The organism is Pseudonocardia sp. DSM 110487 (genome assembly GCF_019468565.1).
Classification (GTDB): Bacteria; Actinomycetota; Actinomycetes; order Mycobacteriales; family Pseudonocardiaceae; genus Pseudonocardia.
Window position 1 is genome coordinate 461,374 of the sequence record NZ_CP080521.1, and the last position, 113,633, is coordinate 575,006.

Consider the following 113,633-nt stretch of genomic DNA (forward strand, 5'->3'; position numbering starts at 1 on the left):
AGGTACACGAACGCGGCGATCACACAGAGCACAGCGGAGATGACCGCCGAGATGTAGAAGCTGCGGTTGATGGCCTTGAGGCCGCCCTCGCCCTCCCGGGCCCGGGTGATGTAGACGCCCACGACGGCGGTGAGCACCCCGATGGCCGGCACGATCAGCGGGAACAGCAGGCCCTGCTGGCCGAACGCGGCCGTGCCCAGGATCAGGGCCGCGACGAGCGTGACCGCGTACGACTCGAACAGGTCGGCGGCCATCCCGGCGCAGTCACCGACGTTGTCGCCGACGTTGTCGGCGATGGTGGCCGCGTTGCGCGGGTCGTCCTCGGGGATGCCCTGCTCGACCTTGCCGACGAGGTCGGCGCCCACGTCGGCGGCCTTGGTGAAGATGCCGCCGCCGACACGCATGAACATCGCGAGCAGCGCAGCGCCGAAGCCGAAGCCCTCGAGCACCTTGGGGGCCTGGCCGGTGTAGACCATCACCACGACGGCTGCGCCGAACAGGCCGAGGCCGACCGTGAACATGCCGACCACGCCGCCGGTGCGGAACGCGATGCGCATGGCCTTCTCGCGGCCGCCGGTCTCGTTGGACGCCGCGGCGACCCGGATGTTGGCGCGGGTGGCGAGCCACATTCCGAGGTAGCCGATTGTGGCGGAGAACACGGCGCCGATGACGAAGAAGATCGACCGCCCCACGCGCTCGCCGATGTCGCCCGGCAGGGCGAACAGCAGTACGAACACGATCACGACGAAGATGCCGAGCGTGCGGAACTGGCGGTTGAGGTACGCCGCGGCGCCTTCCTGGACCGCTCGACCGATGTCCTGCATCTTGGAGGTGCCCTCGCCGGCAGCGAGAACCTCCCGGAGCAGGACGAAGCCGATGGCCAGTGCGGCGAGCGCGACCACCGCGACCACGCCGACGATGGCGTAGTCGCTCCCCGCGAGCGTCAGATCGCTCGCGGCGAGGGTGGACACGGACATCCGTCCTCCTGGTCATTACGAAACGGGCCAGGGAACACGGACGGCAACCCTGGCGTCTGGAGAAAACCCGTCGCCCCACGTGGGCGCGGTACAGGCGCGTGCAGTGTAAGTGTGTGGCTTTTGACACCGTGCAGTGAGCCCCCTCACCAATGCGTGATCGACTCCTCGGCCTCGGGGCACCGGACGGGGTGGACGTCGGTGCGGTGTGCCAACCTCGGGCACCGTGGGTGACGAGCGCGAATCAGCAGGGCGGGGCGAGGTCCTGCTGCGCCGCGTGCTCGCCGGATCCGAGGGGCAGGCCGACAGCGGCGCGGATGGTCCGCTGCGGCACGCCGTGCGACTCCCGGCCCGGCCCGGGCGGACCGCGGCCTGGCCGGAATGGGTGCCGGGTCGGCTGCGGGAGGCGTGGCAGCGCCAGGGGGTGCCTGCCCCGTGGACCCACCAGGCCGATGCGGCAGAGCTGGCCTGGGCCGGTCGCGACGTGGTGGTGGCCACCGGGACGGCGTCGGGCAAGTCGCTCGCCTACCAGCTGCCGGTGCTCGCGCGGTTCGCGCAGGACCCCAAGGCCACCGCGCTCTACCTGTCGCCCACCAAGGCGCTCGCGGCCGATCAGCTGCGGGCCCTCGATGCGCTGGCCGTGCCCGATGTGCGGGCCGCGCCGTTCGACGGCGACACCTCGGCGGACGCGCGCGACTGGGCCCGGCGACACGGTCGCTGGCTGTTCAGCAACCCGGACATGCTGCACCGCGCCCTGCTGCCGAGGCACGGCCAGTGGGCGATGTTCCTGCGCAGGCTGCGGTTCGTGGTGGTGGACGAGTGCCACACCTACCGAGGGGTGTTCGGGACGCACGTGGCCCTGCTGCTGCGCAGGTTGCTTCGGGTGTGCGCCCGCTACGGCTCGTGCCCGACGATCGTGCTCGCCTCGGCCACGGTGGCCGAACCGGCGGCGTTCGCCGCGCGGCTCACCGGGCGGCAGGTGGCGGCGGTGACCGAGGACGGTTCGCCCGCGGCGGGGCGCACCGTCGCGCTGTGGGAGCCACCCCTGCTGCCGGAGCTGACCGGTGAGAACGGGGCACCGGTGCGCCGCGCGGCCGGCACCGAGGCGGCCCGCATGCTCGCCGACCTGGTGCTCGAGGGCGCGCGCACGCTCGTGTTCATGCGGTCGCGGCGCGGTGCCGAGGTGGCTGCGCTCACCGCCCAACGGCTGCTCGCCGACGTCGACCCCGGTCTCGCACGTCGGGTGGCCGCCTACCGGGGCGGCTACCTGCCCGAGGAGCGGCGGGCGCTGGAGGCCGCGCTGGCCGGCGGTGAGCTCCTCGGGATGGCGACCACGAACGCGCTCGAGCTCGGCGTGGACATCGCGGGCCTCGACGCCGTGGTGGTGGCGGGGTTCCCGGGCACCCGCGCGTCGTTCTGGCAGCAGTCCGGACGTGCCGGTCGGGCCCGCGACGAGGCGCTCGTGGTGCTCGTGGCGCGGGACGATCCCATGGACACCTATCTGGTGCACCACCCGGACGCCCTCCTCGGCGCCCCGGTGGAGGGCTGCGTGCTCGACCCGGCGAACCCGTACGTGCTGGGCCCGCAGCTCGTCTGCGCGGCGGCCGAGCTCCCGCTGACCGATGACGACGTCCGCGACGTGTTCGGTGGCGCGCCTGCCGCTGCCGTGCTCGACGAGCTCGTGGCCGACGGGGTGCTGCGGCGCAGGCCGACCGCCTGGTACTGGCCCTCGACGCGGGAACGCCCCGCCGGTGCGGTGGACATCAGGGGCTCCGGGCTCGGCCAGGTGGCCGTTGTGGAGGCGGAGACCGGCCGCATGCTCGGCACGGTGGACGGGGCGTCGGCCCCCGCGACCGTGCACTCCGGCGCCGTGTACCTGCACCGCGGCGAGACCTACCTCGTGCAGGAGTTGGATCTCGAGGCCGGGATCGCCGTGGTGGAGACCGCAGACCCGGGGTTCCGCACCGACGCGCGGTCCACGGCCGACGTCGAGGTTGCGCGGGTGCTCGCCCACCGCGACCTCGGGGCGGTGCGGGTGTCGTTCGGCGAGGTGACCGTGACCTCCCAGGTGGTGGAGTACCTGCGCCGGGCCCCGGACGGCACCGTGTTGGCGACCACTCCGCTGGACCTGCCCGAGCAGGTGCTCCGTACCCGTGGCGTCTGGTACGACGTGGACGAGGAGGCGCTCGTCGCCGCAGGGGTGCCGCAGAAGCGGATCCCGGGTGCGCTCCATGCCGCCGAGCACGCCGCGATCGGTCTCCTTCCGCTCTTCGCCATCTGCGACCGCTGGGACGTCGGTGGGATGTCCACCGCGCTGCACCCGCACACCGGCCGGCCCACCGTGTTCGTGCACGACGGCCATCCCGGTGGTGCGGGCTTCGCCGAGCGCGGGCACGCGGTGCTCGGCCGCTGGCTGGCCGCCACGCGCGCCGCGATCGCCGACTGCGAGTGCCGCACCGGGTGCCCGTCCTGCGTGCAGTCGCCGAAGTGCGGCAACGGCAATGCGCCACTGGACAAGTCGGGGGCGATGGCGGTGCTCGACGTGGTGCTCGACGCGTTGGGCGAACCGCGCGCTGCGGCCGGTGCTCCCCACCGGAGGGTGGGCGCGGGCCCGAGGTAGACCGCCGCCGGCCGGCCTCGTCGGGGGCCGGGCCGGCCGGCGACGGTCGGCGCGCGGCGGGCCGGATATGGGGTGAGCGTCGGTTCCGACGTTCCGGCCCCACCGCAGTCTGGGGAGCGAGTGCAGGGGTCCGGCCGGGCGAACCCGGCCGGGGACTGCATCCAGTAGGCGCGTCGGATGCCTCCGATTCCAGTGCGTGTCGCTGATCGGTACGGATGTGACGACGAGCGTTCCGGTGGTGCGCCGTGTCGCCGGGCGGTGGTGCCGCGTCACGGGTGGGGCGATCTCCGGGCAGGCAGGCCCGCCTGTCCACGTCGGCCGACCGCTCGTCGCGGGGCTCGGTGATCTGCCGCCGCAACCGGACCCGACCGGGCGAGGTGTGGCTGGTGCGTTCGGCGGCGTGGTGCCGATCGCGGGTGGTGCGGGGCCGGAAGTGCCGGTCGTGGGGACCGGGCCGGCTCGTGCGCGGCCCGCGGCGGAGTCGATGCCGGGCACCGCGATCGCGACCGGTACGCGGACCTCCACGAGCGCGTCCCAGCCGACCAGCCGGCACGACGTCACCGTGCCGCCCATCGCCCCCGCGATCTCGCCGGCACGGCGGCACGCGGCCTCCGCACCCTCGACGGCGAGGCCGGCCGCCGCGAGTGCGGCCAGGTCGGCTGCGGCCTCGGCCCTGTGCCGGGCGATCACCGCGGCCCCCAGGTGCAACCCGACCGCGAACACCGTCATGATCACCGACACGCCGACCGCCGCCCATACGGTGGCGCTGCCCCGATCGTGCGCCCCGTGCCGGCGAGCACTCATGGCGGTGTGGCTCCCGGCTCGAGTGCGGCCACCGCGCGGCTCCCGATCCGCACCGGGAGGGGGTGCAGAACGTCGGCGGACACCTCGGCGACGACGAGGTCGCCTTCGGCGCGCAGCGCCAGCCGGGCACCGGACGGGGCCAGCTGTGCTGCGACGGCGTGGCCTCGCTCGGCCTCACCGCGAGCGGCAAGCCGGGCCAGCTCGCGGGCCGCGTCGACGCACCGGATCGAGCCGCCCGCCGCGGCGATGGCGCCGACCGCCACGGCGAGGAACACCGCGAGGCTGCACAGGGCCAGTGCCGCCTCGACGGTGACGGCTCCACGGTCCCGGTCGGCCGCTGCGCCGCGGCCAGGTGCCCGCGCTCCCATCAGAACGTGACCGTCAGGGCGCGTTCGACGAGGCCGGTGAGCGCTGTGAGGATCGAGTCGCCGGTGACGACTGTGTAGAGCAAGGCTCCGAAGGCCGCGGCAGCGACGGTGCCTATTGCATATTCGACCGTGCTCATGCCGTGGTCGTCGTGACCGAGCCGGCGCAGCCGGGCGGGAAGCTCCTCGCCGAACGGGCGGGTGGGGTAGCGGTGGATCATCGGTTTCTCCTTCTTCTCGTGGTGTGTTCTCTCGTGGGCCGACGCGCTCACCAGTTCGCGAGCACTTCGCCGGCGAGGCCGACGACGACGGGGGCGATGCCAAGGACCATGAAGGCCGGGAGGAAGCACACGCCGAGCGGCGCGGTGATGAGCACGGCGGCGCGCTGGGCCTTCGCCTGTGCCGTGTCGAGCAGGCCGGCCCGGATCCGCTCGGCCTCGGCGCGTGCGACCTGTGCGAGGGCCGATCCCGTGCCGGCCGAGCGCCCTGCCGCGCGAGCGAACGTGGCGAGCGCCGGAAGCTGCTCCGCGGCGAGCCACGCGGCCGACGCGTCGGCGCCGAGCTCGAGCAGGCCGGCGGTGCGGCGCAGGCGAGCGCCGACGACGCCTCGGAGTGGCTCGGCGGCCGCCGTGACGGCGAGGGCCACCGGCAGGCCCGCCTCGAGGCAGACGGCGAGGAGCTCCCAGCCGGCCGCGAGGTCCGTGTCCGGTTCGGGAGCAAGCGCACCGCCGGGACGGCCGCCCCGGCGCGTCGCGAGGACGCCCGCTCCCGCTGTGGCGGCCGCGAGCAGCAGGCCGGCCGTGGCGCCCGCTGCCGCCCAGCCGAGCGCGCCGGCCGCCGCCGCGCCGACGGCGACCCACGTGGGGCGGACCGGCGGGCCTTCCGGGGCCGGCTGTGCGGGCGGGGTCTGCAACGCGCGGAGCCGGAGGCGGCCGTGCCGCGTGCCACCGACGAGGAGCGCGGCGGCGAGCAGCGCGAGCGCCACGACCTGGCCGGAGGGGACCGGCGGCCCGCCCGTCATCGGGGCACCGCCGAACCGAGGATCCGCTCCGACCACGCGCTGCCGGCGGCCAGCAGCGCGACCCCGATGACCAGCAGGACCTGTCCGAGCGGGCCGCCACGCAGGACCCCGATCGGGTCTGCGCCGATCAGCTGCCCGAGCCCGATGCCGAGCACCGGCAGCGTGGTGAGCACGGCGGCGGTGGCGCGTGGCCCGGCCAGCTGCGCCCGGACGGTGGCCGCGAACCGCACCCTCCAGCGGATGTCCTCGTGGGCGCGGCCGAGGAGGTCGGCCAGCGGGATGCCATGGCGTTCGGCGAGCGCCCACACCGTGGCGATGCGCTCGACGTCGGAGCCGATCTCGGGGCGGCGCGCGCCGCCACGGCGCAGCGCGGGGACGATCCCGTCGCCGAGCCGCGCGGCCACGGCGGCCGGGGCGAGCACGGATCTGGCATGCGGGCCGTCGGCGTCGGTGCCGGCGAGCGCCGCGGCCGGATGGCTGCCGGCGCGCAGCTCGTCGGTGATGCGGGCGACGGCGGCGGCCAGCTGCTCGGCGGCGGCCGCTCTGTCCCGCGCCGCACGCCGGACCACTTGTCGCCGCCGAACGACGAGCGCGGCCAGCGCTCCCGCGAGCGCGCCGCCCACCCCGGCGAGCACGGCCCCGCCGAGCCCGCCCGCGAGGAGCGGCCCGACGAGGTTCGGCCAGCGGATGCGCGACGTGCGCCCGGCCGGCCACAACGCGGCGAACCGGGCCACTGCGGGCGGCGGTGGCGCGCAGACGACGGCCGCGGCGAGGACGGCGCAGGCGGCGGCGGTGCTCACCACGGGAGGCTCACCTCCCGCTCATCGAGCAGCGCACCCAGCGATGGGCGATCCGCCGTCCAGCCTTGCGCGCGTGTCCACACGGGCCGGACGGCGACGGTGTGGTCGTCGGGGTTGCGGCCCAGCACGGCGACGGTGTCGAGGACCCGTGCCCCGGACTTCAGCCGGCTCATGTGCAGCACGACCTGCACGGCCGCCGCGAGCTGGCTGTGGAGCGCGTCGCGCGGCAGTCCGCCGGCGGCGGCGAGCGCCTCCATCCGCGCGGGCACCTCCCGTGCGGAGTTGGCGTGGACGGTGCCCGCGCCGCCGTCGTGGCCGGTGTTGAGCGCGGCCAGCAGGTCGCACACCTCGCCGCCGCGCACCTCGCCGACGATCAGCCGGTCGGGTCGCATCCGGAGGGCCTGCCGGACGAGGTCGCGCAGTGTGACCCCGCCCGCGCCCTCGATGTTGGCGGGACGGGAGACGAGCCGCACGACATGGGGGTGGCGGGGCCGCAGCTCCTCCGCGTCCTCGACGCACACCACCCGCTCCCGCGGGTCGACGGCCGCGAGCAATGCGGCCAGGATCGTGGTCTTGCCGCTGCCGGTGCCCCCCGACACGACGAAGGCGAGCCGGGCGGCGAGCACCGCACGCAGCAGCGCCTCGCCGGTGGCGTCGAGCGTGCCCGACCGACGCAGTGCCGCGAGGTCGTGGGCCGCCGGGCGCAGCACGCGCAGCGACAGGCAGGTGCCGTCGGCGGCGACCGGTGGCAGCACGGCGTGCAGCCGCACGCCCGCGTCGGCGACCCAGCCGTCGACGTACGGGCTGGCGTCGTCGAGGCGCCGTCCCGCCGCGATCGCGAGGCGCTGCGCGAGGCGGCGTACCGCCGCGTCGTCGGGGAAGCGGACCGCGGTGCGTTCGAGCCCGGAACCCCGGTCGACCCATACCGAGGCCGGCCCGCAGACGAGGACGTCGGTGGTGCGCGGATCACGAAGGAGCTGGTCGAGCGGGCCCGCACCGATGAACTCCTGGCGCAGGATCCGCAGTGCGGACAGGACGTCGAGATCGGAGACCACGCCGCCGGACTCGGCACGGACGGCCGCGGCCACGGCGGCCTGCGTGAGCTCCCCGCCGGTGGCGGCGAGCCGGGACCGCACCCTGTCGACGAGCGGGGTGGTGTCGGCCGGTGGCGCGGTGCGGACCAGCGGGCTCATGACCGCGTCCCCGAGGCCGCTCTGGTCGCGGAGAGCACGGACCGCGCCGCGACGGCGAGCGGACCGTGCGGGCGGGTTGGTGCCTCGCCGCGCTCGAGTGCCCGCGCCAGCCCCGGCTCCGGGCGCATGGCGACGAGCAGCGGGACTCCCACGGCCCTGGCGACCTCGTCGGCCTCGATTCCGCCGGGAGCCGGGCCGCGGACGACGGCTCGGACGGGCTTGCCGTGCCGGGCGAGCAGCGCCGCGACCCGGGCGCCTGCGGCGGACGAACGGATGTCGGCGGTGACGACGAGCGCCACGAGGTCGGCGACGCCCAGTGCGGCGGCCGCCGCGTCGGTGGGATGACGCGGGAGGTCGCACACGACGACGTCGCCTGCCCGGCGGCCCGCTTCGACCACGGCTCGCACGGCGGCGGGCGTCGGCCCGTGCGTGCTGCGGTCGCAGGAGAGGACGCCGAGCGCGCCGTCGCGGCGCCCGACCCGGGGTGAGGGGAGGGCCGCGTGGAGGGCGGCGGCGGGGACCCGGCCGCCCTCGACCCCGATGCCGGGCCAGCGCAGCCCCCCGAGGTCTTCCGCGCCGAGGACGAGATCGAGCCCGCCGCCGAGCGGGTCGCAGTCGACGAGGAGTGCGCGGGCGCCCTCCCGCACGGCGGTGACGGCGACGGCCGCGGCCAGTACCGACGCCCCGGCCCCGCCACGGCCGCCGACGACCGCGAGCACGGTGCCGCCAGGGCGCGGACCTTCCGCGGCGTCGGTGAGCGCCGCGACCAGCCACTGCTCGGCCTCGGGCAGCGTGATGACGTGCTCGGCCCCGACGGCCACCGCGTGACGCCATACCGACGCCTGTGGTTCACCGCGTACCGCGAGGACGACGTCGCCGCGCCGGGGCAGCCCGGCCCTGGCGCACTGGGCGGCCGCCGCGGCGTCGAGCAACACCAGCGGGGCATCGCTCCAGAACGCGCGGGCCTGCGGGGGATCGACCGCGCGCTGCAGCTCGCACCCCGCGGCGGCCGCGAGCCGCAGGAGCGCGTCGAGCAGGTCGGGGTCGGAAACCATGACCAGGCCCCTGGCCGGCGGACCCGGCCGTTCCGTGATCTCTCTCGATCGCACGACAGCCTCCTCGTGGACCCGGTCGGGCGAGCCGGGTAGGAGCAAGCGTTGCCGGTCGAGGGGCCGTGTGGCGGACGATCATCGAACCTGTGGACAACCTGTGGTTGATGTGGATAACTCGCCTGATCCGCAGCTGACCAGCCCGTTCCCGTCACGCCCCTGGGGAAGAATGGCTCGGGGGCTGCTGCCTCGCGGCCGATCCATCCACAGGGAGCGAGTGAGGCGCTGTATGCGAGGCGCGGGCCGGCGTGATCGCCGATCCGGTGCTGGGGCGGCCGCATGGGGCCGCCCACGTGCCCCCCCGGTGATCATCACGCTCATGATCAACGGATCTGTGCAGAACCGGCCATATACGGCCGCTGCCGCGCCCAACTGATGATCATGCGCCGCAGCGGGCGCCCGTGAGCGTCGCCTCTCAGGCGCCCACCCGCGGCGGCTCCTGCTCCCGCTCGTCGCGGGCCAACCGTGCGACGAGCCGGTCCTGTGCGGCTCGCAGGTGTGCGGAGAGGTGGTCTGCGGCGGCCGCGGCGTCGTGTGTCTCGATCGCCGCGAGGATCGCCCCGTGCTCCGCGGCCACCGTGCGGGGGTCGGTGGTGCGGTGGGCCTGGAACTGGCCCATCGTGAGGTGCACCTCGCCCATGATCAGCTCGTGCATGCGGGAGAGCCGCTTGCTGCCCACGGCGTCGACCAGTGAGGAGTGGAAGGCGATGTCGGCCTCCACCTGGTGCGCGAAGTCCTTGTGGGCCACGGCGCGCTCGATCTCATCCTGGGCGCGCCGGGTCTCGGCGGGGACCGTGCCCAGCTCGGCGAGCCGCTGCACCGCGCGGCGTTCGATCGAGTCGCGCGCGAAGTAGAGGTCGAGTATCTCGGCCTTGTCGAGTTCGGGTACGACAGCGGTGCGGTGGGCCGTGCGCTGCAGCAGCCCCGCTGCGGTGAGTCGTTCCAGGCAGGCCTTCGCCGTGGGGCGGGCGACCGTGTACTCGCCGACCACCCGCGCCTCGGTGACCTTCTCGCCAGGGGCGATCTCGCCGTTGATGATCCGCTGCCGCATCGACTCGTAGAGCGCATCGATCATCGACGAGGGCGCGAGCGTGAACCTCGACGTGCCTGCCGACATGCGCCTACGCTACTGCTCTCCAGAATTGTTAGACAAGTATGCAAAGCATCTTGACTGACAAGTATCCGCCTTCGTAGCGTCGACCCGGCAGCGTCAACCTCAGAGTCGAGGAGCACCGGATGGACGCCATGAACCGACGACGTTTCCTGCAGTTGGTCGGCTTCGGAGCCGGGATGACGGCGCTCGCATCCTGCGGCGGCGGGTCGGACGGCACCGCGATCCGCTACGCGTGGTGGGGCGACACGATCCGCCAGCAGAAGTACACGGCGGCGCTGGACGCGTTCATCCGGCAGAACCCGGGCATCGAGGTCCGGCCCGAGTTCGCCGACTACGACGCCTACCAGGAGCGCATCACGGTCCAGACCGCGGGTCGCGACGTCCCCGACATCTTCTGGATCCCGTCGCCGCAGGTCATGAGCTACCACGACGCCGGCCTCTACCGGCGCCTCGACGACATCGGTTCGCTCGATCTCTCCGCCTTCAGCGCCGCGCAGCTGGAGTCGTACAAGATCGACGGCGAGCTGAACACCCTGCCGCGCTCGGTGCTGACGGCCGCGGTGCGCTACAACCAGACCTTCCTCGACGAGGCGGGCGCCCAGCTGCCCCCCGACGACCCGCAGAGCTGGACGTGGGACGGGCTCTCGGAGTTCCTGATCGACTACGCCCGCGACGCCCCCGAGGGCCGCAAGGCCATCCACCACAACGCGTACGGCGACCTCAACTTCGAGGCATGGCTGCGCCAGCACGGGCAGGACCTGTGGTCCGCCGACGGGCGTATGGGCTTCGACGTCGCCACCCTCGCGGAGTGGTTCGAGTGGTGGGAGGTGCTGCGCAGGGCGGGCGCCACGACGAGCCTGTCCGAGCAGGAGGGCCCGTCCCCGGAGTGGGACGTCGTCGGCGACAAGGTGCTGATCACCTTCGGTAACTCCAACCACATCGCGGACGAGGCGCCGATGTTCCCCGACTACGAGTTCGGGCTGCGGCTGATGCCGGTGCTCCCCGACGCCGCGGCGGGGCACCGCTTCGGCTACCTGAGCCGCCTCGCCGTCTACCAGGGCATCGACGACGACAAGCTCGACGCGGCCGGCCGCCTCGTGCACTTCAACATCAACGATCCGGCGTTCCTGCAGATCGTGGGGCTCTCGGTGGGTGCGCCGGCGAACCCACGGATGCTGCAGGCGGCCTACTCGGTGGCCAACGATGACGAGAAGAAGATGCTCGCCGTCGTCGAGCAGGAGATGGCGCAGGAGCAGAAGCCCCGCTACGAGGCGCCGCCCGGCTCGGGGACGTGGCGCACGATCATGGGACGGGGCATCGAGGAGGTCGCGCTGGGCCGGGCGAGCGTCTCCGACGCCGCCGCGCGCGTGATCGCCGACATCGATCGCGAGCTGGGCAGGGCGTCATGACCCAGGACACGCTCGTGCGCCCGGTTGCGCAGAGCCCACCACCTCGGCCGCCGCGGCGCGGGATGCCGTCGTTCCGCAGACAGGGCCGCGCGGCGCACGTGTTCCTCTTGCCGTTCCTGCTGGGTCTTGTCCTGGTCACGGCCGTGCCGCTGCTGGCGTCGCTCTACCTCTCGTTCACCGACTACGACCTGCTGCACGATCCCGAGCTCATCGGGCTGGAGAACTTCCGGCGGATGGCCGAGGACCAGCGGTTCTGGGCGTCGGTCGGCGTGACGCTCAAGTACGTGCTGGTCTCGGTCCCGCTGCAGCTGGCGTTCGCGCTCCTGCTCGCGGTGGTGCTGGACAAGGGCATGCGCGGGCTCGCCCTCTACCGCAGCGCCTTCTACCTGCCGTCGCTGCTCGGTTCCAGCGTGGCCGTCGCGATCCTGTGGCGGCAGCTCTTCGGCCACGAGGGGCTCGTGAACGGCGTGCTCGGCTGGTTCGGCATCGAGGGTGAGAGCTGGCTGCAGAACCCGGACACCGCGCTGTCGACGCTCGTGGTGCTCAACGTGTGGACGTTCGGCTCGCCGATGATCATCTTTCTGGCGGGTCTGCGTCAGATCCCCGAGGAGCTCTACGAGGCCGCGCGGGTGGACGGCGCGGGAAGGGTGCGGCAGTTCTGGAGCGTCACGGTGCCGCTGCTCACGCCGATCGTGTTCTTCAACCTGGTGCTGCAGACGATCGGTGCGTTCCAGGCGTTCACCCAGGCGCACGTCATCAGCGAAGGCCAGGGTGGGCCGCTGGACTCCACGCTGTTCTACACGCTCTACCTGTACCAACAGGGCTTCAACAGCTTCAACATGGGCTACGCGTCGGCGATGGCGTGGGTGCTGCTGCTCGTCATCGCGGTCGTGACGGCCGGGCACTTCCTGCTCTCGAAGTACTGGGTGTTCTACGGGGACGAGCGATGAGGGCCGGCGTGCGGCACGTCGCGATGTGCGCGTTCGTGCTGCTGATGATCTACCCGCTGATCTGGATGGTGGTCAGCTCGATCAAGCCCGGCAACCTCGTGCTGTCGGAGCCGGGCCTGATCCCGTCGGAGGTGACGTTCCAGAACTACCGCGACGGGTGGAACGCCCTCGACGAGCCGTTCTCGCTGTTCTTCGCCAACTCGCTGTTCGTGAGCGTCGGCTCGATCGTCGGCAACCTCGTGTCCTGCTCGCTCGCCGCCTACGCGCTCGCCCGGCTGGAGTTCCGCGGCAGGCGGCTGTACTTCGCGATCACGCTCGTGTCGGTGATGCTGCCGCTGCACGTGCTGGTGGTGCCGCAGTACATCTTCTTCTCGCAGCTGGGGATGGTGAACACCTACTTCCCGCTGCTGCTGCCGAAGTTCCTCGCCACCGACGCGTTCTTCACGTTCCTGATGGTCCAGTTCATCCGCACGATCCCGCGCGAGCTGGACGCGGCGGCTTGGGTCGACGGTGCGGGGCCGTTCCGCATCTTCTGGTCGATCGTCCTGCCGCTCATGACCCCGGCACTGGTGACGTCGGCGATCTTCACCTTCATCTGGACGTGGAACGACTTCTTCACGCCACTGATCTACCTGACCTCCACCGAGATGTTCACGGTGCCGGTGGCGCTCAACTCGATGATGAGCTCGGAGACCTCGAGCGGGGTGGGCGCCCTGTTCGCGATGTCGCTGCTGTCGCTGCTGCCCATCCTCGTGTTCTTCGTGACGGCACAGAAGTACCTGATCCGCGGCATCTCGACGACGGGCCTGAAATGAGGGACTGAAATGAACCTGCGCACCACCGACTGGCACCGGACGGCCACGCGCTGGACCCAGCTCACGCTCACCGAGAACGACCCGGTCGAGTTCGACTCGGCGTTCTGGATCGATGTCATGCGCCGGACACGGTCCAACGCCGCGTGCATCAGCGCGGGCGGCTACATGGCCTTCTACCCGACGCGGATCCCGTACCACTACCGCAGCCGCCACCTCGGCGACGGCGACCCGTTCGGCGAGCTCGTCGCGGGCGCTCGCGCGCTGGGCATGCACGTGATGGCGCGCGTCGACCCGCACGCCGTGCACGCCGACGCACTCGCGGCGCACCCGGAGTGGGTGGCCCGCACTCCTGACGGCGCACCGCGCGAGCACTGGGCGTTCCCCGGAACGTACGTGACCTGCCCGTTCGGGCCGTACAACCGGGAGTTCGTCACCGAGGTGGCCCGGGAGCTGGTGCGCGAGTACGACATCGACGCCGTCTTCGCGAACCGCTGGCAGGGCCACGGTGTCTCCTACAGCGACGACGCGCGCCGGTCGTTCTTCGACGCCACCGGCCACGAGCTGCCGATCGAGCCGTACGACCCGGACGACCTCGCGTGGAAGGCGTACGTCCCGTGGCGGCGCCAGCAGCTCAGCGAGCTCGTGGCGCTGTGGGACACGGCGGTGAAGGACATCCGCCCGCACGCGCGGTTCATCCCCAACCTCGGCGGGGTGGCCGCGCACGAGCTCGACCGCGACCTGATCGAGCGGCACTACCCCTTCTTCGTGCTCGACCGCCAGGGCCGCACCGGCATCGACCCGCCGTGGACCGCGGGCCGCAACGCCAAGCGCAGCCGGGGTGCCTTCCGGGACCGGCCGGTGGCGTTGATCTCCTCGGTGGGCCCCGAGCACCACGCCCACCGGTGGAAGGACTCGGTGGCCGGTCCCGCGGAGATCCGGACCTGGATCGTGGACGGCATCGCGCACGGCGCGCTGCCCTGGTTCACCAAGTTCAACGGCATGGTGCCCGATGATCGGTGGGTGGCCCCCGTCGTCGACGCCTTCGGCCTGCACGCGGCGGTGGAGCCGGTGCTGTCCCGGATGCGGGTCACCGCCGACGTGGCGGTGTTCGACGCCGCGGAGCCGGGCCGTGACGACCACGAGGACGGCTTCCACCACGCGCTGGTGGAGGCGCGGATCCCGTTCGAGTTCGTCTCCGCCACCCGGTTCACCCCGGAGGAGCTCGCGCGCTTCCGGGTGCTCGTGCTGGCCAACGCCGAGCGGATGAGCGACGAGGCGTGCGCGGCCGTGCGCGAGTTCGTGCGGGCAGGCGGTGGTGTGGTGGCCGGCTACCGGACGTCGCTGCACGGGGTGGACGGCACGCCGCGGGCCGACTTCGGCCTCGCCGACGTACTCGGCGTGCACCTGGAGCGGGACGCGCGCGGCCCGGTGAAGAACAACTACATCGCGCTGACCGGGGAGCACCCGCTCTCGGCCGGTTACGACGGCGCCCGCCGGATCATCGGGGGCACGCACCTGCTGCGCGTCACCCCGGCCGCGGACACCGAGGTTCCTTTCCGGTTCGTGCCCGACTACCCCGACCTGCCGATGGAGGAGCTCTACGCGCGCCGTCCGCCCGAGGACGCGGCCGTCGTGGCGCGGCAGGGCGAGGGGCGCACGGTCCACATCGCGTTCGACATCGGCTCGCTGTTCTGGGATTCGCTGCAGCCCGACCACGGCAGGCTCATCGCCAACGCCGTGACGTGGGCGCTCGGCGAACCGCCCCGAGTGGACGTCGGCGGGCCGGGGCTGCACGACATCGCCGTCCACGAGGGCGACGGCGAGCTCGCCGTCTGCATGGTCAACCTCACCAATCCGATGGCGATGCGCGGTCCGGTGCGGGAGCTGATCCCGGTGGGCCCGCTCACCGTCTCGGTTGCGCTGCCGGACGGGCGGACCGCGGCGAGCGCACGGCTTCTCGTCAGCGGTGCGGAGCCGGACGTGACGGTCGCGAACGGCTGCGCCACCGTCGTCGTCGACTCGGTCGAGCTGCTCGAGGTGCTGCACCTGACGTGGGACGGCGCCCGCTGATGGGCCTGTGGTGGTACGAGCCGTTCCGCACGTTCCAGACCAACCTGCGGGAGATCGACGCCGGACTCGACGTGGAACGGGTCCTGGACCAGATCGAGGAGTTCGGCGCCAACGCATGGCTGCTGTCCGTCGGCGGGATCATCTCGAACTACCCGACCGACCTGACCGCACAGACCCGCAATCCCGCACTGGCGGAGCGGGAGAGCGGCGACCTCGTCGGCGATGCCGTGGCCGCCGCACACGCCCGTGGGGTCCGGTTGCTCGCGCGGATGGACTTCTCCAAGGTCGACCGGCGCCGCGCCGAGGAGCACCCCGAGTGGTGCTTCGTCGGCCCGGACGGGGAGTGGCAGGTCGTGAGCGGCCTCACGAGCGTCTGCCCGAGCGCGCCGTACTACCAGCGCGAGACGTTCGCCGTGGTCGACGAGGTGCTCTCCCGCTACGACGTCGACGGCTTCTTCTTCAACTGGGCCTCCTACAACGAGCGCGACTACAGCGGCCGGTACCGCGGGGTGTGCCAGTGCCTGTCGTGCGCCCGGGCGTTCGGCGGACCGCTGCCGACCGGGCCTGACGCCCCCGCGTACCCGCGGTGGCGCCGGTTCGCCAAGGCCATGATCGACGACTTCTGCGGCCGGATGCGGGAGCTGATCGCGGCGCGAAGGCCCGAGGCGCCGCTGATCATGGGCGACACGGCCGACATCGTCTTCCACGAGGCGAACAATGCGGTCGGCCGGCCGTTGTGGCACCACCGCACCAGCGAGCACGTCAGCGCGGCACGGACGTACCGGCCGCAGGTACCGGTGTTCACGAACGCGGTCGGCTTCGTCGACATGCCGTACCGGCTCGCCGGTGAGGAGCCGGAGCACGTGGCGCAGTACCTCGTGCAGGCGATCTCGCGGGGCGCGAACCCGTCGACGTACGTCATGGGCACGCCGGACGACTCGCGCTACGAGTGCCTCGACGTCGCCGGGCGGATCACCCGCCACCACCGGGACTACCAGGACGTCTACACCGACCTCGTACCGGCGGCGCGCGTACTGCTCGTGCGGCCCGACCCGCTGGCGTCCGAGGTGCCGACCGCGGAGTTCCAGGGCCTGTACCGAGCCCTTCTCGAACGGCACGTGCCGTTCGACGTGCTGGGGGAGGAGCGGCTGGGCGACTGCGGCCGCCTCGGCGAGTACTCCGCCGTCGTGCTCCCGGACCTCGGCCCGCTCGAGCCGGGCGCGGTCGCCGCGCTCGACGCGTTCGCCGGCGCGATCGTGAGCACGGGTTCCAGCGGGTTCGACGCGGACACCGTTCAGCTGGCCGGGTCACCGGTGCGGGAGCGGCTCGCGGTGCGGGATGGCGTCGAGGCGGTTCGCTCGATGCACGTGCTGACCGGCACCTTCCCAGTTCCGGTCATCGGCGCGTACCACGTGGTCGCGCCGACCGACGGCGCGCGCACCGCGATGCGGGTGCTCTCCCGTGCGCCCTACGGGCCGCCGGAGAAGTGCCACGGGCACGCCGAGCTCGCGCAGCCCGGCCTGCTCAGGGCGGGACGGACGACGGTGCTGCCATGGACGGTCGGCCGGGCCTACCGCGAGGTGGGGCTGTCTGCGCACCGCGACCTGTTCGTCGACGCCGTCCTCGCAGCGGTGCCGGTGCCGATCGCCGTGGACACCGACCTACCCGACCAGGTGGAGGTGGTGCTGGGCCGCTCGCGCGCGGGGCAGGTGGTGCACCTCGTGAACCTCACCGGCGCCGGGCCGCAGCGTTTCGGGCCGCCCGTGACCGTGCACGGGGCCCGTCTGTGGATCCCGTGGGCGGACCCGTCCGCGCGGGTGCGGGCGCTGCTCGGCGATACCGATCTCCCGGTCTCCGAACGGGACGGCCGGCCCGGCGTGGACCTGCCGCCGCTCGGTTTGTTCGAGGTCTTGGTGATCGACAAGGAGATGTGATGGGTGAACCGCTTCTCGTACTCGTCTGTGGAGTGCCGGAACAGGAGGAGGAGCGGATAAGGGCGGCCGCGCCGGACGCCGACATCGTGTTCGCGGCGAGCCTCGCGGACGTCGCGGACCGGCTACCCGAGGCGCACGTGGTGGCCGGAACCCTCGACGCGTCAGGGCTCGCGGCGGCAGGCCGGCTTCAGTGGGTGCACAGCTGGGCCGCCGGTGTGGACGGTGCGCTCCACCCCGAGATGGTGGCGAGCCCGGTCGTACTGACGTCGTCGAAGGGCAACGGCGCCGTCCCGCTCGCCGAGCACGCGCTGATGCTCATGCTGATGCTCGACCGGGACGCGCCGCGGTGGCTGCGCGCGCAGGGATCGCGCACATGGGACCGGTTCCCGCACGGCGAGCTCGCGGGCGCCACGTGCGGGATCGTCGGAATGGGTGGGGCCGGCAGCGCGCTCGCCCGCCGGGCCGCCGCGTTCGACATGCGGGTGCTGGGGTTGCGGCGCCGCCCCGAGCGGCGGGTGCCGGATGTGGAGCGGATGTACGGGCCGGGCGAGGTCACGGCGTTCGTCGCCGAGTCGGACTTCGTGGTCGTCACGGCTGCCCTGACCCCGCAGAGCCGCGGGCTGCTCGGGCCCGCGGCGTTCCGCGCCATGAAACCCACCGCGTACTACATCTGCGTGTCCCGCGGCGGCATCGCCGACGACGACGCGCTGCTCACCGCGGTGCGGGAGGGCTGGATCGCCGGGGCGGGCCTCGACGCGCACGCCGTCGAGCCGCTGCCGGCCGACAGCCCGTTCTGGTCGTTGCCCAACGTCATCGTCACGCCGCACAACGGCGCGACCACGGCACGGACGAGGCGGCGTGGCGTGGATGTCTTCGTCGACAACCTGACGCGCTTCGTGGCGGGCGGGCCGCTGCGCAACGTCGTCGACAAGCGCGCCGGGTACTGAGCACATGGGACGGCCCCCGCCAGGGGGGATTGGCGGGGGCCGTCGTTTGGTTCAGCTCCGGGGGGTCGAGCTGAACCGTGTCCGGACAGAGCCGGACAGGCCCATCGTAGCCCTTGACGAGCACATCCGCGCGATTCTGCGACTAGCAAGTGGGGTGGTGTCGGGACGGTATCGACGCGGGAGGCCGTCGGCATCCGTCCTGTCTGGCAAGCTCGCCCGCGTGTCCGGTGCGCTCCCCCCGCAGTTGTCCACCCCGGCGCCGGCCCGGTCCGGCACGGCCGCGTTCTTCGATCTCGACAAGACCATCATCGCCGGATCGAGCGCGCTCGCGTTCAGCCGGCCGTTCCGCAGGCAGGGGCTCATCAGCAGGCGGGCCGCCCTCCGCAGCGGTTACGCGCAGTTGCTCCTCGTGCTGTCCGGTGCCGACGCGAACACGATGGATCTCCTGCGGAAGCGGATCACCGCGCTGTGCACCGGCTGGGAGGTGGCGCAGATCAGCAGCATCGTGGCCGAGACGCTGCACGACATCGTCGAGCCGCTCGTCTACGCGGAGGCCACCGAGCTGATCGCCGAGCACAGGGCGAACGGCGACGAGGTCGTCGTGCTCTCGGCGTCGGGGCACGAGGTCGTCGAGCCGATCGCCACCCTCGTCGGCGCCGACCGCTGCGTCGCCACCCGCATGGGTGTGGTCGACGGCCGGTACACCGGGGTGATCGACTACTACTGCTACGGCGAGGCGAAGGCGCAGGCAGCGCGCCGGCTCGCCGAGGAGCAGGGGTACCGGCTCGAGGACTGCCGCGCGTACTCCGACTCGATCACCGATCTGCCGCTGCTCGAGGCCGTCGGGCATCCCACCGTGGTCAACCCGGACCGCGCGCTGCGCCGGGAGGCAGAGCTGCGCGGCTGGCCGGTGCTGACGTTCGCCGATCCGGTCGTGTTGCGGTTCCGGAGGCCGCCCCTGCGCACCACGCTCACGGCGGCGGGTGTCGGTGCCGTGGCCGCGCTGGCCGCCGTCGGCTGGTACGTGTGGCGGCGACCGGTGCGTTCATGAGGCTGATGGGGTTCATGAGGGTGGCGCCGCGGTTACTGATCGCCACCGTGCGTGCCTGAACCGGTGCACCTCTCGGCGCCCCTTGCTGTGGTCCGAGTCACCGACTACAAAGAGCCGTACGGACCCCTGACGGCCAGGGGCGGTGCGGCAGAGAAGCACCCGTCCACCCCGAGCAGGGCTCCGTGCGGGAAGGCCGGGCGCTCCACGCACAGCACGCCGCGGGAGGCATGTCGTCGTGGGCCTGCGTACCGGGACGCTGGACGCCGAGGCCACTATCACGACACGTAGTGCACGCCTGGATCTCGGATTTCCCGCGCAGGCGGGCGGTGCTCCTCCTCCGGAGCGCCGCCCGTCTCGTATGTGAGGGATCAGCTGCGGGCGTCGGCGATCGAGGTGCCTTCCCGAGCTCCCGCCTCCCACTGGGCGCAGCAGTGCAACACCCATTCCCGCACGCCGTCGCTCGTGCCCCCCGCGAACGCCGCCGCGGCGGCGCGGTATTGCGCGGCATGGCGCAGGTGCCCCACCTCGGGCACGGCGAGCCCCTTCGGATCCAGCCCCGCGGCCACCGCCGCGAGCCGCGCGGCGGCGCGGGCCACCACGCCGTTCGCCGCGGCGAAGGGCGCGAGTGCGAGCAGCTCGCCGTGCACCACCGCCACCAGAACCGGGGCCGGCACGCGGGTGCCGCCCGTGGCGAGGTCGGCGAGCAGGCCCAGCCGGGCGGCCACCCCGTCGCCGGATCGCGGCCTGCCCAGCTCCGCCTCGTGCCGGTCCGGAGGCACGAGGCCGGCGGCGGCCACGACGTGCAGCCTCGCCAATGCCTGCAGCGGGGAACTGCGCCATGCACCGAGCAGACGCCCGCACTCCTCGGCGGCGCGCACGGCGCCGGCGAGCACCGGGTCGGGCACCGCGTCGCTCACCGTGAGCGTGGTTCCGTCCAGTGCCGCGGACGCGCGTGCGGCGCGCAGGCTCGCCTCGGCCGCGCTCGCAGGCCACCCCCGCCGGTTGACCGGGTGGTTGTGCACGGCGACGAGCGCGTCGCGCGCCCGGGCGACGGCGTCGGGCACCCCCGGCAGGTCGAGCAGCGGGGCCAGCGGATCGGCGGTCACGGCCACTCGGGCATGCTGCCACCCGCCGCCCGGCCCACCTGCACCCAGACCCCGACTCGCGCGCACCCAGACCCCGACTCGCGGATGTCAGGGCTCGTCCGCGGAGCGGGTATGGACAAGGTGGGGCGTGTGCCGTTGCTCGTCCGCCGGTCGGCCGTCCGTCGACCGTCCGGCGAAATGCCCCGACCTGTCCGGACCGACGGTGCGTTGGGCCGGGCGGCGCACTAGCGTCCAACAGCAAGCATGCTTCAGCCGGGCACCGAAGCCCGGCGCGACGCCCAGGACCAGGAGGGCATTGATGGCCGAGGAAAACGCCACGCTGAGCAACCTGTCCACCGAGAACCGGAGCTTCCCGCCCAGCGCCGAGTTCGCCGCGCAGGCCAACGCCACGGCCGACTGGTACGACCGCGCCGACGCCGACCGCGAGGCGTTCTGGGCCGAGCAGGCCGAGCGGCTGCACTGGGCGCAGAAATGGGAGCGGGTGCTCGACTGGGACGCCCCGTTCGCGAAGTGGTTCGTCGGCGGCAAGCTCAACGTGGCCTACAACTGTGTGGACCGGCACGTCGAGGCCGGGCACGGGGGGCAGGTGGCCTTCCACTGGGAGGGCGAGCCCGGCGACACCCGCACCATCACCTACGCCGACCTGCAGCGCGAGGTCTGCAAAACCGCCAACGCCCTGATCGAGCTGGGCGTGGGCAAGGGCGACCGCGTGGCCATCCAGCTGCCGATGATCCCCGAGGCCGTGTTCTCGATGCTGGCGTGCGCGCGCCTCGGCGCCATGCACAGCGTGGTGTTCGGCGGGTTCTCGCCCGGCGCGCTCAAGGCCCGCATCGAGGATGCGGAGGCGAAGCTGCTCATCACCTCGGACGGGCAGTTCCGCAGGGGCAAGCCGGCACCGATGAAGGCCGGCACCGACGAGGCGACGGCCGAGACACCGAGCATCCAGCACGTGCTCGTGGTCAAGCGCACCGACATCGACGTGCCGTGGTCCGACGGCCGTGATGTCTGGTGGCACGACGTCGTGGAGAAGCAGTCCGACCAGCACACGCCGGAGGCGTTCGACGCCGAGCAACCGCTCTACATCCTCTACACCTCCGGCACGACGGGGAAGCCGAAGGGCATCCTGCACACGTCGGGCGGCTACCTCACGCAGGCCGCCTACACCCACCACGCCGTGTTCGACCACAAGCCCGGCGAGAGCGTCTACTGGTGCACCGCCGACATCGGCTGGGTCACCGGCCACAGCTACATCGTGTACGGGCCGCTGGCGAACCGGGCGACGTCGGTGATGTACGAGGGCACCCCGAACACCCCGCACGAGGGCCGGCACTGGGAGATCATCCAGAAGTACGGCGTCTCGATCTACTACACGGCTCCCACGCTGATCCGCACGTTCATGAAGTGGGGCCACGACATCCCCGCGAAGTACGACCTGTCCTCGCTGCGGGTGCTGGGCAGCGTCGGCGAGCCGATCAACCCCGAGGCCTGGATGTGGTACCGGGAGCACATCGGCGGCAACAACTGCCCGATCGTCGACACCTGGTGGCAGACCGAGACCGGCGCGATCATGATCTCGCCGCTGCCCGGCGTCACGGCCGCCAAGCCGGGCTCCGCGATGCGCCCGCTGCCGGGGATCAGCGCCGAGATCGTCAACGACGAAGCGAAGCCGGTCGGCTACGGCGGCGGCGGGTACCTGGTGCTCGACAAGCCGTGGCCGTCGATGCTGCGCGGCATCTGGGGCGACGAAGAGCGTTACCGCGAGACGTACTGGGCCCGGTTCGCCGACCAGGGCTACTACTTCGCGGGCGACGGCGCCAAGTACGACGACGACGGCGCGATCTGGCTGCTCGGCCGGGTGGACGACGTGATGAACGTGTCCGGCCACCGCATCTCCACCACCGAGGTGGAGTCGGCGCTGGTGAGCCATCCGACGGTGGCCGAGGCGGCCGTGGTCGGTGCGTCCGACGCCACCACGGGGCAGGGGATCGTCGCGTTCGTGATCCTGCGCGGCAACGTCGCCCAGGACCAGGCGAAGGGTGCCGACGCCATCAAGGCCCTGCGTGACCACGTCTCCAAGGAGATCGGTCCGATCGCGAAGCCGCGCCAGATCATGGTCGTCGACGAGTTGCCGAAGACGCGCTCCGGGAAGATCATGCGGCGGCTGCTGCGCGACGTGGCGGAGAACCGCGAGGTCGGGGACGTCACGACGCTGGCAGACTCCTCGGTGATGGACATGATCTCGGCGGGCTTGAAGGACAGCAGCAAGTCCGAGGACTGAACCTGTCAGGGGATACGAGCGTTCCGGCGCTCGTATCCCCTCATGGGTCGTAGGCGGTATACCGTAGACACGCGTGTTGGTCGAGGCGATCGGAGCCAGGCGATGACGGCGGCGAAGGTGCCGGGCGTCGAGGCGCGGGCCGGGAAGTTCCCTGGTCCGAGCCTCATCCCCGAGCTGAACGCGATCCAGGCGCGGCTGGGCTGGCTGCCGCGCGAAGAGCTGGTGGCGCTCGGGCGGGAGCTGCGCCGCCCGCTCTACGAGATCGAGGGCATCGTCTCGTTCTACCCGCACTTCCGCACGGATCCGCCGGCCAAGGTCGCGGTGCACGCCTGCCACGACCTCACCTGCTGGCTCGCGGGCGCCGACGAGAAGCTCGCCGAGGTGGCGGCCCGGCTGGACGGCGACGCGGACGTCGAGTTCACGGAGGTGTCCTGCCTCGGCCGCTGCGACATCGCGCCGGCCGTTGCGGTCAACGAGCACCCGGCCGCGCTGGAGGACACCGCCGTGCTGGTGGCCGCCGCGCGGGCCGACGACCTCGGGCACGCCGCGCCGACGCCGTCGGGCCGGGCAGAGCCGTGGCCCAACGATCCGTACGTGCCGGGGGAGGAGCGGTACCGGGTGCTCCGCTCGGTGCTCGCCGGCGAGCGGACCACCAAGGACGTGATCGCAGCCGTCACCGACTCCGGGCTACGCGGGATGGGCGGCGCGGGCTTCCCGACGGGCCGCAAGTGGCAGCTCGTCGCCGACCAGCCCGCCGGGCTCAAGTACGCCATCTGCAACGCCGACGAGTCCGAGCCCGGCACCTTCAAGGACCGGCAGATCCTCGCCGACGAGCCGCACCTGGTGCTGGAGGGCCTGCTGCTCGGGATGGTCTGCACCGGCGCGGAGCAGGGGTACGTGTTCATCCGGCACGAGTACGGGCCGGAGGAGCACGTGCTGCGGGCGGAGATCGAGGCGATCCGCGCGGCCGGGCTGATCGGCACCGACGTGCTGGGATCCGGGCGCACCCTGCAGCTGGACATCTTCACCTCGCCCGGCGGCTACATCCTCGGCGAGGAGTCGGCGCTGATCGAGGCGATGGAGGGCCACCGCGGGGAGCCCCGCAACAAGCCCCCGTTCCCGGGAATCTTCGGGCTGTGGGGCCGGCCAACCCTGATGAACTCGGTGGAGACGTTCGCCGACGTGCCGGTCATCGTCGAACAGGGCGCGCAGTGGTGGCGTGACCAGGGCGTCGGCGACTCCGTCGGCTGGAAGTTCTTCGCGGTATCCGGGCACGTCGAGCGGCCCGGCGTCTACTGCGTGCCGATGGGAACGACGGCCCGCGCGCTCCTGGAGGAGGCGGGTGGCATGGCAGGTGGCGCCGCGCTGCAGGCCATCCAGCCTGGCGGCGCGTCCTCCAACTTCCTAGGACCCGACCAGCTCGACGTCCCCCTCGACTTCGGCACGCTCGCCGATGCGGGTTCGATGCTGGGCTCGGGGGCACTGGTGGCGATCGCGGAGGGCACCGACCTGCTCGCCGCGGCCACCAACGTGCTGCGCTTCTTCCGCAACGAGTCCTGCGGCAAGTGCGTGCCGTGCCGGGTCGGCTCGACGAAGGCGCACACGCTGCTCACCGAGGCCATCGGCGTCGGCGGTCTCGACGACGCGGGACGCGAGCGGATCCTCGAGCTCGAGCTCGTGATGCGCAAGACGTCGATCTGCGGGCTCGGCCAGGTGGCACTCGGCCCGGTCGTGAGCGTCCTCGGGATGCAGCAGGGCGCCACGACGGTCCGTCGGCACCCGAAGAACGACGACCCCGAGGTCGACGACAAGGTGAGCCGGAACGGGAAGGCCTGACAACGAAGTGGCCCTGCTCCGGATCGGAGCAGGGCCACGGGTGTTGTGTCGCGAGTCAGTTCTTCGACGAGTGAGAGCTCGGTTCGGTGATGTCGTCGTCGTCCGGGCCGTTGGCGGCGTCGCGGCGGGACTTCATGAGGCTCGCGATCGTCGTGAGCGTCAGCGTGCCGACGATGACGCCGAGGGAGACGAGGATCGGCACCTCGGGCGCCCATGCGACGCCGTGGTGGTGCAGCGCCTCCAGGATCAGCTTCACCCCGATGAACGCGAGGATGAAGGCAAGGCCCTTGCTGAGGTAGACCAGCCTGTCGAGCAGGCCACCGATGAGGAAGAACAGCTGCCGCAGCCCCATGAGGGCGAACGCGTTCACGGTGAACACGAGGTACGGCTCCTGGGTGAGTCCGAAGACCGCCGGGATGGAGTCCACCGCGAACAGCAGGTCGGTGGTGCCGATCGCCACCATCACGATGAGCATCGGCGTCACGAGCCTGCGGCCGTCGACGACGGTGGTCATCTTCGCGCCGTTGTACTCCTTCGTGGAGGGCACCACCCGCTCGACGTAGCGCAGGAGGCGGTTCTCCTCGAACTCCTCGTTCCCGTCGGCCTCCTTGATGAGCTTCCATGCTGTCCAGATGAGGAACGCCCCGAACAGGTAGAACATCCAGTCGAAGCGGGAGATGGCCTCCGCGCCGAGTGCGATGAAGATCCCGCGCAGCACGAGCGCGAGCACGATGCCGATCAGGAGCACCTTCTGCCGGTAGTCCCGCGGCACCGCGAATTTGCTCATGATCAGCACGAAGACGAAGAGGTTGTCCACCGAGAGCGAGTACTCGGTGATCCAGCCGGCGAAGAACTCGCCCCCGTACCGCGGTCCGGCGACCGCGAGCACTCCCAGCCCGAACGCGATGGCGAGCGAGACGTAGACGGCCACCCAGATCGTCGACTCGCGCATCGATGGATCCCGTGGGTTGCGGGCCACCAGGTAGAAGTCGAACGCGAGCACGGCGAGGAACGCCGCGATCGTCGCGATCCACACCCCGGTCGAAATGATCATCTCTCTCCTGTCCCGGTTGTCCCCCCGCCGACGGCGGGATGGAAACGGCGCGGCGGACCTCGTCCGCCGCGCCGTCCGTCACGTGGATCGGCGGGTTCGCCCCCGGGCGGCGACCCCGGTGGATGCCGCACGCCGGGCGCGCTTGCGCTCTCTCGCCGCCCACACCGCTTCTGCGTGGGCAACGTATCTTCCGTATACCCGCTCGGCATAGGGATTGTGGCCTTTGATGTGGATCAACCAGGAAGGGGTGATCCGCTCGTAGAGCCAGACGAAGCCGATCGCGAAGCCCAGGCTGACCACGGCCTGGAAGGCGAGGAAGGTGACGACGTCGTCCGGCGGGGTGGGATTGCCGCCCAGCAGGACCGGGGTCGCCGTTTCATGCAGGAGCCGCGCGAGCGGGAATCCCACGAACCAGACAGCCACCGCCGGCGCGAACATGCCCGGCTTGGCGCGACCGAGGCCGACGAGCACCCCGTAGATCGCGCCGAGCACGCCGATCACCGCGCCGGTGGCGCTGACCTCGGCGAGCTGACGTGCCTGCGTGACGGACATGTCAGCCCACGACCACGCCGAAGCGGAAGAGGCTGTAGAGGAGCATCCCCAGGTAGAAGAATGCCCCGAACCCGATGATCAGGTTCGTCCACAGCTTCGGCCGGATCGGCTTGGGCAGCAGCCGGTTGTTCACCAGCAGGAGCACGATGCAGTACGCGCCCATGGCGAACGTGGACAGGAACGCCAGCACGTCCAGGATCGCCGCCGGACCGTCGGCAGGCCCCCAGAGCAGGATGCAGATCCCAAAGATGATCACACCCCAGAGGAACCCGCCGTAGAGGTGCGACGTCCGGAACCGCTTCGCGCCGGGCACGAAGTTGTACGTCATGTCGGCCTGGCCCCGGGAGAACGAGTCGAAGAGCCCGAGGGTGGCGTTCAGGCCGATCAGCGCGATGAACCCGAGGAACACACCGCCCAGCGCCGGTACGCCGACCGAGGCGAACGATGCGGACATGGCGTTGAGCGCGGCCTCCCGCTCCCCCTCCCGCAGCAGGCCGACGACGTCGGGGCTCTGCCGGGCAGCGGCCTGTGCGAGAACGGTGAACGAGACCGTAACCAGCATCGTGATACCCCAGAAGAGAAGCAGGGCGTCGAAGGTGACCCAAGACGAACGAGTGCATGGTCAGCTCCTCCCCCCGGGCCGACGACCCGCTGGCCGAGATCGACGCGCGGCTGAGCCGGTACACGCGACGAGCGCCCGCCCCATTTGCCGGGGGCGGGCGCTCGTTTCGTGTCGGTCAGTTGCCGGACGAGTGGCTGTTCGGACCGGTCAGCTCGTCGCCCGGGGAGGTCGCGGCCGCGGCGTCGCGGCGGGACTTCATCAGGCTGAGCACCGTCGTCACGGCGAGGGTGCCGACGATGACGCCGAGGGAGACCAGGATCGGCACCTCCGGTGCCCAGGCCACGCCGTGGTGGTGCATTGCCTCCAGGATCAGCTTCACGCCGATGAAGGCGAGGACGAACGCCAGGCCCTTGCTGAGGTAGATGAGTCGGTCAAGCAGGCCACCGATGAGGAAGAACAGCTGCCGCAGCCCCATGAGGGCGAACGCGTTCGCCGTGAACACCAGGTACGGCTCCTGGGTCAGGCCGAAGATCGCCGGGATGGAGTCCACCGCGAACAGCAGGTCGGTGGTGCCGATCGCCACCATCACGATGAGCATCGGCGTCACGAGCCTGCGGCCGTCGACGATCGTGGTCATCCGCGCGCCGTCGTACTCCTTCGTGGAGGGCACCACCCGCTCGACGTAGCGCAGCAGGCGGTTCTCCTTGAACTCCTCGTCCTCGCCGGCCTCCTGGATGAGCTTCCAGGCCGTCCAGATGAGGAACGCCCCGAACAGGTAGAACATCCAGTCGAAGCGGGCGATGGCCTCCGCGCCGAGTGCGATGAAGATCCCCCGCAGCACGAGCGCGAGCACGATGCCGATCAGGAGCACCTTCTGCCGGTAGTCCCGCGGCACCGCGAACTTGCTCATGATCAGCACGAAGACGAAGAGGTTGTCCACCGAGAGCGAGTACTCGGTGATCCAGCCAGCGAAGAACTCACCGCCGTACTGCGGCCCCGCGACGGCGAGCACTCCCAGCCCGAACGCGATGGAGAGGGAGACGTACACGATCACCCAGATCGTGGATTCCCGCATCGATGGATCCCGCGGGTTGCGGGCCACCAGGTAGAAGTCGAATGCGATCACGGCCAGGAACGCCGCGATCGTCACGAACCAGGCCCAGGTCGGAATGTTCATCTCTCTCCCGAGGAAGGGACGCCCTGCTGTCGCCGGCGTATGTCCGGTTCAACGATCGGCGCGGCGGAGAATCTCCGCCGCGCCGATCGTCACGAGGACCGTTTGGCCCTCACCTTGGTGGTGCCCCCTGGGGGTCCCACCTGCCCGGGAGCATGCCCCGCCTGGCGGCGGGCACGTCTCTGCTCCCTGAGGTTCCACATGTGTTCGGCGTGGGCGATGTAGCGGGCGTACACCCGCTCGGCGTAGGGATTGTGGTCCTTGATCTGAGCCAGCCATCCGGGGATGATCCGCTCGTAGAGCCAGATGAATCCGATCGCAAAGCCCATGCCGACCAACGCCTGGTACAGCAGAAATGTGACGACGTCATCAGGCGGGGTGGCAGGACCACCCAGCACGACAGGTGTCATCGTCTCGTGCCACAGGCGGGAGAGCGGGAAGCCCACCAGCCACAGGACCGCAGCAGGCGTGAACATGCCGGGCTTGGCATGTCCGAGCCCGGTGAGCACGCCGTAGCACCCGCCGACGCAGGCGAGTGGTACAGCGAGCATCACGGCACCGGTGAGCGCCCAGCCGAGGGGTTGGCCGACGATACCGGCCAACACCCCGACCACGGCGCCCGCGATCACGCCGATCACGGCACCGGGGGCGCCGATCTCGGCGAGCTGACGTGCGCTCCGGATAGTCATCATCATCAGTCCGGGAGGGCGCCGAAGACGGCCAGGCTGTAGAACAATGCGCCCAGGTAGAACACCGCACCGAAGCCGATGATGGCGTTGGTCCACCACTTCGGACGGATCGGCTTGGGCAACATCCTGTTGTTCACCAGCAGGAGCACGATGCAGTACGCACCCATGGCGAACGCGGACAGGAACGCGAGGACGTCCAGGATCGCCTCGGGCCCGTCGGCCGGGCCGCCCCACAGGATGAGGATCCCGAAGGCGATCACGAACCACAGGAAATACCCGTACAGGCGGGACATGCCGAACTTCCGCGTGGCCGGGATGAAGGTGTAGGCCATGTCCGACTGCCCGCGGGCGAACGAGTCGAACAGACCCAGCGTGGCGTTCAGGCCGATCAGCGCGATGAACAGCAGGAACACCGTGCCGAGCACCGGAAGGCCGACCGAGCCGAAGGAGTCCGACATCGCCAGCAGCGCCGCTTCCCGCTCGCCGTTGCGCAGTTCGTCGACGACGGCCGGGTTCTGTCGCGCCGCCGCGCGGGCGAGCACGGTGAACGAGATCGTGACGAGCATCGTGATGCCCCAGAAGAGCAGGATGGCGTCGAACGTGACCCACCTGCGCCAGCCCTTCCACTTCGCCAGCTCTTCCGGATCGTCGGTGTCGAACATGAAGCCGGTCGCGGAGCGCTCCTCCTCCACTCCCGCCCGGGCGAGACCGCGCACCTTCGGCACGTGCGCGCCCATCCCGGCGCCGCTCTCCCGCAGGTGCAGCGTGTACCACATCTGCTGCATACCCGAAGGGCCCGCGAACGCGATCGAACCGACGATGATCGGGAACCACTCGGCGGTGTGTGCCTCGGCCGGGATGAAGCCGAACGCGAACATGCCCGCGATCGTGGAGCTCAGATCGTCCCAGTTGCCGACCAGCGAGGCGATGATCGCCGTCCCGACCACGAGGAGGCCGATCAGGAGTCCGAGGATCTTCTCCACGAGGTCGTAGATCACCTTGGCGAGCGTGAACAGCGTGCCGACCAGCAGCATGCCGATGGTGGCGGTCACCTGCCACGGGACACCGGTGGCCTGTTCGAACGCGCTCGCGCCGGCCGAGAGGTGACCCGGCCAGATGTAGATGAGGATCGCGATCGTGAAGAAGAACCACATGATCGGTTTGAAGACGCGCGCCGCGCCGGTGAAGATGGACTCACCGGTCGCCATTGCATAACGCGCCATCTCCAGCAGGACGAACGCCTGCAGCGTGACACCGATCAGGAACAGCCACCGGATCTCGGGCCCGAACAGCAGCACGAGTCGTGGCCACATGTACGACTCGCCCATACCCACACCGAGCGCGACGAGGAATACCGTCGGGCCGAGGAGGTGGACGGAGGGGGGTGCATCCGGAAGCTTCCGGATGGGCATCGGCGCGAGGCCACCAGCGTGCCATACGCGTGTGTCGGTGGCGGTCGGATCGCCCGACGCGGCGTCGGGTTCTTTTGAAGTCGTCACTGCTGGGACCTCTCCATTGGGATCTCCTGAGTGGGGGCCTACCCGCCCGACCATGCCTTTCCGCGACTTCCTCCTCGTGTGGAACATATGACGAATCGGCTGCCGCCCGGCCCGGTCGGTCCCTGGCGGGTGGGCGAGTTCCCCAGGGCTACCGGCCGGGCCTAACTTCCCGATACCCGATGCGCTTTTCGGTACCAGGCCGAGCCGGGCTCAGTACCAGCCCCAGCTCTGCATCTCCTCAAACGAGACCGGCACCACGCGCCCAGCGGTACTTCGCCCCGAGCACGGCCACCGGCTTCTCAGTGGTGTACGGGTAGGCGACGACCCCGTGGTCGTAGAGGTACGTGCTCGCCTCCTCCACCTCGGTGTCGCCGGCGAGGGACGCCACCACCGGCTTCTCGATCCCCTTCTCCCGGAACTCGGCCACCACGCGGGCGGTGAGCTCGGCGAAGACCATCGGCGGGGTCACGATCGTGTGCCAGTAGCCGAGGATCAAGGCGTGGATCCGGTCGTCCTCGAGACCGAGCCGGATCGTGGCCTCGTAGGTCGACGGCGGCTCGCCACCGGTGATGTCGATCGGGTTGCCGGCGGCGCCGAACGGCGGGATGAACTTCCGGAACGCCTCGTCGAGGTCCGGAGGGATCTCCATCAGCGACATCCCGTTGTCGACGACCGCGTCGGACAGCAGCACTCCGGACCCGCCGGCGCCGGTGATGATGACGACGTTCTCGCCCTTCGGCGCGGGCAGCACCGGCACGCCCCTGGCGAACTCGAGCATGTCGTTCAGCGAGTAGGCACGCACCACACCGGACTGGCGCAGGATGTCGTCGTAGACCTTGTCGTCGCCTGCCAGCGCGCCGGTGTGCGAGCCTGCGGCCCGCGCCCCCATCGCCGTGCGGCCGGCCTTGAGCACGACCACCGGCTTCTTCTTCGTGATGCGCTGCGCGGCCTCGACGAACGCGCGGCCGTCCTTGAGGTCCTCGAGGTGCATCGCGACGACCTTCGTGTCGTCGTCCTGCTCGAAGTAGGTGAGCAGGTCGTCCTCGTCGAGGTCGGACTTGTTGCCCAGGCCGACGATGGCCGAGACGCCCGTCTTCGTGGTGCGGGCGAACCCGAGGATCGCCATGCCGATGCCGCCGGACTGCGACGTCAGCGCGACGCCACCCTTGACGTCGTAGGGCGTGCAGAACGTCGCGCAGAGGTTCTGCGGCGTGTAGTAGTAGCCGTAGATGTTCGGCCCCAGCAGGCGCACGCCCAGCTCGCGGCCGATCTTCACGATCTCGTCCTGCAGCTCGTGGTTGCCGGTCTCTCCGAACCCGGAGGGGATGAGCACCGCGGCCGGCACGTTCTTCTCGCCGACCTCGCGCAGCGCCTGCGGCACGAACTTGGCCGGCACGGCGAACACCGCCACGTCGACCTCGCCGGGCACGTCTCTGATGCTCTTGTAGGCCTTCTTCCCGAGGATCTCGTCGGCCTTCGGGTTGATCGGGTAGATCTCGCCCGCGTAGCCCCCGTTGATGAGGTTCTTCATCACCGAGTTGCCGATCTTGCCGTTCTCGGCCGACGCCCCGATGACGGCGACCGCGTTCGGCCGCATCATGCGGTTCATCGTCGCCAGGATCTCCTCCTGGCTGTAGCGCACGGGTTCGGTGGGCTCCTCGGCGTCCAGCAGGATCCGGACGTCCGCGGCGGACGCGCCGTCGGGGCGGGCGAACACCGGGTTGAGGTCGAACTCGCGGATCCGGGGGAAGTCGGTGACCAGATCGGACAGCCGCGTGATGATCTCGGCGAGCGCGTCGGCGTCGGCCGGTTCCGCCCCACGAGCGCCCTTGAGGACCTCGGCGGCCTGGATGCCGTCGAGCATCGAGTGGGCGGTCTCCGCGTCGACCGGAGCGAGTCGGAAGGTGACGTCCTTGAGTACCTCGACCAGCACACCGCCCAGGCCGAAGACCACGACCTTGCCGAACGTCGGATCCGTGGTGGCCCCGATGATCACTTCCTGGCCGCCGGCGAGCATCTGCTGCACCTGCACGCCGTCGATGTCGGCGTCGGCCTTGTAGACCTTGGCGTTGGCGATGATCTCGTCGAAGGCCGCGCGTACGGCGTCGTCGCCGGAGACACCGACCTTGACGCCGCCCGCCTCCGTCTTGTGCAGGATGTCCGGCGACACGATCTTCAGTACGACCTTGCCGCCCAGCTCGGCGGCGAGGCGGACGGCGTCGTCGGCCGTGCTGGCGAGGCCCTCGCCCGGGGTCGGGATGCCGTACGCCTCACAGACGCGGCGGCCTTCCGGGGCGGTCAGCGAGTCGCGGCCTTCGGCCAGTGCTTTGTCGAGGACATCGCGCACGGCGTCCTTGTCGTACCCGGCTCCCATGCTCAGATCACTCCGTTCGTCTTGAGCTCGGCGAAGCGCTCCGGGTCGAGGCCCAGCTCGCGCACGTACACGTCCTCGTTGTGCTGGCCGAGCAGCGGAGAGGTCTCGACCTTCACCGGCGAGTCGGACAGCTTGATCGGGCAGCCGACGGTCTTGAACGCACCGCGCTCCGGGTGGTCGACCGTGACGATCATGTTGTTGTCGACAAGCGACGCGTCCTCGATCAGCTCCTTGGTGGAGAGGATCGGGCCGCACGGGATGTTGTGGGCGTTCAGCTCGGCGAGCGCGTCCCACTTGCTGAGCCCCGAGGACCACTCCTCGATCAGCTGGAACATCTTGTCGAGCTTGGGCAGCCGAGCCTCCGGCGTGGCCCACTCGGGGTCGTCGGCCAGCTCGGGCCTGCCGATCAGCTCCGCGATCGGCGCCCAGCCGGGTGGCTGCACGATGACGTAGATGTAGTCGTTGGGGCCGCCGGGCGCGCACTTCACGGCCCAGCCGGGCTGCCCGCCGCCGGAGGCGTTGCCCGAACGCGGGACCTCGTCGCCGAACTCCTCGTTCGGGTACTCGGCGAGCGGGCCGTGGGCGAGTCGCTGCTGGTCGCGCAGCTTCACCCGGCACAGGTTGAGCACCGCGTGCTGCATCGCGACCGTGACGCGCTGGCCGCGCCCGGTGCGCCCGCGCTGGACGAGTGCGGCGAGGATTCCGGCCACTGCGTGCATCCCGGTGCCGGAGTCGCCGATCTGGGCGCCCGTGGCCACCGGCGGGCCGTCCTCGAATCCGGTGGTGCTCATCGAGCCGCCCATCGCCTGCGCGACGACCTCGTACGCCTTGTAGTGCGTGTACGGGCCTTCACCGAATCCCTTGATGGATGCGTAGACCAGGCGCGGGTTCAGCTCCTGGAGCCGGTCCCATGTGAATCCCATGCGATCGACGGCACCGGGTCCGAAGTTCTCCACGAGCACGTCGGACTTCTGCACCATCTCGATGAAGAGCTGCTTGCCTTCTTCGCTCTTCATGTTGAGTGTGATGCTGCGCTTGTTGCAGTTCAGCATCGTGAAGTAGAGGCTGTCGACGCCGGGCACGTCCCGCAGTTGCTGGCGGGTGATGTCGCCGGTCGTGGCTTCGAGTTTCACCACGTCAGCGCCGAGCCAGGCCAGGATCTGGGTGGCCGACGGGCCCGACTGGACATGGGTCATGTCCAGGACACGGATGCCTTCCAGTGCACTCATCGTCAGCCCTCGCTGCACTCGGTCTGCGCTTCGCGCGCACGCTGTGACATTGATTCGCTCGCAAGCTCGCTCATTGACCGCCCCTGATCACTTGTACATCGTCTGGTTCATGGTGCCCGGCGCATAGACCTCCGGATCGACCCACACATTGATGAGCGAGGGCAGACCCGATTCCCGGGCGCGCTGCAGCGCGGGCGCGATGTCGGCAGGGTCGCGCACTTCCTCGCCGTATCCGCCGAGCATCTTCGCGAACTGGTCGTATTTGACGTGGCCGAGCGTGTTGCCGACCCGGCCGCGGTCCTCGCCGTACTTCTGGATCTGCCCGTAGCGGATCTGGTTCATCGACGAGTTGTTGCCGACGATCCCGACGAACGGGAGGTTGAAGCGCACGAGCGTCTCGAAGTCCCAGCCGGTGAGGCTGAACGCGCCGTCGCCGAAGAGCGCGACGATCTCCTTGTCCGGCCGGGCGTGCTTGGCGGCCAGCACGAACGGGATGCCGACGCCGAGCGTGCCCAGCGGGCCGGGGTCCATCCAGTGGCCGGGCGACTTGGGCTGCACGACCTGGCCGGAGAAGGTGACGATGTCGCCGCCGTCGCCGATGTAGATCGAGTCCTCGGTGAGGAACTCGTTGATCTCGTGGACCAGTCGGTACGGGTCGATCGGCGAGGCCTCGGAGTGCTGCCGGGGGAGGCGCTTCTCGTAGGCGGCGTCCTCGAACGCCCGCAGCTCGTCGATCCATGCCTTGCGGTTGGGCGCGCTCGTGGCGCGTCCGGACGACGCCGCGGTGACGGCGGAGAGCACAGCGCCCGCGTCGCCGACGATGCCGAGGTCGATGTCGCGGTTCTTGCCGACGGTGCCGTAGTTGAGGTCGATTTGCACGACCTTGGCGATGGGCGACAGGCGCTTCCCGTATCCCATCCGGAAGTCGAACGGGGTGCCGACGATGATGATCAGGTCGGCCTCGTTGAAGGCATGCCGGCGGGCCAGCTGGAAGTGCATCGGGTCCTTGGGCGGGAGCGTGCCGCGGCCCGCGCCGTTCATGAACGCGGGGATGTTCAGCGTGCGCACGAACTCGATCGCGGCGTCGGTGGCCCGGCACGTCCAGACCTGGTTGCCCAGCAGTACACAGGGTTTCTCCGACCGGGCGATGAGGTCGGCGAGCTGCTCGACGGCGGCCGGGTCGCCCGCCGACTTGGTGGACGCGCGGTAGGCGCCCGCGCGGGGGATCCTGGCCTGCTCGAGCGGCACGGAGGCGTCGAGGACGTCACGGGGGATCTCGAGGAACGACGGCCCCGGTGCGCCGTTCAGGCTCTCCCGGAAGGCCATCGAGACCATGTCGGCCACGCGCGCGGTGTGCGGCACAGTGGCGGCGAACTTCGTGATCGGGTTGAGCATGTCGACGTGCGGGAGGTCCTGCAGCGACCCCATCTTGTGCTGGTTGAGCGCGCCCTGGCCGCCGATGAGCAGCATCGGGCTCTCGGCGCGGAAGGCGTTGGCCACGCCGGTGACCGCGTCGCTAGTGCCGGGGCCCGCCGTCACGACGGCACAGCCCGGCGTGCCGGTGATGCGGGCGTAGCCGTCCGCCGCGTGGGCGGCGACCTGCTCGTGCCGGACGTCGATGACGGCGATGCCCTCGTCCACGCAGCCGTCGTAGATGTCGATGATGTGCCCGCCGCAGAGCGTGTAGATCGTGTCCACACCTTCTGCCTTCAGCGCCTTCGCTACCAAGTGACCGCCGGAGATCGTCTCTGCCGCGACGGGTGGATCACCGACCCCGTTGCTGGCAGCGCTTCCGGGGATCGTCTGCGTCATAGGAAGCATCTCCTCGTCATCGCCGCTGGTGGAGCTCGACGGCCTGTCTACTGCATACGGTATGGCTGTCTTGGTACTCCTCGGTCGGCCCGTTGTCCAGAGCGAGCTTGACTGCTCGTCGACTCCATACTGCATACTGCATGCACAATCACCGAGGACGGGAGCCCGACGTGAAGGTTGCTGTGCTGGGGGCAGGTGCGATCGGTGCGTACGTGGGCGCGAGCCTGAGTCGGGCGGGTGCGGACGTGCACCTTGTCGCCCGCGGGCCGCACCTCGCGGCGCTGCGCGAGCGGGGGGTGGAGGTGCGCAGTCCGCGGGGGGACTTCACCGCCCACCCGCACGCGACGGACGATCCCGCGGAGATCGGACCGGTGGACCATGTCTTCCTGGGATTCAAGGCCAACGCCTACGCGGCGGCGGGCCCGATGGTTGCGCCGCTGCTGCACGAGCGCACCACGATCATCGCAGCGCAGAACGGCATTCCCTGGTGGTACTTCCACAAGCTGCCGGGCCCGTTCGAGGGCCACCGGATCGAGAGCGTCGATCCCGACGGCGCGGTCACGAGGGCACTGCCGGTGGACCGCGCGATCGGCTGCGTCGTCTACGCGGCCACCGAGATCGAGTCACCCGGTGTCGTCCGGCACCTGGAGGGCACCCGCTTCTCCATCGGCGAGCCGGGCATGACCGTCTCCGCGCGATGCACCGAGTTCGCGGATGCGATGGTGGCCGGCGGGCTGAAGTGCCCGGTCGAACCCGACCTGCGGTGCGACATCTGGATCAAGCTGATGGGCAACATCGCGTTCAACCCGCTGAGCGCGCTCACCCGGGCCACGATGGCCGGCATCTGCAGGCACGCGGGCACCCGCAAGCTCGTCGCGCAGATGATGGAGGAAACCCTGGAGGTGGCCCACCGCGTGGGCTGCTACCCGGAGATCTCGGTGGAGAAGCGGCTCGCGGGCGCCGAGCGCACCGGCGAGCACAAGACGTCCACGCTGCAGGACCTGGAGCGCGGCCGCCCCATGGAGCTGGACGTGCTCCTCGCGGCTGTCGTGGAGCTGGCGGACCTCACCGGCGCGGAGGTCCCGACGCTGCGGGCCATCACGGCGGTGGCCGATCTGCTCAACCAGCAGGTGGTCGCGGCGTCCTGAGAGGCCGGCCCGGGTTCAGGAAGCCACGTTCATGAAGTCCAGGTTCATGGATGTGGCTTTCCTGAACCTTCTTGTGGGCAGGCCGTGAGCACCGGCAGCCTCGACGGGAGACAGGCGGCCAGCCAGGCCGAGGTGCCGAGCAGTAGGGCATCGACCGCGTGGGCAACGAGGTCGACGCGGCCGATCCGGCTGAGGGGGAACGCGGCGCCTGCGATCAGCAGCGCAACGGCGAGGGGCCGCGGCACGAGCCGGGTCCACAGCAACGCGCCGCCGAGCAGGACGAGCGACAGCGGGAAGAGCGGGCCGGGTCCCCAGAGGGCGAGCCACGCGGCCACGGGGTGCTGGTTCACCGCCGAGAGCGACTCGCCTGCGGTGATCCCGTAGACGCCCTCGAAGAAACCCTGCAGGCCGAAGGCGATCCCGCCCAACGTGCCGAGCAGGGTGAGCACGAGACCCGCGGTGGCCGCTGCCGGCAGACGGGTGTGGAGGTGTTCCCAGGCGCCGACAAGCCCGTACACCCACGTCGCGGACGACAGCGCGACGATGACGCCGCCGGTGACGCCGTAGCGGCCATCCACCCAGAAGAACGTGGAGGCCGCCAGGAGCAGCGGGCCGAGCACGAGGGACGCGCGGCGGAGCGCGAGGAGACCCATGCTTCGCAGGCTATGCGTAGATCGCCTACATATGATCCGGGCGAACCCCGAACTTCCTCGGGGTCCCCGCTGCGGTCAGTCCGGTGGAGGCGGCACGTTCGGCGCTACGAGCGGTGCAGCTCTCGCCCCAGTTGCGCGGCGAGGCTCACCGACTGCTCGATCTCGGCGCGGCGGATGGAGACGCTCTCCACGTTGAGCCCGAACGGGACTCCGAGACGCCGGCAGTAGGCGATGAGGTCGAGGGCCGTCGCGAAGGCCTGTTCGTGGGAGGCGACGAGCGGGTCGGCCGCGTGCCTCAGCTCGTTCTGGATCCAGCGCGGTACGTCGACACCGAGCCAGCTCAGGAACTCGAGGGTCTTCGTCGAGCCGACGACGGAGAAGGTGAACACGATCGGGACCGGTGCCACGCCTCGGGCGTCGCACTCGTACCGGTAGTCCGAGACGAGGTCCTTCGCCGCGTTGACGTCGTAGACGACCTGGGTGACGAAGAAGGAGCAGCCGGTGGCCTGCTTCGCGAGCAGGCGCAGGTGCTCGTCGCCGCGGCGGGTGTGGCGTTCGGGGATCGCGACACCGCCGAGCGCCAACTCGGGTCGCACCGTTGCCCGCAGCTGCCGGGCCTGCGCCAGCGACGTCGCCACCTGCTTGCCGCGTGAGGAGGCCCCGACGAAGACCGACAACACCCGGTCGGTGTCCTGGGCGCGCAGCCACGACCGGAGTTCGGCCTCGGGGTACTTCCCCACCACGCGGTAGACGACGGCAGGGACGTCGCACGCCGAGAGGTGCCGGGAGAGGTAGTCCGCCGGATCCATGGTGGGCAGGAACGGGAAGGGACGCTCCTGGGAGGTTCGGTCGCTCTCGTCGTCGATGTCGTACAGCACGAGGCCGTCCAGGCCCAACGGGCGGAGCCGCTCGAGGGTCACCTCGGCGATCTCCTGGGCCCGTTCCGGCGAGGCCGCCCGCCGGGGCGGCGTCACCGCGAAGAGCAGGAACTCCCCCTTGCCCTCCAGAATGCGCCGCCGCAGATCCACACGGTCATCCTAGGAGCGGCACCCTCCGCCGAGCCTCCGCGACGGGGGTGCCGCCCAGCCGGGTGGATCAGTCCGCTGCGGGCACGAGGTCCGGGACCGGCTCGAACTCCTTGATCGCGTCGAGGCTCTGGCCCATCGCGGCGTTGGCCTCGCGCTCCACCATGATCTCGACGAGCACCGGCAGCTGCTGTGCCTCCGACTCGAGGGCGGCCCAGGCGAGCGCGTCCTCGATGTCGCCCGGCTGCTCCACCCGGCGGGCGGGGCAGCCGAAGGCCTCCATGAGCTTGACGTGGTCGATGCCGCCCTCGCCGTAGTGCAGGTCCACGGCGTAGTTCATGTCGTAACCGAGCTCGGCCTGCCGGATGAGCCCCAGGTACTCGTTGTTCACCATGACGATGACGAACGGGATCTTGTACTGGGCGGCCACGGCGATCTCCTCCATGAGGAACTGGAAGGAGTAGTCGCCGACGACGGCCACGACCTGCTTGTCCGGGTACGCGCACTTCACGCCGATGGCGGCGGGCACCTCCCAGCCGAGCGGCCCGGCCTGCCCGCACACCAGGTAGTGACGGGGGCGGAACGTCTGCTGGAACTGGCCGGACCAGATCTGGTACAGCCCGATCGCGGTGACGAACGTGGTGTCCGGGCCGAACGCGCGGTTCAGCTCGCGGTAGACGCGCGGCGGCTTGATCGGGACGTCGTCGAAGTCGTCGCGGCGCAGCAGCGTGCCGCGCAGCTCGGCCACCCGTTCCACCCAGCGTCCGGGCGCGTGCTGGGGCGAGGCGCCGCGGGCGTGCTCGTCCAGCGCGGCCAGGGTGGGTTTGGCGTGCCCGACGATCCCGAGGTCCGGTTCGAAGACCTTGCCGATCTGCGTCGGCTCGATGTCGACGTGGATGAACGTGCGCCCGCGCCGGTAGGTCTCCAGGTCACCGGTGTGCCGGTCGCCGAACCGGGCGCCCACCGCGAGCACGAGGTCGCTCTCCAGGAATGCCGCGTTGCCCCATCGCGTCTGCGTCTGCAGGCCCGCCATCCCGGCGAAGAGCGGGTGGTCCTCGGGGAACGCTCCCTTGCCCATCAGCGTGACCTGCACCGGCACCTGCAGGTACTCGGCCAGCCTGCGCAGCTCGTCGCACGCGTCGGCGCCGATCACGCCGCCCCCCGCGAGGATGATCGGGCGCTGCGCGTCGAGCACCATCTGGACGGCCGCGGCGATCGGCTGCGGCCGCGGCAGCGGGACGTCCACCGGGAACGGCGCGTCGAGCGCTGGGTCGTAGATGCAGGTGCCCTTCTGCACGTCGATCGGCAGGTCGATGAGCACGGGTCCTGGCCGGCCGGACCGGGCGATCCGGAACGCCTCCCGGAACACCCATGGCGCCTGCGCCGGCTCCTTGAGCTGCACCGCCCACTTCGTGACGGGCTTGGCGATCTCGACGATGTCGACCGCCTGGAACGCCTCCTGGTGCAGCTTCGCCCGCGGCGCCTGCCCGGTGATGCAGATCATCGGGATCGAGTCGGCCAGCGCCGTGTACAACCCGGTGATCATGTTGGTACCGGCTGGGCCGGAGGTCCCGATCGACACCCCGACCTTGCCGGTGGCTCGTGCCCACCCGTCCGCGGCGTGGGTGCCGCCCTCCTCGTGGCGCACCGTGAGGTGCTTGATACCGCTCTTCCGCAGCGCGGCGTACAGCGGCAGGATCGCGGCGCCCGGGATGCCGAAGACGGTGTCGACGCCCTCCGACTCGAGCACCGCGGCGACGGCTTCCATGCAGGGGATCCGGGTCATCAGGCAGCCTTTCCCGAGAAGTTCTCCAGCACCTTCAGCAGCACCGAGTGGTCGAGCGAGCCGTAGCCCTGCGCGCGGGCCGCGGCGATGAGCTGGGCGACGAGGCCGGTCATCGGGAGGGCGATGCCCGCCTCCCTGGCCGCGGCGATCGCGATGCCCATGTCCTTGTGGTGCAGGTCGATCCGGAAGCCGGGGGCGAAGTCCCGCGCCACCATCGACTTCCGCTTGAGCTCGAGGATGCGGCTGCCGGCGAGGCCGCCCGCCAGTACGTCGAGCCCGGGGCCCGGGTCCACTCCTGATGCCTCGAGCAGCACGATCGCCTCGGCGACCAGCGCGTAGATCCCGCCGACCACGAGCTGGTTGGCGGCCTTCACGGTCTGGCCCGCGCCGCTCGGCCCGACGTGCACGATCGTCTTGCCGAGCACCTCGAACACCGGCCGGGCCGCATCGAACGCGTTGACATCGCCGCCCACCATGATCGAGAGGACGCCGTCGATCGCACCCTTCTCGCCGCCGCTCACCGGCGCGTCGAGGGCGCGCACCCCGCGGGACGCGGCCGCCGCGGCCACGGCGACCGATGTGTCCGGCCGGATCGTGCTCATGTCGATCAGGAGCAGGCCGGGCTCGGCTTGCTCCAGCACCCCGCCGGGGCCGAGGACGACCTCCTCGACCTGCGGCGAGTCCGGCAGCATCGTGATCACGACGTCGGCAGCGGTGGCGGCGGCAACCGAGTCGACGTACTTGCCGCCCGCGGTGACGAGCCGTTCCGCCGCGGCTTGCTGGGTGTCGTGGCCGAGCACGGTGTGGCCTGCGGCGAGGAGGTTGGCGGCCATCGGGCCGCCCATGATCCCCAGCCCGATGAATCCGATCGTCGTCACGCAGTCTCCTCAATCTTGGCCGAGCGCAGCTGGCGGGGGAGCCAGTCGAAGCTGTCGGCGCTCGGGCCGACCGGCTTGTACTCGAGCCCGACGTGGCCGGAGTAGCCGCTCGCCGCGAGCCGCCCGAGCACGGCGTCCCAGTCGAGCTCGCCGGTGCCGGGCTGCCCACGGCCGGGCGGGTCGGCGATCTGGACGTGCGTGAACCGGTCGCCGCGCAGCTCGACGAGGCGCTCGACGGGCTCGCCCATCCGGGCCAGGTGGTAGAGGTCGGCGAGGAAGCCCACGTTCGGCACGCCGTGCACGACCTTCAGGTAATCGACGAGGTCGAGCGCCTTCTGGGACGAGGTGATCGGGTAGCGGGGGCTCTCGAAGCTGTTGAGCGCCTCGATCACCACCGTCGCGCCGACGCGCTCGGCGGCCGTCGCGGCGAACCCGAGGTTCTCGGTGGCGAGCTCCCGCTGCTCCGGAACCGTCACGTCGGCATCGCGGTTGCCGTACAGGGCGTTGAGCACCGTGCAGCCGAGCGATGCGGCGAACCCGACGGCCACGTCGACGTTGGCTCGGAACCGCGCGCTCTCCGACGGGCGGGAGAGCAGCCCGCGGTCGCCCGCCGCCATGTTGCCCGCGTCGAAGTTGAGCCCGACCAGCCGCACGCCCGCGTCGGTGATCGCGGTGCGCAGCGCGTCCAGCTCGCGGTCGGCGGGCACCGGCTCGGGGAACGGCCACCAGAGCTCGATCGCGTCGAACCCGGCTGCGGCCGCGGCGGCCGGCCGCTGCAGCAGCGGCAGCTCGGTGAAGAGGATGGACAGGTTGACGTCGTAGCGCAGGCCCGCGGCGCTCACGCGCTCGCTCCGAGCCGCAGACCGGCGAGCTGCTCCCGCATCAGCGCGGCCGTCTCGCTGGGCGTCTTGCCGACCTTGACCCCGGCCGCTTCCAGGGCGTCCTTCTTGGCCTGGGCCGTGCCCGCCGAGCCCGACACGATCGCCCCGGCGTGGCCCATGGTCTTGCCCTCCGGCGCGGTGAACCCGGCCACGTAGCCGACCACCGGCTTGGTCACGTTCGCCTGGATGAAGTCCGCGGCCCGCTCCTCGGCGTCCCCACCGATCTCACCGATCATCACGATCGCCTTGGTGTCCGGGTCCTCTTCGAAGGCCGCCAGTGCGTCGATGTGCGTGGTGCCGATCACCGGGTCACCACCGATCCCGATCGCGGTGGAGAAGCCGTACTCCCGCAGCTCGTACATCATCTGGTAGGTCAACGTCCCGGACTTCGACACCAACCCGATCGGGCCGGCACCCGCGATGTCGGCCGGGATGATCCCCGCGTTCGACTTCCCGGGCGAGATGATCCCCGGGCAGTTCGGGCCGATGATCCGCGTCCTGTTCCCGGTGGCGCAGGCATGCGCCCACAGCCGGGCGGTGTCGTGCACGGGGACGCCCTCGGTGATCACGACGGCGAGCCCGATGCCGGCGTCGATCGCCTCGATTGCGGCGTTCCCGGCGAACCGAGGGGGGACGAACAGGACGCTCACATCGGCGCCGGTCTCGGCCATCGCCTCGGCGACGGTGCTGAAGACCGTGAGGTCGCGGCCGCCGATCGTGACCGTGGTGCCGGCCTTGCGGGCGTTCACACCGCCGACGATGTCCGTACCGGCGGCGAGCATCTTCGCCGTGTGCTTGGTGGCCTCGCTCCCGGTGATGCCCTGGACGATGACCTTGCTGTGCGCGTGCAAGAAGATCGACATGCTCAGGCTCCCACCTTCGCGAGCCGGGCGGCGCGGTCGGCCGCCTCGTCCATCGTCGTGACCTGGGTGACGAGGGGGTGGTTCGCCTCGTCCAGGATTCGGCGGCCTTCCAGGACGTTGTTGCCGTCCAGCCGCACCACCAGCGGCTTGGTGGCGGCGTCGCCGAGGATCTTCAGCGCCTCGACGATCCCGTTGGCCACCGCATCGCAGGCAGTGATCCCGCCGAACACGTTGACGAACACGCTCTTGACGTCCGGGTCGCCCAGGATCACGTCCAACCCGGCCGCCATCACCTCGGCCGAGGCGCCACCGCCGATGTCCAGGAAGTTCGCCGGCTTCACCCCGCCGTGCTTCTCCCCGGCGTACGCCACCACGTCCAGGGTCGACATGACCAGGCCGGCGCCGTTGCCGATGATGCCGACCTCGCCGTCGAGCTTGACGTAGTTGAGGTCCTTCGCCTTCGCCTTGGCCTCGAGGGGGTCCTCGGTGCGCTGGTCCACCAGGTCGGCGTGGCCGGGGTGGCGGAAGGCGGCGTTGTCGTCCAGCGTGACCTTGCCGTCGAGCGCGACGATCTCGCCCTGCGCGGTCCGGACCAGCGGGTTGACCTCGACGAGGGTGGCGTCCTCGGCCACGAACGCGTCCCACAGGCTGCTGATCACCTTGGCGGCCTCCCCCGCCACATCGGAGGGCAGCACGGCGGCGATCCGGGACGCGGTCTCGGCGTCGACGCCGCTGAGCGGGTCGATCGGCACCTTGAGGAGCGCGTCCGGTCGCTCGACCGCGAGCTGCTCGATCTCGACGCCGCCCTCGGCCGAGCACATCGCGAGGAACGTGCGGTTCGAGCGGTCCAGCAGGAACGAGAAGTAGTACTCCTCCGCGATGTCGCTGGCCTCGGTGACCAGCACCCGGTGCACGGTGTGGCCCTTGATGTCCATGCCGAGGATCGCGGCGGCCTTCTCCCGCGCCTCCTCGGCCGTCCGGGCCAGTTGCACCCCGCCTGCCTTTCCTCGCCCGCCGGTCTTCACCTGGGCCTTCACCACGACCGGTCCGTCGAGCTCGCGGGCCCGATCGGCGGCCTCGGTGGGCGTGTCGGCCACCGCGCCACGGAGGACTGGCACGCCGTGGGCGGCGAAGACGTCCCTGGCCTGGTGCTCGTAGAGGTCCACAGTGCGGTCTCCCGTCTCCTGCTCGAGCAGTGGCGGTCGACTGTATGCAGTATGGAGAAAGTTGTCCAGGGGACTTGTGTGCTGGCTCACGCGTAGCGCAGTATCGGGCATACAGTATGGAAGGAGCTGCCATGGTCCGGGAGATCCGCGACAACCACGGTCGCCGCTACCGGGTGGGCGAGTCACCGGAGGAGCTCATCGGACGTCCCCGCTCCAGCGTGCTGTGGCAGGCGTGGCCGCCGATGGCGGCGGTGGGCGTGTTGCAGTACGGGTACGGCGCGGCGGTTCCTGCGCTCATGGAGCGCAACGGCTGGACCCTCGTCGGAGCGATCTGGCTGCTCGCCGGGTGGACCGTGCTCCAGGCCGGCGTCGGCCTGCCCACCGCATACCTGCGTGAGCGCCACCGCATCGGGCCGCGTCCGGTCATGGTGGCCGGGGCGGCGCTCTCCGCGCTCGGGCTCGTCGTGCTCGCTCACAGCACCGAACTGCTCGGCGCGCTGCTCGGCTTCGCCCTCCTCGGCGGCACCGGCGCAGGCCTCGTCTACGCGGCGTGTACGTCGACGGTGGCGAAGTGGTACCCGGAGCGCATGGGCCGACGGGTGAGCATAGTGACCGGGGCCTTCGCCTACGGGTCCGTACCGTTCATCGTGGCCGCCGTGATCGGGCTGGATGCCGGCAACCTCACCACGGTTCTCGACACCGCCGCGGCGGTGCTGTTCGTCCTCGTGGCCGGGCCGGGCCTCTTCTTCCGCGATCCGCCGCGCCGGTGGTGGCCCGCCGAGGTCGACCCGCAGGCGTGGGCCCTGCGCAACCCGGCCCGCCGGATGAACCCGCCCGCCATCCGCGAGTTCTCGCCCGCTCAGGCGATGCAGACCCGCGTGCTGCTGGTGATGTACCTGATCCTGCTCGGCGCGGGAGCGGTCTCGCTGTTCAACGCCGCGTTCATCGTGGTCTACGCCGGCGGCGTCGCGGCCACCCTCGGCGCCGTTGCGCTCGCGGCAGGCCTGTTCGCCGGGGTCAGCGGGGCCGGCCGGGCGCTTGCCATGCGGGTGTCGGACCGGCTCGGGCGCTGCCGCACGCTGAGCGCCGTGCTCGCCGTGCAAGGGGTGGCGCAGTTGCTCTTCGCGCTGTCCGCGGCCACCGGCAAGACCGGTGCGCTCGAGGTCGCGGCGGTGCTCGCGGGCCTCGGTGGTGGTGGCTTCTACCCGATCTTCGCCAGCCTTGCGCGCGAGTACTTCGGCGAGCAGAGCGCGCTCGAGGTGCACGGCCTCGTCTACAGCGCCAAGGCCGTCGGCGGGGTGCTCGGCATCGGGTTCGCCGCACTCGCCGTCACCACGTGGGGCTGGGCCGCCACGTTCACGGGTGCGGCCGTCGTGTCGCTCGTCGCGGCCAGGGCCGCCGGAGCGCTCCAGCGGCCCGGGCTGCCCAGCACCCTGCCGCTTCCCCGGCTCCCGGAGCAGCGATCCCGCTATGCATGACACGCCGATGGCCGCCCCCGACAAGGGAGCGGCCATCGTGTTGTCCGTCAGGCCCGGGTGAAGGGGCGGTCCTCGGTGGCCGGGCGCGTCCGCGTGGTGAGCGGCATGGCCTCGGCGCCCCGGGCCCGCTGGGCCCGGAGCGCGGCGTCCAGGCCGAGGCCGATGCTGCGGCCGTCGGCAGAGGAGCCGCGCGGGAGGTCCTGCAGGGACCGGATGAAGTTGCGCAGCGTACGCATGCTTGTCACCTCCGTGATAAGGGTTCCCCGACCGCGAGCCGGCATGCGGGTTCGGACGCGGCGGCGCCGATCGATCGGCGCACGGGGACGGCCGGCGCGCTGCATCGCGCGTCGGATGGTCGTGCTGGCCCGCCTGTCAGGCGGGTGGTGTGCCTCGGCTGCGTCGTCGGCGCCGAGGTGGGGCGGGGCCCGTGTGGGCCCGGCCGTTCAGTGGACGCGACCCCGCAGTGCGGGGGCTGCGTCGTCCGCGTCGTCGCGGTGTTCCAGGTAGGAGCGGCGGGTGTGCTCCGTGTGCGCGGCCATGACCTCGCCCGCGCGGGAGGCGTCGCCCGCCGCGATCGCGTCGATCAGGGCCGCGTGCTCGATCCACGACTGCTCGCCGCGGTGGCGGGCCACCGGCGTGTAGTACCAGCGCACCCTGCGGTCGACCTGGGCGGCCAGCTCGACGAGCACGTCGTTGCCGGACATCTTCATTACTTCTCTGTGCAGCTCGGCGTTGAGCTCGACCAGCGTGTTGACGTCCTCGGCTGCGAGGGCCTCATGGCCGTGGTCGCACAGCTCGCGCAGGCGGGCGACACCCTCTTCGGTGGCCCGCGTGGCCGCGAGCCGGGCGGACTCCGTCTCCAGCAGGCTGCGCACGGCGAGCAGTTGGTCGGCCTCCTCGACCGTGGGCGTGTGGACGAATGCGCCCAGCCCTGGACGCAGGTCCACCCATCCGTCGTTCTTCAGCCACTGGAGAGCTTCGCGTACCGGCTGCCGGGAGACACCCAGCATGAGGGCGAGCTCACTCTCGACGAGGTGCTGCCCCGGCTGGAGGTTCCGGCTGACGATCATGTCCAGGATCGCGTTGTAGACGCTCTCGCGGAGCGGGACCGGGCGGGCGATCCGCCGGCTGCCGGCCTCGGTGGGCGTCTCAGACAGTGCCATCGCGTGCTCCTGGTGCGGTCGACTGCTTACAGCATACAAAGTGCTGAGCATGTCAGAGCTGTTCCCGACCGTGAACATGCTCACTCGGGACGGAAGGGGCATCCTGAGCGGGTGGCCGAAGCAGATCTTCCGGTGCGACGCGCGGTGGTGCTGCCCGGCCGGGAGCTGCACTGGCGCTTCTCCCGCGCCTCGGGACCCGGCGGCCAGGGCGTGAACACCACCGACTCACGCGTCGAGCTCTCGTTCGACCTCGCGCGCTCGCCGTCGGTCCCCGAGCCACTGCGCGAGCGCGCCGTGCGCAGGCTCGACGGCCGCCTGGTCGACGGGGTGCTCACCGTGGTCGCCGCCGAGAACCGCAGCCAGCTCCGCAACCGCGAGGCCGCGCGCGAGCGGCTCGCGGCGACATTGCGGGACGCGATGCGCCCCGACCCGCCGAAGCGCAGGCCGACCCGGCCGACCCGCGGATCCGTCCGCAGGCGGCTGGACGCGAAGGCCCGCCGCGGTGCCGTCAAACGGATGCGCGGGCGGCCGGATGATTGACGGGACGGCCGCGATCCCCTCAGCCGGCGCGGCCTCTCACCGCAGCCGCTTGATCACCACCCGGAGGAGCGCGACGGCGACTGCGGCGTTGTAGAGCAGGCCGACGGCGACGTACGGCCAGTAGGTGCCGCCGTCGTACGCCGACCAGAACGCGCGCACCGGCCAGTACGGGGGCAGGACGCCGAAGGCGAGCTGCCACGGGGAGTCGAGGAGGAAGAACGGGATCATCGGCACGGTGAAGACGGCGAGCCCGATCACCCGCATCACCGCGAGGCCCTCGATCTTGTTGCGGCCCAGTGCGCTCATGACGAACCCGAGCACGGGCGCGAGCACGCCGGCCATGAGCGCGATCGGCACGGAGAGGACGAGGGTCCGCGCGTCGACCCGTCCCGAGATGGCCAGCGAGGCGAGCACCGAGAACGTGGTCAGCACGATCGTGACGCCGGCCCGGTAGGCGGGGTAGGTCATCGGCGGCACCGGCGTCACTCGGAGTGCGGCGAAGGTGTTCTGGTCCCGTTCGTCCAGCAGCTGGAGGGCGAGGACCGCCCCCAGCAGCAGGGGCGGGCCGAGCACGCAGAACGCGCTGATGATCGCCGAGTGGTACGGGACGAGGTCGAACGCGTAGGTGCGCTCGATGTAGCCCGTGAGCGCGGGGAGGAACCAGAGCGCGGCCGCGTACAGGAACGGGCCGAGCATGACCGTCACGAGCATGCTGTCGCGGCGGACGGTGCGCAGGTCGTTGCGGCCGAAGGTCGCAATGGCGCCCATCACCGGCCTCCCTCGGACGTGATGACGTGGCGGTGGAAGACGCGCCGTGCGAGCAGGCACAGGCCCGCGATCCACAGCACCGGGTAGCCGAGCGCGTACACCCATTGCCCCGTCGAGAGCTCGACCTGGTGGAAGGCGGCGCCGAGCAGCAGCAGCGGTCCGTCGGTGGGGACGAGGGCGAACGCGAGGTGCGGGTAGAGCCCGGAGTAGCCGATGATGGGCGTGTTCATGACCGCGAGCACGAGCGTCGAGGGCAGGATCCACTCGCTGATCGACGGGAACAGCGGGGCCGTGACGAACCCGGCGAGCAGCATCAGCAGGGTCATCAGGACCACGCCGGCGAGGAACGGGAACGGGGCGACACCCGGCCCGTAGTCGACGAGCACGACGACCACGCAGGTCACGAGGGCGAGCGCTGACATCGTCAGCAGCTTCGCCGTGAGGTAGTGCCGGAACCGCAGCGGCGTGGTCAGCAAGGCGAACACTGTGCGCTCGCCCTTTTCGAAGAACACCGCACCCGCGATGAAGAACATCATGAACGCCAGGTCGGCCATGAGGAGGTACGGCATGGCCGGCCCGACCAGTGGGTCGGGAACCAGCTGCAGCACCCCGATCCACAGCAGCACGACGAACGCGGTGGCGTACCAGAAGCCGTAGCGCCGCTGGAGGTGGAAGTCCATCCGCACGGCGGTGGCGAGAACGCCGTTCATGCGAGGGACCTGCCGGTCACGTCGATGAACACGTCCTCGAGGCTGGCCTCCTGGCTGTGCAGCGCCTCGATGTGGTGCTCGCGGGCCAGCGCGCGGAAGGTCTCGTCGTCGGCGAGGCCGTCGAGCGGGAAGTCCTTGTGTTCGAGGTCGATCCCGTTGCGGTAGGTGACGCGCACGGTGCGCTTGCTGCGGCTGACCTTGTGCTCGGTGGGGGTGTCGAGCGCGGCGATCCGTCCGTCGACCACGAAGGCGACGCGGTCGCAGAGCTCCTCGGCCGTGGCCATGTCGTGCGTGGTGAGGAAGACCGTGTGGCCCTGCTCGCGCAGGTCCCCGACGATGTTCTTGACCCGCCGCGCGTTCACCGGGTCCATCCCGGAGGTCGGCTCGTCGAGGAACAGCAGTTCGGGGCGGTGCACCAGCGCGCGGGCGAAGACCAGTCGCATCTGCATGCCCTTCGAGAACCGCCCGACTCGGGTGTGGGCGCTCGCGGCGAGGTCGACCGCCTCCAGCAGGGCCATCGGGTCCTCGGTGGGGCCGGAGTACAGGGAGGCGAAGAACTGCAGGTTCTCCAGCGCGGTGAGCTTCTGGTAGTGGTTGGGCAGCTCGAACGAGACGCCGATCCGCTGGTAGTACTCGCTTCCCCAGTCGGCGGGGTCGCGGTCCCACACCGCTACCCGGCCGCCGTGGCCGGTGAGCAGCCCGGTGAGGATCTTCTGGGTCGTCGACTTCCCGGCGCCGCTCGGCCCGAGGAAGCCGAACACCTCGCCCCTGTCGACGGCGAAGCTCATCCCCGTCACCGCCGGCTCGGCGGTCTTCGGGTAGCGGAAGGTGAGGTCGTCGACCTCGATGACGGGCATGCGAACTCCTGGTGGGCACGCGGGTATGACGCGCCGACCAGGCTTCCCGGCTCTCCACGGCCCTGTCGGACCGACGGCGAACGGTAGCATGATTTCAAAGATTTCTGAAAGGTGATGAGAACATGGGTGACAGCAGCGAGGTCGCCGAGCGCCTCGCGCTCGCGCTGAACCAGAACGGGATGCAGCGCATGATCGCCCGTGTGCTCGCGGCGTTCCTGTTCTCCGACCGCGAGTCGGTCACCGCGGCCGAGCTGGGCGAGACGCTCGGCGCGAGCGCCGGGTCGATCTCCGGGTCGATCACGATGCTCCGCACCGTCGGGCTGATCGAGCCCGCCCCGGTCCCGGGGAGCAGGCGGGCCCACTACCGGATGCGCGATGACGCCTGGGCCACGATGATGAGCAGCCAGAACGCGATGGTGCAGGTGATGCAGGAGATCGCGGAGGCGGGAGTCGCGAGCACCCCGCCAGGAAGCCCTGCGGCGCGACGGCTGGAGCGGATGCGGGACTTCTACGCCTACCTGTTCGCCGAGCTCCCCGCGCTCATCGAGCGCTGGAAGGAACAGCAGGACACCTGACCCCGCTCACCTGCCGCACGGGTAGTCCTTGACGCGCATCGAGTCGTGCAGACGCAGGCCCTTGTTGTTGGCCTTGGCGACGGCTCGGCTGATCGGCGTGGGCAGGGCGGTCAGCAGGCGCGCGCCGCCCACCAGCGCCCTGACCCCCAGTTGCGAGGTCGGGATGAGCGTCTTCGCGACACCTCGGGCGAACGCGCGGCTGCGCCGGACGAGCTCTCCCATCTCCCGCTCGTAGGCGGGATAGGCGCGCTCGTGGTCGCCGCCCGCGGCGGCCAGCTCGCCTGCGAGGACGTAGGCGCCCAGGACGGCGAGGCTGGTGCTGCCGCCGACCGCAGGCCCTGGGCAGTAGCCTGCGTCGCCGACGAGCGTCACCAGGCCCCGTGACCAGGAGTCGAGCTGGAGCTGGGTGATGGAGTCGAAGTAGAACGTCGGCGTGCGCTCCGACTCGCGGAGCCATGCGTCCGCCTCCGGGTGCATCCCGGCGAAGGCAGCGCGCAGCAGCTCCTTCTGCCGCGGCACGTCGCGATGGTGGTAGTCGAGCTCGTGGTCGCTGCGGAACAGGAAGACGGCGCGGGCGTCGGTCAGGTGCGGGGCGCTGTAGACCGCGGCCTCGCGGCCGACGCCGATGTGCATGCGCATCTGCCCGTCCCGGCCGAGATCCTTGGGTACGGACAGCACGGCCAGGTAGGCGCCGGCGAGGTGGGTGTGGCGCGCCTCGTCGCCGAAGACGATCCGCCGGACGCCGGAGTGCAGTCCGTCGGCGCCGATCACGAGGTCGAACCGACGGTGCCCGCCGTGTTCGAAGGTCACCGAACCGTCGGGGGCGATCGCGGTGATCCAGTCGCCGAAGACGTACTCCACGTCATCGCGGGCGGCGTCGTGGTAGATCTCGCTGAGGTCGTCGCGCATGATCTCGACGTGGCGGTCGGACGCCGCGCTGAACACCTTGATGAGGTCGATCTCGACCGATCTCGCCGTGCCCTCTCGCGTCACGATCAGCCGGTGCGTGCCGGTGGCGAGCTCCTCGATGCGATGGAGAACCCCCATGCGCTCGGAGATCTCCATCGCGGGACGGAACAGATCGACCGCATGCCCGCCGGACTTGCGTGGCGTGGGGGCGCGCTCGACCACCGTCACCGCAAAGTCGTGACGGCTGAGCCAGTAGGCGAGGACAGGACCGGCGATGCTCGCGCCTGAAACGAGGACTCGCACTCCTCACGCCTTCTCCGCCCGGACGAACCGCTCGATCTCGCTGACCGGTATGTCGCGGCCAGCCGGTCGGAGGTAGCGCGCCGCGTACTGCGCCGGGCCGACCTGCTCCCGCTCGACCCAGCCGTATTCCCGCAGCAGCGCGGCGACGTCCGGTGGGGCGATGCCGAACTTCCAGACGTCGTGCCTGCCGGTCATCCGCTCGCGCAGCCGCCCGGCGCCGTAGAGGTTCGTGCCGTCCAGGAAGTCCGCACGCACGTAGGTGAAGATCAACCGGCTGCCGGTGGGTGCCTTCGCGAGGAACGTGAACGTCGCCCGGACCGACTCCTCGGTGAGGTACTGCGTGACCGCCTCCCAGACGAACAGGGCGGGCCGACCGCCGTCGAAGCCGGCCGCGGACAGGACGGCGGCCAGGTCGTCGACCTCGAAGTCCACCGGGAGCACCCGGACCCGCTCAGGCGTGCGCCCGTAGATCGCCCGCAGCCGGCGCAGCTTGTCGTCCGTGTTGGCGCGCTGGTCCAGCTCGAAGGCGTTCGCCCCGGCCGGGGCGACGAGCCGGTACGCCCTGGTGTCCAGGCCGGCACCGAGGAACACGACCTGCTCGATCCCTGCGGCGAGCGCATCGGCGACCGCGTCGTCGGCATACCGCTTGCGGCACAGCATGGCGCCCCACATCCCGGGCGCGGACCGCTCCGTCGCGCGCACCAGCAGGTCGCGCACGGGCCGCCAGCGGCAGGCCCGCACGATCCACTGCACGGCGGGCGGGAGGAACCGCACGGCCAGCTCGTCGTCGAACAGCCGCTGTCGCTGCGGTGTGTACCGCTCCGCTGCCGCGATCACCATCGGGCCGAGGGCGGTCTGAGCGCTCGCCGACCTGCCGTTCACGGGCGTGTTCTCCTCGTCGTGTCGTTGCCGGAGGGCAGTGGTGGGGCAGTGGCGAACACGTCGTCCAGCCACGAGAACACGGCATGGGCGGTGCGCATCCGGCTGCTGTGCTCGCCGTCGACGAGCTCCAGCCCGTCGCGCAGGATCCCGCCGAACGCGGACAGCGACTGCACCTGCCGCTGCACGACCCGGGCCCATGCGGCGTCGTCGACGCGGTAGTACACGGTGCGCTCGCCCGGCCTGGTGACCTGGCCGAGGAAACCGACCGAGGTCAGCAGGCGCAGGTTGGTCGTGAGCGACGCGCGGCTGGCCCCGATCGCCTCGGCGATCTGCGCCGCCGATTGCTCGGGGGGCACGCACACCGTCAGCCAGCCGAGGATGCGCCCCGCGATCAGCGGAAGCCCGTCCTGGTCGGCGCAGTACTTCGCGATGCGTTCGACCCACTCCAACACATCCGCACTCGGAGGATCGCCGTTCACTTCTTCCACCTTCGGCCCAAGCTGCTAGCGATTTCAGTCATGACTGAAACATGGTCGATCGCAAATGTCCAGGGCGGCCGGGCTCCGCTGTCAGGAAGGCGTTAAGGTGCTGGGCGGTGTGCCGGGAAGTCTGGTCGGCGAGTGGATCGTCGACGCCTTCCTGAGGAGCAGCAATGGCCCCGCCCGCCCGTTCCACCCCGTCCCTGCTCGCGAGGCGCAGCTGGCCCGAGGTGCGGCGGATCGGCGACATCCTGCGCGCGGAGACCGTGGGGGGCATCCTGCTGGTCGCCGCCGCGGCGGTCGGGTTGGTCTGGGCGAACTCGCCGTGGGGCGAGGCCTACCGGTGGCTCGCCGACCTGCGGGTCGGGCCCGCCGCGTGGCACCTGGACCTCACGCTGCACGCGTGGGCCGCCGACGGCCTGCTCGCGATCTTCTTCTTCGTGGCCGGGCTGGAGCTCAAGCGCGAGTTCGTCGCCGGTGACCTTCGCGACCCCAGGCGCGCGGCGCTTCCGGTGGCCGCCGCGGTCGGCGGGATGGCCGTTCCCGCGCTGATCTACGCGTCGATCAATGCCGCTGCGGGACCGGACGCGCTGGTCGGCTGGGCGATCCCGACCGCAACCGACATCGCCTTCGCGCTCGCCGTCCTCGCCGTGATCAGCACCCACCTGCCATCGGCCCTGCGCACGTTCCTGCTCACCCTCGCCGTGGTCGACGACCTGCTCGCGATCACGATCATCGCCGTCTTCTACACCGAGACGTTCGACTGGGGCCCGCTCGCGCTCGCGCTGATCCCGCTGGGGTTGTTCGCGGTGCTGGTGCAGCGGCGGGTGCGGTCGTGGTGGCTGCTGCTGCCGCTGGCGGCCGCCACCTGGGTGCTGGTGCACGAATCGGGCGTCCACGCCACCGTCGCCGGGGTCCTGCTCGGGTTCGCAGTGCCGGTCATCCGCCGCTCGCCGGGACCGGGGCCGGGGCTGGCCGAGCACTTCGAGCACCGGTTCCGCCCGCTGTCGTCCGCTGTGGCCGTGCCGATCTTCGCGTTCTTCGCCGCGGGTGTGACTGTCGGCGGCGCGGCCGAGCTGGGCGCGAGCCTCGGTGACTCCGTCACGCTCGGGATCATCGTCGGGCTCGTGGTCGGCAAGCCGGTCGGCGTCCTCGGCTCCACCTGGCTCGTGCAGCGGTTCACCCGTGCCCGGCTGGCCGACGACCTCGGCTGGACGGACGTGCTGGGGCTCGCGCTGCTCGCCGGTATCGGGTTCACCGTGTCCCTGCTCATCGGCGAGCTCGCCTTCGGCGAGGGGAGCGTGCGCGACGAGCACGTCAAGATCGGAGTGCTCCTCGGGTCGTTGCTCTCGGCACTGCTGGCCACCGTCGTGCTGCGCGTGCGCAACCGGCGCTACCGGCGAATCTGCGTGGAGGAGGAGCGGGACACGGACGCCGACGGTGTGCCCGACGTGTACGAGACCGACCAGGACCGGGCCTGAGCTCGATCCGCTCGCCGCTGCGGGGTGGTGGCTCGACGTGGGGAAACGTACGATCGAGGTAGGGCGCGCCGGGAAGGCTGGTCGGCAGCAAGTGCCGACTGCGCGAAAGGCCCCGGCGATGACCGCATCGTCCACTCCCGGTCACGACGATCACGACGCCTTGTCGGAGTGGGAGCGCCGAGCCCTCGCCGACATCGAGCGCGGCCTGATCGCAAGCGACCCCCGCCTCGTCCGGGAACTCAGCCGCCGACGTAGGTACCGCTCGGCGCCACGCTGGTGGCCGGTGTCGGTTCCGACCACTGGCCTCCTGCTCGCGGGGTTGCTCGTCCTCGTGCTGGTCGGCGAACTGCTGCCGGCGTCGTGGTGGGCCGTTCTCGGACTCGTCACCGTGCTGGTCGTCGTCCCGTGGCTGTTGCTGGCCGCCACCGAGAAGAACGGTTGGGACTGAACCAGCCCCTGATCGGGGGCGGGCCGCGAAACGAAGGATGTGGAACTGTGCTCACGACAGTACTGATCGTGATCGTCGCGCTGGTGGTGCTGCTGGCCGGCAGCGGTGTTCGGATGGTGCAGCAGTACCAGCGGGGTGTGGTCCTGCGTTTCGGGCGGCTGCTGCCCGAGGTGCGGCAGCCGGGACTGCGACTGATGATCCCGGTCGCCGACCGGATGGTGAAGGTGCCCGTCCAGACCATCGTGCTCGACGTCCCACCCCAAGGCGCGATCACCAAGGACAACGTCACGCTCAGCGTCGACGCGGTGGTGTACTTCCGCGTCACCGACCCGGTCAAGGCCGTGGTCAACGTCGAGAACTACCTGGGTGCCATCTCCCAGGTCGCGCGGACCTCGCTGCGGTCGGTGATCGGTCGCGCCGATCTCGACACCATGCTGTCGGACCGGGAACAGGTCAACGCCGAGCTGCGCGCGGTGATCGACACCCCGACCGACGACTGGGGGATCACCGTCGACCGGGTCGAGATCAAGGACATCGCCCTGCCGGAGGGCATGCGCCGCGCGATGGCGCACCAGGCCGAGGCCGAGCGCGACCGGCGCGCCCGGGTCATCTCCGCCGACGGCGAGTTCCAGGCCTCGGCCCGCCTCGCCGACGCGGCGCGGGTCATGGCCGACACACCCGGCGCGATGCAGCTGCGGCTCCTGCAGACCGTCAGCGACGTGGCCTCGGACCAGAACAGCACCCTGGTGATGCCGTTGCCGGTGGAGCTCCTCCGCTTCTTCGAGAAGTCGAGCGGCGAACGAACCGGTTCGGCGTCCGCGGATGTGCCGATCCCCCTGCCGCAGCCTGCCGCCGCTCCCGGCCAGGAGCGCTCGCACACCGACGGTGAGGAGCCCGGGACGCGTGCGGTCACCACAGATCAGGAGGCAGGTCCTCGGTGAGGTCGTCCAGCTCACGGCGGGTTCTGGCCGCGTAGGCCGCCTGCATCCGCTCGTCGAACTCGACGATCGTCAGCCGCCCCAGGCATGAGCGTGATCACGTCCGACCTGGCGCGGATGCGGGTTAGGGTTTCCGCAGGGTGTGCCGGGAAGTCTGGTCGGCGACGTCGTTGTCATGCATACGGAAGACCGGAGCTGCCGTGCAGGAACGCCGCCCCGTTACGCCGATCAGCGAGTTCGCGCGCTTCCTGCGCACCGAAACCGTCGGCGGGGTCGTGCTGCTCGTCGCCACGGCTGTCGCATTGATCTGGGCGAATTCGCCCTGGTCACACGCCTACGAAGCGTTGCGCGGCACCGTGATCGGGCCTGGCTCCCTACATCTCGACCTGACGCTGGCGAAGTGGGCGACGGACGGCCTGCTGGCGGTGTTCTTCTTCGTCGTCGGCCTCGAGCTCAAGCGTGAGCTGGTGATCGGTGAACTGTCGACGCGGAGCCAGGCGCTCCTCCCGGTGGCGGCCGCGCTCGGCGGGATGATCGTGCCGGCCCTCCTCGCGTTGTTCGTGGGCTGGGGCACACCGGGGGTGGAGCAGGCGTGGGCGATCCCCGTGGCCACCGACATCGCGTTCGCGCTGGGGGTGCTGGCGGTCGCCGGTTCGGCCCTGCCGGTGAGCGCGCGTGTGTTCCTCCTCGGTCTTGCGGTCGCCGACGACCTCGGCGGCATCATCGTGATCGCGTTCCTGTTCAGCAGCGGCCTCGACGCGCTCTGGCTCGGCGCCGTCGTGCTCGCCGGCGCCGGGTACTGGTGGCTGCAGCGCAGGCGAGTGCGTGCCTGGTGGCTGTACGTGCCGCTCGGCGTGTTCACGTGGTTCGCCGTGCACGAGGCCGGCGTGCACGCCACGATCTCCGGAGTTCTGCTGGGCCTGCTCACCAGGGTGAAGGCCGACCCGGACGAGGAGTTCGCGCCCGCGCTGCGCCTCGAACACCGGCTCCAGCCGTGGTCGGCAGGGCTGTGCGTGCCGGTGTTCGCGCTCTTCGCGGCCGGGGTTCCGATCGGCCCGGATGCGCTGCGGGCGGTGTTCGTGGAGCCCGTCGCGCTCGGTGTGCTGGTGGGCCTGCTCGTCGGAAAGATCATCGGGATCTTCGGGTCGTGCTGGCTCGTCATCCGGCTCACACCGGCCTCGCGACCACGTGGTCTGAGCTGGTGGGATCTCGCGGCGGTGTCGATGCTCGGCGGTGTCGGTTTCACCGTGAGCCTGCTGATCGCGGAGCTGTCGCTGGCGGACCAGGGAGACCTTCTCGACTCCGCGAAGGCCGCCGTCCTGCTCGCCTCGGCCGCGGCGTCGGTGATCGGAGCGGCGATGCTCGTCCGCCGGGTTCGCGTGCGGGCACGGGAGAACGGGGACGACGCCGCCGAGGCTGCTTGATCGGCGCGGCACGCCGGTGCGCCTGAGCGGCGTCCGGCCGACCGCCGTGGAAGGATGGCCCGCGACCAGCGAACTCGGACGGATGAGCAGGAGGACCGCGGTGCCCAGCCCGACCAGCTCCGGCGGCGGGGACGTTCCGCCCGTCCTGCCGTCGATACCGCTCGCGCCAGAGCCCGTCCGATCGGCGGACGAGCAGTCGATCGGTGAGCTCGTCCGGCAAGCGACCACGCACGTCTCCACGCTGGTTCGCGCCGAGGTCGAGCTGGCCCGCGCCGAGATCACGTCCGAGGTGAAGAAGGGTCTGCAGGGCAGCATCTTCTTCGTCATCGCGCTGACGATCCTGCTGTTCAGCCTGTTCTTCGCGTTCTTCGCGCTGGGCGAGGTGCTCGACATCTGGCTCCCGCGCTCCGCCGCCTTCGGCATCGTCTTCGGGATCATGCTGCTCGCGGCCGCGCTCTTCGGCTTCCTCGGCTACCTGCGCGTCCGCCGGATCCGCAAGCCGGAGCGCACGATCTCCTCGCTCAGGGAGTCGGCGCAGGTGCTCGCCCACCGCGGTCACGACGAGGACGCGCACCCCGAGCTGACGGCCCGCCGCTGACAGCGCCCGCCGGGGGGCGCTAGGTGCGTCCGGACGCGTCCTCGCTCCGATTGCCCGGTCCATGGACGCACCGCGCCGTGTCGGCCAACGGGATCCGGCTGCACGTCGCGGAATGCGACGGCGGTGGGCCCCTCGTCGTCCTGCTCCACGGTTTCCCCGAGTTCTGGTGGGCGTGGCGCCACCAGCTGCCCGCGCTCGCCGATGGCGGCTTCCGCGTGGTGGCCGCCGACCTGCGCGGCTACGGCGAGTCCGACAAGCCGCCGCGCGGGTACGACCTGTGGACGCTCGCGGGAGACGTCGCCGGGTTGATCAGGGCGCTCGGTGAGCCGAGGGCGCACGTGGTCGGGCACGGCTGGGGCGGACTGGTCGCCTGGACGGTGACGGCGCTGCACCCGCGGCTCGTGCTGTCGCTCACCGCGCTCGGCGCGCCGCACCCGCTCGCCCTGCGCTCCGCGGTGGTGCGCGATCCGCGAGGGCAGGGCATGGCGACGGCCCGCTACGCCGCGGCGTTCCAGCTCCCGCGCTGGCCCGAGCGGTCGTTTCGGCGGGACGGCGGTGCGCGCGTCGAGCGGATATTGCGGGACTGGTCGGGATCGGAGTGGGACGACTTCGCCGAGTCGGTGGGGCACTACCGGCGCGCGAGCCAGGTCACCGGCGTGGTGCACTGCGCGCTCGAGTACTACCGGTGGGCGGCGCGGTCGCAGCTGCGGGCCGAGGGGCGGCGGTTCGCGGCCGCGGTGGCGAGGATCCCGACGGTGCCGGTGCTGCAGGTCAACGGCGCCATCGACCCCTGTGTGCTGGCGCAGACCGCGGCGGCGTCGCACCGGTGGGCCGGATCGGAGCACCGCATGCACGTGATGCCCGCCACCGGGCACTTCCCGCACGAGGAACACCCCGCCGCCACGACGAGCCTGCTGTCGGAGGCCCTACTGGCCTCGTGAGCGGATACGCGCGCTCCAGCACGCGTATCCACTCACGAGGGGTTGGCCGGGGCCCTCTACGATCCTGTGACGTGCGCGTTCTGGTCGTCGGGTCCGGTGCTCGAGAGCACGCCATCGTCCTTGCCCTCGGGCAGGACCCCGGCGTCACGGCGCTGGCCTGCGCGCCGGGCAACGCCGGCACGGCCATGGTGGCCGAGCAGCGGGGAGTCGACGCGGCGGATCCCGCCGCGGTGACCGCGTTGGCCATCGACTGGCGTGCCGACCTCGTCGTGATCGGGCCGGAAGTGCCGCTCGTGGCGGGTGCCGCCGATGCCGTGCGCGCCGCCGGGATCCCGTGCTTCGGCCCGAGTGCCGCGGCCGCCCGGATCGAGGGCTCGAAGAGCTTCGCCAAAGAGGTCATGGCCGCGGCAGGCGTCAACACCGCGACCTCGGTCGTGGTGGACAACCCCGCGCACCTGGACTCGGCGTTCGCCCGCTTCACCCCGCCCTACGTCGTGAAGGACGACGGGCTGGCCGCGGGCAAGGGCGTTGTGGTGAGCTCCGACTTCGACGTCGCCCGTGCCCACGCGAGCACCCTCCTCGACGGCGGGCACCCGGTGCTGCTGGAGTCCTTCCTCGATGGGCCGGAGGTGTCGCTCTTCTGCCTCGTCGACGGCGAGACCGTGGTTCCGCTGCCGCCGGCGCAGGACTTCAAGCGCGTCGGCGACGACGACTCAGGGCCCAACACCGGCGGGATGGGGGCGTACGCGCCCCTGCCGTGGGCATCGCCCGACCTCACCGATGAGCTGGTGGAGAAGGTGGTCGCGCCCGTCGCGGCGGAGCTGGTCCGGCGCGACACGCCGTTCAGCGGGCTGCTCTACGCGGGTCTGGTGCTGACGGGGGCGGGTCCGGCCGTCATCGAGTTCAACTGCCGCTTCGGGGATCCGGAGACCCAGGTCGTGCTGGCGCTGCTGCGCAGCCCGCTCGCCCGGCTGCTGCTCGCCACGGCCACCGGCCGGCTGGCCGATGAGCCGCCGCCGCAGTGGGCCGACGGCGCCGCCGTCACGGTCGTCGTGGCCGCGGAGGGTTACCCCGGCCCGCCCCGGGTGGGCGATGTGATCACCGGCTCAGAGGGCGCCGGCGTCCTGCACGCGGGCACGCGTCGCCGCGACGACGGCGCCGTGGTGTCGTCCGGTGGGCGGGTGCTGTCCGTGGTCGGAACCGGCGCTGACCTGCTCGCCGCCCGCCAGGAGGCGTACGACCGGTTGGAGCAGGTGCACGTCGCCGGTTCCCACCATCGGACCGACATCGCCCTCCGTGCGGCCCAGGGTGAGGTCTCTGTACCCGCTCGTTCGTGAAATTGGGTCCTCCGAACAGGTGACATTTGCGATCTCTTGTCGTACGCTCCGGCGCGTGAAGCGCAAGCTCATTGCCCCGAACGGGGCGAGGCGTGCCGGCCAGGGGTCGCTCTCAGCGACTTGCACCCGGACGGGTGGCGCGCCAGGGTCTGCGCACCCGGGGTGATCACGTCGTCGCCGCTCCCCACGACGGCTCCCTACTGATCACGTCGGGTCCGATGTTCGCTCCCCCGAGAAACATGAGGACTCGAATGACCAACAACGCACGGCCTCGACACGCAGCCCCGAGCCGCGCGTCGAAGATCGCCGGGCGCGCCGCGATCGGCGTCTTGGGTGCGCCGATGGCGATGATGGCCGCCGCCGGACCTGCCGCGGCTGCAGCCACCGACGCGCACGTCACCGACGACAACACCGGCGCCGACCTGCAGCTGGCAATGGTCGGGTCCGTCCTGCCCGGGTTGGAGGCGCTGGGAGTCGAGGGTCTCCCCGCGCCCGACCTGGCCACGGACGGCCTCACCGGCAACCTCGACGTGTTCGACGTTGCCAGCGCCCTCTCGACGGCACCGAGCCTCGCGGGCGGCATCCTGCCGACCGTCGGCCCGGGTGCCGACCTGCTGCCGGTGGTCGGCGACCTGACCGCTCTGCCGGTTGCGGGCGGAGGTCTGACCGCGCTGCCGGGTGCCGACGTGCTGCCGCTGGTCGGCGACCTGACGACGCTGTCGGCCCTCGGGTCGCTGTCGGGCGCCGAGCTGCCTGCGGTCGGCAACCTGGACCTTTCCGCGGTCGAGGGCACCGTCGGCAGCCTGACCGGGGCCCTGGGGGGCCTGGACCTGAACGCCCTGCAGGACCTGGACCTGGACGAGCTCCCGGTCGACCTGCGGGGCGTCCAGCTGGGCGACCTCTCCGCGGCGCTGGACAACCTGGACGTCGACCTCGACGACCTGCCGTCGGTCCTGCAGGACCTCGACCTGGACAACCTGCCGTCGGTCCTGCAGAACGTCGAGCTCGGCCAGCTTCCCGCCGTCGTGGACGGGCTCGAGCTGGGCCAGGTCACCACGCTCCTCTCGAGCGTTGACCAGCTCCCGGTCGATCTGCAGGACCTGGACCTCGGCGAGCTGCGCAGCGTGCTCGGTGGCCTCGACCTGGACGGCCTCGACCTGGACAACCTGGACCTCGGCGAGCTGCGCACCGTGCTCTCCGACATCAACCTGCAGAGCCTGGACGTCGACGAGCTGCAGACCGTTCTGGACGACCTCGACATCGACGGCCTCACCGGCGACGTCACGGCCACCCTCACCACGGTGCTGAACGGCGGTGGGCTGCGTTCCGGCCTGCCGCTCGACCTCGGCGGCCTGGGCGGCGACGAGCGCGGCCTGCTGACCGGCCTGCTCGGCAGCAGCGACGTCGACGACAACGTGCGCGGCGGTCTGCTGTCCGGCCTGCTGGGCGGCGGTTCGGCGAATGTCGACGCCGACGCCGACGACGAGGACCGGGAGGTCCGCGGCGGCCTGCTGACCGGCCTGCTGGGCGGCGGTTCGGCGAACGTCGACGCCGACGACGACGAGGATGCCGACGAGGACCAGGACCGTCGCGGCGGTGGTCTGTTGTCCGGCCTCCTGGGTGGCGGTGCCACGCAGAACGTCGACGCGGACGACTCGGACGACGACGAGGACGCCGACGAGGACCAGGACCGTCGCGGCGGTGGCCTGCTGTCCGGGCTCCTGGGTGGGGGCGGCTCCACGCAGAACGCGGACGCGGACGACTCCGACGACGACGAGGGCGAGGGCGACTCCGAGGAGGCTTCGTCCGACGACCGTCGCGGTGGTGGCCTGCTGTCCGGGCTGCTCGGTGGCGGTGGCTCCACAGAGAAGGCCGACGCCGACGAGGACGCCGACGAGGCGGACTCCGAGGAGGCCGACTCCGAGGAGGCCAGCGCCGACGACTCCGACGAGGATTCCGGCTCCGACGAGGACTCCGGCTCCGACGAGGACTCCGGGTCCTCGAAGAGCGACAAGTCGGACGACGACGGCGAATCGGGCAGCGGCGGCGGCGACCGCTTCTCGGCCAAGGACCTGGTCTCCAGCCTGCTCTGACACCGGGAGCGATCCCGAGTACGGATCGGCGGCAGCCCTCCATCGACGTGGGGCGGCCGCCGACCCGTTTGATCGAACATGCTCGCTACGTGGTCTCTAAGCTCCGATCGTGCCGATGCAGCCCGTTCCGCCCGCCCAGCTCACGGTCGCCGCGCGGGCCGCGGTGCCGCCGTTCCACGTCATGGACGTCTGGGCGGCGGCCGCCGAGCGCCAGCGCGCCCACGGCGATCTCGTCAACCTGTCCGCCGGCCAGCCGTCCACCCCTGCTCCGGCCGCCGTGCGGGCCGCCGCGGCGGCGGCCCTCGACGGCGACGTGCTCGGCTACACGGTCGCGCTCGGCATCCCGGAGCTGCGCGAGGCGATCGCCGCGCACTACGCGCGGACGTACGCGCTCGACGTGCCGCCCGAGCAGGTCGTGCTGACGACGGGCTCGTCGGGCGGGTTCCTGCTCGCGTTCCTCGCGGCGTTCGACGTGGGCGACCGCGTGGCCCTCGCCCGTCCCGGCTACCCCTGCTACCGCAACATCCTCACCACGCTCGGCTGCGAGGTCGTCGACCTCCCGTGCGGGCCGCAGACCCGCTACCAGCCCACCGTCGCCATGCTGGAAGCGCTGGACGAGCCCGTGCGGGGTCTCGTCGTCGCAAGCCCGGCCAACCCGACCGGCACCGTCCTCGACGCTGCGGAGCTGGCGGCGCTCGCGGAGTACTGCGAGCAGACCGGCGTGCAGCTGATCAGCGACGAGATCTACCACGGCATCTCCTACCCCGGCGCCCCCGCCACGTCGTCGGCATGGGCGACGTCGCGCGAGGCGATCGTCGTCAACTCGTTCTCGAAGTACTTCTCGATGACCGGGTGGCGGCTGGGCTGGCTGCTCCTGCCGCCGCGGCTCCTGCGCGCCGCCGACTGCCTCACCGGCAACTTCACGATCTGCCCGCCAGCGCTCGCGCAGAGGGCGGCCCTCGGCGCCTTCGAGGAGTCGAGCTACGCGGAGGCCGGCGGGCACGTCGCCCGGTACTCCGCGAACCGCGCGCTCCTGCTCGACGGCCTCGCCGGACTGGGCATCACCCGCCTCGCGCCGGCCGACGGCGCCTTCTACGTCTACGCCGACGTCTCGCACCTGACGCTGGACTCGATGGCGTTCACCCACCGGTTGCTCGCCGAGACGGGGGTGGCCGTTGCCCCCGGCGTCGACTTCGACCCGGTGGACGGCGGGCGCTTCATCCGGCTGTCCTTCGCAGGCGCCACGGAGGACATCACGGAGACCCTGGAGCGGCTGGCAGGTTGGCTGCCGAAGGGCTGACGCAGGCCGGCCAGAAGGCCAGGAAAGCCACATTGCTGTCCTCCACGTTCATGACCGTGGCTTTCCTGAACCCGGAGGCGCCATACGCTGCGTGACATGGCTTCACCCGATCTTGCCGTCGAGCCCCGGATCGCCGCCTGGGACCGGCGGGTCGACTGGTGGCTCACCGGGCTCGCGGGCCTCTTCCTCGCCGCATACGCGTGGCAGGTGCTCGACACCTCGCTCACGCCCGCCGGCCGGAATGCGCTGGAGGTCGTGCTCACCGGCACATGGGTGCTGTTCGCCCTCGACTATCTGGTGCGGATCGCGCTGGCCCACCGCCGCTGGCACTTCGTGCGCACCCACCTGCTGGACCTGGTGATCCTGGCGTTGCCGATGTTCCGCCAGCTGCGGGTGCTGCGGCTGATCACCGTGGTCAGCGTGCTCAACCGGCAGCTGCGCGACGACGCCCGCGGCCGCGTGGTGTTCTACGTCGCGGGCACGGTCGCGCTCGTCGGGTTCGTCGCGTCGATCGCGGTGCTCGACGCCGAGCGGTACGCACCCGATGCGTCGATCACCACGTTCGGCGATGCGGTGTGGTGGACGATGACGACGATCTCCACAGTCGGCTACGGCGACCGCTACCCGGTGACGCCCGAGGGGCGGCTCGTGGCGGTGTCGCTGATGGTGGCGGGCATCGCGTTGCTGGGCGTGGTGACGGCCTCGATCGCCTCGTGGTTCGTCGAGAACCTGCGCCGCAGCCGTGCCGCGGTCGAGCGCGAGCTGGACGAGGTGTCGGCCGACGTGATCCGCGCCGAGGAGCAGCTCGCGGCCGTGCTTGCCGAACTGCGGGCGATCAACGCCCGGCTGGACGAGCTCGAGCGGAGCAGCCGCCCGTCCTGAGGAGGGCGTCAGAGCCGGCCGGGGCGCACCGGAGAGCGGTGGCCGTCGGCGCGGCCTGCCGAGCCGTCGACCGGCCCGATGCGGCGCAGGGCGGTGGTGATGTCGGCGTCGGTGAGGTCGGCGTGGGTCATCAGCCGCACCTGGCCCGCCATCGGCACGGCGCGCACTCCCGCCGTCTCGAACTGCTGGAGCGTGCCGGTGAGGTCGCCGACCGCGACGAGGACGATGTTCGTCTGCGGCACGCTCACCTGCCAGCCGCGCTCGCGCAGCCCCGCGGCGAGGGTGCGCGCGCGGTCGTGATCCTCGCCGAGACGGTCGATGCGGTCCAGTGCGACGAGCCCGGCCGCGGCGAGCACGCCACCCTGCCGTACGCCGCCGCCAAGCATCTTGCGCAGCCGGCGGGCGTTCGCGACGAACTCGGCGGAGCCGGCGACGACCGAACCGACCGGTGCGCCGAGGCCCTTGCTGAGGCAGACCTGCACGGTGTCGGCCCCGACGGTCAAGGCCGCCGGCGGCACGCCGAGCGCCACCGCGGCGTGCCAGAGCCGGGCACCGTCCAGGTGCACCTTGAGCTTCGCCGCCCTGGCCGCGGCGACGACGGCCGCATGCTCGTCGGGGGCGGTGATTGTGCCTCCTGCGGCGTTGTGGGTGTTCTCCAGGCAGAGCAGCGTGGTGCGCAGCGCGTGGTACGGCCCGTCGCCCCCCGCGGCGGCCCGGCGCACGGCGGACGGGGAGACCTTGCCCGGTCCGGCGTCGTGCTCGAGGGGACGGGGCATCCCGCCCGCGAGCCATGCCGCAGTGCCGAGCTCGTTGTCCAGAACGTGCGCGCCCGCCGGAGCGAGGAACGAGTCGCCGCGGTCGAGGTGGTGCATGAGCGCGATGAGGTTGCCCATCGAGCCGCTGGGAGTCCAGAGCGCGTCGGCGGCCCCTAGCATCCCGGCCACCCGGATCTCCAGCTCGCGCATCGTGGGGTCGCGGTCGAGGACGTCGTCACCCACCTCGGCCGCGGCCATGGCCGCCCGCATCTGTTTGGTGGGCTTCGTGATGGTGTCCGAGCGGAGGTCGACCGGGCCGTCGTGGGCCGACGATCGTCGGGCTCGAGAGGTGGGTCGCACGGCCCTCGATTCAACCAGGAGGAGACGGTCCGGCGGCGGGAGGGTCACGGAACGGTCACAGTGTTGGGCCATTCGGGGGAAGCTGGGGAGTTCGGCCAACCACGGACGAGGATGCTCGCGTCCCTTGCACGACGGACCGGCAGGAAGGGGGCAAGGCCGGGTGGACGACGCCAGCGAGCGGGAGTTCGCCGAGTACTTCCGCGCGCGCCGCGAGGCCGTGCGCCGCACCGCCTTCCTGCTGTGCGGTGACTGGCACCGCGCCGACGACCACGCCCAGGCCGCGTTCGTCGCGCTGCACCGCCACTGGCGCCGCATCCGGGACCGAGACGCCCTCGACGCGTGGGTGCGCCGCACGCTCGTGCGCTCCGTCGTCGACGAGTCACGGCGGCCGTGGCGCCGGGAACGCGCGACGGCGGAACCGCCGCCCGAGACCGTCGGCGTGCCGTCGGCGTCGGAGGCGGTGACCACGCGGCACGTGCTCGTCGACGGGCTGCGGGCCGTGCCGCCGCGCCAGCGCGCCGTGCTCGTCCTGCGGTACCTGGACGGGCTGGACGTCGCGGGCACGGCCGCGGCGCTGGGCTGCAGCGAAGGCACCGTGAAGAGCCAGACCGCGCACGGGCTGACCGCGCTGCGCGCCGTGCTCGGCGACGCGCTCGACGACCTGCGACCAGCCGGATGAGGAGGTGGGGGACATGACGGACGACGAGAGGCTCGGGGCGCTGTTCAACGCCGCCGCCTCCGACTCGGCCGCGCCGCCGCCCGGGTTCGACCACGAGGTGGTCGTGCGGGCATCGCGGCGGATCACCGCCCGCCGCCGGGCGGCGTTCACCGTCGGAGGGCTCGCGCTGTTCGCTGTCGTCGGCATCGGCGGGGCCGTTGTGCTGCCCGGGGGCGGAGGAGACGAGGCGACGGTCGCCGCGCCGATGCTCGCGCAGGAGGCCCCGCCCGCGGATTCGCGAGCACAGCGGCAGGCGCCCCCGCCCGCGGCCGCGGAGGGTGCACCGGGCGCGGCGCCGGATCTCGCCCCAGGGGCGGCAGCCGTCGGGGGGCCGCCGCCCCTCGGGCCGGGCACCACCGAGTGCGCTGATCGGCAGGACCCGGCGGTGCGCGGGCTGGTGGAGGAGTTCCTCCCCGAGGTGATCGGTGCGCCGGAGGCCGCGATCACGATGGAGTGCCGGCCCCGTGGCGAGCGGGGCGTCAACCTCGAGGTACGGGACGGAGCCGCGGCAGGCCTGCTGACCGTGCAGTACCTGCCGCCCGGCACCGCGGCCCGAGTCCCAGAGGGCGGGGTATCGGCTCCGACGGCATCCGGTGGCACCGTCGTCGTCGCCACCCGCGGGGACGGCCCGGACGCACCGGCCCCGTTCGCGGACCGCCTCGACACCCTGGTCGCCCAGCTCGCACCCCGTCTCTGACCCACCGGGAGGATGGGAACGTGGGTACGACCAAGGGTGAGCGGCGGCGGCAGGAGCTGGTGACGGCCGCTGCCGCCCTGCTGCGCTCGGGCGGGTTCGACGCCGTGCGCCACCGGGCCGTCGCCGAGCGGGCCGGGCTGCCGCTGGCGTCCACCACCTACTACTTCTCCTCGCTGGAGGAACTGGTCACCGCGGCCGTCGAGCGCACGAGCCTCGACGAGCTCGCCGAGGTCCGCGAGCAGCTCGACGCATTGCCCGACGGCGAGCTCGGCACGGACGAGCTGGTGGAGCTGATCCTCGACCACCTGATCGGCCGGGAGTCGCGTGAGCGCGGCCTCGAAGCGGCGCTGCTCCGGTTCGAGCGGCTGGTCGGCGCCGGCCGGCGGCCGTACCTGGCCCCGTTGATGCGCAGGATGCGCACCGAGTTCGAGTCGCTGCTCGCCCAGATCCTCGCCCGCTCCGGCCGATCGCTCGACCCGATGGCCGTCCGCGACCTCGTCGCGCTAGTGGACGGGGCTCTGGTGAGCGCGCTCATAGAGGCCGACCCCGACCCCCGCGCGGTGGGCCGCGAACTCCTCCTCCGCACCCTCTGAGCGGGGGAGTGGAACGACCCCGCCCGCGAGTCGCGTTTTGAGTGCACGCGAGTCGCGGTGTGAGTGTGTCTGAGTCGGGCCGTAAGCTGCCGGAACGTGATTCCCAACGTGCTGGCCGCCCGCTACGCGAGCCCGGAGCTGGTCCGGATCTGGTCACCCGAGTACAAGATCGTTCTGGAGCGGCGGCTCTGGCTCGCGGTGCTCGAGGCCCAGCGCGCGCTCGGCGTGGACGTCCCGGACGGGGTGCTCGAGGACTACGAGCGGGTCGTCGACCACGTGGACCTGGAGTCGATCGCCGCACGGGAGCGGGTCACCCGCCACGACGTCAAGGCGCGGATCGAGGAGTTCAACGCGCTCGCCGGCCACGAGCACGTGCACAAGGGCCTCACAAGCCGGGACCTCACCGAGAACGTCGAGCAGCTGCAGGTGCGGCTCTCGCTGGAGCACGTCCGCGACCGCACCGTCGCGGTCCTCGCCCGGCTGGCCCGCCGCGCGGGCGAGTACGCCGAGCTGGTGATGGCCGGGCGATCGCACAACGTCGCGGCCCAGGCCACCACGCTGGGGAAGCGGTTCGCCTCTGCCGCGGACGAGCTGCTCGTGGCGTACGCGCGTCTGGAGGACCTGCGGGCCCGCTACCCGTTGCGCGGGATCAAGGGCCCGGTCGGCACCGCGCAGGACATGCTCGACCTCCTCGGCGGCGCCGACACGCTCGCGGAGCTGGAGCGGCGGGTGGCCGAGCACCTCGGGTTCTCGGCGGTGCTGACGAGCGTCGGGCAGGTCTACCCACGCTCGCTCGACTTCGACGTGGTGAGCGCGCTCGTCCAGCTGGCCGCGGCGCCGTCGTCGCTGGCCACCACGATCCGGCTGATGGCGGGCGCGGAGCTCGCCACGGAGGGCTTCCAGCCGGGTCAGGTCGGGTCGTCGGCGATGCCGCACAAGATGAACTCCCGCTCGGCGGAGCGGATCAACGGCATGCTCGTGCTGCTGCGCGGATACGCGGGGATGGCCTCCGAGCTCGCGGGCGCGCAGTGGAACGAGGGCGACGTCTCCGACTCCGTGGTGCGCCGGGTGGCGCTGCCCGACGCGTTCTTCGCCCTCGACGGCCTCTTCGAGACCACCCTGACCGTCCTCGACGAGTTCGGCGCCTACCCGGCCGTCGTCGCGCGCGAGCTGGACCGGTACCTGCCCTTCCTCGCCACCACGGCGGTGCTGATGGCAGCGGTCCGGGCCGGGGTCGGTCGGGAGACCGCCCACGAGGTGATCAAGCAGCACGCCGTGGGCGTCGCACTCGCGATGCGGGAGAAAGGTCAGCCGGACAACGACCTCGTCGCGCGGCTGGCGGGCGACGAGCGGCTCGGGCTGCCGGCAGGTGCGCTCGACGGCCTGCTCGCCGACCCGTTGCGGTTCACCGGCGCCGCCACCGCGCAAGTGGCCACCGTCATCGAGCGCGTGCGGGACGTCGTCGACGCCCACACCGATGCCGCCGCCTACACCCCCGGAGCGATCCTGTGAAGCTGCTGCACTCGGGCAAGGTCCGCGACCTCTACCTCGACGGCGACGACCTGATCATGGTCGCGTCCGATCGCGTGTCGATCTACGACGTGGTGCTGCCGACCGCCATCCCGGACAAGGGCGTCGTGCTCACGCAGCTGTCGCTGTGGTGGTTCGACCGGCTGGCCGACATCGTGCCGCACCACGTGATCTCCGGGGCTGACGTCCCGGCCGAGTTCGCCGGGCGTGCGGTGCGGTGCCGGCGCCTCGAGATGCTGCCCGTCGAGTGCATCGCCCGCGGCTACCTCGCGGGGCTCGGGCTGGAGGAGTACCGCAAGCAGGGCACGGTGTCCGGCGTCGCGCTCCCCGACGGGCTCGTGGAGGGCTCGAAGCTGCCGGAGCCGATCTTCACGCCCACCACGAAGGCCGCGGTCGGGCAGCACGACGAGTTCATGACGTTCGACGATGTCGCCGGCGTCGTGGGCGCGGATACCGCCGCCCGGCTGCGTGAGCTGACCCTTGCCGTCTACACCCGCGGCGCGGAGACCGCCGCGGCCAGCGGGATCATCGTGGCCGACACCAAGCTCGAGTTCGGCGTCGGCGCGGACGGCGAGATCGTGCTCGCCGACGAGGTGCTCACGCCCGACTCGTCGCGGTTCTGGCCTGCCGATGAGTGGGAGCCGGGCCGCCCGCAGTTCGCGTTCGACAAGCAGTTCCTGCGCGAGTGGTCGCAGGGCCTGGACTGGGACCGCACCCCGCCCGGCCCCGAGATCCCCGCCGACGTCGTGGCCGCCACCCGGGCCCGGTACGTGGAGGCCTACGAGCGGATCACCGGTCGCGACTGGTGATGGGCAACCACTCACCATCCACCCCTCACGGCCTGGTCAACCGCTGTTCATACCCGCATGCGTCCATAGCGGTGTGGCCGAATCCCACCTGGTCGTCTCCCTCTCGGGCCTGACCCACGACGTCCCCGAGGCGCTCGACCGAGCTGTCGCGTTCACCGCTGAGCTCCGGGCGCGCGGCGTCCCGGTCTCGCAGCTCTTCCGCCCGGCAGGCGTCCCGGCCGGCTCCGCGCTCGCGCAGTGGATCCGCGAGCGCCGGGCTGCGGGCGACGCGCTCGTGCTCCACGGCTACGACCACACGACCGACCCGATGCCGCAGCCGCGGGTGGGCAGGCGTGCCGAGTTCGCCGCGCTCCCGCGGCACGAGGCCGGCCTGCGGCTGACGGCGGCGCGCAGGGCACTCACGGTGCTGGAGCTGCGGACGGACCTGTTCGTCCCGCCCCGCTGGCTCGCCTCACCCGGCACCGTCGACGCGCTGCGCGACCAGGGCTTCGCCGTGCTCGCCGACGAGCACGGCGTGCGCTTCCTCCGCGAGCCGGGAGCGCCGCTGTTGCGCTCGCGCGTGCTCGGCTTCCGCGTGTCCGGCGAGCGCCACCCCGTTGCCGACGACCGGCGCGCCGCGGAGGCGTGGCGCTGCCGGGTGCTGGCCGCCGAGGTCACCCGCACGGTGCGCCGTGGCGGTCTCGTGCGGATCAACGTGCGGGCGAAGGATCTCAAGCGCTCGCCGCGTCGCGCCGCTGTGCTGGCGGCGGTGGATGCCGCGCTCGAGCTCGGCGCGACCCCGGCGACCTACCACCCCACCGCCGTCGCCTCGGCAGCCTGACCACCGGAGATCCGGGGCGCCTCCGCTGCTCGACCAGCGGGTGGCTAGAGGGTGGTGGCCTGTTCGCGGTCCAGGACCTTGATCGCCGTCTTCTCCGGGCCGAGCCGCTCGAACATCCCGTAATGCATCGCCGGGCGGGAGAGCACGGCCTCGTGGATCGGGACGGCCGTGCGCGGTGCGACGGCGCGCAGGTAGTCGACGGCCTCCGAGACCTTGAGCCACGGCGCGCCCGTGGGCAGGAACAGCACGTCGACGGGGGCGGGTGGCGGCGTGTACGAGTCGCCGGGATGCAGGTGGGTGCCGTCCACCAGGTAGGCGTTGTTCGGGACGACCGGGATGTCGGGGTGGATGACGGCGTGCTGCCCGCCGAGCACCTCGACGCGGGCACCTGCGATCTCCAGCACCGCCCCCGGTGCGGTGACCTCGTGCGGGACGTCCCCGAGCTGTTCGGCGGTGCCGGCGTCGACGATCAGCCGGGCGTCGGGGTTGGCATCCAGCAGCGGGCGGATGCGGTCGGCGTCGAGGTGGTCGAAGTGCTGGTGGGTGACGAGCACCGCGTCGAGCCCGCGCACCGACTCGAACCCGGCCGAGAACGACCCCGGGTCGAGGAGCAGCCGTGCGGCGCCCGTGTCCAGCAGGAGGCACGAGTGGCCGAAGTGGGTGATCTGCACGAACACCCACTCTGCCACTGTCGGGGACTGGGTAGGAGGGCCGTCACGGCTGGTCGTGGCGACGCCGTGGGAGCCCGCCCGTAGGCTTGGGGCGTGGCGAAGGTCGTGGTGGATGTGATGCCGAAGCCGGAGATCCTCGACCCGCAGGGGCAGGCGGTGGCGGGGGCGCTCACGCGGCTCGGTGTCGCAGGCGTCGCGGACGTGCGGCAGGGCAAGCACTTCGTGCTCGAGGTCGACGACTCCGTGGACGACGAGACCCTGGAGCGGGTCGCGGCCACGCTGCTGGCCAACCCGGTGATCGAGGACTGGGTGGTGACGCGCTCATGACTACTGGCATGAGGATCGGCGTCATCACGTTCCCCGGCACGCTCGACGACGTCGACGCCGTCAGGGCGGTGCGGTACGCGGGCGCCGATCCCGTGGCCCTGTGGCACGCCGACCACGACCTCAAGGGCGTGGACGCGATCATCGTTCCCGGCGGGTTCTCCTACGGCGACTACCTGCGTGCGGGCGCCATCGCGAGCATCGCCCCGATCATGACCGAGGTCGTGGCGGCCGCCGGGCGCCGCACACCCGTGCTCGGCATCTGCAACGGGTTCCAGATCCTCTGCGAGGCGGGATTGCTGCCGGGCGCGCTCGTGCGCAACGCCGGGCTGCACTTCGTCTGCCGGGACCAGCGGCTGCGCGTCGAGTCCACGGCCACAGCGTGGACGGGCGGGCTCACCGTCGGGCAGGAGCTGCTCGTGCCGATCAAGTCGGGGGAGGGCCGGTTCGTCGCCGACGCCGCCACCGTCGCGGAGCTGGAAGCGGAGAACAGGGTGGTGTTCCGGTACGCAGGCGGGAACCCGAACGGGGCCCTCGCCGACATCGCGGGCATCGCGTCCCGCGACGGGCGCGTGGTCGGGCTGATGCCCCACCCCGAGCACGCCATCGACTCCCTCACCGGCCCGTCGGCCGACGGGCTCGGCCTGTTCACGTCGGTGCTGCATGCCGCGGTGTCGGCCGCCTGAACGGCGTCCGCTCCGGCTGCGCAGATGACCAGATCCGTCCCCGCCTCCCCGCGCCGTGTGCTGCTGGTCGAGGACGACCCGGGTGATGTGTTCCTGGTGCGGGAGCTGCTCGCGGAGGCGGATCCGGCGCTGACGGTCGTCGTGGTCCACTCCGTGGCCGAGGCCGTGGCGAGCGACCTGCTGCGGCGGGTGGACTGCGTGCTGCTCGACCTGCACCTCCCGGGCGCGCAGGGCCTCGAAGGGCTGCGCCGGGTCCTGCAAGCCCACGGCGGCGCCGCCGTGTGCGTGCTCACCGGGGTTGACGACGAACACCTCGGGGTGGCGGCGGTCGCGGCCGGAGCCCAGGACTACCTGGTCAAGGGCAAGGTGGACGGGCAGGTCCTGATCCGGGCGGTGCGCTACGCGGTGGAGCGGCGCAGGGCGGAGACCAGCCTGCTGCGGCTGCGGGAGGAGCAGCTGGCGGCGGCCGAGTCGGCGCGGCTGGAACGCGGGCTGCTGCCGTCGCCGCTGCTCGCGGGGAGCTCGGTGCGCGCCCGGTCGTTCTACCAGGCGGGCCGCACGCGCTCGCTGATCGGCGGGGACTTCTTCGACGCCGTGCTCGGTCCGACCGGCACCGTGCACGCGATCGTCGGCGACGTCTGCGGTCACGGTCCGGACGAGGCGGCGCTCGGCGCGCTGCTGCGGGTCTCGTGGCGCGCGCTCGTACTGGCGGGCCTCGATGAGGCCCAGCTGCTGCCGAAGCTGCAGCAGGTGCTGGTGAGCGAGCGACACGACCCGGCACTGTTCACCACCGTGTGCACGATCGCGATCCGGTCGGTGGCCGGCGGCCGCGGCGAGATGGTGGTGCGCCTGGCGGGGCACCCGCCGCCCGCGTTCCTGCGGCCGCGGCTGCGCAGGCTCGAGCCGCCCGTCGGAGTTCCGCTCGGCGTGCTCCCGGACGCCACGTGGGACGAGCTCACGGTGCCGCTCGACACCGGGTGGGCACTGCTCGCCTACACCGACGGTCTGATCGAGGGCCGCGGCCACGAACCCGGCGAACCCCTGTGGGAGGAGGGGCTGCACGCGATGCTGGAAGGGGAGCGGGCGACCGACCTCGAGCTGTTGCCCGCGCGTCTCGTCGAGCGGGCGCAGGAGCTGAACGGGGGTCCGCTCGCCGACGACGTCGCGATCCTCATCCTGTTCGAGGGCCAGAACCCGTGACGGTGCCCACCGAACCGGTCCGGCGCCCGCGTCGCTTCCCGCTGCGGCTGCGCCCGAACACCGCGGGCACCGGGCGCTGGCCACTCGCGCGGGTGTTCGTCGTGGGTGCGGTGCTCGCCGGTCTCGTCGCGTCCGGCACCGTCGTGCTCGGCGCCACCGCGCTGTGGCGGCTGACGGAGGCCCGAACAGCGCTGCTGGGCCAGGCCGGGCCTGCCCTGCTCGCCGTGAAGGACCTGGCGAACGCCCAGCTCGACCAGGAGACCGGCGTGCGCGGGTTCCTCCTCACGGGGCGGCCGCAGTTCCTCGAGCCCTACCGTGCGGGCGTCGCGAGCAGCCAGGACGCGGTGAACCAGCTGCGCGCCGCGACGGACGAGCTCCCCGCCATCGGCCCGGAGATCGACGCGGCGGTGCAGGCGGAGCAGGACTGGCGGCTGGGCTACGCCGAACCGGTGATCGCGGGGGACGCCACCGCGCCCGGGCCGGACGCGGGCGAGATGTATTTCGACCGGGTGCGCCGGACGACCGGCGTCGTCCAGGAGCGGCTGTCGCAGCTGCGGCTGGAAGCGCGCGAGGAGCTGGCGTCCGCCGCGTCGTTCATCGCCTGGTCGAGCGCCGCGATCGGCGTGACGCTGCTCGTCCTGCTCGCGGTGGTGGGGATCGGGCTGCGCCGGATGGTGCTGCGGCCGGTGTCCGCACTCGCCGCGCAGGTGCGCGAGGTCGTGGCGGGCGACACGGACCGGCAGGTGGACGTCGAGGGGCCGCGTGAGATCCGTGAGCTCGGGGCGGACGTCGACGCGATGCGCAGCCACATCCTGCGCGAGCTCGACCACGCCCAGGTCGTCAACCGGCGGCTGGACGACCAGGCGCGAGAGCTGGAACGCTCGAACCGGGACCTGGAGCAGTTCGCCTACGTGGCGAGCCACGACCTGCAGGAGCCGCTGCGCAAGGTGGCGACCTTCTGCCAGCTCCTCCAGCGCCGCTACGCCGGGAAGCTCGACGAGCGGGCGGACCAGTACATCGCGTTCGCCGTCGACGGGGCGCAGCGGATGCAGCAGCTGATCAACGACCTGCTGGCGTTCTCCCGGGTGGGGCGATCCACGGAGAACTTCGGCCGCGTCGATCTCGGCGCCGTCGCCGCGGCGGCCGTCGAGCAACTGGAGCAGGCGCGGGATGAGGTCGGCGGCGAGATCGTGCTCGGCTCCCTGCCGACGGTGCCGGGGGATCCCGGCCTCTTGCGGGCGCTCATGGCCAACCTGATCGGCAACGGCCTGAAGTTCCACCGCGAGGGAGTGGCCCCCGTCGTGCGGGTGGACGCGCAACGCGACGGTGCCACGTGGGCGATCACGGTCGCCGACAATGGCATCGGGATCGAACCCGAGTACGGTGAGAAGGTCTTCGTGATCTTCCAGCGGTTGCACGGGCGCGACGCCTACTCCGGCACCGGGATCGGGCTCGCGCTGGCCAAGAAGATCGTCGAGTTCCACAAGGGGCACATCGGGCTGGTTCCGAGCGATGGTCCTGGCACCACCATCCGGGTCACCCTGCCCGCGCTGTCCGAGGAGGCCGCCAAGTGAACGGCCAGCAGCCCAGGACGATCAACGTCCTGCTCGTGGAGGACGACCCGGGCGACGTCCTCATGACGCGCGAGGCGTTCGAGGAGAACCTGCACAACCGCCTGGACGTGGTCACCGACGGGGAGGCGGCGCTCGACTACCTGCGCCACGAGGAGCCGTACACCGACGCCCCCCGGCCTGACCTGATCCTGCTCGACCTGAACCTGCCCCGCCGCGACGGTCGGGAGGTGCTGCAGGAGATCAAGGCCGACCCGGTCCTGCGGCACATCCCGGTGATCGTGCTGACGACCTCGCAGGCCGAGGAGGACGTGCTGTGCAGCTACCAGCTGCACGCCAACGCATATGTCACGAAGCCGGTCGACTTCGACGGCTTCATCGAGGCGGTCAAGCAGATCGATCACTTCTTCGTGAGCGTGGTGCAGCTCCCGCCCGGTGTCCGGAGGAGTTAGCTCGATCGGAACCCCGGCCCGGTCGCGTTCGCTACCCTTCCGGCATGGGCTCCCCGGCGAACTTCGAGGCACGGTTGGCTGCCGTCGAGGCTCGCCCGGAGGAGGTGGCGGCCGGCGCCGCCGCGGCCCGGCACCTCGCCGCCGCGCGCGACCGCGATCTCGCCGACGTCACCGTGAAGGTCGACGCGGTGCGCTCCGCGGTCAACGGGCTCGGCCTGCAGACCGCTGCCCGCTTCGAGCGGCTCGAGAACAAGGTCGACACGGGCTTCGCGGAGATGCGTGCCAAGTTCGACCACATCGACGCCAAGTTCGACCAGGTCGATGCCGGCTTCATGGAGATGCGCTCCAAGTTCGACCAGACCGCCGCTGGGATGCAGCAGATCGTCGACCTGCTCACCCAGCGAGAGGACAAGGCTTAGGGTCGGACCGCGACCGCGTCGACCTCGAACAGCATGTCCGGGAGCGCGAGGCGGGCGACACCGAGGAGTGTCTGGGCGGGCGGGCGTTCGCCCCAGATGCGGGTGATCACGCGCAGCAGCGCCGCCAGCTTCTCCTCGTCGTGGTCGACGATGTAGGTGCCCAGCCGCGCGACGTGCTCGTACCCGAGCCCGGCTGCGGCGAGGGCTTTCCCGAGGTTGGCGAAGGACAGCTCGACCTGCTCGGCGAAGTCGGCCGACGGCACGCTCCCGTCCGGCCCCGACGCGTACTGGCCGGCAACGAACACGAGGCCGGGTGCGCCGGCGAGGTGGCTGTAGCCGAAGCCGACGGGGTCGTGCAGGCCCGCCGGGTTCGTGAGGGTGTGCGACATTCTCGGTTCCTTCCTCAGGTGTGCGAGCTGAACCAGCGGCGAGCGCGGTCGGGGACGCCAGGGGCAGCGCGTTCGACGGTCTCGGCGAGGCCGGCGACCGTTTGGGCCGCGAGCTCCCGGCGCCACGCGAGCTCAGCCCGCCGCATGGCCTGGTCGACGAGGCAGGGGCCGGTGACGCTCTCCGGGTCGCCGCCGAAGGGCCCCTGCTGCCGGATTTCCGCGCAGCGGAACGCAGGTTCCGGCCCCTCGATCGCCGTGACCACGTCCAGCAGGGAGATCCGCTCGGCCGGTCTTGCGAGTCGGAAGCCGCCGCGCGGACCGGGGACCGACGAGGCGATCCCCGCCCGTACGAGCGACTGGACCTGCTTGTTGAGGTACGCCGCCGGCAGGTCGTAGAAGGCCGCCAGCCTGCTGACCGGGACCGCGTCCTCTGGGCCTGCCCATGCGAGGTTGAGGCAGCAGTGGACGGCCCACTCGACCCCGCGGCTCATCTTCACAATTCTGGACAGTACATATCCAGAATCTTCTCGTCCACCTTGCCGGGGCTTTAGCGGCGCAGGGTGGTCTCGCGGTCCATGTGCGACAGCTTCTCGGGGTTGCGCACGGCGTAGAGCCCGGTGATGAGGCCGTCGTCGATGCGGAGGGCGACGACGGTGTCGAGCTCGCCGTCGAACCGGAGGACGAGCGCCGGGTGGCCGTTGACCTGCGTCGAGTGCAGCGATGCCGTGGCGGGGATGCGGCCGAGCCCGGCAGTCAGCAGGCGGGCGACCTTGTCGGCTCCCACGACGGGCTTCGGCACGGCCTGCTTGAGCCCGCCACCGTCGCCGACCAGGACGACGTCCGGGGCGAGGAGGTCGATCAGCTGTTGCAGATCGCCCGTCTCGACCGCCCGCCGGAAGGCCTCGAGCGCGTCCCGGGTCGCGGCCGGGGAGACGGTGCCGCGCGGCCGGCGCGCGGCGACGTGGGCCCGTGCCCGGTGGGCGATCTGGCGGACGGCGGCCGGCGTCTTGTCGACGGCGTCCGCGATCTCCTCGTAGGGCAGGTCGAACACCTCGCGCAGGACGAACACCGCTCGCTCGGTCGGGGCGAGCGTCTCCAGGACCAGCAGCATCGCCATCGAGACGCTGTCGGCCAGCTCGACGTCCTCTGCAACGTCGGGCGTGGTGAGCAGCGGCTCGGGCAGCCATGAGCCGACGTAGGACTCCTTGCGCCTGCCCAGCGTGCGCAGCCGGGTGAGCGCCTGCCTGCTGGTGATCCGGACGAGGTACGCGCGCTTGTCCTGCACGGTGTCGAGGTCCACCCCCGCCCACCGCAGCCAGGTCTCCTGCAGGACGTCCTCGGCGTCCGCTGCCGAGCCGAGCATCTCGTAGGCGACGGTGAACAGCAGGTTGCGGTGGGCGAGGAACGCCGCGGTGGCGGCGTCCGGCCGGTCGTCCTCGCTCATGTCAATCCTCTCGATCGCGTCGCGCACGAGACGCCGGCGGTCGCCGTCCTGTGACACCCGGACCCCTATGGCTCTCGTCACGTCGCCGCGCTGTCACACGGATCCGGCCGCCGGCATCTCGTGGTCAACCAGTGCAACACCCCGAGAGAGGACGACGTGATGGAACCCCGTATCGACCTGATGAGCACCGAGTTCGGCCCCAAGCTCGGCAAGCGGTTTGCGAACCTGGGCATGCTGATCCACCAGTCGACGCTGCCTGCGGCCACGCAGGAACTGGTGTCGCTGCGCGCCAGCCAGATCAACGGCTGCGCCTTCTGCGTCGACATGCACACCAAGGAGGCCGCGGCAGCCGGGGAGCCCGCGGTTCGGATCAACATGGTCGCCGCGTGGCGCGAGGCAACGGTGTTCACCGACGCCGAGCGGGCTGCGCTGGCGCTCGCCGAGGAGGGCACACGGCTCGCCGACGCCCACACGGGTGTGTCCGACGAGACCTGGGCCGATGTCCGCAAGCACTACGACGACGAGCAGGTCGCCGCGCTGGTGTCCCTCGTCGCGCTGATCAACGCGGCCAACCGGCTCAACGTGATCGTGCGCAACCCGGCCGGTTCCTACGAGCCCGGCATGCTCGCCGGGGCGGCGAGCTGATCACCCCGGCGGGAGCCCACGCGAGGGGTGGGCTTCCGCCGGGGTTTCGGCGCCCGGCACGTAGGCTGAGCAGCCGTGACGCCTCACCCGGCTGCCGACACCGTCAAGAACGCCGCCACCACGCCCGGCCACCCACAGCCCTATCGGGAGCTGGGGCTGAAGGACGACGAGTACGCGCGGATCCGGGAGATCCTGGGACGCAGGCCCACCGACGCCGAGCTGGCGATGTACTCGGTGATGTGGAGCGAGCACTGCTCCTACAAGTCGTCCAAGGTGCACCTGGCGTACTTCGGCGAGACCACCACCGACGCCATGCGCGAGCGGATGCTCGCCGGCATCGGCGAGAACGCGGGCGTCGTCGACATCGGTGACGGCTGGGCCGTGACGTTCAAGGTCGAGTCGCACAACCACCCGTCCTACGTCGAGCCCTACCAGGGCGCGGCCACCGGCGTTGGCGGGATCGTCCGCGACATCATGGCGATGGGCGCCCGCCCGGTGGCGGTGGCCGACCCGCTGCGGTTCGGCCCGGCGGACGCGCCGGACACCCGGCGGGTGCTGCCCGGCGTGGTCGCCGGGGTGGGGGGCTACGGCAACTCGCTCGGCCTGCCCAACATCGGCGGCGAAGTGGTCTTCGACGCGAGCTACCTGGGCAACCCGCTGGTGAACGCGCTGTGTGTGGGCGCGATGCGCACCGAGGACCTGCACCTGGCCTTCGCGTCCGGCGCCGGCAACAAGATCATCCTGTTCGGGGCGCTGACGGGGCTCGACGGCATCGGCGGGGTGTCGGTGCTGGCGTCGGAGACGTTCGGCGAGGAGACCGGCCGCAAGAAGCTCCCCTCGGTGCAGGTGGGTGACCCGTTCACCGAGAAGGTGCTCATCGAGTGCTGCCTCGACCTGTTCCACGCCGGCCTCGTCGTGGGAATCCAGGACCTGGGCGGCGCAGGCCTGTCGTGTGCCACCTCCGAGCTGGCGAGCGCCGGTGACGGGGGCATGCACATCGACCTGAACGCCGTGCCGCTGCGCGCCTCGGGGATGACGCCCGCCGAGATCCTGTCCAGCGAGTCGCAGGAGCGCATGTGCGCCGTGGTGCGCCCGCAGGACGTCGACGCGTTCCTCGAGGTCTGCCGCAGGTGGGACGTGCTGGCAAGTGTGATCGGGGAGGTCACCGCGGGCGATCGCCTCGTCATCGACTGGCACGGCGACACCGTCGTCGACGTGCCGCCGCGCACCGTCGCGCACGAGGGCCCGGTCTACCGCCGCCCGGTCGCCCGCTCGGAGAAGCAGGACGCGCTGGTCGCCGACTCACCCGAGCGGCTGCCCCGGCCGGCCGCGCCGAGCGAGCTGCACGCCGAGATCCTGCGGATGGTGGCCAGCCCGAACCTGTGCAGCCGCGCGTGGGTCACCGACCAGTACGACCGCTACGTGCGCGGCAACACCGCGGCCGCCCAGCCCGCCGACGCCGGCGTGCTGCGGATCGACGAGCGGACCGGGCGCGGCATCGCCGTCGCCACCGACTGCAACGCCCGCTTCGTGTCGCTCGACCCGTACGCGGGCACGCAGCTGGCGCTGGCCGAGGCCGTGCGCAACGTCGCGACGAGCGGCGCGGTGCCGCTGGCCGTCACCAACTGCCTCAACTTCGGCTCGCCGGAGGATCCGCACGTCATGTGGCAGTTCCAGCAGGCCGTGCGAGGGCTCGCGGACGGCTGCGCGCAGCTGGGAGTCCCGGTGACGGGCGGCAACGTGAGCTTCTACAACCAGACCGGCGAGCGGCCGATCCTGCCGACGCCGGTGGTGGGCGTGCTCGGCGTGCTCGACGACGTCGCCATGCGCGTCCCGTCGGGCTTCCGGCGCGACGGCGACACGATCCTGCTGTTGGGCACCACCCGTGACGAGCTGGGTGGCAGCGAGTGGGCGCACGTCGTGCACGGGCACCTCGGCGGTCGTCCGCCCGCTGTCGACCTGGCCGCGGAGGCCCGGCTCGCGGACCTGCTCGCGAAGGCCGCCGCTGCGGGGCTGCTCACCGGCTCGCACGACCTGTCCGACGGCGGGCTCGCGCAGGCGCTCGTCGAGGCGTGCCTCGTGGGCGGCCGTGGTGCCACCGCGCAGCTCCCGCCGATCGACCCGTTCGTCGCGCTGTTCTCCGAGTCGGCGGGGCGCGTGCTCGTCGCCGTCGCACCCGAGCACGCGTCCGACGTACTGTCCCGCGCGGCCGAGGCCGGGGTGCCGGCGCGCGAGATCGGCACAACCGGCGGATCCGCCTTGGTCATCGAAGGGGTTCCCGAGCTGCCGCTGACGGCGCTGCGCACCGCGTGGGAGGGCACGCTTCCCGCGCTCTTCACCTGACCGGCCGCACCATGTGGACCGATCGCGAGCCTGTCACCTGCCCGAAGGGTCAGGACCGGCCCGGATCGGTTACCGTTCGGCGAGTGCGGGGAGGAACCAGCGGCACGCGGATCGGCTCCGCCGTCCTGGAATGGCTCGACGGCGGTCCGGCGCCGGATCGGCCGGTGCTGCGCGCCGCCGTGAAGGAGAGCCTCGCGGCCCTCGCCGCCGCCGCGCCGGGCCACAGCGTGGAGGTGCGGGTCCCCCCACACGGGGCGATCCAGTGCGTGAGTGGCCCTCGGCACGGGAGGGGAACCCCGCCGAACGTCGTCGAGACCGATGCGCGCACCTGGCTGGCGCTCGTGGTGGGCCGCACCACGTGGGAGGCGGCGATCGAGGGCGGCACGCTGCAGGCATCGGGTATTCGAAGCGGTGAGGTCTGCAGGCTGTTGCCGTTGTGGCGGTGACAATAGGGTGCCGCTCGCTCCGGTGAATGCGAACACGTCGCGGTGGCGCAAACTCGGGCGAGGGACGGAAGATTGATCCGATCAGGGTCGAGCCGGACCGAACGGGCGACAGGAGGTGGCCGCGTGGTCGCACCGCGCAGCCTTCCCGATCCCGTCGAGTCGCCGCGTGACGCGACCGTGCGCCGCCCGTTCCGCACGGTGGAGGGCGACCGGATCGACAGGCTCGCCGGGCGCTGGGCGGAGTGCGCCTATCACGACGACCCCGGTGCGGTCGCACACCTGGCCACGCTGTTGCGCAAGCTCGCAGCCGTGCTGCGTGCCGAGCCGTTCTGGCCGCTGTCGGCGCGGGCGATCGGTGCCGAGCTGGTCACGGCGGGAGGGCGGGGCGATCCGGAGCGCAGCGACGCCGCCGACGTCGAGAGCCTCGTCGTGCCCAGCCTGCGGCTACTGCGCCGGGACGTGCCGGAGGCGTTCGGCCTGCAGGGTCCCGAGGGGGAGCGGCGCCTCTCGGCCGCCCTCGACGAGCTGGTCGCCGGTCTGGTGGGCGCCCTCCGCGATCGGATCCGGCTCGACCGGAACGAGGTGGACCGGGCCCGTCCCGCGCGGGTGTCGGCCGTGGACGGGCGGCACATCCGGGCCGTCTACGAGCAGGCCGCGGTCGGGATCGCCATCGTCGCGCTCGACGGGAAGGTCCTCGACCTCAACCCGGCGCTTCGCCGGATGTTCGGCCTCGAAGGGCCGCTCGACCAGCCGCGGCCGATGTCGGACTTCGTGCATCCCGACGACATGGTCGACGTCGTCGAGCGCCTGAAGCGCCTCGCGGGCGGCGGCGAGCCCGACGTCGTGCGCATGGAGATGCGGCTCGTGCGCGTCGACTCGCGGGTGATGTGGGTGCACGTCACGGCGTCGCGCGTGCTCGGGGAGGACGGTGCTCCCTCACACGTCGTCGGGTTGGTCGAAGACGTGTCGGACCGCCACCGGCTGTGGTCGCGCCTGCGCGAGGCCTCGTTCGCCGACCAGCTCACCCGGCTGCCGAACCAGGCGGTGGCCGACCAGTGGCTCCACCGCGCGTTCGCGGTCGGCGGGCCGTCCCGGGTGGGCATCTGCGCCCTCGACGTCGACGGCTTCCACGCGATCAACGACGAGCTCGGCCAGCAGATCGGCGACCGGCTGCTGCTCGGCGTGGCGGGGCGACTGCACCTCGCCGCCGGTAACAACGTCGTGTGCCGCACCGGCGACGACGAGTTCGTCGTGCTCGTCGCCGAGCCAACGGGCAGCTCGGACGTCAGCAGGCTCGCCGACCGGCTCCAGGCCGCGCTGGCCACGCCGTTCCACATCGACGGGCAGACGCTCGTCGTCTCCGCGAGCATCGGGGTGGCCGAGAGCCCAACGTCCCGTGGGAGCGCAGCCGAGCTGCTGCGCGCCGCCGACGTCGCCCGCGGATGGGCGCGAGCGCTCGGCGGCGGGCGGCGCATCGTCTTCGACCCCGAGCGCGACGCGGCGGAGGCCGCGCGGTTCGCCCTGCTCTCCGGGCTGCGCGGGGGGATCGAGCGCGGCGAGTTCCGCCTCGTCTACCAGCCGCTCGTGCGGCTCGCCGACGGCCGGGTGCGCGGCGCGGAGGCGCTGTTGCGCTGGCAGCACCCCGACCAGGGCGTCGTCGGGCCGGGCCGGTTCATCGAGCTCGCCGAGCACAGCGGTGCGATCGTCCCGCTGGGCCGCTGGGTGCTCAGGGCCGCGTGCGAGCAGGCGGCGGGCTGGTGGCGCGAGTTGGGGGACGAGGCGCCGTTCGTCAGCGTGAACGTGTCGCCGGTGCAGCTCGCCGAGCCGACGTGGGTGCACGAGGTCGCCCGCGTGCTGGCCGAGACCGGCCTGCCCGCGGGCCAGCTGCAGCTGGAGATCACCGAGCAGGCCGTGCTCGGCGACGAGCTGGTGGTCCTCGACGCCCTCAGCGAGCTGCGGCAGGCGGGAGTCCGGATCGCGCTGGACGACTTCGGCACCGGCTACTCGAGCCTCGCATGGCTGCGCAGGCTCCCCGTGCACGGCCTGAAGATCGACGGGTCGTTCATCGACGGGCTGCGCAACCCGTCCGCCGACCCCACCGACACCTCGATCGTCCGTGCGCTGATCGAGCTCGCCCACGCGCTCGGCCTCGAGGTCACCGCCGAGTGGGTGGAGACCGCCGTCCAGGCGCAGCGCCTCGCGGAGCTGGGCTGCGATGTCGGGCAGGGCAGGTGGTTCGGTGACGCCGGTCCCGGGGAGTGGGTCCCGGAGCTTTCCCGGCGTAGCATCGGCCGCTGAGCGGCCTGTTGCACAAGAAGCGTGCCGCCAGATTGTGCCGTCTGCGAGGAGCGTGTTGTGGGCCCGAGTTCCGCCCGGAACGAGCAGCCGACCGAACGCAAACCGGAACCCGACCTCGACCTCATGGCCCACGATCCGGAACCGCGCGAGGAGTGTGGGGTTTTCGGGGTATGGGCGCCCGGCGAGGACGTCGCCAACCTCACCTACTACGGGCTCTACGCTCTCCAGCACCGCGGCCAGGAGGCCGCGGGCATCGCCGTCTCCGACGGGCGCCGGATGGTCGTGTTCAAGGACCTCGGGCTGGTCAGCCAGGTCTTCGACGGGCAGACGCTCTCGTCGCTGAAGGGCCACCTCGCCGTCGGCCACTGCCGCTACTCCACCACCGGCTCCACCACGTGGGAGAACGCGCAGCCCACCTTCCGCACCACGGCCACCGGCAGCGGTATCGCGCTGGGCCACAACGGCAACCTCGTCAACAGCGCTGAGCTGCGCGACGAGATCCTGGCCGCCAGGGCTGGGTTGCCCGCCGAGCGCGGCACGATCCCGGCCAGCACCGACTCCGACCTTGTCGCCGAGCTGCTGGCCGTCACTGCCGCCGACACCGGCGTCGAGGAGGCGGCGCTGCGCCTGCTGCCGCGGGTGCGCGGGGCGTTCTCACTGGTGTTCGCCGACGAGCAGACGCTCTACGCGGCGCGCGACCCGCACGGCGTCCGGCCGCTCGTGCTCGGCAGGCTCGAGCGCGGTTGGGTGGTGGCGAGCGAGACCGCCGCGCTGGACATCGTGGGCGCGTCGATGGTGCGCGAGGTCGAGCCGGGTGAGCTGCTCGCGATCGACGCGGGCGGCCTGCGCAGCTCCCGGTTCGCCGCCCCGGAGCCCAAGGGCTGCGTCTTCGAGTACGTCTACCTGGCCCGCCCCGACACCGCCATCTCCGGGCGCTCGGTGCACGCGGCCCGCGTCGAGATCGGGCGCAGGCTCGCAGGGGAGCACCCCGTCGAGGCCGACCTGGTGATCCCCGTGCCCGAGTCCGGCACCCCCGCGGCCATCGGGTACGCACAGGGCTCCGGCATCCCCTACGGCCAGGGGCTGGTCAAGAACCAGTACGTCGGCCGCACGTTCATCCAGCCCAGCCAGACGATCCGGCAGCTGGGCATCCGGCTCAAGCTCAACCCGTTGCGCGACGTCATCCGCGGCAAACGGCTCGTCGTCGTCGACGACTCGATCGTGCGGGGCAACACCCAGCGCGCGCTCGTGCGCATGCTCCGCGAGGCAGGGGCCGTCGAGGTGCACGTCCGGATCGCGTCCCCTCCGGTGCAGTGGCCGTGCTTCTACGGCATCGACTTCGCCACCCGGGCCGAGCTCGTCGCGAGCGGCCTCGACACGGAGGGCGTGCGCCGGTCCATCGGCGCCGACACCCTCGGGTACGTCTCCGTCGACGGGATGGTCGCGGCCAGCGAGCAGCCGCGCACCAGGCTGTGCACGGCCTGCTTCACCGGCGAGTACCCGATCCCGCTGCCCGAGGAGGCGCGGCTCGGCAAGCACCTGCTCGAGAACATCCCTCTCCCGGAGATCGCTGTACCGGAGATCGCTGCACCGGAGAACGTATCGGGGACCGCGGCCCCCGCGTCGCTCTCGGTCGGCTACGGCGCGGCCGACGCGCTCGGCCGGCCCTGAACCCGCACCCGACTGCATCCCCGCCGACCCGACCGTCAGGAGCACGACGACCATGCCGCCGATCACCGCCCGACCCGCCGGGCCAGGCGCCAGCTATGCCGCCGCCGGCGTGGACATCGACGCCGGTGAGGAGGCCGTGGACGCGCTGCGCCCATACGCTGAGAAGGCGAGCCGCCCCGAGGTGATGGGCGGGATCGGCGGCTTCGCCGGGCTCTTCGCACTGAAGCTGGGCAAGTACACCGAGCCCGTGCTGGCCTCGTCCACCGACGGTGTCGGCACCAAGGTCGCGATCGCCCAGGCCCTCGACAAACACGACACCATCGGGCTCGACCTGGTGGCGATGGTCGTCGACGACCTGGTCGTCTGCGGCGCCGAACCGCTGTTCATGCAGGACTACATCGCCGTCGGCAAGGTCGTGCCGGGGCAGATCGCATCGATCGTCAAGGGCATCTCCGACGGCTGCCAGCAGGCCGGCTGTGCCCTGCTGGGCGGCGAGACCGCCGAGCACCCCGGCCTGATGGAGGCCGGGAGCTATGACATCTCCGGCACCGGGGTCGGCATCGTCGAGGCCGGCAAGATGCTGCGGCCCGACCGGATCCGCCCTGGCGACGTGCTCGTGGCGCTCGGCTCGTCAGGGCTGCACTCCAACGGCTACTCCCTCGCAAGGCACGTCCTGCTCGACATCGGGCGGATGCCGCTCGAAGGCCACGTCGAGGAGTTCGGTCACACCCTCGGCGAGGAGCTGCTCGCCCCCACCCGGATCTACGCGCGCGACTGCCTCGCGCTCACCGCCGAGACCGGCGTGCGGATGTTCTCGCATGTCACAGGGGGTGGGCTCGCCCGCAACCTGGAGCGCGTGCTGCCCGACGGCGTCGAGGCAGTGGTGGAACGCGGCAGCTGGACCCCGGCGCCGGTCTTCAAGATGATCGCCACCCGCGGGCGCGTGGAGCGCGCCGAGATGGAGAAGACGTTCAACATGGGCGTCGGCATGGTGGCGGTGCTACCGGCCGACGAGGTCGACCGCGCGCTCGCGGTGCTCACGGCCCGGCACGTGCCGGCGTGGGTACTGGGCGAGGTGCGCAGGGGCAAGCAGCGGAAGGTCACGATGAAGGGCGACCACCCGAGGTTCTAGGGACACCAGTGCTGGCCCGGACGATCAGCTCTGTGGGGTGCATCCGCTCCGTTCCGTCCGGCGCTGCGCCTGTCAGCAGATCGAAGAGCAGGGCTGCGCACGCCGCGCCCGCGTCGCGGGGCCGCAGGTCGATCGCGGTGATCGGTGGGTCGGCCGCGTGCATGCTCGGGCCGTCGACGCAGGAGGCCAGCAGGAGGTCCTCGCCGACGGTGCGGCCGGCGTCGCGGAGCACCGGGAGGAGCGCAGCGGCGGCCCCGGCAGGCCCGCAGACGAGCGCGTCGATGCCCGGCTCCGCCGCGAGCAGGTCGTTGGCGGCGGCGTGCAGCGCGTCGACGGGCGTGTCGAACGGCACCGTGCGCACGGCCGGCGCCACCCGATGGCGCAGGCACCACTCCCGGAAGCCCTGGTGAACGGCGCCCGCCCAGTCGCTCTCGGCGCCGGCCACGATCAGTGCCGGTCGCTGCGCGCCGGACGCCAGCAGGTGGTCGAGTAGCTCACCGACGGCCGCCGCGTGTTCCGACCGGACGACGCCCGTCGCGCGCGCGTCGCCGGGGAATCGCTCGCAGGTGACGGTGGGCACGCCCGCCGCCATCAGGCGCTCGACGACCGGATCGCCCGCGAGCGGGTCGCCCAGCACGAGTCCGTCGACGCGCGGGGTGCGGCGCGACTCCGGCTGCCCCGAGGTGAGCAGCGTGACGTCGTAGCTGTCGGCGGCCGCGCGCTCGACGACGCCGAACACGAATGACATGTAGTAGTTCGACCGCGTGAGGACCGCGGGCAGGTGCAGCCCGATCGCCCCGGTGCTGGCCCGGCGCAGGTGCTGCGCCGAGCCGTTCGGCACGTACCGGAGGGCCTCCGCGACCTCGAGGACCCGCGTCCGCGTCCGCTCCGAGACCCGCCCAGAGCCGCGCATGGCGTCCGACGCCGTCGTCGTGGACACGCCGGCCTGCTCGGCGACGGTCCGGATGGTGACGGGCTCTGCACGCACGACCCGATGCTAGGCCGCCCGACACACTCGCATGCACAACGCGACTGGGGCGTGCTCACACCGCGACTCGCGCACACCCAGACCGCGACTCGCGGGCATGGAGTGCCCACCTCCCGCGAGTCGCGGTCTCCGTGTACGCGAGTCGGGCTTTCAGTGCGCGCGAGTTGAGGTGTTAAGGGCTTGTGTCAGGGGTTGCCCCCGTGCATCGGGCGCCGTTAGCTTCTGCCGGAACGTTCCGGCACAAGAGATGGGGTGCTCGGTGGAGTCGGGAAGCAACGTGCTCGGTGTGGGGGAGCGGCCGCACCCGCTGGACCCGCTGGGCCATGAGGAGATCCGGCTCGCCCGGAAGATCCTGGCCGACGACGGGGTGCTGGCGTCGTCCACGCGGGTCGCCTACCTCGGGCTCGTGGAGCCGCCCAAGCCGGACGTGCTGGCCTTCTGTGAAGGGGATCCGGTGGAGCGCCTGGTCCGGGCGTTGCTGCTCGACCTCGCGACCGAGGTGGCCGAGGACGTCGTCGTCTCGCTCGGCGAGCGTCGGGTGCTCTCGCGGACCACCATCGACCCGGTCACCGACGGGCAGGTCCCCATCCTCACCGAGGAGCACGACCGGGTCCGCCAGATCATGGCGGCCGACGAGCGATGGTTGGCGGCGCTGGGGAAGCGCGGGATCACCGACCCGGCCACGGTGTTCGTCGCCGCACTGAGCGCCGGTCACTACGACGCGCCCGACGCGCCCGGCAGGCGGATCGCCCGCGTTCTCGCGCACCACCTGCCGACTCCCGGCAGCCTGCCGTGGGCGTACCCCATCGACGGGCTCGTCGCCTACGTCGACCTCATGAAGGGCGCGGTGCTGGAGGTCGTCGACACGGGCGTGCTGCCGATCCCGCGGGAATCCGGTGACTACACCGACCCGCAGGTCGCAGGCCCGCACCGGACGACCCAGCAACCCATCGAGATCACCCAGCCGGACGGGCCGAGCTTCCAGGTCGACGGCAACGTCGTCACATGGGAGAACTGGAGCGTCCGCCTCGGCTACGACATGCGTGAGGGCCTCACGCTGCACCAGATCGGCTTCGCCGACGGCGGCCGCGTCCGCCCGATCGTCTACCGCGCCTCCGTCGCCGAGATGGTGGTGCCGTACGGGGATCCGAGCCCGGTGCGGTTCTGGCAGAACTACTTCGACACGGGCGAGTACCAGCTCGGCAAGCTGGCCAACCAGCTCGAGCTCGGCTGCGACTGCCTCGGGGAGATCACCTACTTCGACGCGACCGTCGTCGACGACGCGGGCGAGCCGTTGGTGCTGCGCAACGCCATCTGCCTGCACGAAGAGGACCACGGTGTGCTGTGGAAGCACACCGAGAACGAATCCCGGGAGACCCGCCGCCAGCGCCGCCTGGTGATCTCCTTCTTCTGCACGGTCGGCAACTACGACTACGGCTTCTACTGGTACCTCTACCTCGACGGCACGATCGAGCTGGAGGCCAAGGCCACCGGCATCGTCTTCACCGGGGCCTACGACGAGCGCGCCGCGCCGTACAGCTCCGAGGTGGCGCCGGGCCTCGCGGCCCCCTACCACCAGCACTTGTTCAACGCCCGGCTGGACATGATGATCGACGGCGTGCGCAATGCCGTCGACGAGGTCGACGTGCGGACCTACCCGACGGACGAGGCCAACCCGCACGGCAACGCGTTCGGCCGCGCCGTCACGCGGCTGAGGACCGAGTCCGGCGGCAAGCGCAACGCGGACACGAGCGTGAACCGCACATGGCACGTCGTGAACCCGGCGGTGGCCAACCGCCTCGGGCAACCCGTCGGCTACGCCCTGCACCCCGAGGGCAAGCCGCTGCTGCTCGCCGACGAGGGCTCGTCGATCCGAAAGCGGGCGGAGTTCGCCACGCGGCACCTCTGGGTCACCCGCTACGACCCCGCCGAGCGCTACCCGGCCGGTGACCTGGTGAACCAGCACCCCGGCGGCGCGGGCCTGCCCCGGTACGCGGCAGCGGACCGGGACATCGACGACCAGGACATCGTCCTCTGGCACACCTTCGGGATGACGCACTTCCCGCGTCCGGAGGACTGGCCGGTGATGCCCGTGGACTCCTGCGGGTTCACGCTGCGGCCCGTCGGGTTCTTCGACCGCAACCCGACCCTGGACGTCCCTCCGACCACGGCTGCCCACTGCCATTAGGAGAAGCTCCGTGCGCCGCAACTGGCCAGGCCTGATCGTGGCCCTCCTTGTGACGTCGGCCTGCACCGCGAACGTCCCGGCGCCGACCGCGAGCTCCGCCGCCCCCGGCTACGCCGCCACCGTCGACGAGGCGCTCCCCGCAGGCGGCACCCTCGACGTCGAATTGCCGATCGACATCGGCGTGGCCACCGGGCTCGACCCGCAGCTCGCGGACGTCGCATCGGCGTGGCAGCTCATGTCACTGGTCTACGAGACCCTCGTGACGATCGGGCCGGACTTCTCGGTGCAGCCCGGGCTCGCCGAGAGGTGGGAGACGCCGACGCCCACGTCGTACGTGTTCCACCTGCGCGAGGGCGTCTCCTTCTCCAACGGCCGGCCGATGACGGCGGACGACGTCGTGGGCAGCATTCAGCGGCTGCTCGCATCGCCGTCGGTGTGGCGCGGCCAGCTCGGCCCGATCTCGTCGGTGACCGCGCCGGACGATCGCACCGTGCAGGTGGAGTTGAGCGCGACGTACACGCCCTTCCTCGCCGCGCTCGCGAACGTCCCGGCAGCGGTGCTGCCGATGAAGGAGATCGACGAGGGCTCGGTCGACATCGCGCGGACGATGCTGGGCACCGGCCCTTTCACCGTGCAGGACCACCGCCAGGACGTGTCGTGGCGGTTCGCCAGGAACCAGGGGTACTGGGCACCGGGCACGCCGCACCTGGAAGCGGTGAACGTCACGATCGCCACCGAGGACGCGGCGCGGGTCGCGTCGCTGCAGAGCGGCCGGGCGTCGCTCGCGACGCTCGGCAACGTCGATTCCGCCACGATGCTCGCCGGCGCCCGTGGCGTCGAGGTGCTCGGCCAGGCGACAACGGACTTCTACTACCTGATGCTCAACACGCAGAAGCCCGGTTCGAAGCTCGCCGACCCGCGGGTTCGGACGGCGATCAACATGGCGATGAACCGGGACCAGATCGCGAGCATCGCGCTCGGCGGCCTCGGCAGGCCCACCGGGGTGACGCCTGCCGGGCTGCCCGGGGCGTGCGACCCGGCCACCCTGCCGTCCGCCGGTGCTGATCTGGAGGAGGCGAAGCGGCTGCTCGCCGAAGCGGGCGCGGGCGACCTGTCGTTCACCCTCAGCATCTACTCCACCCCGCCTGCGCCGGTCGTCGCCCAGGTGATCCAACAGAACCTGCAGCAGGTCGGCATCACGGTGCGGATCGAGCAGATGGACGAGGCGACGTGGTCCGGCGCGGTCTACGGCGCCGTCCCGGCGACGTTCGACGCCGCGCTGTCCTGGTTCGCCGGCTACGCCGACGCGAGCATGGTGACCACATGGTGGAAGCCCGACGTGGCGATGTTCAACCAGGGCTTCATGGCACCGAACCCGGAGATCGCCGCGGCGGTCGACGAGGCGAGCGCGCTGCCGGCCGGCCCAGAACGCACCGCTGCGCTGGCCGACGTCTGCACCGCCGTCGACCGGGACGCCCAGATGATCCCGCTGGTCACCCGGCCGTCCACGGTGGCGTACCGCACCGACGCCGCGAGTGTCGGGCTGTATGCCACCGAGGGCTACGGGAACGCGCTCCGACTGATCGCCGACTTCAGGAAGCGCGCGGCCTGATGCGGCTGGCGCTGTGGTGGTTCGGGCGGACGGCGAGTGCTGCCGTCACGCTGCTCGGCGTCTCGGTGCTCATCTTCGCCGCGGTGCGGATGATGCCCGGCGGCTTCGCGCAGACCATCCTGGGCCCGTTCGGCACGCCGGAGCAGGAGGCCGAGCTGGCCGCGCGCTACGGCCTGGACCAGCCGGTGCTCGTGCAGTACGGCTACTGGCTCGCCGCCGTCGCGCGCGGCGACATGGGTGTCTCGATGATCAGCCAGCAGCCGGTGGCCGCGGAGCTGGCGGCGCGCCTGCCCGTCACCGCCGAGGTGACGTTCTTCGCGGTGGCCATCGCCGTGGTCGTCGGGGTGCCGCTGGGCGTGCTCACCGCCGTACGTGCCCGGCCCGGTGGCGGCGCGGCGGTGGGCAGGCTGCTCAGCGGGATCGGCGTGAGCGTTCCGGAGTTCGTGCTGGGCAGTCTCGTCGTGTTCGTGTTCTCGCGCTACGCCCTCGGCCTCCCGGTGGGCGGGTACACGCCGTTCGGCACCGATCCGGGCGCGAACCTGCTCTCGATGGTGCTGCCCTCGTGCGTGCTGGCGTTCCTCGCCGTCTCGATCACGGCCCGGACCACCCGGGACGCCGTGCTGGGCGTGCTCGTCGAGCCGTACGTCACGGCCGCCGTCGCCCGTGGCGCGACGCCGTGGTTCATCGTGCGCCACCACGTGCTGCGCAACGCCGCCGTTCCGGTCGTCACGCTCGTGGCGACGATGACCGGCTACCTCCTCGGCGGGGCGCTCATCGTCGAGTACGTGTTCAACCTGCCCGGCATCGGCTCCTACGTCGTGCAGGCCGTGGGTCGCCGGGACTACGCGGTGGTGCAGGCGGGCGTGCTGCTCGCGGCCGCGCTGTTCGTCGTGCTCAACCTCGTTGTGGATCTCGTGGCCGGCCTGATCGACCCGCGGCACGGCGTGACGGCGCAGGGGAGGCGCGGATGAGGGATTGGCTGTCGCGGGCGGGACTCGTCTGCCTCGCGCTGCTCGTCGTGCTGGCCATCGGGTCGGTCTGGAACGTCGCAGGCGACCCCGATGCGATCGTCGGGCCGCGCATGGCGCCGCCGGGCGCGGACTACCTCTTCGGCACCGACAACCTCGGGCGCTCGATGCTGCCGCGGATCATGGAGGGCATCGCGACCACGCTGCTGCTCTCCTCGGTTGCCGTCCTCGTGACGGCCGCGCTGAGCGCGGTGCTCGGCATCGTCGCCGGCTACCAGGGCGGGATCGTCAACGAGCTGATCCTGCGGCTGGTCGAGGTGCTCTACTCGTTCCCGGCGATCGTGCTGGCGATCCTGGTGGCCGCGGTCGTCGGCCCCGGGCGGCTCGCCGCGCAGGCGAGCATCGTGCTGGTGACCATCCCGCTGATGACGCGGCTGGTACGGGCCGCCGCGGTGGGCGTCGCGCAGCGCGACTACGTCACCGCCGCGATCATCAGCGGGGCGCGGCTGCCCCGGATCCTCGGCAGGCACCTGCTGCCCAACGTCGCGGGGACGATCGCGGTGCAGGTGACGTACGCGCTCTCGGTCGGCATCGCGGTCGAGGGCGGGCTGAGCTTCCTCGGATTCGGCGTACAGCCACCGCAGGCCTCGCTCGGGGTGCTGATCCAGCAGGGCGGGACGTACATGATCGCCGCGCCGTGGATGATCATCGGTCCCGGGACCGTGTTCGTGATCGCGGTCCTCGCGATCAACGTCGTCGGCGACGGGTTGCGCGACCGCTTCGAACCCCGACAGGCGAGGGCGTTGGTATGACGTTGCTGGCCGTGCAGAACCTCACCGTCGACTACGGGTCCGTCCGGGCGCTCGACGGCGCCGACCTGGTCGTCGAGGCGGGGGAGACCGTCGGGATCGTGGGGGAGAGCGGCTCGGGCAAGTCGACGCTGGGCTCCGCGATCGGGCGGCTGCTGCCGCGCACCGCCCATGTCGACGGTGAGGTGCGCGTCGCGGGGGAGCACGTGCTCGCGCTCGCGCCGCCGGGGATGCGTCGGCTGCGCCGCGAGCGGCTCGGCTTCGTGTTCCAGGACCCGATCGCCGCGCTCGACCCGACCATGCGGATCGGCGCCCAGCTGCGGCTCGTGCTCGGCAGGCGGGCGGACCCGCTGCCGCACCTGGAACGCGTCCGGCTCGCCGATCCCGCGCGGGTCGCGCGCTTGTTCCCGCACCAGCTCTCCGGCGGCATGGCGCAGCGGGTGGCGCTGGCCATCGCGATGGCCGGACGGCCGCGGCTGCTGGTGGCCGACGAGCCGACGTCCGCCCTTGACGCGCAGGTCCGCGAGGATGTCCTCGGCATGCTGTTCGACCTCGCCGCGGAGAACGGCACGACGATCCTGTGGCTGAGCCACGACCTCACCGCCGTCGCACGCCGCTGCTCGCGCATCGCTGTGATGTACGGCGGGCGCGTGGTCGAGGACGGGCCCGTCGCCGAGGTGCTCGATCGGCCTGCACACCCGTACACGGCGGCGCTGGCCCGATCGGCGCCTGCCATGGCGGCGCTCGGTGAGCGGCTCGCGCCCGTGCCGGGACGGCCGCCCGTGCTCGACGGCCCCGCGGCGGGCTGCGCGTTCGCGCCGCGGTGTGCACACGCCGAGGACCGCTGCGCGACGCAGCGGCCGGGGCCGAGCACGGTCCGGGACCGGCAGGTGCTCTGCCACCTAGCATCCGACCTGGTGAACGCATGATCCTCGAGCTCGACGACGTCACGGTCACGTTCGCCACCGGCCCGCCGCTGCGCCGGGAGCACGTCCACGCGCTGTGCGACGTCACCCTGGCCGTCGCCGAGGGCGAGACGCTCGGCCTCGTCGGCGAGTCGGGTTCGGGGAAGACGACGGCGAGCCGCGTTGCGCTGGGGCTGCAACGGCCCACCGCGGGGGTGGTCCGGTTCGCCGGGCGGCCCTTCCCGCGGCGGCGCCGCGAGCTGGCCGGGCAGATGCAGGCGGTGCTGCAACACCCGCAGTGGTCGCTGAACCCGCGGATGCGGGTGGGGCAGAGCGTCGCCGAGCCGCTCGTCGTGCTCGGGGAGCGAGCGCCGGAGCGGGTGGAGGAGATGCTGGAGCGCGTGGGCCTGCCGCCCGAGCTCGGCGCCCGGTACCCGCACGAGCTCTCCGGCGGGCAGCGCCAGCGCGTGTCGATCGCCCGTGCCCTCGTCACGCTGCCGCGGTTCATCGTGTTCGACGAGGCCGTGAGCGCGCTCGACGTCTCCGTGCAGGCGCAGATCCTCAACCTCGTCCGGGACCTCCAGCAGGAGTTCGGCTTCAGCGCGCTGTTCATCTCGCACGACCTCGGCGCCGTCCGCTACGTCGCACATCGGATCGCGGTCATGCGGGCAGGCGAGATCGTCGAGACCGGCCCGACCGAGACGTTCTACGCCGGACCGGCGCACGACTACTCGAAACAGCTCTGGGAGGCCCTGTGACCCCGCGCCTGGTGACGCCGTCGACCTTCGCGCCGGACGTCCCCGCCAACGGGGACCTCCCGCTGGTCCCGCAGCCCAGCCCGGGCCGGGAGTCGGTTGCCTTCGACCTGCCTGGCGTCCTGGTCGGCACCGCCGAGTACGCCGAGGGGCCCACCGGGTGCACGGTCGTCCACGTCCCGGCAGGCGCGCGCACGGCCGTCGATGCGCGCGGAGGCGCGGTCGGCCTGACCGGCGGCTACGGGTTCAACCACGCCATCTGCCTTGCGGGCGGGTCGGTGTACGGGCTGGCGGCGGCCGCCGGCGTCAGCGCGGAGCTGCTCGCACGGCGCCGCAACCGGGTCAAGTGGGACGAGCTGCAGCTCGTGTCCGGCGCGGTCGTCTACGACTTCTCGACGAGGGACAACGCGATCCATCCGGACGCCGAGCTCGGGCGCGCGGCGCTGCGCAACGCCCGCGACGGGCTGTTCCCCGTGGGACGGTGCGGGGCGGGCGCCAGCACCTCGGTCGGCAAGGTCGACGCCCCGCGCGCCGAGCTCGCCGGGCAGGGAGCGGCCTTCCGGGCCGTCGGCGAGATCAAGGTCCTCTTCGCGACGGTGCTCAACGCCGTCGGGGTCGTCGTAGACCGGGAGGGCACGATCGTGCGCGGCAACTTCCACGCCGACGAGGGGGCGCGCCGCCATCCGCACCTCGACTACGCCGATGGCATCGCCGCGGCCGTCCACGGCAACACCACGCTCTCGGTGCTGGTCACGAACGCCCGGCTCACCGACCGCGAGCTGGACCAGCTCGGCAAGCAGGTGCACAGCTCCATGCACCGCGGCATCCAGCCGTTCCACACCGAGAACGACGGCGATGTCCTGTTCACGCTGACCACGGACGAGGTGGACCTGAACGGCCTCAAGCCCACCGGCCTCGGCGCGATCGCCTCCGAGGTGGCGTGGGACGCGATCCTCTGCGGCGCGCGCTGATGTTCGAGTTCCCGCGCTTCGCGACCGACGATCCGCGCCACGCCGTCGAGCTGGTGCGGGCACACCCGTTCGCGCTGGTCGTCAGCAGCGTCGACGGTGTGCCGGTCGGGACGAACGTCCCGGTGATCGAGCAGGGTCGGGTGGACGCGACGTTCGTCGGCACGACGCTGCTCGGCCACATGGCGAAGGCCAATCCGCACTGGCGGGGGTTCGAGGGGTCCCCGCCAGTGCTGGTGGTGTTCGGCGGGCCGCACGGCTACGTGTCGCCCACCGCGTACGCCACCGACCCGGCCGTGCCGACGTGGAACTACGCCGCCGTGCACCTGACCGGCACCGTCGAGCTCATCACCGATCCGGGTGCGACCTTGGCCGTCGTAGAGGCCACGGTGCGGGCGATGGAGTCGACGCGCACGCCGGCATGGTGCCCCAGCGCCCGTTCCCGCGAGCGGTTCGCGCAGATCCTGCCGGGAGTGGTGGCGTTCCGGATCCACGTCACCGCGGAACGGAGCCTGTTCAAGTTGAGCCAGGACATCGACGCGGAGCGGCGTGGCAGGGTGCAGGACGAGTTGCGTTCCACCGGGAACGTCCCATTGGCCGATCTGATGGAGGAGGTCAACTCGGCGTGACCATCCCGACCCACACGTCCACCGAGATCGATCCGCACGCCCGCGGCAGCGAGTTCGGGGCCCGGTGGCCCGCCGAGGTCGCGGCGACGTTCCACGGATACGCCGAGCTCTTCGACGCGCACGGCGCCACCGCGGCGCGCGTGCGCTCGTACGCGGAGGAGGCGCTGCGCAGCACCGAGAAGTGGGCGCCCGCGCTGGCCGCCGAGATGGCCGGCATCGCTGAGGGCGCGGGCCTCGCGGCCTGGCAGGTGGGGGCCGTCAACGCGCGCACCGAGATCCTCGCCGCCCTCGATGCGGTGGGGGAGGGCGAGTGCTCCACGGCCGTCGTGCTGCCTGGCGGCGGTGCGCCGCGCACGGTGCAGACCTGGGACTGGCACCCGCACCTGCGCGAGGTGCCGGTGCTGTGGGCCTACGAGCCGTGCGCGGGCCGTGTGGTGCGGACGTTCACCGAGTTCGGCGTGCTGGCCAAGATCGGGGTCAGCACCGCGGGACTGGGCGTCCACTTCAACATCCTTCGCCACGCGTCGGACAGCGCCGAGATCGGCGTCCCCGTGCACCTGGTCGCACGCCGCATCCTCGACGAGGCCGCCACGGTGGACGAGGCCGTCGACCTGGCGCGGACGGCGCGGACCTCAGCCTCCACCGCCATCACGGTGGTCACCGCCGACGCGGCCGCCACGCTCGAGCTGTGCCCGGACGGCGTTGCGGTGGTCCCCGCGGACGGCGTCCTGCTGCACACCAACCACTTCCTCGACCCGGACCTCGCGATCGGCGAGCGGCTGGCCGTCGAGCGGCCGCTGACGTACGACCGGCTGACGCATCTGCGCGACCACGTCGACGGCCTGGCCGCCGTCGACGTCACGGCCAGGGCGGAGGCCCTGGTGAGCCACGGTCCCCACCAGGCACCGGTGTGCGCGCACCCCGACCCCTCGGCCGCGCTGCACGAGCGCTGGGAGACGGTGGCGACGATCAGCCTGGACGTCGCCGCCGGCAGCGTGCTCGTGCACGAGGGCGGGCCATGTGGAGTCATCGCCGACACCTGGCAGACCTTCCCCTGACGGGGAGCTCAGAGCAGGTCGCGGACGGTGTTCCCGACGCTCTGGCTCGCCCCCCACAGCTCGGCGATCCGCCCGTCCTCCACGCGGAACATCTCCATCAAGGTGACGTCCTCGGCGGAGAACCCGGAGATCGTGGCCCGCAGGCTGACCAGGTCGCCGTCAGCAACGACGTCGTCGACGACGGAGTGCATGTCCGGAAACTTCTGGCTGATCGCGCTCCACGTCTCCTTGACGTGCTCGGCCCCCGACGTGCCCATGGGATGGCTGAAGAAGTCCGGGGTGAAGATGTCGTCCACCGCTTCGAAGTTCCTCGTGTTGAAGGCTTCGTGCATGCGGTAGGCGAGGGCGCGCGCGTTCGTCATCACGTCTCCTAAACGATCGGTCAGTAAGTGAGAGCCTGCTCCACTTACCGATCGGTCGTCAAGTACCGTGCACATGTGACCGACGAGCCCGGCACCCGTGGGCGGATAATGGCGATCGCGCTGGAGCTGTTCTCGGCGCAGGGCTACGCGGGCACCTCGGTCGCCGACATCGCGGGCAGGCTGGGGACGACCAAGGCTGCGCTGTACTACCACTTCGGCTCGAAGGCGGAGATCCTCGACGCCCTGCTCGGCGAGCCGCTCGCGGCCTATGCCCGACTCGTGCACTCCGGACCGCGCACGCTGGAAGACCTGCTCGCGGCCGTCATCGACACCACCGCGGAGTCATCGGGGCTCCACGGCCTGATCGCCAGCGACCCGTCGGCACGGGCGGCGATCCGCGAGCGGACACGCCGGCTCGGTGCCGACGAGATCAACGACACGCTCCTCGCGGAGCTGGCGGGCCCTCGGCCGAGTGCGGCACGGCGGGTCGCCGCGCATGCCGCCTACGCCGTCGCCAAACAAGGAACCTTGAGCCTCATGGCGGAGATCGGACGCATGACACCGCGCGGCCGAGCAGAGCTCCTCGCCGCCGCGCTCCGTGCCCTCGACGATCAGCGAAGTTGAAGGCGCTTGCTGGTGCACGGGCTTTCCTCGACCCCAGGGGCTTCGTTCGGGAAGTGGGACCTCGGGCACACTCCGGAATCACGCGGTTCGACCGCGTGGTTCGGCGTGAACAGTGATCATCGAGTCAGGGAGCTGTTCATGCGTGCCGTCCGGATCGATCGTTTCGGTGAGCCGTCGGTGCTACGGGTCGACGAGGTTCCCGAGCCCGAGCCCGAAGACGGCGAGGTGCTGATCCGCGCCATCGCGACGAGCATCAACCCGGTCGACGACAAGACACGCGAGGGCGCCATCGGGGAGGGGACGCCGCCGCTGCCGATGACGCTCGGCTGGGACCTCGCTGGTGTCGTGCTCGACGGTGGGACCAGCGACTTCCGGGCTGGGGAGCGGGTCATCGCGATGTCCCACCAGCTGAGCACCGGCCGCGGCACGTGGGCCGACATCGTGGCGCTGCGGGCAAGCTCGGTCGCGCCCGCACCGGTGTCGGTGAGTCTCGTGGAGGCCGCCACGCTGCCGCTGGCCGGGCTGTCCGCCCTGCAGACGTTGAGGTGGCTGGCAGTGTCGGCGGGTGAACGGCTGCTGATCGCTGGAGCAGCTGGCGCCGTCGGTGGATTGGCTCTGCAGCTCGCCCGGGCACGAGGGGTCCGGGTGGACGCTCTGGTCTCCCGCGAAGCCCAACTCGACATCACCAGGAACCACGGCGCCGAGTTCGCTACCACTGACCCGGCCGCACTTGCCGATCGACACTACGACGCCGTCTTCGACACCTTCGGTGCTTTCGTCACCGACGCCGTGGTCGAAGGCGGCCGATACGCCTCGATCGCAACGCAGGCCGGCCCGGTTCCTGATCTGTCCGCGAGGAATGTTCGGACCACGGTCAATCAGGTTCGCGAGGACGGCGCCGGACTACGCGAAGTCGTGAAGCATGTCGATCAGGGTTCGGTGTCCGTCCGCGTCGATTCCACCTTCGGCATCCATGACGTCCGCGCCGCACACCGCCAGTTCGCGGCGGGCGGCCTGAACGGCAAGGTCACGGTGACCTTTTGACAGCTTCTGCCCGACCGTGCTGCTCCGCGATCGCGTACCGAGCATCGAATGTGAGCGCCGTCACGTAGCGCGTTCGATCAGCTTCGCGTCGCCTCCCGGTCCACACCTCAACGGCTCCGCCCAAGGGGTCAACGGACGAGGAGATGACGATGAGCTCCACCACTTACGACTACACCCTGACCCGCGTGCTCGACGCCCCGGTCGAGAACGTGTGGGCGGCCTGGACCCAGCCCGAGCACTACGCGCGGTGGTCCGGCGCGGTGCTGCCCTCGATCTCCCTCGACGTGCGCCCCGGCGGGGCGTGGCGCGCCACGATGGCCACGCCGGACGGCTCGGAGTTCCCGCTGACCGGCACCTACGGCGAGGTCGTCGAGAACGAGCGCCTCGAAGTGATCATGGACCTCCCCGGGGGTGAGTCCACCGTCATGGCCGTGGGCCTCACCGCAGATAACGGCAAGACCCGGATCGTGCTGTCCCAGACGTGCGCCACCGCGGAGGCGCGCGACATGTCCGAGCAGGGGAGCGGGATGCTGCTCGACGGTCTGTCCGCCTACGTCCCCACGATCTCGTAGCGGACGTACCGGCTCATGTCCCGCACCGGCGGCACGAGCTGGGTCAGCCTGCTGACGATCGCGGAGCCGCGCGGTGCCGCCCCGGGCGGCACCGCTTCCAGCAGGGCGGGGGAGAGGGCGCTGACCGTGTCGGTGCACTGCAGCCTCGGGTTCGACCGCTCGAGCTCGTGCGCGTCATCGATGGCCCAGCGCATGAGCGACGGGCCGAAGCGGCGCTTCAGCATCCAGTTGCTCGTGCGGACGGCGAGCCGGTTGTGCGTGTCCAGAACGACGGCGCCGCTCGGAAAGCGATCGGTGATCCGCCGGAAGAGCGCGTGCCCCTCGGCGGGTTCCAGGTACATGACCAGCCCCTGGGCGACGACCAGAACCGGCCGATCGGTCGGAATCTGCTCCAGCCACTCCGGATCGGTCACTGACGACGCGATCGTCCGGTAGTTCTCGCGCTGCGGGAACAGCTTGCCGCGCGCCTCGATGACAGGGGGCAGGTCGACGTCGAACCAATGCACCTCGGACCCGGGATCGACGCGCCACACCCGCGTGTCGAGCCCGGCGCCGAGGACGAGCACGGTGGCCCGCTCGTGCGCCGCGAGGAACTCCGCGGTCCAGTTGTCGAAGTGCTTCGCGCGTAGCGCGACCTTGGTCCGGACGCTCCTCGGCGATGACAGCCTTGTCCTCATCCACGAGAAGTCGTAGTCGATCTTCTCGAACGCCTCGGCCGCCATCGTGTCGCCGAGGATCGTCGGTTCGATCCGCGCGTCCATGGCGATCCCGTACAGCGTGATCAACGAGGTCTCCATGGCGTCCGGAAACCGGACCTTCACCTGCGACACGTCGCCGGATACCCCGTCGAGCCGTCGCTCAGACCATCGGTTCTACGCGCATGTTGGGTCCCGGGTCGTGCACGCGGTGCGGCCCGGTCGGGGCGTCCTCGTGGCGGGCGTGGGTGTAGAAGCCGAGCTCGTGCCCGTCCGGGTCGTGCAGCATCGGCAGGATCCAGCCCTCGCTGGCGCGGTGCACCCCACCGTGCCGCAACCCGAGCTCGTCGAGGCGAGCGGCGAGCGAGGTGAGGCGGGGGTAGTCCGGCACTCCGATGCCGAAGTAGCCGAAGCCGGCGGCGGCCTCGGCGCGGGCGGGGTCGAGGCGCAAGGCCAGCGGTGGGCCGCCGTCGGGTTGCTCCATCGCCAGCCCGGCGAGCTCGCCCTGCTCCACGAACTCGATGACGACGCGGTAGCCGAGCACCTCCCCGTACCAGTCTGCCGATCGCTGCAGGTCGCGCACCGGGAGTTTCAGGTGATGGATGCCGGCGAGGGTCGGAACGGTCATGACAGGAAGCTCGCTCAACGGACTGGCCGCGCTACGGGCGTGATGCCGGCCTACCTCAGGGGTCCTCGTGCCAGGCCTGATCCCGCAGCATCGGCGGGTGCAGGGCGGTGGCCGGGCCGCGGCGGAACAGCTGCCCCGGCCGCCCGCGTCCGGAGCTGACCTTCGTGCCGGTCGGCACCAGGAAGCCGGGCGTCGAGGTGACCTTGCGGGAGAAGTTGCGTGGGTCGGGAGTGGTGCCCCACACCGCCTCGTACACGCGCCGCAGCTGGGAGATCGTGAATTCAGCCGGGCAGAACGCCGCGGCGAGGGTCGTGTACTCGAGCTTCGCGCGCGCCCGCTCGACGCCGTCGGCGAGGATCTGCTTGTGGTCGAAGGCGAGCGTGCCCGCCTCGTCCACCGGCGCCCAGATGCCTTCGCCGGGTGGCTCGGGGAGGTCGGGCACGAGCGCGAGGTGCCCCACCGTGAGCACCCGGCCGCGCGGGTCCCGGTCCGGGGCGGCGTAGCTCGCGAGCTGTTCCAGGTGGTGGCCGTCGATCGCCAGCCCGATCTCCACGAGCTCCCGGCCTGCGGCGTCGAGGAGATCCTCGCGTCCGCGCACGAAACCGCCGGGGAGGGCGCGCTCGCCTGCGAACGGCTGGGCCGCCCGCTCGCGCAGCAGCACACACAGGACACCGTCCCGCACGGTGAGCACGACCAGGTCCACCGCAACGGCGAACAGGTTGCCGCGCATCGTCCTCCCGACTTATCGTCGGGCTGACGCTACCGGATGTCGATCATCCTCCCGCGCTGCGGGTCCCATATCTCGTCGGAATCAGGAACGCACCTCCTCCACGCGCACCGGGCGGTGCTGCTGCAGGGAGAGCGTGGCGGCCTCTGCGATGAACGCCACCTCCAGTGCGTCCTGCACGGTGCACGGGCTCGATCGGGCGCCCGCGACGACCTCGGTGAACACCGCGAGCTCGGCCCGGAACGCCGCCGCGAGCCGGTCCATGAAGAACGAGTGCGGCGGGCCGGCGGGGAAGGTGACGCCGGGTTCCAGTGAGCGCAGCGGCAGCCCGTCGTCCAGGCCCGCCGCCGCACTGTCCGCGGTCCCGTGCAGTTCCAGCCGCACGTCGTAGCCGCGTGGGTTGCCCCGGCTGTTGGAGACGACGCCGAGCGTGCCGTCGTCGAGCGTGAGGATCGCGGCCGCGGTGTGCACGTCGCCGATCTCGGAGAACAGCGGGTCGCCCCGGTCGGAGCCGGTGGCGTAGACCTCGACGACCTCCCGGCCGGTCACCCAGCGCACGGCGTCGAAGTCGTGCACCGCGCAGTCCCGGAAGATCCCGCCCGAGCCGGCGAGGTACGTGGCGGGTGGCGGGGCCGGGTCGAGCGTGGTGGAGCGGACGGTGTGCAGTCCGCCGAGCTCCCCGCTCTCCACCGCCGCGCGGGCGGCGAGGAACGCCGGGTCGAACCGGCGCGGGTACCCGATCTGCACGGGCACGCCGGACTCCTGCACCCGCCGCGCCACCCACACGGCGTCGTCGACGGCGCGGGCGAGCGGCTTCTCGCAGAACACCGGCAGCCCGGCCTCGACCGCGGCGAGCACCAGCTCGGGATGCGTGTCGGTCGCAGCCGCCACCAGCACACCGTCGATGCCCGCGGCGAGCAGTTCGGCCACCGAGTCGGCAGGCTCGGCGCCGACCCGCCCGGCCACCTCCTTCGTCACCGCGGGCACGGCGTCGGTGACGACCAGCGAGTCGACGGCCGGCAAGCCGGCGAGGGTCTGCGCGTGGAACGCGCCGATCCGGCCGAGCCCGATCAATCCGAGTCGCGTGCCTGCCATTAGTCGAGCCCTCCGAACACGTTCTGGTCCCAGTCGATCACCGAGCCGGTGACGACGCCGCTGCGGTCCGACAGCAGGAACACGACGAAGTCGGCGATCTCGTCGACCTGCCCGAGCTTGCCCATCGGCAGCCGCCGCGCCGCGTCCTCGAGCCAGCCGTCGTCGGCGTCGTGGAACCGGCGCTGGGTGGCGTCCTCGCCCTCGGTGTCGGTCCAGCCGATGTCGAGGCCGTTGATCCGGATCCGGTCGAAGCGGTGGGCGTGGGCGGCGTTGCGGGTGACCCCGGCGAGCCCCGCCTTCGCCGCGACGTACGGCGCCAGGTACGGCTGCCCGCCCAGCTCCGACGAGGAGATGACGTTGACGATCGTGCCGGGGGCGCCGCGGCGCAGCATGTCCCGCACGGCGGCCTGCATGAGGAAGAACGGCGCCCGCAGGTTGATCGCGATGTGCTCGTCGAACAGTCCGGGGGTGGTGTCGACCAGCGTGCCCCTCGACGTGAGCCCGGCCGCGTTGACCAGCGAGTCGATCCGGCCGAACGCCTCGATCACGGCCGCCACCGAGTCCTGCGCCTGGCCCACGTCCGCGACGTCGGCCGGCACGTATAGCGCGTCGGTGCCGGTCTCGCGCAGCGCGGCGACGAGCTTCTCTCCCGGCTCGGGGCGCCGGCCGCTGACGGCGACGGTGGCGCCCTCACGTGCGGCGGCCCGCGCCACGCCTGCGCCGACACCCTGCGTGCCGCCGCTGACCAGCACCACCCGGTCGGTCAGGAGGCCCATCACGCCGTCCCGCGGCGATCGGTGTGATCGGTGAGCGCGGCCTCGAACGCCTCGGGCGCCCAGCCCTCGGCCAGTGCGCGCCGGACGAGGTCGGCCTGGCTGGGCGGGGCGAGGCCGTCGACCGGTGGGTCGCGGTCCAGGTTGGTGGGGAACGGGTAGCCCTCCGCCGCGGCGGTGACGGCGTGTTCGGGCCCCGGGTGTTTGCGCAGCGCGGGATAGACGGCGCGGCAGATCCGATCGCGGTCGACGCTCTCCATGGCGCGCCCGAACGCCGAGGAGATCTGCAGTAGGTTCGCCATCCGCCGCACGTCCGTCGAGCGGTTCGTGCCCGCGCCGTGGATCACGGCCGGGTTGAAGAACACGGCGTCCCCCGTCTGCAGCGGGAGCTGGACGTGGTGGCGCTCGAAGTGCTCGCGGAACTCGGGGCGGCCGGTGGCGAGGTAGCCGGGCCCGTACTTCTGGGAGTGCGGCAGGTACATCGTCGGGCCGCTCTCCACCGGCATGTCGGTGTGGGCAACCGCGCCCTGCAGCGTGAGCACGGGGGAGAGCACGTGCACGTGCGGCGGGAACTGCTCGATGCGCGCGGGCGGCAGGAACCCGAGGTGGTAGTCGCGGTGCCCGACTTGGGCCGCTCCGCCGGGGTTGACGACGTTGACCTGCGACGTCACCTGGTAGCCGGGGCCTAGCCACGCCGTGGAGGCGAGCGCGACGATCGGATTGGCGTAGTAGTCGACGAACGCCTCGGGCGCGTGCACGGCGAGCTTCTCCAGCGCGTTCCACACGCGGTCGTTCGCCCCCGGCTTCGCGAAGTGGTCCCCGGCCGCGACTCCGCTCGCGCGTTGCGCGGCGATCATCTCCTCGAACGCCACGGTGGCGCGGTCGACCACGGCCTGGTCCGGGTACGCGCCGCGCACCACGACGATGCCGGGGCCGTGGGAGAAGGCACGCACGAGCTCCGCCCGCGCCTGTTCGGATGGCCCCTCCAGCAGCCGCGCGGCGTCGTAGCAGAGGACCTCGTCGATGACCTCGGTGGCGAGCGGGAAGTCGTGGGGATCGGTGCGGTCGGCGAGCACCTCGAGCAGGTCCTCGAGTCGGCAGGTTGCCTCGGACCAGCGGGTGTCGGGGGCGTGCGTCGTTGCCATGTCAGCTCCCGTTTTGAAGCGCTCCTGTTCTTGAAGCGCTCTGGTTTTAAAGCGCTTTAGACCTGCGTTAGGCTCCTCTCGGCATCGAGGGCTGTCAAGGGGGTGGACGTGCACCGCAGGCCCCGGCTCGAGGACGTCGCCGCCGAGGCGGGCGTCTCCACGGCCTCGGTCTCGCTCGTCCTGCGCGACGTGCCCGGCCCGAGCGCCCGCACCCGTGAGCGGGTCATGGCGGCGGCCGAGCGCCTCGGCTACCGGGCCGACCGCACGGCCAGCCTGCTCGCGCGCCGCCGCACCCGGCTCCTGGGTGTCCCGGTGCTCCTGCGCGACGCCTTCCGCACGGAGATGGCGGAGGAGGTGCAGGTCGCGGCCGATGCGCGCGGGTACGCCGTGGCGCTGAGCGCGATCACCCCGGTCGCCGACGAGCCCCGCGTCGTGGAGACGCTGCTCGACATGCGCTGCGAGGCGGTGCTGTTGCTTGCCCCCGAGCTACCTCCCGCCGACCTGGCGGCGCTCGGCGCGCGGGCGCCCGTCGTCGTCGTCGCCCGGCACGTCGCCCCCGACGGGTTCGACGTCGTGCGGGTGGCCGACGAGGCGGGGATCGGCGAGTCCGTCGACCACCTCATCGGACTGGGCCACCGCCGGATCGTGCACGTCGACGGCGGCGAGGCGGCGATGGCGGCGGATCGGCGGGTGGGCTTCCGCGCCGCCCTGCACCGCCACGGCCTCGAGGGCGGCGTGCTACCCGGCGGCTACGAGGAGGCGGCGGGTGCGGCCGCGGCCCGCACGCTACTGGCCGACGCCGCGCTGCCGACCGCGATCGTCGCGGCCAACGACCGCTGCGCGCTCGGCCTCCTCGACGTGTTCCTGCGCGCGGGCGTGCGCGTGCCCCAGGACGTGTCGGTGATCGGCTACGACGACGGCGAGCTCGCCCGCCTCTCCCACATCGACCTCACCACCGTGAGCCAGGAGGCTGGCGAGCAGGCACGCCAGGCGGTCGCTGCCGCACTGGAACGCCTTGACGGGAGCCGTACGGAGCCGGTGGAGGTGGTCCTGAAGCCCCACTTGGTGGTCCGGGGCACCACGGCCCCACCTCGCCCCTGATCCGACGAACGGCGCGTTCGTCGGAATCGGCTACGCGTCGGGGCCCTCGAGCTTGTCCGACGGCCGCGCCTGGCGCCGCCGCTGCTCGCGCATGTGCTCGGCGATCGCCGCCTCGACGGCGGCGTGCACCGCGGCGGGCGAAACGTTCGGATCGACCCGGCGGGCGGCCGCCAACGATCGCGAGGACACGGAAATATTGATCATGGTGCGTCGCCCCCCTCGGAGTTCTCGATGCGCCTCGTCGCCATCTGCTCTGCGGACTATCGTCCCAGCGGCCTGGATCGTGTCGCTTCCGGGTGAGTCCTGCGTCACTCCGTCGGGGATTCGAGTAGCGCGCGCAACGCCGCCACGCTCGCGCGGACGTCGGTGAGCGGGCCCTCGCCGCTGGGTTCCTCGGTCAGGATCGTGTCCTGCTCGAGCACGTACCAGCCCGGGTACCCCTCGGCCCGCAGGTGACTCACGATCGCGGTGAAGTCGACGTCGCCGCACCCGACCGGGCGATAGATGCCCTCGCGCACGGCCTCGGTGTAGGTCCGCCGCCCCGACTGCACCTGCCGCGCGAGGCCGAGGTCGACGTCCTTGACGTGCGTGTGCGCGATCCGGTGCGGCGCCTGGCGGGTGAGCTCGGCGGGGTCGGTGCCGCCGATGAGCAGGTGCCCGGTGTCGAGGCAGAGCGCGATAGACGAGCCGTCGAGCACGCGTTGCACGTCGGTGCCGTTCTCGACCATCGTGCCGACGTGCGGGTGCAGCACGGCCTTGACGCCGTGCGCCGCGGCCAGCGCGTCGAGCCGGTCGAGGTTCCCGAGCAGGGTGCGCCACCCCTCGGCGTCGAGGTCGGGGCGCTCGTCGTACCCGTCGAGACCCGTGACGGCCGACAGCACGAGCACATCGGAGCCCGTCGCGGCGTACGTCTGCAGCAGCTTCTCGACATCCGGCACCGGGTCCTGCCCTGTGACGTGCAGCAGCAGCGGGGTGAACCCGCCGATGGGCCGCAGGTCGTGGCCGGCGAGCACGTCGGCCATCGCGCTCGCGTCGGCAGGGAGGAACCCGTCCGGGCCTAGCTCGGTGGCGACGAGCCCGACGTCGTGCATCTCGGCGAGCACCCGCGACGGCGGCAGCTGGTAGCCCCAGCCGGGCACCTCGCAGACACCCCACGAGATGGGTGCTCCGGCGATCCGGTCGGTGGTCATGCGCTGTCTCCCTGCTTGACGGCGACCGGCCGTCCGGTGCGCCACGACTCGTCGGCGGCCACGGCCAGGTCGAACGCGGCGAGCGCGTCCTGGCCGGTGACGCGGGGTGGGATGCCGGTGCGCACGCAATCGGCGAACGCGTCCAGCTCGGCGGCGTAGGCGTACGGGTAGCGCTCCTCGAAGTCGCGCACGAGGTCGCGCGCCGCCATGCCGGGCGTGCGCCACTCCAGCCCTCGCCGGTGCGGGTTGTCGATGCGTGCCGTGGCGAGGGTGCCCATCACCTCGGTCGAGCACTCGTAGCCGTAGCGCGCGCCCCGGCTGTTGTCGATCACCCCGAGCGCGCCGTTCGCGAAGCGCAGCACGACCACGGCGGTGTCGATGTCGCCCAGCTCCGCGAACGCCGGGTCGGACGCGGTTCCGTGCGCGCTGACCTCGACGACCTCGCCCACGAGCCAGCGCGCGACGTCCAGGTCGTGCACGGTGACGTCCACGAAGAACCCGCCCGAGCCGGCGAGGTACGCCGGGTCCGGCGGGTTCATGTCCCGTAGCGACGTGCGGAACAGGGTGACGTCGCCCAGCTCACCCGCGGCGATCCGCTCCGCGGCTGCCACCCAGTCCGGGTCGAACCGCCGATGGAAGCCCACCTGGAACGGCACGCCCGCGGTCTCGACGGCCTCGATCGTCGCGACCGTGGTGGCGCGGTCGAGCGAGACCGGCTTCTCGCAGAACACCGGCAGCCCTGCCCGCGCCGCGGCCACCGACAGCTCGGCGTGGGTGCCGGTGGGGGTGGCGATCGCCACCGCCTCCGCGCGCTCGAGCAGCTCTTCGAAGCTCGCCGCCACCGGCACATCCAGCTGCGCGGCGAGGGCAGCCGCGCGCTCGCCGTCGGCGTCGTAGACGCAGGCCAGCCCGGCCCGCGCGCAGCGGGAGACGAGGTCGATGGCGTGGATGCGCCCCATCCGCCCGACGCCGGCGAGTCCGATGCCGAGTTTCTTCACGCCGGCACCTCCTCCGGGGCGCCCGCCTTGGCATACAGGTCGGGCCGCTCCCGCAGGACGATCTCCTCGCGCCGCCCGCTGCGCAGCGCCGCAAGCCCGGTCTCGCACGCGACAGTGGCCGCGTAGCCGTCCCACGAGCTCGGACCGGTGGTGCCGCCCCCGAGCACGGCGTCGACCCAGGCCTGCAGCTCGAGGTCGAACGCCCCGACGAAGCGCTCCTTCCAGGTCTCCGGCACTCGCCCGGAGTACCGCCCCGCCCGCTTGACGATCGCGCCCGCGCTCTCCGACAGCTCCACGGTGCCGTCCTCGCAGACCACCTCGCCGCGGATGTCGTAGCCGAAGCCCGCGTTCACCATCGCCTCGACGTCCACGATCACGCCGCTGCGCATCTCCAGCAGCACGAGCAGCGGGTCGTTGAACCCCGCCTTCGCCTTGCGGCTGATCCGCCCCTTCAGCACGGTGACGGCCGCGATCTCGTCGTCGAACATCCAGCGGGCCACGTCGATGTCGTGGACCGTGGAGTCGTTGATCGTCATGTCGCTGGTGAAGAAGTCCGGCACGGAGGGGTTGCGGTGCGCCGCGTGCATGAGCAGCGGCGCCCCGATCTCCCCGCTGGTGACCACGGCCTTCATCGCCCGGTACTGCGGGTCGAACCGGCGCATGAACCCGACCTGCACCAGCCGCTCGCCCGTCGCGACCTCGGCGTCGACGATCCGCTCGCATGCCTCGCGGGTGGTGGCGAGGGGCTTCTCGCAGAACACCTGCTTGCCCGCGGCGATCGCGGCGAGCACGTACTCCTCGTGCGTCGGTCCCCACGACGTGACGACGACGGCGTCGACGCCCGGGTCGTCGATCAGGGCCTGGCCGGTGGCGTGCACGACCGCCCCGGGGACGCCGCCGGCGACCCCACGGGCGCGGTCGAGGTCCACGTCGGTCACCGCGGCGACCCGGGCGCCGGACAGCACCGAGCTGATCCGCCGGATGTGGTCCTGGCCGATCATGCCGGTGCCGATGACGCCGACGTCGAGTGTCACTCGCGTACTCCTCTATCGCTTGAGTTCGTGGGAGAGCTCTGCAAGCTCCTGACCGCCCGCCATCTCGGCGGTGAGCTCTTCGAGGGAGACCTCGGAGCGCTTCCTGTCCAGCACCCGGCGGCCGAGCTTCAGGATGATGAAGTGGTCGCCCACCAGGTACGCGTGGTGCGGGTTGTGGGTGATGAACACGACGCCGAGGCCGGCGTCGCGGGCGGCGGCGGTGTACTTGAGCACCACCCCGGACTGTTTGACGCCCAGTGCCGCCGTCGGCTCGTCGAGGATGAGCACCCGCGCGCCGAAGTACACCGCCCGTGCGATGGCGACGCACTGGCGCTGGCCGCCGGAGAGCGTGCCGATCGGCTGGTTGATGTCCTTGACGACGATGCCCATCTTGCGCAGCTCGGCGTCGGCGATCTCCCGCATGCCCTTGATGTCCAGCGGGGCGAGCGGGTAGTTGCCCTTGCGGATCTCGGAGCCGAGGAAGAAGTTGCGCCACACCTCCATCAGCCCGACGACAGCGAGGTCCTGGTAGACGGTGGCGATGCCGTGGTCGAGGGACTCGCGCGGCGAGCCGAAGTGCACCTCCTGCCCGTCCACCTTGAGCGTTCCCTCGGTGTGCGGATGCAGGCCGGAGATGATCTTGATGAGGGTGGACTTCCCGGCGCCGTTGTCACCGAGGACGCAGGTGACCTCGCCGGCGTTGACGGTGAGGTTGATGCCCTCCAGGGCCCGGATGGCGCCGTAGGCCTTGCCGACGCCCTCCATCTCGACGAGCGGGGTGCCGATCCGCAGGGTCCGGTCGGCGTGCTCCACGATCGTGTCGGTCATGGCCCTCAGCTCCTGCGGTTGAGCGCGTAGTTCTTGACGTAGAGGTTGAGCATGACCGCGAGCAAGAGCATCGCGCCGAGGAAGAACTTGAACCAGTTCGGGTCCCAGCCGGCGAACACGATGCCTTGGGTGGTCATGCCGAAGATGAAGGCGCCGACCGCGGCGCCGATCGCCGAGCCGTACCCGCCGGTGAGCAGGCAGCCGCCGACGACCGCGGCGATGATGTAGAGGAACTCGTTGCCGACCCCCTGCCCGGACTGCACGGTGTTGAAGGCGAACAGGATGTGCATCCCGTAGAACCAGCACATGAAGGCCACGCCCATGAACAGGCCGATCTTCACCTTGTCCACGGGCACACCGACCGCGCGGGCACTGGCCGCGTTCCCCCCGACGGCGAAGATCCAGTTGCCGAGGCGGGTGCGCAGCAGGATCCAGGTCGCCAGCGCCACGAAGAAGATCCACCAGAGCACCGTGACGCGGATGGTCACGCCACCCACGGCGAACTCCGAGGCGAAGACGGCGCGTGCCGAGGCGAACCCGTCCATGTCCGCGACGTTCTGGGTGGCCACCGTGCCGGTCACCAGCTTCGTGACGCCGAGGTTGATGCCACCCAGCATGAAGAACGAACCCAGGGTGATCAGGAAGCTGGGGATGCCGGTCTTCACGACCAGGTAGCCGTTGAAGAACCCGACCGCCAGCATCACGATCAGGCTGACGAACACCCCGACCCACAGGTTCAGGCTGAGCTGGTAGCTGATCATCGACGCCGTCAGCGCGCCGGTCACCACAGACACGCCCGCCGACAGGTCGAACTCGCCGCCGATCATCAGCAGGGCCACCCCGACGGCGACGATGCCGATCGACGAGCTCGCGTAGAGCACCGTCGACAGCGCCGGCAGGCTGCGGAACGGCTCGGCGAGCGCGGAGAAGAAGATGAAGATCGCGATCGCCGCCGCGAACGACCCGACCTCCGGGCGGGTGAGCAGGGTGGACAGCAGCGGCTTCTTGGGACGCGCCGCCTCGGTGGGCGGTGTCGGTGGGGGCTGGGTCGCCACGGGTGAGCTCATGGCTCGCTCCAGGGTTGGGACGGACCGGGGGGAGCCGGGCCACCGGCTCCCCCCGGAGAAGGAACTAGCGCTTGTTGTTCTGTGCGTAGCCGACGATCTGCTCGACGTTGGTGGAGTCGACGAATGACGGGCCGGTGAGCACCGGGCCACCGCCGCCCAGGTCGTTGCCGTTGGTCAGGTTCAGCCACAACGACGCCACGGCCATGTAGCCCTGCACGTAGGGCTGCTGGTCGACGGCGAACATGATCCGGCCCTCCTGGATCGACTTCGCCGCGTCGACGTTCAGGTCGAACGTCGCCACCTTCGCCTGGCTACCGGCGTCGGTGACGGACTCGAGCGCGGTGAGGGCGAACGGGGCACCGAGCGCGATGATGTGCGTGATCGACGGGTCCTCCTGCAGCTTCGCGCCGATCGTCGAGCGCACCGACGGCAGGTCCGTGCCCTGCACGTACAGGTTCTCCGTGTTGGGGAAGCTCGCCGCCACACCTGCGCAGCGGGCCTCGAGCGCGACGTGGCCCTGCTCCTGGACCACGCAGATCACCTTCTGGGCGCCGTCCTGGGCGAGGCGCTGCCCGGCGGCTTGGCCGGCGACGCTCTCGTCCGACCCGAAGTACATCTTCGCGCCGAACCGCTGGTAGTCGTCCTTCCCGGCGTTGAACGCCACGACCGGGATGCCGCGGTCGGCCGCCGCCTTCGCCGCGGGACCGACCTGCTCCACCTGGGCGAGCGTGACGGCGAGGCCGTCGACCTGGCTGTCGATCGCGTTCTGCACCAGCGTCGCCTGCTCGGGCGCCTGGGCGCCGTTCGAGTACTTCAGGTCGACGTTGTGTGCGCGTGCCGCGTCCTCCGCGCCGGCCCGGATACGGTCCCAGAACGTGTCGCCGGGCTGCTCGTGCGTGACCATCGCGATCGTGAACTGCTCGCCGCCGACGTTGCCGCCGGCGGGGCCACCCCCGCCGCCCTGTTCCTGCTGGGCCCCGCCCTGGCTGCTGCACGCCGCCAGCGCGATGCCGAGCGCCGCGGCCACCGCCAACGCACGCATCGTCTTCCTGGTACTCATCTTTGAGCTTCCTTCCAGTGCACAGCCGGCCGCAGCGGCGGGCTGGGGATGGGTCAGTAGGGCCCCATCAATAGGGCCATCGTCGGACCGGGCCGAGGCCGCAGCCCCGGAAGTAGCCTGCGGTTCGTGCGCCGATCGGCAGCGGGATGTGCGGCTCGACCGGGTAGAGGTCCTGCTCGACGACCGTGAACAGGTCGGTGTCCAAGCGGGCGAGCGCGTCGAGCAGCGGGGGCATGTCGGGCTCGCCGTAGGGTGGCTCGACCATCACGCCGAGCGGAACGGCCTCGGCCAGCGAGAGGTTCTCGGCCCGGACCCGCTCGCGCACCGCGGGGTCGACCTGCTTGAGGTGCACGTAGCGGATCCGTTCCGGGAACCGCTCGATGATCGCGACGTTGTCCCCGTCGCAGTAGGAGATGTGCCCGGTGTCCAGGCACAGGTTCACGAACTCCGGGTCGGTGTCGGCGAGGAACCTCTCCACCCGCTCCTGCGTGTCGACGTGGGTGTCGGCATGCGGGTGGAAGACCAGGTCGACGCCGAACTCCTCCTTGAGCAGTTTCCCGAGCCGGTCGTAGCCGGTGGTGAGGTTCTTCCACTGCTCGGAATCGATGTCGCCGGACTGCATGGCTGTGCCGGTGTGCATGTCCGTGTACTGCTCGGGGAGCAGCACGAGGTGGCGCGCGTCGAGCGCGGTGAGCAGGCGGGACTCCCGGCCGCAGGCCTCGATCGCATCGTCGAGCGCCTCGGCGCCGCGGTGCAGGCCCGCGAAGATCGTGCCACCGCAGAGCCGCAGGCCGCGGGCGTCCAGCTCGTCGCGCAGCTGTGCCGGGTCCTGCGGGAGGAAGCCGGACGGGCCGAGCTCGGTCCACAGGTAGCCGGCCTGCGCGATCTCGTCGAGGTACTGTCGCCAGCCGACCTGGTGCGGGTCGGACGGGAACCACACCCCCCACGAGTCGGGCGCGGTGCCGAGGGTCAGCCGGTCGAGGGCCGCCATGATCAGGTCGCCGTCGGGAAGTGGTAGCTGGCGCCGGTCGCGTGTTCCACGTGCGGCCACCGCGACGTCACGACCTTCGCGCGCGTGTAGAACGACACGCCCTCCGGCCCGTGGATGTGCTTGTCGCCGAACAGCGAGTCCTTCCAGCCGCCGAAGGAGTAATAGGCCATCGGCACCGGGATGGGCACGTTGATGCCGATCATCCCGACGTTCACGCCGCGCTGGAACCGCCGCGCCGCCTCCCCGGAGGAGGTGAAGATCGCGGTGCCGTTGCCGTACGGGTTGGAGTTGATCAGCGCGATCGCGGCGTCGACGTCGTCGGCCCGCACGACCGACAGCACCGGCCCGAAGATCTCCTCGCGGTAGACGTCCATCTCCGGCGCCACCCGGTCGATGACGGTCGGGCCGACGAAGAAGCCGTTCTCGTGGCCCGGCACGGTGAGCCCGCGCCCGTCGACGGCCAGCTCGGCGCCCTGTGCGGCGCCGGTGCCGATCAGCCCGACGATCCGCTCCTTCGCCGCGGCGGTGACGACAGGGCCCATCTCGCTGTCGGGCTCCCGGCCGGGGCCGACTTTGACGGCACGCGCCTTCTCGCTGACCGCGGCGACGAGCTCGTCGGCCGCGCCGCCGACGGCGACCGTGGCGGAGATGGCCATGCAGCGCTCGCCGGCCGAGCCGAACGCGGCCGCGACGAGGTGGTCCGAGGCGTAGTCGATGGGGGCGTCGGGCAGCACGACGGCGTGGTTCTTCGCGCCGCCGAGTGCCTGCACGCGCTTGCCGTTCGCGGTGCCGCGCTCGTGGATGTACTTCGCGATCGGCGTGGACCCGACGAACGACACCGCGGCCACGTCCGGGTGGTCGAGCAGCGCGTCGACGGCCTCCTTGTCGCCGTGCACGACGTTGAAGACCCCGTCGGGCAGCCCGGCCTCGGCCCACAGCTCGGCCACCAGCAGCGACGCGCTCGGGTCGCGTTCGCTGGGCTTGAGCACGAACGTGTTG

At 71.6% G+C, this 113,633-nt stretch carries 110 protein-coding genes and 2 pseudogenes (2 of these 112 only partly in view); 55 read left to right on the forward strand and 57 right to left on the reverse strand.

Annotated features, from left to right (window positions below; all coding sequences use genetic code 11):
* Positions 1-977, reverse strand: partial view of a sodium-translocating pyrophosphatase gene (locus K1T35_RS01940; RefSeq protein WP_220258481.1) — the 5' portion only. The gene continues 1,336 nt to the left of window position 1, outside the view; the window shows 977 of its 2,313 coding nt (coding positions 1-977); its start codon is at positions 975-977; the stop codon falls past the left edge of the window.
* 223 nt (positions 978-1,200) lie between these two features.
* Here K1T35_RS01940 and K1T35_RS01945 point away from each other — a divergent pair, with 223 nt between their 5' ends.
* Positions 1,201-3,594: a DEAD/DEAH box helicase gene (locus K1T35_RS01945; protein WP_220258482.1), complete on the forward strand. Its 2,394-nt coding sequence runs from the start codon at positions 1,201-1,203 to the stop codon at positions 3,592-3,594.
* Positions 3,595-4,056: 462 nt separating this feature from the next.
* Here the strand turns inward: K1T35_RS01945 and K1T35_RS01950 are convergent.
* The 8 genes and pseudogenes from K1T35_RS01950 to K1T35_RS01985 all read right to left on the reverse strand — a co-directional run.
* Positions 4,057-4,398: pseudogene (locus K1T35_RS01950) on the reverse strand (Rv3654c family TadE-like protein); the annotation flags it as partial.
* Complete coding sequence (locus tag K1T35_RS01955; RefSeq protein WP_220258483.1) at positions 4,395-4,766, reverse strand: TadE family type IV pilus minor pilin; 372 nt, start codon at positions 4,764-4,766, stop codon at positions 4,395-4,397. The pseudogene K1T35_RS01950 and the gene K1T35_RS01955, both read right to left, overlap by 4 nt.
* Entirely contained in the window at positions 4,766-4,984 is a 219-nt protein-coding gene (locus K1T35_RS01960) for a DUF4244 domain-containing protein (RefSeq protein WP_220258484.1), read from the reverse strand. The genes K1T35_RS01955 and K1T35_RS01960 overlap by 1 nt, the downstream gene beginning before the upstream one ends.
* Positions 4,985-5,031: 47 nt before the next feature.
* Entirely contained in the window at positions 5,032-5,784 is a 753-nt protein-coding gene (locus tag K1T35_RS01965; RefSeq protein WP_220258485.1) for a type II secretion system F family protein, read from the reverse strand.
* On the reverse strand, positions 5,781-6,584 hold the full coding sequence (locus tag K1T35_RS01970; RefSeq protein WP_220258486.1) for a type II secretion system F family protein: 804 nt from the start codon (positions 6,582-6,584) through the stop codon (positions 5,781-5,783). Before K1T35_RS01970 ends, K1T35_RS01965 begins: the two co-directional genes overlap by 4 nt.
* Positions 6,581-7,777: a TadA family conjugal transfer-associated ATPase gene (locus K1T35_RS01975; RefSeq protein WP_220258487.1), complete on the reverse strand. Its 1,197-nt coding sequence runs from the start codon at positions 7,775-7,777 to the stop codon at positions 6,581-6,583. Before K1T35_RS01975 ends, K1T35_RS01970 begins: the two co-directional genes overlap by 4 nt.
* Positions 7,774-8,886 (reverse strand): septum site-determining protein Ssd, encoded by a 1,113-nt coding sequence (gene ssd, locus K1T35_RS01980; RefSeq protein WP_255621480.1) that lies wholly within the window; start codon positions 8,884-8,886, stop codon positions 7,774-7,776. Before ssd ends, K1T35_RS01975 begins: the two co-directional genes overlap by 4 nt.
* A 415-nt stretch (positions 8,887-9,301) precedes the next feature.
* The gene (locus K1T35_RS01985; protein ID WP_220258488.1) at positions 9,302-10,003 is read right to left on the reverse strand and encodes a GntR family transcriptional regulator; all 702 of its coding nucleotides are present in this window, start codon (positions 10,001-10,003) and stop codon (positions 9,302-9,304) included.
* A 119-nt stretch (positions 10,004-10,122) separates the two neighbouring features.
* Between K1T35_RS01985 and K1T35_RS01990 the strand changes: the two genes are divergently transcribed.
* From K1T35_RS01990 to K1T35_RS02020, 7 genes are all read left to right on the forward strand, one after another.
* Positions 10,123-11,409, forward strand: a complete 1,287-nt coding sequence (locus K1T35_RS01990; RefSeq protein ID WP_220258489.1) for an ABC transporter substrate-binding protein — start codon at positions 10,123-10,125, stop codon at positions 11,407-11,409.
* A complete protein-coding gene (locus tag K1T35_RS01995) occupies positions 11,406-12,359 on the forward strand; it encodes a carbohydrate ABC transporter permease (RefSeq protein ID WP_220258490.1) in 954 nt (317 codons plus the stop codon). The genes K1T35_RS01990 and K1T35_RS01995 overlap by 4 nt, the downstream gene beginning before the upstream one ends.
* Positions 12,356-13,174 (forward strand): carbohydrate ABC transporter permease, encoded by an 819-nt coding sequence (locus K1T35_RS02000; protein ID WP_220258491.1) that lies wholly within the window; start codon positions 12,356-12,358, stop codon positions 13,172-13,174. The genes K1T35_RS01995 and K1T35_RS02000 overlap by 4 nt, the downstream gene beginning before the upstream one ends.
* 9 nt (positions 13,175-13,183) lie before the next feature.
* Positions 13,184-15,244, forward strand: coding sequence for an alpha-amylase family protein (locus K1T35_RS02005; RefSeq protein WP_220258492.1), 2,061 nt, complete (start codon positions 13,184-13,186; stop codon positions 15,242-15,244).
* Positions 15,226-17,178: an alpha-amylase family protein gene (locus tag K1T35_RS02010; protein ID WP_220258493.1), complete on the forward strand. Its 1,953-nt coding sequence runs from the start codon at positions 15,226-15,228 to the stop codon at positions 17,176-17,178. The genes K1T35_RS02005 and K1T35_RS02010 overlap by 19 nt, the downstream gene beginning before the upstream one ends.
* Before the next feature lie 86 nt (positions 17,179-17,264).
* Positions 17,265-18,125 carry a D-2-hydroxyacid dehydrogenase gene (locus K1T35_RS02015; protein ID WP_255621482.1) on the forward strand — a complete coding sequence of 287 codons (861 nt, stop codon included), beginning with the start codon at positions 17,265-17,267 and terminating at the stop codon, positions 18,123-18,125.
* A 220-nt stretch (positions 18,126-18,345) separates the two neighbouring features.
* Entirely contained in the window at positions 18,346-19,176 is an 831-nt protein-coding gene (locus K1T35_RS02020) for an HAD family phosphatase (protein ID WP_255621484.1), read from the forward strand.
* Positions 19,177-19,544: 368 nt separating this feature from the next.
* On the opposite strand, the gene K1T35_RS02025 is transcribed toward K1T35_RS02020, so the two are convergent.
* A complete protein-coding gene (locus tag K1T35_RS02025) occupies positions 19,545-20,288 on the reverse strand; it encodes an oxidoreductase (RefSeq protein ID WP_220258495.1) in 744 nt (247 codons plus the stop codon).
* 292 nt (positions 20,289-20,580) lie between these two features.
* Here K1T35_RS02025 and acs point away from each other — a divergent pair, with 292 nt between their 5' ends.
* Complete coding sequence (acs, locus tag K1T35_RS02030) at positions 20,581-22,560, forward strand: acetate--CoA ligase (protein ID WP_220258496.1); 1,980 nt, start codon at positions 20,581-20,583, stop codon at positions 22,558-22,560.
* Positions 22,561-22,662: 102 nt separating this feature from the next.
* Positions 22,663-24,396 (forward strand): NAD(P)H-dependent oxidoreductase subunit E, encoded by a 1,734-nt coding sequence (locus tag K1T35_RS02035; protein ID WP_220258497.1) that lies wholly within the window; start codon positions 22,663-22,665, stop codon positions 24,394-24,396.
* A 55-nt stretch (positions 24,397-24,451) separates the two neighbouring features.
* Here the strand turns inward: K1T35_RS02035 and K1T35_RS02040 are convergent, their stop codons facing one another.
* The 9 genes and pseudogenes from K1T35_RS02040 to K1T35_RS02080 form a co-directional block, all read right to left on the reverse strand.
* Positions 24,452-25,450, reverse strand: a complete 999-nt coding sequence (locus tag K1T35_RS02040) for a TerC family protein (RefSeq protein WP_220258498.1) — start codon at positions 25,448-25,450, stop codon at positions 24,452-24,454.
* 78 nt (positions 25,451-25,528) lie between these two features.
* Positions 25,529-26,002 (reverse strand): hypothetical protein, encoded by a 474-nt coding sequence (locus K1T35_RS02045; RefSeq protein ID WP_220258499.1) that lies wholly within the window; start codon positions 26,000-26,002, stop codon positions 25,529-25,531.
* A 1-nt stretch (position 26,003) separates the two neighbouring features.
* Positions 26,004-26,597: pseudogene (locus K1T35_RS02050) on the reverse strand (Nramp family divalent metal transporter); the annotation flags it as partial.
* Between the two features lie 142 nt (positions 26,598-26,739).
* Entirely contained in the window at positions 26,740-27,741 is a 1,002-nt protein-coding gene (locus tag K1T35_RS02055) for a TerC family protein (protein ID WP_220258501.1), read from the reverse strand.
* Between the two features lie 89 nt (positions 27,742-27,830).
* The gene (locus K1T35_RS02060) at positions 27,831-28,427 is read right to left on the reverse strand and encodes a hypothetical protein (RefSeq protein WP_212612473.1); all 597 of its coding nucleotides are present in this window, start codon (positions 28,425-28,427) and stop codon (positions 27,831-27,833) included.
* Between the two features lie 5 nt (positions 28,428-28,432).
* Positions 28,433-29,980 carry an Nramp family divalent metal transporter gene (locus K1T35_RS02065; RefSeq protein WP_255621488.1) on the reverse strand — a complete coding sequence of 516 codons (1,548 nt, stop codon included), beginning with the start codon at positions 29,978-29,980 and terminating at the stop codon, positions 28,433-28,435.
* Between the two features lie 184 nt (positions 29,981-30,164).
* Positions 30,165-32,300: an acetate--CoA ligase family protein gene (locus K1T35_RS02070; RefSeq protein WP_220258502.1), complete on the reverse strand. Its 2,136-nt coding sequence runs from the start codon at positions 32,298-32,300 to the stop codon at positions 30,165-30,167.
* 2 nt (positions 32,301-32,302) lie between these two features.
* Positions 32,303-33,529: a formyl-CoA transferase gene (frc, locus tag K1T35_RS02075; protein WP_220258503.1), complete on the reverse strand. Its 1,227-nt coding sequence runs from the start codon at positions 33,527-33,529 to the stop codon at positions 32,303-32,305.
* Between the two features lie 87 nt (positions 33,530-33,616).
* The gene (locus tag K1T35_RS02080; protein WP_220258504.1) at positions 33,617-35,350 is read right to left on the reverse strand and encodes a thiamine pyrophosphate-binding protein; all 1,734 of its coding nucleotides are present in this window, start codon (positions 35,348-35,350) and stop codon (positions 33,617-33,619) included.
* A gap of 161 nt (positions 35,351-35,511) precedes the next feature.
* Between K1T35_RS02080 and K1T35_RS02085 the strand changes: the two genes are divergently transcribed.
* Positions 35,512-36,489 (forward strand): 2-dehydropantoate 2-reductase, encoded by a 978-nt coding sequence (locus tag K1T35_RS02085; protein WP_220258505.1) that lies wholly within the window; start codon positions 35,512-35,514, stop codon positions 36,487-36,489.
* Positions 36,490-36,533: 44 nt separating this feature from the next.
* Here the strand turns inward: K1T35_RS02085 and K1T35_RS02090 are convergent, their stop codons facing one another.
* The 7 genes from K1T35_RS02090 to sucC form a co-directional block, all read right to left on the reverse strand.
* The gene (locus K1T35_RS02090; RefSeq protein ID WP_220258506.1) at positions 36,534-37,142 is read right to left on the reverse strand and encodes a hypothetical protein; all 609 of its coding nucleotides are present in this window, start codon (positions 37,140-37,142) and stop codon (positions 36,534-36,536) included.
* 104 nt (positions 37,143-37,246) lie between these two features.
* Positions 37,247-38,170 carry a methylenetetrahydrofolate reductase gene (locus K1T35_RS02095; protein WP_220258507.1) on the reverse strand — a complete coding sequence of 308 codons (924 nt, stop codon included), beginning with the start codon at positions 38,168-38,170 and terminating at the stop codon, positions 37,247-37,249.
* 67 nt (positions 38,171-38,237) lie between these two features.
* Positions 38,238-39,953: a glyoxylate carboligase gene (gcl, locus tag K1T35_RS02100; protein ID WP_220258508.1), complete on the reverse strand. Its 1,716-nt coding sequence runs from the start codon at positions 39,951-39,953 to the stop codon at positions 38,238-38,240.
* Entirely contained in the window at positions 39,953-40,831 is an 879-nt protein-coding gene (locus K1T35_RS02105) for a 2-hydroxy-3-oxopropionate reductase (RefSeq protein WP_220258509.1), read from the reverse strand. The genes gcl and K1T35_RS02105 overlap by 1 nt, the downstream gene beginning before the upstream one ends.
* Positions 40,828-41,673 carry a hydroxypyruvate isomerase family protein gene (locus tag K1T35_RS02110; protein ID WP_220258510.1) on the reverse strand — a complete coding sequence of 282 codons (846 nt, stop codon included), beginning with the start codon at positions 41,671-41,673 and terminating at the stop codon, positions 40,828-40,830. Before K1T35_RS02110 ends, K1T35_RS02105 begins: the two co-directional genes overlap by 4 nt.
* Entirely contained in the window at positions 41,670-42,575 is a 906-nt protein-coding gene (gene sucD / locus K1T35_RS02115; protein WP_220258511.1) for a succinate--CoA ligase subunit alpha, read from the reverse strand. The genes K1T35_RS02110 and sucD overlap by 4 nt, the downstream gene beginning before the upstream one ends.
* Before the next feature lie 2 nt (positions 42,576-42,577).
* A complete protein-coding gene (gene sucC, locus K1T35_RS02120) occupies positions 42,578-43,741 on the reverse strand; it encodes an ADP-forming succinate--CoA ligase subunit beta (RefSeq protein WP_220258512.1) in 1,164 nt (387 codons plus the stop codon).
* Between the two features lie 131 nt (positions 43,742-43,872).
* Here sucC and K1T35_RS02125 point away from each other — a divergent pair, with 131 nt between their 5' ends.
* Positions 43,873-45,219 (forward strand): MFS transporter, encoded by a 1,347-nt coding sequence (locus K1T35_RS02125; RefSeq protein WP_220258513.1) that lies wholly within the window; start codon positions 43,873-43,875, stop codon positions 45,217-45,219.
* A gap of 47 nt (positions 45,220-45,266) precedes the next feature.
* On the opposite strand, the gene K1T35_RS02130 is transcribed toward K1T35_RS02125, so the two are convergent.
* Together K1T35_RS02130 and K1T35_RS02135 are read right to left on the reverse strand one after the other, a co-directional pair.
* Positions 45,267-45,455 carry a hypothetical protein gene (locus tag K1T35_RS02130; RefSeq protein WP_220258514.1) on the reverse strand — a complete coding sequence of 63 codons (189 nt, stop codon included), beginning with the start codon at positions 45,453-45,455 and terminating at the stop codon, positions 45,267-45,269.
* A gap of 207 nt (positions 45,456-45,662) precedes the next feature.
* Positions 45,663-46,382, reverse strand: coding sequence for a GntR family transcriptional regulator (locus tag K1T35_RS02135; protein ID WP_220258515.1), 720 nt, complete (start codon positions 46,380-46,382; stop codon positions 45,663-45,665).
* Between the two features lie 111 nt (positions 46,383-46,493).
* Here K1T35_RS02135 and arfB point away from each other — a divergent pair, with 111 nt between their 5' ends.
* On the forward strand, positions 46,494-46,922 hold the full coding sequence (gene arfB / locus K1T35_RS02140; RefSeq protein ID WP_220258516.1) for an alternative ribosome rescue aminoacyl-tRNA hydrolase ArfB: 429 nt from the start codon (positions 46,494-46,496) through the stop codon (positions 46,920-46,922).
* Positions 46,923-46,958: 36 nt separating this feature from the next.
* Here arfB and K1T35_RS02145 read toward each other — a convergent pair whose 3' ends face one another.
* From K1T35_RS02145 to K1T35_RS02155, 3 genes are read right to left on the reverse strand one after another with little or no spacing between them, the layout of a single operon-like run.
* Positions 46,959-47,690: an ABC transporter permease gene (locus K1T35_RS02145; protein ID WP_220258517.1), complete on the reverse strand. Its 732-nt coding sequence runs from the start codon at positions 47,688-47,690 to the stop codon at positions 46,959-46,961.
* Positions 47,690-48,400 carry a fluoroquinolone transporter permease gene (locus K1T35_RS02150; RefSeq protein ID WP_220258518.1) on the reverse strand — a complete coding sequence of 237 codons (711 nt, stop codon included), beginning with the start codon at positions 48,398-48,400 and terminating at the stop codon, positions 47,690-47,692. The genes K1T35_RS02145 and K1T35_RS02150 overlap by 1 nt, the downstream gene beginning before the upstream one ends.
* Positions 48,397-49,257 (reverse strand): ABC transporter ATP-binding protein, encoded by an 861-nt coding sequence (locus K1T35_RS02155; protein WP_220258519.1) that lies wholly within the window; start codon positions 49,255-49,257, stop codon positions 48,397-48,399. The genes K1T35_RS02150 and K1T35_RS02155 overlap by 4 nt, the downstream gene beginning before the upstream one ends.
* A 122-nt stretch (positions 49,258-49,379) precedes the next feature.
* Here K1T35_RS02155 and K1T35_RS02160 point away from each other — a divergent pair, with 122 nt between their 5' ends.
* The gene (locus K1T35_RS02160; RefSeq protein ID WP_220258520.1) at positions 49,380-49,832 is read left to right on the forward strand and encodes a GbsR/MarR family transcriptional regulator; all 453 of its coding nucleotides are present in this window, start codon (positions 49,380-49,382) and stop codon (positions 49,830-49,832) included.
* Positions 49,833-49,838: 6 nt separating this feature from the next.
* Here the strand turns inward: K1T35_RS02160 and K1T35_RS02165 are convergent, their stop codons facing one another.
* The 3 genes from K1T35_RS02165 to K1T35_RS02175 are packed head-to-tail and all read right to left on the reverse strand — an operon-like array spanning position 49,839 to position 52,405.
* Positions 49,839-51,044 carry an FAD-dependent monooxygenase gene (locus tag K1T35_RS02165; RefSeq protein ID WP_220258521.1) on the reverse strand — a complete coding sequence of 402 codons (1,206 nt, stop codon included), beginning with the start codon at positions 51,042-51,044 and terminating at the stop codon, positions 49,839-49,841.
* 3 nt (positions 51,045-51,047) lie between these two features.
* On the reverse strand, positions 51,048-51,926 hold the full coding sequence (locus K1T35_RS02170; protein WP_255621491.1) for an SAM-dependent methyltransferase: 879 nt from the start codon (positions 51,924-51,926) through the stop codon (positions 51,048-51,050).
* Entirely contained in the window at positions 51,923-52,405 is a 483-nt protein-coding gene (locus K1T35_RS02175) for a GbsR/MarR family transcriptional regulator (protein ID WP_220258522.1), read from the reverse strand. Before K1T35_RS02175 ends, K1T35_RS02170 begins: the two co-directional genes overlap by 4 nt.
* Positions 52,406-52,578: 173 nt before the next feature.
* Here K1T35_RS02175 and nhaA (K1T35_RS02180) point away from each other — a divergent pair, with 173 nt between their 5' ends.
* The 3 genes from nhaA (K1T35_RS02180) to K1T35_RS02190 all read left to right on the forward strand — a co-directional run bounded on the left by nhaA (K1T35_RS02180) (position 52,579) and on the right by K1T35_RS02190 (position 55,275).
* The gene (nhaA, locus tag K1T35_RS02180) at positions 52,579-53,886 is read left to right on the forward strand and encodes a Na+/H+ antiporter NhaA (RefSeq protein WP_220258523.1); all 1,308 of its coding nucleotides are present in this window, start codon (positions 52,579-52,581) and stop codon (positions 53,884-53,886) included.
* Between the two features lie 118 nt (positions 53,887-54,004).
* Positions 54,005-54,334: a DUF3040 domain-containing protein gene (locus tag K1T35_RS02185; RefSeq protein WP_220258524.1), complete on the forward strand. Its 330-nt coding sequence runs from the start codon at positions 54,005-54,007 to the stop codon at positions 54,332-54,334.
* Positions 54,335-54,381: 47 nt separating this feature from the next.
* On the forward strand, positions 54,382-55,275 hold the full coding sequence (locus tag K1T35_RS02190) for a slipin family protein (RefSeq protein ID WP_255621492.1): 894 nt from the start codon (positions 54,382-54,384) through the stop codon (positions 55,273-55,275).
* On the opposite strand, the gene K1T35_RS02195 is transcribed toward K1T35_RS02190, so the two are convergent.
* The gene (locus K1T35_RS02195; protein WP_255622511.1) at positions 55,244-55,321 is read right to left on the reverse strand and encodes a DUF1707 domain-containing protein; all 78 of its coding nucleotides are present in this window, start codon (positions 55,319-55,321) and stop codon (positions 55,244-55,246) included. The genes K1T35_RS02190 and K1T35_RS02195 overlap by 32 nt on opposite strands.
* 151 nt (positions 55,322-55,472) lie before the next feature.
* On the opposite strand from K1T35_RS02195, the gene nhaA (K1T35_RS02200) reads away from it, so the two are divergent.
* The 7 genes from nhaA (K1T35_RS02200) (at position 55,473) to K1T35_RS02230 (ending at position 63,847) form a co-directional block, all read left to right on the forward strand.
* Positions 55,473-56,696, forward strand: a complete 1,224-nt coding sequence (nhaA, locus tag K1T35_RS02200; RefSeq protein ID WP_255621493.1) for a Na+/H+ antiporter NhaA — start codon at positions 55,473-55,475, stop codon at positions 56,694-56,696.
* A gap of 100 nt (positions 56,697-56,796) precedes the next feature.
* Complete coding sequence (locus K1T35_RS02205; protein ID WP_255621494.1) at positions 56,797-57,294, forward strand: phage holin family protein; 498 nt, start codon at positions 56,797-56,799, stop codon at positions 57,292-57,294.
* A gap of 77 nt (positions 57,295-57,371) precedes the next feature.
* The gene (locus tag K1T35_RS02210; protein WP_255621495.1) at positions 57,372-58,235 is read left to right on the forward strand and encodes an alpha/beta fold hydrolase; all 864 of its coding nucleotides are present in this window, start codon (positions 57,372-57,374) and stop codon (positions 58,233-58,235) included.
* A 71-nt stretch (positions 58,236-58,306) separates the two neighbouring features.
* On the forward strand, positions 58,307-59,572 hold the full coding sequence (purD, locus tag K1T35_RS02215; protein ID WP_220258526.1) for a phosphoribosylamine--glycine ligase: 1,266 nt from the start codon (positions 58,307-58,309) through the stop codon (positions 59,570-59,572).
* Positions 59,573-59,823: 251 nt separating this feature from the next.
* Complete coding sequence (locus K1T35_RS02220; protein ID WP_220258527.1) at positions 59,824-61,665, forward strand: hypothetical protein; 1,842 nt, start codon at positions 59,824-59,826, stop codon at positions 61,663-61,665.
* Positions 61,666-61,780: 115 nt separating this feature from the next.
* Complete coding sequence (locus tag K1T35_RS02225) at positions 61,781-62,965, forward strand: aminotransferase class I/II-fold pyridoxal phosphate-dependent enzyme (protein ID WP_220262334.1); 1,185 nt, start codon at positions 61,781-61,783, stop codon at positions 62,963-62,965.
* A gap of 96 nt (positions 62,966-63,061) precedes the next feature.
* Entirely contained in the window at positions 63,062-63,847 is a 786-nt protein-coding gene (locus K1T35_RS02230) for a potassium channel family protein (protein WP_220258528.1), read from the forward strand.
* An 8-nt stretch (positions 63,848-63,855) separates the two neighbouring features.
* On the opposite strand, the gene K1T35_RS02235 is transcribed toward K1T35_RS02230, so the two are convergent.
* Entirely contained in the window at positions 63,856-64,872 is a 1,017-nt protein-coding gene (locus K1T35_RS02235; protein WP_255622512.1) for a low specificity L-threonine aldolase, read from the reverse strand.
* A gap of 250 nt (positions 64,873-65,122) precedes the next feature.
* On the opposite strand from K1T35_RS02235, the gene K1T35_RS02240 reads away from it, so the two are divergent.
* The 6 genes from K1T35_RS02240 (at position 65,123) to K1T35_RS02265 (ending at position 70,129) form a co-directional block, all read left to right on the forward strand.
* On the forward strand, positions 65,123-65,641 hold the full coding sequence (locus K1T35_RS02240) for a SigE family RNA polymerase sigma factor (protein ID WP_220258530.1): 519 nt from the start codon (positions 65,123-65,125) through the stop codon (positions 65,639-65,641).
* 13 nt (positions 65,642-65,654) lie between these two features.
* Positions 65,655-66,377 (forward strand): hypothetical protein, encoded by a 723-nt coding sequence (locus K1T35_RS02245; RefSeq protein ID WP_220258531.1) that lies wholly within the window; start codon positions 65,655-65,657, stop codon positions 66,375-66,377.
* Positions 66,378-66,397: 20 nt separating this feature from the next.
* Positions 66,398-66,970, forward strand: coding sequence for a TetR/AcrR family transcriptional regulator (locus tag K1T35_RS02250; RefSeq protein WP_220258532.1), 573 nt, complete (start codon positions 66,398-66,400; stop codon positions 66,968-66,970).
* Positions 66,971-67,066: 96 nt separating this feature from the next.
* Positions 67,067-68,482: an adenylosuccinate lyase gene (purB, locus tag K1T35_RS02255; RefSeq protein WP_220258533.1), complete on the forward strand. Its 1,416-nt coding sequence runs from the start codon at positions 67,067-67,069 to the stop codon at positions 68,480-68,482.
* On the forward strand, positions 68,479-69,309 hold the full coding sequence (locus K1T35_RS02260) for a phosphoribosylaminoimidazolesuccinocarboxamide synthase (RefSeq protein ID WP_220258534.1): 831 nt from the start codon (positions 68,479-68,481) through the stop codon (positions 69,307-69,309). The genes purB and K1T35_RS02260 overlap by 4 nt, the downstream gene beginning before the upstream one ends.
* A 73-nt stretch (positions 69,310-69,382) precedes the next feature.
* Complete coding sequence (locus K1T35_RS02265; RefSeq protein WP_220258535.1) at positions 69,383-70,129, forward strand: DUF2334 domain-containing protein; 747 nt, start codon at positions 69,383-69,385, stop codon at positions 70,127-70,129.
* Between the two features lie 44 nt (positions 70,130-70,173).
* Here K1T35_RS02265 and K1T35_RS02270 read toward each other — a convergent pair whose 3' ends face one another.
* The gene (locus tag K1T35_RS02270) at positions 70,174-70,800 is read right to left on the reverse strand and encodes an MBL fold metallo-hydrolase (protein WP_220258536.1); all 627 of its coding nucleotides are present in this window, start codon (positions 70,798-70,800) and stop codon (positions 70,174-70,176) included.
* Between the two features lie 93 nt (positions 70,801-70,893).
* Between K1T35_RS02270 and purS the strand changes: the two genes are divergently transcribed.
* Genes purS through K1T35_RS02300 form a run of 6 tightly spaced genes read left to right on the forward strand, consistent with a single transcriptional unit; the run spans position 70,894 to position 75,452 of the window.
* Positions 70,894-71,127, forward strand: a complete 234-nt coding sequence (gene purS / locus K1T35_RS02275; protein ID WP_220258537.1) for a phosphoribosylformylglycinamidine synthase subunit PurS — start codon at positions 70,894-70,896, stop codon at positions 71,125-71,127.
* Between the two features lie 8 nt (positions 71,128-71,135).
* Positions 71,136-71,810 (forward strand): phosphoribosylformylglycinamidine synthase subunit PurQ, encoded by a 675-nt coding sequence (gene purQ, locus K1T35_RS02280; protein WP_220258538.1) that lies wholly within the window; start codon positions 71,136-71,138, stop codon positions 71,808-71,810.
* Between the two features lie 24 nt (positions 71,811-71,834).
* Entirely contained in the window at positions 71,835-73,010 is a 1,176-nt protein-coding gene (locus tag K1T35_RS02285) for a PP2C family protein-serine/threonine phosphatase (protein WP_220258539.1), read from the forward strand.
* The gene (locus K1T35_RS02290) at positions 73,007-74,584 is read left to right on the forward strand and encodes an ATP-binding protein (RefSeq protein WP_220258540.1); all 1,578 of its coding nucleotides are present in this window, start codon (positions 73,007-73,009) and stop codon (positions 74,582-74,584) included. Before K1T35_RS02285 ends, K1T35_RS02290 begins: the two co-directional genes overlap by 4 nt.
* Positions 74,581-75,033 (forward strand): response regulator, encoded by a 453-nt coding sequence (locus tag K1T35_RS02295; RefSeq protein WP_255621496.1) that lies wholly within the window; start codon positions 74,581-74,583, stop codon positions 75,031-75,033. The genes K1T35_RS02290 and K1T35_RS02295 overlap by 4 nt, the downstream gene beginning before the upstream one ends.
* 44 nt (positions 75,034-75,077) lie before the next feature.
* Positions 75,078-75,452 (forward strand): hypothetical protein, encoded by a 375-nt coding sequence (locus K1T35_RS02300; protein ID WP_220258541.1) that lies wholly within the window; start codon positions 75,078-75,080, stop codon positions 75,450-75,452.
* On the opposite strand, the gene K1T35_RS02305 is transcribed toward K1T35_RS02300, so the two are convergent.
* The 3 genes from K1T35_RS02305 to K1T35_RS02315 are packed head-to-tail and all read right to left on the reverse strand — an operon-like array spanning position 75,449 to position 77,285.
* Positions 75,449-75,841, reverse strand: coding sequence for a RidA family protein (locus K1T35_RS02305; RefSeq protein WP_220258542.1), 393 nt, complete (start codon positions 75,839-75,841; stop codon positions 75,449-75,451). The two genes, K1T35_RS02300 and K1T35_RS02305, sit on opposite strands and share 4 nt — an antisense overlap.
* Positions 75,842-75,855: 14 nt before the next feature.
* On the reverse strand, positions 75,856-76,332 hold the full coding sequence (locus K1T35_RS02310; protein ID WP_255621497.1) for an Rrf2 family transcriptional regulator: 477 nt from the start codon (positions 76,330-76,332) through the stop codon (positions 75,856-75,858).
* 56 nt (positions 76,333-76,388) lie between these two features.
* Positions 76,389-77,285 (reverse strand): RNA polymerase sigma-70 factor, encoded by an 897-nt coding sequence (locus tag K1T35_RS02315; protein WP_220258544.1) that lies wholly within the window; start codon positions 77,283-77,285, stop codon positions 76,389-76,391.
* A gap of 159 nt (positions 77,286-77,444) precedes the next feature.
* On the opposite strand from K1T35_RS02315, the gene K1T35_RS02320 reads away from it, so the two are divergent.
* The 6 genes from K1T35_RS02320 to purM all read left to right on the forward strand — a co-directional run bounded on the left by K1T35_RS02320 (position 77,445) and on the right by purM (position 85,820).
* On the forward strand, positions 77,445-77,930 hold the full coding sequence (locus tag K1T35_RS02320; RefSeq protein ID WP_220258545.1) for a carboxymuconolactone decarboxylase family protein: 486 nt from the start codon (positions 77,445-77,447) through the stop codon (positions 77,928-77,930).
* A gap of 75 nt (positions 77,931-78,005) precedes the next feature.
* The gene (gene purL / locus K1T35_RS02325) at positions 78,006-80,273 is read left to right on the forward strand and encodes a phosphoribosylformylglycinamidine synthase subunit PurL (protein ID WP_220258546.1); all 2,268 of its coding nucleotides are present in this window, start codon (positions 78,006-78,008) and stop codon (positions 80,271-80,273) included.
* Positions 80,274-80,356: 83 nt separating this feature from the next.
* Entirely contained in the window at positions 80,357-80,719 is a 363-nt protein-coding gene (locus tag K1T35_RS02330; RefSeq protein ID WP_255621498.1) for a sterol carrier family protein, read from the forward strand.
* Between the two features lie 123 nt (positions 80,720-80,842).
* Complete coding sequence (locus tag K1T35_RS02335) at positions 80,843-83,017, forward strand: bifunctional diguanylate cyclase/phosphodiesterase (RefSeq protein ID WP_220258548.1); 2,175 nt, start codon at positions 80,843-80,845, stop codon at positions 83,015-83,017.
* A 123-nt stretch (positions 83,018-83,140) separates the two neighbouring features.
* Positions 83,141-84,688 (forward strand): amidophosphoribosyltransferase, encoded by a 1,548-nt coding sequence (gene purF / locus K1T35_RS02340; RefSeq protein WP_220262336.1) that lies wholly within the window; start codon positions 83,141-83,143, stop codon positions 84,686-84,688.
* Positions 84,689-84,740: 52 nt separating this feature from the next.
* On the forward strand, positions 84,741-85,820 hold the full coding sequence (gene purM, locus K1T35_RS02345) for a phosphoribosylformylglycinamidine cyclo-ligase (protein WP_220258549.1): 1,080 nt from the start codon (positions 84,741-84,743) through the stop codon (positions 85,818-85,820).
* Here the strand turns inward: purM and K1T35_RS02350 are convergent.
* Entirely contained in the window at positions 85,789-86,808 is a 1,020-nt protein-coding gene (locus tag K1T35_RS02350; RefSeq protein WP_255621499.1) for a LacI family DNA-binding transcriptional regulator, read from the reverse strand. The genes purM and K1T35_RS02350 overlap by 32 nt on opposite strands.
* 259 nt (positions 86,809-87,067) lie before the next feature.
* Here K1T35_RS02350 and K1T35_RS02355 point away from each other — a divergent pair, with 259 nt between their 5' ends.
* The 9 genes from K1T35_RS02355 to K1T35_RS02390 are packed head-to-tail and all read left to right on the forward strand — an operon-like array spanning position 87,068 to position 96,700.
* Positions 87,068-88,996, forward strand: coding sequence for a primary-amine oxidase (locus tag K1T35_RS02355; RefSeq protein WP_255621500.1), 1,929 nt, complete (start codon positions 87,068-87,070; stop codon positions 88,994-88,996).
* A 10-nt stretch (positions 88,997-89,006) separates the two neighbouring features.
* The gene (locus K1T35_RS02360; protein WP_220258551.1) at positions 89,007-90,608 is read left to right on the forward strand and encodes an ABC transporter substrate-binding protein; all 1,602 of its coding nucleotides are present in this window, start codon (positions 89,007-89,009) and stop codon (positions 90,606-90,608) included.
* Positions 90,608-91,579, forward strand: a complete 972-nt coding sequence (locus K1T35_RS02365; RefSeq protein ID WP_220258552.1) for an ABC transporter permease — start codon at positions 90,608-90,610, stop codon at positions 91,577-91,579. Before K1T35_RS02360 ends, K1T35_RS02365 begins: the two co-directional genes overlap by 1 nt.
* The gene (locus tag K1T35_RS02370) at positions 91,576-92,388 is read left to right on the forward strand and encodes an ABC transporter permease (RefSeq protein WP_220258553.1); all 813 of its coding nucleotides are present in this window, start codon (positions 91,576-91,578) and stop codon (positions 92,386-92,388) included. The genes K1T35_RS02365 and K1T35_RS02370 overlap by 4 nt, the downstream gene beginning before the upstream one ends.
* Positions 92,385-93,314, forward strand: coding sequence for an ABC transporter ATP-binding protein (locus tag K1T35_RS02375; protein WP_220258554.1), 930 nt, complete (start codon positions 92,385-92,387; stop codon positions 93,312-93,314). Before K1T35_RS02370 ends, K1T35_RS02375 begins: the two co-directional genes overlap by 4 nt.
* Entirely contained in the window at positions 93,311-94,048 is a 738-nt protein-coding gene (locus tag K1T35_RS02380; protein ID WP_220258555.1) for an ABC transporter ATP-binding protein, read from the forward strand. The genes K1T35_RS02375 and K1T35_RS02380 overlap by 4 nt, the downstream gene beginning before the upstream one ends.
* On the forward strand, positions 94,045-95,016 hold the full coding sequence (locus K1T35_RS02385; RefSeq protein ID WP_255621501.1) for a P1 family peptidase: 972 nt from the start codon (positions 94,045-94,047) through the stop codon (positions 95,014-95,016). Before K1T35_RS02380 ends, K1T35_RS02385 begins: the two co-directional genes overlap by 4 nt.
* Positions 94,986-95,642, forward strand: coding sequence for an FMN-binding negative transcriptional regulator (locus tag K1T35_RS48650; RefSeq protein WP_255621502.1), 657 nt, complete (start codon positions 94,986-94,988; stop codon positions 95,640-95,642). The genes K1T35_RS02385 and K1T35_RS48650 overlap by 31 nt, the downstream gene beginning before the upstream one ends.
* Positions 95,639-96,700 carry a C45 family peptidase gene (locus K1T35_RS02390; RefSeq protein ID WP_255621503.1) on the forward strand — a complete coding sequence of 354 codons (1,062 nt, stop codon included), beginning with the start codon at positions 95,639-95,641 and terminating at the stop codon, positions 96,698-96,700. Before K1T35_RS48650 ends, K1T35_RS02390 begins: the two co-directional genes overlap by 4 nt.
* An 8-nt stretch (positions 96,701-96,708) precedes the next feature.
* Here K1T35_RS02390 and K1T35_RS02395 read toward each other — a convergent pair whose 3' ends face one another.
* Positions 96,709-97,062: a nuclear transport factor 2 family protein gene (locus K1T35_RS02395; RefSeq protein WP_220258557.1), complete on the reverse strand. Its 354-nt coding sequence runs from the start codon at positions 97,060-97,062 to the stop codon at positions 96,709-96,711.
* 75 nt (positions 97,063-97,137) lie between these two features.
* Here K1T35_RS02395 and K1T35_RS02400 point away from each other — a divergent pair, with 75 nt between their 5' ends.
* The 3 genes from K1T35_RS02400 to K1T35_RS02410 all read left to right on the forward strand — a co-directional run bounded on the left by K1T35_RS02400 (position 97,138) and on the right by K1T35_RS02410 (position 99,302).
* Positions 97,138-97,686 carry a TetR/AcrR family transcriptional regulator gene (locus tag K1T35_RS02400; RefSeq protein WP_220258558.1) on the forward strand — a complete coding sequence of 183 codons (549 nt, stop codon included), beginning with the start codon at positions 97,138-97,140 and terminating at the stop codon, positions 97,684-97,686.
* 12 nt (positions 97,687-97,698) lie between these two features.
* Positions 97,699-98,730 (forward strand): NADP-dependent oxidoreductase, encoded by a 1,032-nt coding sequence (locus tag K1T35_RS02405; RefSeq protein ID WP_255622513.1) that lies wholly within the window; start codon positions 97,699-97,701, stop codon positions 98,728-98,730.
* Positions 98,731-98,879: 149 nt separating this feature from the next.
* Positions 98,880-99,302 carry an SRPBCC domain-containing protein gene (locus K1T35_RS02410; protein ID WP_220258560.1) on the forward strand — a complete coding sequence of 141 codons (423 nt, stop codon included), beginning with the start codon at positions 98,880-98,882 and terminating at the stop codon, positions 99,300-99,302.
* Here K1T35_RS02410 and K1T35_RS02415 read toward each other — a convergent pair.
* The 6 genes from K1T35_RS02415 to K1T35_RS02440 form a co-directional block, all read right to left on the reverse strand.
* The gene (locus K1T35_RS02415) at positions 99,281-100,123 is read right to left on the reverse strand and encodes a class I SAM-dependent methyltransferase (protein ID WP_220258561.1); all 843 of its coding nucleotides are present in this window, start codon (positions 100,121-100,123) and stop codon (positions 99,281-99,283) included. The two genes, K1T35_RS02410 and K1T35_RS02415, sit on opposite strands and share 22 nt — an antisense overlap.
* A gap of 37 nt (positions 100,124-100,160) precedes the next feature.
* A complete protein-coding gene (locus K1T35_RS02420) occupies positions 100,161-100,625 on the reverse strand; it encodes a VOC family protein (RefSeq protein ID WP_220258562.1) in 465 nt (154 codons plus the stop codon).
* Positions 100,626-100,680: 55 nt separating this feature from the next.
* Positions 100,681-101,355, reverse strand: coding sequence for an NUDIX domain-containing protein (locus K1T35_RS02425; RefSeq protein ID WP_220258563.1), 675 nt, complete (start codon positions 101,353-101,355; stop codon positions 100,681-100,683).
* Between the two features lie 81 nt (positions 101,356-101,436).
* Positions 101,437-102,447 (reverse strand): Gfo/Idh/MocA family oxidoreductase, encoded by a 1,011-nt coding sequence (locus K1T35_RS02430; RefSeq protein ID WP_220258564.1) that lies wholly within the window; start codon positions 102,445-102,447, stop codon positions 101,437-101,439.
* Entirely contained in the window at positions 102,447-103,223 is a 777-nt protein-coding gene (locus tag K1T35_RS02435; RefSeq protein WP_220258565.1) for an SDR family oxidoreductase, read from the reverse strand. The genes K1T35_RS02430 and K1T35_RS02435 overlap by 1 nt, the downstream gene beginning before the upstream one ends.
* Positions 103,223-104,365, reverse strand: a complete 1,143-nt coding sequence (locus K1T35_RS02440; RefSeq protein ID WP_220258566.1) for a phytanoyl-CoA dioxygenase family protein — start codon at positions 104,363-104,365, stop codon at positions 103,223-103,225. Before K1T35_RS02440 ends, K1T35_RS02435 begins: the two co-directional genes overlap by 1 nt.
* Positions 104,366-104,473: 108 nt before the next feature.
* Here K1T35_RS02440 and K1T35_RS02445 point away from each other — a divergent pair, with 108 nt between their 5' ends.
* Positions 104,474-105,466, forward strand: coding sequence for a LacI family DNA-binding transcriptional regulator (locus K1T35_RS02445; RefSeq protein WP_220258567.1), 993 nt, complete (start codon positions 104,474-104,476; stop codon positions 105,464-105,466).
* A gap of 30 nt (positions 105,467-105,496) precedes the next feature.
* Here the strand turns inward: K1T35_RS02445 and K1T35_RS02450 are convergent, their stop codons facing one another.
* From K1T35_RS02450 to K1T35_RS02490, 9 genes are all read right to left on the reverse strand, one after another.
* Positions 105,497-105,655 carry a hypothetical protein gene (locus K1T35_RS02450; RefSeq protein ID WP_220258568.1) on the reverse strand — a complete coding sequence of 53 codons (159 nt, stop codon included), beginning with the start codon at positions 105,653-105,655 and terminating at the stop codon, positions 105,497-105,499.
* A 119-nt stretch (positions 105,656-105,774) separates the two neighbouring features.
* Entirely contained in the window at positions 105,775-106,656 is an 882-nt protein-coding gene (locus tag K1T35_RS02455) for a sugar phosphate isomerase/epimerase (RefSeq protein ID WP_220258569.1), read from the reverse strand.
* The gene (locus K1T35_RS02460) at positions 106,653-107,654 is read right to left on the reverse strand and encodes a Gfo/Idh/MocA family oxidoreductase (protein ID WP_255621505.1); all 1,002 of its coding nucleotides are present in this window, start codon (positions 107,652-107,654) and stop codon (positions 106,653-106,655) included. The genes K1T35_RS02455 and K1T35_RS02460 overlap by 4 nt, the downstream gene beginning before the upstream one ends.
* The gene (locus K1T35_RS02465; RefSeq protein ID WP_220258570.1) at positions 107,651-108,688 is read right to left on the reverse strand and encodes a Gfo/Idh/MocA family oxidoreductase; all 1,038 of its coding nucleotides are present in this window, start codon (positions 108,686-108,688) and stop codon (positions 107,651-107,653) included. The genes K1T35_RS02460 and K1T35_RS02465 overlap by 4 nt, the downstream gene beginning before the upstream one ends.
* A gap of 12 nt (positions 108,689-108,700) precedes the next feature.
* Positions 108,701-109,516, reverse strand: a complete 816-nt coding sequence (locus tag K1T35_RS02470; RefSeq protein WP_220258571.1) for an ATP-binding cassette domain-containing protein — start codon at positions 109,514-109,516, stop codon at positions 108,701-108,703.
* Positions 109,517-109,521: 5 nt separating this feature from the next.
* Entirely contained in the window at positions 109,522-110,583 is a 1,062-nt protein-coding gene (locus K1T35_RS02475; protein ID WP_220258572.1) for an ABC transporter permease, read from the reverse strand.
* Between the two features lie 64 nt (positions 110,584-110,647).
* Entirely contained in the window at positions 110,648-111,643 is a 996-nt protein-coding gene (locus tag K1T35_RS02480; protein WP_255621507.1) for a substrate-binding domain-containing protein, read from the reverse strand.
* Between the two features lie 67 nt (positions 111,644-111,710).
* Positions 111,711-112,694: a TIM barrel protein gene (locus tag K1T35_RS02485; protein ID WP_255621508.1), complete on the reverse strand. Its 984-nt coding sequence runs from the start codon at positions 112,692-112,694 to the stop codon at positions 111,711-111,713.
* Positions 112,637-113,633: the 3' portion of a CoA-acylating methylmalonate-semialdehyde dehydrogenase gene (locus K1T35_RS02490; protein ID WP_220258574.1), read on the reverse strand. Its footprint extends 500 nt past the window's final position; 997 of the gene's 1,497 nt are visible here — the last part of the coding sequence; the start codon falls outside the window, past its right edge; it ends in the stop codon at positions 112,637-112,639. The genes K1T35_RS02485 and K1T35_RS02490 overlap by 58 nt, the downstream gene beginning before the upstream one ends.

Bases quoted from the DNA above. Each gene is read 5' to 3' on its own strand.
- K1T35_RS02155 (WP_220258519.1), bottom strand. From the start codon at position 49,257: ATGCCCGTCATCGAGGTCGACGACCTCACCTTCCGCTACCCGAAGACC.
- K1T35_RS02310 (WP_255621497.1), bottom strand. From the start codon at position 76,332: ATGAGCCGCGGGGTCGAGTGGGCCGTCCACTGCTGCCTCAACCTCGCA.
- K1T35_RS02035 (WP_220258497.1), top strand. From the start codon at position 22,663: ATGACGGCGGCGAAGGTGCCGGGCGTCGAGGCGCGGGCCGGGAAGTTC.
- K1T35_RS02130 (WP_220258514.1), bottom strand. From the start codon at position 45,455: ATGCGTACGCTGCGCAACTTCATCCGGTCCCTGCAGGACCTCCCGCGC.
- K1T35_RS02000 (WP_220258491.1), top strand. From the start codon at position 12,356: ATGAGGGCCGGCGTGCGGCACGTCGCGATGTGCGCGTTCGTGCTGCTG.
- K1T35_RS02125 (WP_220258513.1), top strand. From the start codon at position 43,873: ATGGTCCGGGAGATCCGCGACAACCACGGTCGCCGCTACCGGGTGGGC.
- K1T35_RS02230 (WP_220258528.1), top strand. From the start codon at position 63,062: ATGGCTTCACCCGATCTTGCCGTCGAGCCCCGGATCGCCGCCTGGGAC.
- K1T35_RS02470 (WP_220258571.1), bottom strand. From the start codon at position 109,516: ATGACCGACACGATCGTGGAGCACGCCGACCGGACCCTGCGGATCGGC.
- K1T35_RS02225 (WP_220262334.1), top strand. From the start codon at position 61,781: ATGCAGCCCGTTCCGCCCGCCCAGCTCACGGTCGCCGCGCGGGCCGCG.
- K1T35_RS02475 (WP_220258572.1), bottom strand. From the start codon at position 110,583: ATGAGCTCACCCGTGGCGACCCAGCCCCCACCGACACCGCCCACCGAG.
- K1T35_RS02420 (WP_220258562.1), bottom strand. From the start codon at position 100,625: ATGACCGTTCCGACCCTCGCCGGCATCCATCACCTGAAACTCCCGGTG.
- K1T35_RS02245 (WP_220258531.1), top strand. From the start codon at position 65,655: ATGACGGACGACGAGAGGCTCGGGGCGCTGTTCAACGCCGCCGCCTCC.
- K1T35_RS01985 (WP_220258488.1), bottom strand. From the start codon at position 10,003: ATGTCGGCAGGCACGTCGAGGTTCACGCTCGCGCCCTCGTCGATGATC.
- K1T35_RS02150 (WP_220258518.1), bottom strand. From the start codon at position 48,400: ATGAACGGCGTTCTCGCCACCGCCGTGCGGATGGACTTCCACCTCCAG.
- K1T35_RS02395 (WP_220258557.1), bottom strand. From the start codon at position 97,062: ATGACGAACGCGCGCGCCCTCGCCTACCGCATGCACGAAGCCTTCAAC.
- K1T35_RS02305 (WP_220258542.1), bottom strand. From the start codon at position 75,841: ATGTCGCACACCCTCACGAACCCGGCGGGCCTGCACGACCCCGTCGGC.
- K1T35_RS02410 (WP_220258560.1), top strand. From the start codon at position 98,880: ATGAGCTCCACCACTTACGACTACACCCTGACCCGCGTGCTCGACGCC.
- K1T35_RS02160 (WP_220258520.1), top strand. From the start codon at position 49,380: ATGGGTGACAGCAGCGAGGTCGCCGAGCGCCTCGCGCTCGCGCTGAAC.
- K1T35_RS02480 (WP_255621507.1), bottom strand. From the start codon at position 111,643: ATGAGTACCAGGAAGACGATGCGTGCGTTGGCGGTGGCCGCGGCGCTC.
- K1T35_RS02370 (WP_220258553.1), top strand. From the start codon at position 91,576: ATGAGGGATTGGCTGTCGCGGGCGGGACTCGTCTGCCTCGCGCTGCTC.
- K1T35_RS02055 (WP_220258501.1), bottom strand. From the start codon at position 27,741: ATGAACATTCCGACCTGGGCCTGGTTCGTGACGATCGCGGCGTTCCTG.
- K1T35_RS02145 (WP_220258517.1), bottom strand. From the start codon at position 47,690: ATGGGCGCCATTGCGACCTTCGGCCGCAACGACCTGCGCACCGTCCGC.
- purM (WP_220258549.1), top strand. From the start codon at position 84,741: ATGCCGCCGATCACCGCCCGACCCGCCGGGCCAGGCGCCAGCTATGCC.
- purQ (WP_220258538.1), top strand. From the start codon at position 71,136: ATGAGGATCGGCGTCATCACGTTCCCCGGCACGCTCGACGACGTCGAC.
- K1T35_RS02425 (WP_220258563.1), bottom strand. From the start codon at position 101,355: ATGCGCGGCAACCTGTTCGCCGTTGCGGTGGACCTGGTCGTGCTCACC.
- K1T35_RS02320 (WP_220258545.1), top strand. From the start codon at position 77,445: ATGGAACCCCGTATCGACCTGATGAGCACCGAGTTCGGCCCCAAGCTC.
- K1T35_RS02235 (WP_255622512.1), bottom strand. From the start codon at position 64,872: ATGCGGGCGGCCATGGCCGCGGCCGAGGTGGGTGACGACGTCCTCGAC.
- K1T35_RS02040 (WP_220258498.1), bottom strand. From the start codon at position 25,450: ATGATCATTTCGACCGGGGTGTGGATCGCGACGATCGCGGCGTTCCTC.
- K1T35_RS01960 (WP_220258484.1), bottom strand. From the start codon at position 4,984: ATGATCCACCGCTACCCCACCCGCCCGTTCGGCGAGGAGCTTCCCGCC.
- K1T35_RS02070 (WP_220258502.1), bottom strand. From the start codon at position 32,300: ATGGGAGCCGGGTACGACAAGGACGCCGTGCGCGATGTCCTCGACAAA.
- K1T35_RS02380 (WP_220258555.1), top strand. From the start codon at position 93,311: ATGATCCTCGAGCTCGACGACGTCACGGTCACGTTCGCCACCGGCCCG.
- K1T35_RS02285 (WP_220258539.1), top strand. From the start codon at position 71,835: ATGACCAGATCCGTCCCCGCCTCCCCGCGCCGTGTGCTGCTGGTCGAG.
- K1T35_RS02080 (WP_220258504.1), bottom strand. From the start codon at position 35,350: ATGCTTCCTATGACGCAGACGATCCCCGGAAGCGCTGCCAGCAACGGG.
- K1T35_RS02455 (WP_220258569.1), bottom strand. From the start codon at position 106,656: ATGACCACCGACCGGATCGCCGGAGCACCCATCTCGTGGGGTGTCTGC.
- sucD (WP_220258511.1), bottom strand. From the start codon at position 42,575: ATGTCGATCTTCTTGCACGCGCACAGCAAGGTCATCGTCCAGGGCATC.
- K1T35_RS02005 (WP_220258492.1), top strand. From the start codon at position 13,184: ATGAACCTGCGCACCACCGACTGGCACCGGACGGCCACGCGCTGGACC.
- K1T35_RS02045 (WP_220258499.1), bottom strand. From the start codon at position 26,002: ATGTCCGTCACGCAGGCACGTCAGCTCGCCGAGGTCAGCGCCACCGGC.
- K1T35_RS02375 (WP_220258554.1), top strand. From the start codon at position 92,385: ATGACGTTGCTGGCCGTGCAGAACCTCACCGTCGACTACGGGTCCGTC.
- K1T35_RS02195 (WP_255622511.1), bottom strand. From the start codon at position 55,321: ATGCAGGCGGCCTACGCGGCCAGAACCCGCCGTGAGCTGGACGACCTC.
- K1T35_RS02365 (WP_220258552.1), top strand. From the start codon at position 90,608: ATGCGGCTGGCGCTGTGGTGGTTCGGGCGGACGGCGAGTGCTGCCGTC.
- gcl (WP_220258508.1), bottom strand. From the start codon at position 39,953: ATGACCCGGATCCCCTGCATGGAAGCCGTCGCCGCGGTGCTCGAGTCG.
- K1T35_RS01965 (WP_220258485.1), bottom strand. From the start codon at position 5,784: ATGACGGGCGGGCCGCCGGTCCCCTCCGGCCAGGTCGTGGCGCTCGCG.
- K1T35_RS02440 (WP_220258566.1), bottom strand. From the start codon at position 104,365: ATGGCAACGACGCACGCCCCCGACACCCGCTGGTCCGAGGCAACCTGC.
- K1T35_RS02060 (WP_212612473.1), bottom strand. From the start codon at position 28,427: ATGACTATCCGGAGCGCACGTCAGCTCGCCGAGATCGGCGCCCCCGGT.
- K1T35_RS01990 (WP_220258489.1), top strand. From the start codon at position 10,123: ATGGACGCCATGAACCGACGACGTTTCCTGCAGTTGGTCGGCTTCGGA.
- K1T35_RS02435 (WP_220258565.1), bottom strand. From the start codon at position 103,223: ATGGGCCTCCTGACCGACCGGGTGGTGCTGGTCAGCGGCGGCACGCAG.
- K1T35_RS02135 (WP_220258515.1), bottom strand. From the start codon at position 46,382: ATGGCACTGTCTGAGACGCCCACCGAGGCCGGCAGCCGGCGGATCGCC.
- K1T35_RS01995 (WP_220258490.1), top strand. From the start codon at position 11,406: ATGACCCAGGACACGCTCGTGCGCCCGGTTGCGCAGAGCCCACCACCT.
- K1T35_RS01975 (WP_220258487.1), bottom strand. From the start codon at position 7,777: ATGAGCCCGCTGGTCCGCACCGCGCCACCGGCCGACACCACCCCGCTC.
- K1T35_RS02315 (WP_220258544.1), bottom strand. From the start codon at position 77,285: ATGAGCGAGGACGACCGGCCGGACGCCGCCACCGCGGCGTTCCTCGCC.
- acs (WP_220258496.1), top strand. From the start codon at position 20,581: ATGGCCGAGGAAAACGCCACGCTGAGCAACCTGTCCACCGAGAACCGG.
- K1T35_RS02220 (WP_220258527.1), top strand. From the start codon at position 59,824: ATGACCAACAACGCACGGCCTCGACACGCAGCCCCGAGCCGCGCGTCG.
- K1T35_RS02065 (WP_255621488.1), bottom strand. From the start codon at position 29,980: ATGGTCGGGCGGGTAGGCCCCCACTCAGGAGATCCCAATGGAGAGGTC.
- K1T35_RS02300 (WP_220258541.1), top strand. From the start codon at position 75,078: ATGGGCTCCCCGGCGAACTTCGAGGCACGGTTGGCTGCCGTCGAGGCT.
- nhaA (WP_220258523.1), top strand. From the start codon at position 52,579: ATGGCCCCGCCCGCCCGTTCCACCCCGTCCCTGCTCGCGAGGCGCAGC.
- purF (WP_220262336.1), top strand. From the start codon at position 83,141: ATGGCCCACGATCCGGAACCGCGCGAGGAGTGTGGGGTTTTCGGGGTA.
- K1T35_RS01955 (WP_220258483.1), bottom strand. From the start codon at position 4,766: ATGGGAGCGCGGGCACCTGGCCGCGGCGCAGCGGCCGACCGGGACCGT.
- K1T35_RS02090 (WP_220258506.1), bottom strand. From the start codon at position 37,142: ATGGGTCTCCTCGCGCTCCGCCGCGCGTCCCTCGTGCTCGGCCCGCTG.
- K1T35_RS02185 (WP_220258524.1), top strand. From the start codon at position 54,005: ATGACCGCATCGTCCACTCCCGGTCACGACGATCACGACGCCTTGTCG.
- frc (WP_220258503.1), bottom strand. From the start codon at position 33,529: ATGAGTGCACTGGAAGGCATCCGTGTCCTGGACATGACCCATGTCCAG.
- K1T35_RS02430 (WP_220258564.1), bottom strand. From the start codon at position 102,447: ATGGCAGGCACGCGACTCGGATTGATCGGGCTCGGCCGGATCGGCGCG.